101 protein-coding genes and 2 tRNA genes (1 of these 103 running past the window's edge) are annotated in these 115,343 nt (G+C 34.1%); 52 read left to right on the top strand and 51 right to left on the bottom strand.

The window, feature by feature from the left end; genetic code table 11:
- The 12 genes from ACEN2H_RS01835 to ACEN2H_RS01780 all read left to right on the top strand — a co-directional run.
- Positions 1 to 210: the 3' portion of a F0F1 ATP synthase subunit B gene (locus tag ACEN2H_RS01835; protein WP_441729833.1), read on the top strand. Its footprint begins 291 nt before the window's first position; the window shows 210 of its 501 coding nt (coding positions 292-501); its start codon lies beyond the left edge, outside the window; it ends in the stop codon at positions 208 to 210.
- Positions 211 to 214: 4 nt separating this feature from the next.
- Complete coding sequence (atpH, locus tag ACEN2H_RS01830; RefSeq protein WP_441729831.1) at positions 215 to 748, top strand: ATP synthase F1 subunit delta; 534 nt, start codon at positions 215 to 217, stop codon at positions 746 to 748.
- A gap of 38 nt (positions 749 to 786) precedes the next feature.
- Positions 787 to 2,364 carry a F0F1 ATP synthase subunit alpha gene (atpA, locus tag ACEN2H_RS01825; protein ID WP_441729829.1) on the top strand — a complete coding sequence of 526 codons (1,578 nt, stop codon included), beginning with the start codon at positions 787 to 789 and terminating at the stop codon, positions 2,362 to 2,364.
- A gap of 70 nt (positions 2,365 to 2,434) precedes the next feature.
- Complete coding sequence (gene atpG, locus ACEN2H_RS01820; RefSeq protein WP_441729827.1) at positions 2,435 to 3,295, top strand: ATP synthase F1 subunit gamma; 861 nt, start codon at positions 2,435 to 2,437, stop codon at positions 3,293 to 3,295.
- A 92-nt stretch (positions 3,296 to 3,387) separates the two neighbouring features.
- Positions 3,388 to 3,831 carry a GNAT family N-acetyltransferase gene (locus ACEN2H_RS01815; RefSeq protein ID WP_441729825.1) on the top strand — a complete coding sequence of 148 codons (444 nt, stop codon included), beginning with the start codon at positions 3,388 to 3,390 and terminating at the stop codon, positions 3,829 to 3,831.
- 11 nt (positions 3,832 to 3,842) lie between these two features.
- A complete protein-coding gene (locus ACEN2H_RS01810) occupies positions 3,843 to 4,301 on the top strand; it encodes a hypothetical protein (RefSeq protein WP_441729823.1) in 459 nt (152 codons plus the stop codon).
- Positions 4,302 to 4,378: 77 nt separating this feature from the next.
- Positions 4,379 to 5,845: a lipopolysaccharide biosynthesis protein gene (locus tag ACEN2H_RS01805; protein WP_441729821.1), complete on the top strand. Its 1,467-nt coding sequence runs from the start codon at positions 4,379 to 4,381 to the stop codon at positions 5,843 to 5,845.
- 177 nt (positions 5,846 to 6,022) lie between these two features.
- Positions 6,023 to 6,457, top strand: coding sequence for a dUTP diphosphatase (gene dut, locus ACEN2H_RS01800; protein ID WP_441729819.1), 435 nt, complete (start codon positions 6,023 to 6,025; stop codon positions 6,455 to 6,457).
- A 199-nt stretch (positions 6,458 to 6,656) separates the two neighbouring features.
- Positions 6,657 to 7,673, top strand: a complete 1,017-nt coding sequence (locus tag ACEN2H_RS01795; RefSeq protein WP_441729817.1) for a sugar phosphate nucleotidyltransferase — start codon at positions 6,657 to 6,659, stop codon at positions 7,671 to 7,673.
- Positions 7,674 to 7,752: 79 nt separating this feature from the next.
- Positions 7,753 to 9,096 (top strand): tetratricopeptide repeat protein, encoded by a 1,344-nt coding sequence (locus ACEN2H_RS01790; RefSeq protein ID WP_441729815.1) that lies wholly within the window; start codon positions 7,753 to 7,755, stop codon positions 9,094 to 9,096.
- Positions 9,097 to 9,103: 7 nt separating this feature from the next.
- Positions 9,104 to 9,874, top strand: a complete 771-nt coding sequence (locus ACEN2H_RS01785) for a DUF4292 domain-containing protein (RefSeq protein ID WP_441729813.1) — start codon at positions 9,104 to 9,106, stop codon at positions 9,872 to 9,874.
- A 23-nt stretch (positions 9,875 to 9,897) separates the two neighbouring features.
- On the top strand, positions 9,898 to 11,187 hold the full coding sequence (locus ACEN2H_RS01780) for a murein hydrolase activator EnvC family protein (RefSeq protein WP_441729811.1): 1,290 nt from the start codon (positions 9,898 to 9,900) through the stop codon (positions 11,185 to 11,187).
- A gap of 356 nt (positions 11,188 to 11,543) precedes the next feature.
- On the opposite strand, the gene ACEN2H_RS01775 is transcribed toward ACEN2H_RS01780, so the two are convergent.
- The 6 genes from ACEN2H_RS01775 to ACEN2H_RS01750 all read right to left on the bottom strand — a co-directional run bounded on the left by ACEN2H_RS01775 (position 11,544) and on the right by ACEN2H_RS01750 (position 20,438).
- On the bottom strand, positions 11,544 to 12,389 hold the full coding sequence (locus ACEN2H_RS01775; protein WP_441729808.1) for a polysaccharide deacetylase family protein: 846 nt from the start codon (positions 12,387 to 12,389) through the stop codon (positions 11,544 to 11,546).
- A gap of 24 nt (positions 12,390 to 12,413) precedes the next feature.
- Positions 12,414 to 13,442: a hypothetical protein gene (locus ACEN2H_RS01770; RefSeq protein ID WP_441729806.1), complete on the bottom strand. Its 1,029-nt coding sequence runs from the start codon at positions 13,440 to 13,442 to the stop codon at positions 12,414 to 12,416.
- A gap of 186 nt (positions 13,443 to 13,628) precedes the next feature.
- Positions 13,629 to 15,962, bottom strand: a complete 2,334-nt coding sequence (locus ACEN2H_RS01765; RefSeq protein ID WP_441729804.1) for a glycoside hydrolase family 3 N-terminal domain-containing protein — start codon at positions 15,960 to 15,962, stop codon at positions 13,629 to 13,631.
- 261 nt (positions 15,963 to 16,223) lie between these two features.
- Positions 16,224 to 17,324 carry an acyltransferase family protein gene (locus ACEN2H_RS01760; protein WP_441729801.1) on the bottom strand — a complete coding sequence of 367 codons (1,101 nt, stop codon included), beginning with the start codon at positions 17,322 to 17,324 and terminating at the stop codon, positions 16,224 to 16,226.
- 89 nt (positions 17,325 to 17,413) lie between these two features.
- Positions 17,414 to 18,784, bottom strand: a complete 1,371-nt coding sequence (locus tag ACEN2H_RS01755) for a Gfo/Idh/MocA family protein (RefSeq protein ID WP_441729799.1) — start codon at positions 18,782 to 18,784, stop codon at positions 17,414 to 17,416.
- Between the two features lie 499 nt (positions 18,785 to 19,283).
- The gene (locus ACEN2H_RS01750) at positions 19,284 to 20,438 is read right to left on the bottom strand and encodes a hypothetical protein (RefSeq protein ID WP_441729797.1); all 1,155 of its coding nucleotides are present in this window, start codon (positions 20,436 to 20,438) and stop codon (positions 19,284 to 19,286) included.
- 557 nt (positions 20,439 to 20,995) lie between these two features.
- Here ACEN2H_RS01750 and ACEN2H_RS01745 point away from each other — a divergent pair.
- A complete protein-coding gene (locus ACEN2H_RS01745) occupies positions 20,996 to 22,330 on the top strand; it encodes a GntP family permease (RefSeq protein WP_441729794.1) in 1,335 nt (444 codons plus the stop codon).
- Positions 22,331 to 22,333: 3 nt separating this feature from the next.
- On the opposite strand, the gene ACEN2H_RS01740 is transcribed toward ACEN2H_RS01745, so the two are convergent.
- On the bottom strand, positions 22,334 to 22,432 hold the full coding sequence (locus tag ACEN2H_RS01740) for a hypothetical protein (protein ID WP_441730111.1): 99 nt from the start codon (positions 22,430 to 22,432) through the stop codon (positions 22,334 to 22,336).
- A gap of 249 nt (positions 22,433 to 22,681) precedes the next feature.
- The gene (locus tag ACEN2H_RS01735; RefSeq protein WP_441729792.1) at positions 22,682 to 23,725 is read right to left on the bottom strand and encodes a gluconokinase, GntK/IdnK-type; all 1,044 of its coding nucleotides are present in this window, start codon (positions 23,723 to 23,725) and stop codon (positions 22,682 to 22,684) included.
- A gap of 299 nt (positions 23,726 to 24,024) precedes the next feature.
- Between ACEN2H_RS01735 and ACEN2H_RS01730 the strand changes: the two genes are divergently transcribed.
- Positions 24,025 to 25,473 (top strand): CotH kinase family protein, encoded by a 1,449-nt coding sequence (locus ACEN2H_RS01730; RefSeq protein WP_441729790.1) that lies wholly within the window; start codon positions 24,025 to 24,027, stop codon positions 25,471 to 25,473.
- Between the two features lie 7 nt (positions 25,474 to 25,480).
- On the opposite strand, the gene ACEN2H_RS01725 is transcribed toward ACEN2H_RS01730, so the two are convergent.
- From ACEN2H_RS01725 to ACEN2H_RS01710, 4 genes are all read right to left on the bottom strand, one after another.
- A complete protein-coding gene (locus tag ACEN2H_RS01725) occupies positions 25,481 to 26,200 on the bottom strand; it encodes a DUF2490 domain-containing protein (RefSeq protein WP_441729788.1) in 720 nt (239 codons plus the stop codon).
- On the bottom strand, positions 26,190 to 26,762 hold the full coding sequence (locus ACEN2H_RS01720; protein ID WP_441729785.1) for a DUF4956 domain-containing protein: 573 nt from the start codon (positions 26,760 to 26,762) through the stop codon (positions 26,190 to 26,192). Before ACEN2H_RS01720 ends, ACEN2H_RS01725 begins: the two co-directional genes overlap by 11 nt.
- Complete coding sequence (locus ACEN2H_RS01715) at positions 26,755 to 27,489, bottom strand: VTC domain-containing protein (protein ID WP_441729782.1); 735 nt, start codon at positions 27,487 to 27,489, stop codon at positions 26,755 to 26,757. Before ACEN2H_RS01715 ends, ACEN2H_RS01720 begins: the two co-directional genes overlap by 8 nt.
- 430 nt (positions 27,490 to 27,919) lie before the next feature.
- Positions 27,920 to 27,991: transfer RNA gene (locus ACEN2H_RS01710), tRNA-Arg, on the bottom strand.
- A gap of 264 nt (positions 27,992 to 28,255) precedes the next feature.
- Between ACEN2H_RS01710 and ACEN2H_RS01705 the strand changes: the two genes are divergently transcribed.
- Positions 28,256 to 30,346, top strand: a complete 2,091-nt coding sequence (locus ACEN2H_RS01705) for a TonB-dependent receptor family protein (RefSeq protein ID WP_441729780.1) — start codon at positions 28,256 to 28,258, stop codon at positions 30,344 to 30,346.
- A 24-nt stretch (positions 30,347 to 30,370) separates the two neighbouring features.
- On the opposite strand, the gene ACEN2H_RS01700 is transcribed toward ACEN2H_RS01705, so the two are convergent.
- Together ACEN2H_RS01700 and ACEN2H_RS01695 are read right to left on the bottom strand one after the other, a co-directional pair.
- Positions 30,371 to 30,841: a c-type cytochrome gene (locus ACEN2H_RS01700; protein ID WP_441729778.1), complete on the bottom strand. Its 471-nt coding sequence runs from the start codon at positions 30,839 to 30,841 to the stop codon at positions 30,371 to 30,373.
- Between the two features lies 1 nt (position 30,842).
- On the bottom strand, positions 30,843 to 31,958 hold the full coding sequence (locus ACEN2H_RS01695; RefSeq protein ID WP_441729776.1) for a PQQ-dependent sugar dehydrogenase: 1,116 nt from the start codon (positions 31,956 to 31,958) through the stop codon (positions 30,843 to 30,845).
- A 507-nt stretch (positions 31,959 to 32,465) separates the two neighbouring features.
- Here ACEN2H_RS01695 and ACEN2H_RS01690 point away from each other — a divergent pair.
- Positions 32,466 to 32,885, top strand: coding sequence for a DUF2452 domain-containing protein (locus ACEN2H_RS01690; RefSeq protein ID WP_441729774.1), 420 nt, complete (start codon positions 32,466 to 32,468; stop codon positions 32,883 to 32,885).
- Between the two features lie 623 nt (positions 32,886 to 33,508).
- On the opposite strand, the gene ACEN2H_RS01685 is transcribed toward ACEN2H_RS01690, so the two are convergent.
- From ACEN2H_RS01685 to ACEN2H_RS01640, 10 genes are all read right to left on the bottom strand, one after another.
- Entirely contained in the window at positions 33,509 to 33,898 is a 390-nt protein-coding gene (locus ACEN2H_RS01685) for a putative quinol monooxygenase (protein ID WP_441729771.1), read from the bottom strand.
- 618 nt (positions 33,899 to 34,516) lie between these two features.
- Complete coding sequence (locus ACEN2H_RS01680; protein ID WP_441729768.1) at positions 34,517 to 35,770, bottom strand: glycoside hydrolase family 71/99-like protein; 1,254 nt, start codon at positions 35,768 to 35,770, stop codon at positions 34,517 to 34,519.
- Between the two features lie 617 nt (positions 35,771 to 36,387).
- Complete coding sequence (locus ACEN2H_RS01675) at positions 36,388 to 37,353, bottom strand: NAD(P)-dependent alcohol dehydrogenase (RefSeq protein ID WP_441729765.1); 966 nt, start codon at positions 37,351 to 37,353, stop codon at positions 36,388 to 36,390.
- A 96-nt stretch (positions 37,354 to 37,449) separates the two neighbouring features.
- Complete coding sequence (locus ACEN2H_RS01670) at positions 37,450 to 37,812, bottom strand: cupin domain-containing protein (RefSeq protein ID WP_441729762.1); 363 nt, start codon at positions 37,810 to 37,812, stop codon at positions 37,450 to 37,452.
- 181 nt (positions 37,813 to 37,993) lie between these two features.
- Positions 37,994 to 38,446 carry a hypothetical protein gene (locus ACEN2H_RS01665; protein WP_441729760.1) on the bottom strand — a complete coding sequence of 151 codons (453 nt, stop codon included), beginning with the start codon at positions 38,444 to 38,446 and terminating at the stop codon, positions 37,994 to 37,996.
- 113 nt (positions 38,447 to 38,559) lie between these two features.
- Positions 38,560 to 39,216, bottom strand: coding sequence for a hypothetical protein (locus ACEN2H_RS01660; RefSeq protein ID WP_441729758.1), 657 nt, complete (start codon positions 39,214 to 39,216; stop codon positions 38,560 to 38,562).
- Positions 39,200 to 39,691: an RNA polymerase sigma factor gene (locus tag ACEN2H_RS01655; RefSeq protein ID WP_441729756.1), complete on the bottom strand. Its 492-nt coding sequence runs from the start codon at positions 39,689 to 39,691 to the stop codon at positions 39,200 to 39,202. The genes ACEN2H_RS01660 and ACEN2H_RS01655 overlap by 17 nt, the downstream gene beginning before the upstream one ends.
- A gap of 235 nt (positions 39,692 to 39,926) precedes the next feature.
- A complete protein-coding gene (locus ACEN2H_RS01650; protein ID WP_441729754.1) occupies positions 39,927 to 40,781 on the bottom strand; it encodes a CPBP family intramembrane glutamic endopeptidase in 855 nt (284 codons plus the stop codon).
- A gap of 175 nt (positions 40,782 to 40,956) precedes the next feature.
- Positions 40,957 to 41,637 (bottom strand): CPBP family intramembrane glutamic endopeptidase, encoded by a 681-nt coding sequence (locus ACEN2H_RS01645; RefSeq protein ID WP_441729752.1) that lies wholly within the window; start codon positions 41,635 to 41,637, stop codon positions 40,957 to 40,959.
- Between the two features lie 13 nt (positions 41,638 to 41,650).
- Positions 41,651 to 42,823 carry a metallophosphoesterase gene (locus ACEN2H_RS01640; RefSeq protein WP_441729750.1) on the bottom strand — a complete coding sequence of 391 codons (1,173 nt, stop codon included), beginning with the start codon at positions 42,821 to 42,823 and terminating at the stop codon, positions 41,651 to 41,653.
- Positions 42,824 to 43,046: 223 nt separating this feature from the next.
- On the opposite strand from ACEN2H_RS01640, the gene ACEN2H_RS01635 reads away from it, so the two are divergent.
- Together ACEN2H_RS01635 and ACEN2H_RS01630 are read left to right on the top strand one after the other, a co-directional pair.
- Positions 43,047 to 43,865 carry a sensor histidine kinase gene (locus tag ACEN2H_RS01635; RefSeq protein WP_441729748.1) on the top strand — a complete coding sequence of 273 codons (819 nt, stop codon included), beginning with the start codon at positions 43,047 to 43,049 and terminating at the stop codon, positions 43,863 to 43,865.
- A complete protein-coding gene (locus ACEN2H_RS01630; RefSeq protein WP_441729746.1) occupies positions 43,862 to 44,560 on the top strand; it encodes a LytR/AlgR family response regulator transcription factor in 699 nt (232 codons plus the stop codon). The genes ACEN2H_RS01635 and ACEN2H_RS01630 overlap by 4 nt, the downstream gene beginning before the upstream one ends.
- Before the next feature lie 157 nt (positions 44,561 to 44,717).
- Here ACEN2H_RS01630 and ACEN2H_RS01625 read toward each other — a convergent pair whose 3' ends face one another.
- The 4 genes from ACEN2H_RS01625 to ACEN2H_RS01610 all read right to left on the bottom strand — a co-directional run bounded on the left by ACEN2H_RS01625 (position 44,718) and on the right by ACEN2H_RS01610 (position 49,479).
- On the bottom strand, positions 44,718 to 45,410 hold the full coding sequence (locus ACEN2H_RS01625) for a DUF4386 domain-containing protein (RefSeq protein WP_441729745.1): 693 nt from the start codon (positions 45,408 to 45,410) through the stop codon (positions 44,718 to 44,720).
- A gap of 97 nt (positions 45,411 to 45,507) precedes the next feature.
- Positions 45,508 to 46,743: an alpha/beta hydrolase-fold protein gene (locus ACEN2H_RS01620; protein WP_441729744.1), complete on the bottom strand. Its 1,236-nt coding sequence runs from the start codon at positions 46,741 to 46,743 to the stop codon at positions 45,508 to 45,510.
- 191 nt (positions 46,744 to 46,934) lie between these two features.
- A complete protein-coding gene (locus ACEN2H_RS01615; RefSeq protein WP_441729743.1) occupies positions 46,935 to 47,651 on the bottom strand; it encodes a CPBP family intramembrane glutamic endopeptidase in 717 nt (238 codons plus the stop codon).
- A gap of 22 nt (positions 47,652 to 47,673) precedes the next feature.
- Positions 47,674 to 49,479 (bottom strand): serine hydrolase domain-containing protein, encoded by a 1,806-nt coding sequence (locus ACEN2H_RS01610; protein WP_441729742.1) that lies wholly within the window; start codon positions 49,477 to 49,479, stop codon positions 47,674 to 47,676.
- A gap of 223 nt (positions 49,480 to 49,702) precedes the next feature.
- Between ACEN2H_RS01610 and ACEN2H_RS01605 the strand changes: the two genes are divergently transcribed.
- Together ACEN2H_RS01605 and ACEN2H_RS01600 are read left to right on the top strand one after the other, a co-directional pair.
- Positions 49,703 to 50,734, top strand: coding sequence for a sensor histidine kinase (locus ACEN2H_RS01605; RefSeq protein WP_441729741.1), 1,032 nt, complete (start codon positions 49,703 to 49,705; stop codon positions 50,732 to 50,734).
- A gap of 8 nt (positions 50,735 to 50,742) precedes the next feature.
- The gene (locus tag ACEN2H_RS01600; protein WP_441729740.1) at positions 50,743 to 51,480 is read left to right on the top strand and encodes a LytR/AlgR family response regulator transcription factor; all 738 of its coding nucleotides are present in this window, start codon (positions 50,743 to 50,745) and stop codon (positions 51,478 to 51,480) included.
- Between the two features lie 248 nt (positions 51,481 to 51,728).
- Here ACEN2H_RS01600 and ACEN2H_RS01595 read toward each other — a convergent pair whose 3' ends face one another.
- The gene (locus ACEN2H_RS01595; protein ID WP_441729739.1) at positions 51,729 to 51,995 is read right to left on the bottom strand and encodes a hypothetical protein; all 267 of its coding nucleotides are present in this window, start codon (positions 51,993 to 51,995) and stop codon (positions 51,729 to 51,731) included.
- 155 nt (positions 51,996 to 52,150) lie between these two features.
- Entirely contained in the window at positions 52,151 to 53,467 is a 1,317-nt protein-coding gene (locus tag ACEN2H_RS01590; RefSeq protein ID WP_441729738.1) for a hypothetical protein, read from the bottom strand.
- 388 nt (positions 53,468 to 53,855) lie between these two features.
- Here ACEN2H_RS01590 and ACEN2H_RS01585 point away from each other — a divergent pair, with 388 nt between their 5' ends.
- The 13 genes from ACEN2H_RS01585 to ACEN2H_RS01525 all read left to right on the top strand — a co-directional run bounded on the left by ACEN2H_RS01585 (position 53,856) and on the right by ACEN2H_RS01525 (position 68,266).
- Entirely contained in the window at positions 53,856 to 54,257 is a 402-nt protein-coding gene (locus ACEN2H_RS01585; RefSeq protein ID WP_441729737.1) for a hypothetical protein, read from the top strand.
- 36 nt (positions 54,258 to 54,293) lie between these two features.
- Positions 54,294 to 56,282, top strand: a complete 1,989-nt coding sequence (locus tag ACEN2H_RS01580) for a WG repeat-containing protein (RefSeq protein WP_441729736.1) — start codon at positions 54,294 to 54,296, stop codon at positions 56,280 to 56,282.
- Positions 56,283 to 56,291: 9 nt separating this feature from the next.
- Positions 56,292 to 57,131, top strand: a complete 840-nt coding sequence (locus ACEN2H_RS01575; protein ID WP_441729735.1) for a hypothetical protein — start codon at positions 56,292 to 56,294, stop codon at positions 57,129 to 57,131.
- A 97-nt stretch (positions 57,132 to 57,228) separates the two neighbouring features.
- Complete coding sequence (locus ACEN2H_RS01570; protein WP_441729734.1) at positions 57,229 to 58,149, top strand: hypothetical protein; 921 nt, start codon at positions 57,229 to 57,231, stop codon at positions 58,147 to 58,149.
- A gap of 328 nt (positions 58,150 to 58,477) precedes the next feature.
- Positions 58,478 to 59,374, top strand: coding sequence for a hypothetical protein (locus ACEN2H_RS01565; protein ID WP_441729733.1), 897 nt, complete (start codon positions 58,478 to 58,480; stop codon positions 59,372 to 59,374).
- Positions 59,375 to 59,865: 491 nt separating this feature from the next.
- Positions 59,866 to 60,516 carry a recombinase family protein gene (locus ACEN2H_RS01560; RefSeq protein WP_441729732.1) on the top strand — a complete coding sequence of 217 codons (651 nt, stop codon included), beginning with the start codon at positions 59,866 to 59,868 and terminating at the stop codon, positions 60,514 to 60,516.
- A 1-nt stretch (position 60,517) separates the two neighbouring features.
- Positions 60,518 to 61,009, top strand: coding sequence for a hypothetical protein (locus tag ACEN2H_RS01555; protein WP_441729731.1), 492 nt, complete (start codon positions 60,518 to 60,520; stop codon positions 61,007 to 61,009).
- Positions 61,010 to 61,300: 291 nt separating this feature from the next.
- Entirely contained in the window at positions 61,301 to 62,632 is a 1,332-nt protein-coding gene (locus ACEN2H_RS01550) for an IS5 family transposase (protein WP_441729730.1), read from the top strand.
- A 90-nt stretch (positions 62,633 to 62,722) separates the two neighbouring features.
- Positions 62,723 to 64,237, top strand: a complete 1,515-nt coding sequence (locus ACEN2H_RS01545) for a hypothetical protein (protein WP_441729729.1) — start codon at positions 62,723 to 62,725, stop codon at positions 64,235 to 64,237.
- Between the two features lie 101 nt (positions 64,238 to 64,338).
- A complete protein-coding gene (locus ACEN2H_RS01540) occupies positions 64,339 to 64,896 on the top strand; it encodes a hypothetical protein (RefSeq protein ID WP_441729728.1) in 558 nt (185 codons plus the stop codon).
- A gap of 120 nt (positions 64,897 to 65,016) precedes the next feature.
- The gene (locus ACEN2H_RS01535) at positions 65,017 to 66,513 is read left to right on the top strand and encodes a DNA methyltransferase (RefSeq protein ID WP_441729727.1); all 1,497 of its coding nucleotides are present in this window, start codon (positions 65,017 to 65,019) and stop codon (positions 66,511 to 66,513) included.
- A 3-nt stretch (positions 66,514 to 66,516) separates the two neighbouring features.
- Positions 66,517 to 66,717: a hypothetical protein gene (locus tag ACEN2H_RS01530; RefSeq protein ID WP_441729726.1), complete on the top strand. Its 201-nt coding sequence runs from the start codon at positions 66,517 to 66,519 to the stop codon at positions 66,715 to 66,717.
- Position 66,718: 1 nt separating this feature from the next.
- On the top strand, positions 66,719 to 68,266 hold the full coding sequence (locus ACEN2H_RS01525) for a recombinase family protein (protein ID WP_441729725.1): 1,548 nt from the start codon (positions 66,719 to 66,721) through the stop codon (positions 68,264 to 68,266).
- On the opposite strand, the gene ACEN2H_RS01520 is transcribed toward ACEN2H_RS01525, so the two are convergent.
- Both ACEN2H_RS01520 and rseP read right to left on the bottom strand, forming a co-directional pair.
- A tRNA-Asn gene (locus ACEN2H_RS01520) sits at positions 68,232 to 68,305 on the bottom strand. The genes ACEN2H_RS01525 and ACEN2H_RS01520 overlap by 35 nt on opposite strands.
- A gap of 138 nt (positions 68,306 to 68,443) precedes the next feature.
- Positions 68,444 to 69,787, bottom strand: coding sequence for an RIP metalloprotease RseP (gene rseP / locus ACEN2H_RS01515; protein ID WP_441729724.1), 1,344 nt, complete (start codon positions 69,785 to 69,787; stop codon positions 68,444 to 68,446).
- 201 nt (positions 69,788 to 69,988) lie between these two features.
- On the opposite strand from rseP, the gene ACEN2H_RS01510 reads away from it, so the two are divergent.
- The 6 genes from ACEN2H_RS01510 (at position 69,989) to ACEN2H_RS01485 (ending at position 79,133) form a co-directional block, all read left to right on the top strand.
- Positions 69,989 to 71,056, top strand: a complete 1,068-nt coding sequence (locus ACEN2H_RS01510) for an NADH:flavin oxidoreductase/NADH oxidase (RefSeq protein WP_441729723.1) — start codon at positions 69,989 to 69,991, stop codon at positions 71,054 to 71,056.
- Positions 71,057 to 71,436: 380 nt separating this feature from the next.
- Positions 71,437 to 72,477 carry a Gfo/Idh/MocA family oxidoreductase gene (locus ACEN2H_RS01505; protein WP_441729721.1) on the top strand — a complete coding sequence of 347 codons (1,041 nt, stop codon included), beginning with the start codon at positions 71,437 to 71,439 and terminating at the stop codon, positions 72,475 to 72,477.
- A 213-nt stretch (positions 72,478 to 72,690) separates the two neighbouring features.
- A complete protein-coding gene (locus ACEN2H_RS01500; protein WP_441729720.1) occupies positions 72,691 to 73,902 on the top strand; it encodes an MFS transporter in 1,212 nt (403 codons plus the stop codon).
- A 515-nt stretch (positions 73,903 to 74,417) separates the two neighbouring features.
- The gene (locus tag ACEN2H_RS01495) at positions 74,418 to 77,255 is read left to right on the top strand and encodes a carboxypeptidase-like regulatory domain-containing protein (protein ID WP_441729719.1); all 2,838 of its coding nucleotides are present in this window, start codon (positions 74,418 to 74,420) and stop codon (positions 77,253 to 77,255) included.
- Positions 77,256 to 77,268: 13 nt separating this feature from the next.
- Positions 77,269 to 78,624: a DUF5689 domain-containing protein gene (locus tag ACEN2H_RS01490; RefSeq protein ID WP_441729718.1), complete on the top strand. Its 1,356-nt coding sequence runs from the start codon at positions 77,269 to 77,271 to the stop codon at positions 78,622 to 78,624.
- 59 nt (positions 78,625 to 78,683) lie between these two features.
- A complete protein-coding gene (locus ACEN2H_RS01485) occupies positions 78,684 to 79,133 on the top strand; it encodes an FKBP-type peptidyl-prolyl cis-trans isomerase (protein WP_441729717.1) in 450 nt (149 codons plus the stop codon).
- Between the two features lie 90 nt (positions 79,134 to 79,223).
- Here ACEN2H_RS01485 and ACEN2H_RS01480 read toward each other — a convergent pair whose 3' ends face one another.
- Both ACEN2H_RS01480 and ACEN2H_RS01475 read right to left on the bottom strand, forming a co-directional pair.
- A complete protein-coding gene (locus tag ACEN2H_RS01480) occupies positions 79,224 to 81,407 on the bottom strand; it encodes a glycoside hydrolase family 97 protein (RefSeq protein ID WP_441729716.1) in 2,184 nt (727 codons plus the stop codon).
- Positions 81,408 to 81,794: 387 nt separating this feature from the next.
- Positions 81,795 to 83,444, bottom strand: a complete 1,650-nt coding sequence (locus tag ACEN2H_RS01475) for a DUF6377 domain-containing protein (protein WP_441729715.1) — start codon at positions 83,442 to 83,444, stop codon at positions 81,795 to 81,797.
- A gap of 258 nt (positions 83,445 to 83,702) precedes the next feature.
- Here ACEN2H_RS01475 and hflX point away from each other — a divergent pair, with 258 nt between their 5' ends.
- From hflX to ACEN2H_RS01460, 3 genes are all read left to right on the top strand, one after another.
- Complete coding sequence (hflX, locus tag ACEN2H_RS01470; RefSeq protein WP_441729713.1) at positions 83,703 to 84,959, top strand: GTPase HflX; 1,257 nt, start codon at positions 83,703 to 83,705, stop codon at positions 84,957 to 84,959.
- 332 nt (positions 84,960 to 85,291) lie between these two features.
- The gene (locus ACEN2H_RS01465; protein WP_441729711.1) at positions 85,292 to 85,990 is read left to right on the top strand and encodes an aspartate/glutamate racemase family protein; all 699 of its coding nucleotides are present in this window, start codon (positions 85,292 to 85,294) and stop codon (positions 85,988 to 85,990) included.
- A 266-nt stretch (positions 85,991 to 86,256) separates the two neighbouring features.
- The gene (locus tag ACEN2H_RS01460; protein ID WP_441729710.1) at positions 86,257 to 87,207 is read left to right on the top strand and encodes an alpha/beta hydrolase; all 951 of its coding nucleotides are present in this window, start codon (positions 86,257 to 86,259) and stop codon (positions 87,205 to 87,207) included.
- Positions 87,208 to 87,460: 253 nt separating this feature from the next.
- On the opposite strand, the gene ACEN2H_RS01455 is transcribed toward ACEN2H_RS01460, so the two are convergent.
- The 7 genes from ACEN2H_RS01455 to ACEN2H_RS01425 form a co-directional block, all read right to left on the bottom strand.
- Positions 87,461 to 88,309, bottom strand: a complete 849-nt coding sequence (locus ACEN2H_RS01455) for a DUF3078 domain-containing protein (protein WP_441729709.1) — start codon at positions 88,307 to 88,309, stop codon at positions 87,461 to 87,463.
- A gap of 21 nt (positions 88,310 to 88,330) precedes the next feature.
- Positions 88,331 to 88,837, bottom strand: a complete 507-nt coding sequence (locus ACEN2H_RS01450; protein WP_441729708.1) for a DUF2480 family protein — start codon at positions 88,835 to 88,837, stop codon at positions 88,331 to 88,333.
- Positions 88,838 to 88,903: 66 nt separating this feature from the next.
- The gene (locus ACEN2H_RS01445) at positions 88,904 to 89,233 is read right to left on the bottom strand and encodes an SUF system Fe-S cluster assembly protein (protein WP_441729707.1); all 330 of its coding nucleotides are present in this window, start codon (positions 89,231 to 89,233) and stop codon (positions 88,904 to 88,906) included.
- Positions 89,234 to 89,379: 146 nt separating this feature from the next.
- The gene (locus ACEN2H_RS01440) at positions 89,380 to 89,793 is read right to left on the bottom strand and encodes a GxxExxY protein (RefSeq protein WP_441729706.1); all 414 of its coding nucleotides are present in this window, start codon (positions 89,791 to 89,793) and stop codon (positions 89,380 to 89,382) included.
- Between the two features lie 98 nt (positions 89,794 to 89,891).
- On the bottom strand, positions 89,892 to 90,311 hold the full coding sequence (locus tag ACEN2H_RS01435; protein ID WP_441729705.1) for a SufE family protein: 420 nt from the start codon (positions 90,309 to 90,311) through the stop codon (positions 89,892 to 89,894).
- Positions 90,301 to 90,744 carry a hypothetical protein gene (locus tag ACEN2H_RS01430; protein ID WP_441729704.1) on the bottom strand — a complete coding sequence of 148 codons (444 nt, stop codon included), beginning with the start codon at positions 90,742 to 90,744 and terminating at the stop codon, positions 90,301 to 90,303. The genes ACEN2H_RS01435 and ACEN2H_RS01430 overlap by 11 nt, the downstream gene beginning before the upstream one ends.
- Before the next feature lie 10 nt (positions 90,745 to 90,754).
- Positions 90,755 to 91,969 carry an aminotransferase class V-fold PLP-dependent enzyme gene (locus tag ACEN2H_RS01425; protein WP_441729703.1) on the bottom strand — a complete coding sequence of 405 codons (1,215 nt, stop codon included), beginning with the start codon at positions 91,967 to 91,969 and terminating at the stop codon, positions 90,755 to 90,757.
- Positions 91,970 to 92,133: 164 nt separating this feature from the next.
- On the opposite strand from ACEN2H_RS01425, the gene ACEN2H_RS01420 reads away from it, so the two are divergent.
- Positions 92,134 to 93,480, top strand: coding sequence for a serine hydrolase domain-containing protein (locus ACEN2H_RS01420; protein WP_441729702.1), 1,347 nt, complete (start codon positions 92,134 to 92,136; stop codon positions 93,478 to 93,480).
- Positions 93,481 to 93,595: 115 nt separating this feature from the next.
- Here the strand turns inward: ACEN2H_RS01420 and sufD are convergent, their stop codons facing one another.
- From sufD to ACEN2H_RS01400, 4 genes are all read right to left on the bottom strand, one after another.
- Positions 93,596 to 94,912: a Fe-S cluster assembly protein SufD gene (sufD, locus tag ACEN2H_RS01415; protein ID WP_441729701.1), complete on the bottom strand. Its 1,317-nt coding sequence runs from the start codon at positions 94,910 to 94,912 to the stop codon at positions 93,596 to 93,598.
- Between the two features lie 72 nt (positions 94,913 to 94,984).
- Positions 94,985 to 95,737 carry a Fe-S cluster assembly ATPase SufC gene (sufC, locus tag ACEN2H_RS01410; RefSeq protein ID WP_441729700.1) on the bottom strand — a complete coding sequence of 251 codons (753 nt, stop codon included), beginning with the start codon at positions 95,735 to 95,737 and terminating at the stop codon, positions 94,985 to 94,987.
- Between the two features lie 31 nt (positions 95,738 to 95,768).
- Positions 95,769 to 97,217: a Fe-S cluster assembly protein SufB gene (gene sufB, locus ACEN2H_RS01405; RefSeq protein ID WP_441729699.1), complete on the bottom strand. Its 1,449-nt coding sequence runs from the start codon at positions 97,215 to 97,217 to the stop codon at positions 95,769 to 95,771.
- Positions 97,218 to 97,236: 19 nt separating this feature from the next.
- Positions 97,237 to 97,566 carry a HesB/IscA family protein gene (locus tag ACEN2H_RS01400; RefSeq protein ID WP_441729698.1) on the bottom strand — a complete coding sequence of 110 codons (330 nt, stop codon included), beginning with the start codon at positions 97,564 to 97,566 and terminating at the stop codon, positions 97,237 to 97,239.
- Between the two features lie 239 nt (positions 97,567 to 97,805).
- Between ACEN2H_RS01400 and ACEN2H_RS01395 the strand changes: the two genes are divergently transcribed.
- The 4 genes from ACEN2H_RS01395 (at position 97,806) to ACEN2H_RS01380 (ending at position 102,728) form a co-directional block, all read left to right on the top strand.
- Positions 97,806 to 98,666 carry an MBL fold metallo-hydrolase gene (locus tag ACEN2H_RS01395; protein WP_441729697.1) on the top strand — a complete coding sequence of 287 codons (861 nt, stop codon included), beginning with the start codon at positions 97,806 to 97,808 and terminating at the stop codon, positions 98,664 to 98,666.
- Between the two features lie 73 nt (positions 98,667 to 98,739).
- Positions 98,740 to 100,365, top strand: coding sequence for a S8 family peptidase (locus ACEN2H_RS01390; protein WP_441729696.1), 1,626 nt, complete (start codon positions 98,740 to 98,742; stop codon positions 100,363 to 100,365).
- Between the two features lie 60 nt (positions 100,366 to 100,425).
- Positions 100,426 to 102,297 (top strand): M1 family metallopeptidase, encoded by a 1,872-nt coding sequence (locus ACEN2H_RS01385; protein ID WP_441729695.1) that lies wholly within the window; start codon positions 100,426 to 100,428, stop codon positions 102,295 to 102,297.
- A gap of 29 nt (positions 102,298 to 102,326) precedes the next feature.
- Positions 102,327 to 102,728, top strand: coding sequence for a hypothetical protein (locus tag ACEN2H_RS01380; protein WP_441729694.1), 402 nt, complete (start codon positions 102,327 to 102,329; stop codon positions 102,726 to 102,728).
- A 186-nt stretch (positions 102,729 to 102,914) separates the two neighbouring features.
- Here the strand turns inward: ACEN2H_RS01380 and ACEN2H_RS01375 are convergent, their stop codons facing one another.
- The gene (locus ACEN2H_RS01375) at positions 102,915 to 103,868 is read right to left on the bottom strand and encodes an L-threonine 3-dehydrogenase (protein ID WP_441729693.1); all 954 of its coding nucleotides are present in this window, start codon (positions 103,866 to 103,868) and stop codon (positions 102,915 to 102,917) included.
- Positions 103,869 to 104,093: 225 nt separating this feature from the next.
- Between ACEN2H_RS01375 and ACEN2H_RS01370 the strand changes: the two genes are divergently transcribed.
- The gene (locus ACEN2H_RS01370) at positions 104,094 to 104,711 is read left to right on the top strand and encodes a hypothetical protein (protein WP_441729692.1); all 618 of its coding nucleotides are present in this window, start codon (positions 104,094 to 104,096) and stop codon (positions 104,709 to 104,711) included.
- Positions 104,704 to 108,078, top strand: coding sequence for a transcription-repair coupling factor (gene mfd, locus ACEN2H_RS01365; RefSeq protein ID WP_441729691.1), 3,375 nt, complete (start codon positions 104,704 to 104,706; stop codon positions 108,076 to 108,078). The genes ACEN2H_RS01370 and mfd overlap by 8 nt, the downstream gene beginning before the upstream one ends.
- Before the next feature lie 169 nt (positions 108,079 to 108,247).
- Here mfd and ACEN2H_RS01360 read toward each other — a convergent pair whose 3' ends face one another.
- From ACEN2H_RS01360 to ACEN2H_RS01350, 3 genes are all read right to left on the bottom strand, one after another.
- Positions 108,248 to 108,904 (bottom strand): aspartate kinase, encoded by a 657-nt coding sequence (locus ACEN2H_RS01360; protein WP_441729690.1) that lies wholly within the window; start codon positions 108,902 to 108,904, stop codon positions 108,248 to 108,250.
- 117 nt (positions 108,905 to 109,021) lie between these two features.
- A complete protein-coding gene (locus ACEN2H_RS01355; RefSeq protein WP_441729689.1) occupies positions 109,022 to 109,381 on the bottom strand; it encodes a YraN family protein in 360 nt (119 codons plus the stop codon).
- A gap of 74 nt (positions 109,382 to 109,455) precedes the next feature.
- Positions 109,456 to 110,352, bottom strand: a complete 897-nt coding sequence (locus ACEN2H_RS01350; protein WP_441730109.1) for a S66 peptidase family protein — start codon at positions 110,350 to 110,352, stop codon at positions 109,456 to 109,458.
- Between the two features lie 278 nt (positions 110,353 to 110,630).
- Here ACEN2H_RS01350 and ACEN2H_RS01345 point away from each other — a divergent pair, with 278 nt between their 5' ends.
- The gene (locus ACEN2H_RS01345) at positions 110,631 to 111,737 is read left to right on the top strand and encodes an endonuclease/exonuclease/phosphatase family protein (RefSeq protein WP_441729688.1); all 1,107 of its coding nucleotides are present in this window, start codon (positions 110,631 to 110,633) and stop codon (positions 111,735 to 111,737) included.
- A gap of 106 nt (positions 111,738 to 111,843) precedes the next feature.
- Entirely contained in the window at positions 111,844 to 112,383 is a 540-nt protein-coding gene (locus ACEN2H_RS01340) for a 3-hydroxyanthranilate 3,4-dioxygenase (RefSeq protein WP_441729687.1), read from the top strand.
- Positions 112,384 to 112,511: 128 nt separating this feature from the next.
- On the opposite strand, the gene ACEN2H_RS01335 is transcribed toward ACEN2H_RS01340, so the two are convergent.
- Both ACEN2H_RS01335 and ACEN2H_RS01330 read right to left on the bottom strand, forming a co-directional pair.
- Complete coding sequence (locus ACEN2H_RS01335) at positions 112,512 to 113,243, bottom strand: MBL fold metallo-hydrolase (protein ID WP_441729686.1); 732 nt, start codon at positions 113,241 to 113,243, stop codon at positions 112,512 to 112,514.
- Positions 113,244 to 113,251: 8 nt separating this feature from the next.
- Positions 113,252 to 113,470, bottom strand: a complete 219-nt coding sequence (locus ACEN2H_RS01330) for a hypothetical protein (protein ID WP_441729685.1) — start codon at positions 113,468 to 113,470, stop codon at positions 113,252 to 113,254.
- Between the two features lie 198 nt (positions 113,471 to 113,668).
- Here ACEN2H_RS01330 and amaB point away from each other — a divergent pair, with 198 nt between their 5' ends.
- Positions 113,669 to 115,222, top strand: coding sequence for an L-piperidine-6-carboxylate dehydrogenase (gene amaB / locus ACEN2H_RS01325; RefSeq protein ID WP_441729684.1), 1,554 nt, complete (start codon positions 113,669 to 113,671; stop codon positions 115,220 to 115,222).
- Positions 115,223 to 115,343 lie beyond the last annotated feature (121 nt).

The following is a 115,343-nucleotide window of genomic DNA, read 5'->3' as shown; positions in this document are numbered from 1 at the left end:
ACTGAAGCGCAGGCACAAGGTCTTCAAATGATCGAGCAAGCAAAAGCAGCGATTGAAAGCGAAAAAAATGCAGCTATGGCCGAGTTGAAACTACAAGTTTCTACTTTGTCTTTAAGTATTGCAGAAAAATTATTGAAAGACGAATTATCTAATAAAGAAGCTCAGACTAAATTAGTTGAGAAAATGTTAGGTGACGTAAAGCTAAACTAATATTATGGCAGGTACAAGAGCAGCAATTCGTTATGCAAAAGCAATTCTAGAGATCGCAGAATCTAAAGGAGTAGCTGTAGCAGTTAGTGAGGACATGAATTCTATAGCTTCTACGATAAATGGAAATCTAGAATTAAGCACTTTTATTCAAAACCCAACATTAAAAGTTGAAGTTAAAGAAAAAGCCTTATTAGAAGTTTTTGCAAATACCAATAGTGTAACCAAAATGTTATTCCATTTGTTATTTGAAAACAAAAGGTTTGAAATTCTAGAAGCGATTGCATTAGAGTACAATAACTTATTTGATATTATGAATGGTGTTGAAGTAGCGAAAGTTACTACAGCTATTCCAATGGATGCGACATTAGAAGCTAAGGTTTTAGCTAAAATTGCAACATTATCAGATAAAAAAATCACAATAGAAAATAGTGTAGATGCTTCAATTATTGGAGGATTTATATTGAGAATAGGTGACAAGCAATACAATGCTTCAATTGCCAATAGATTACAAGTATTAAAAAGAGAATTAAGTAACTAGTTTTATTGCACATTTAAGTGTTTAAATTATAAATTAAGATGGCGGAAATCAAACCTGCTGAAATTTCAGCAATATTAAGAAAGCAAGTAGAAGGTTTTGAATCTGGCGCTACGCTAGAGGAAGTAGGAACCGTACTTCAAGTTGGAGATGGTATTGCTCGTGTTTACGGGCTTTCTAACGTTCAATATGGTGAGTTAGTAGAATTTGACAATGGGTTAGAAGCTATTGTTTTGAATCTTGAAGAAGACAATGTTGGTGTGGTACTTTTAGGACCATCAACAGGAATCAAAGAGGGATCTACTGCAAAAAGAACACAACGTATCGCTTCTCTTAAAGTTGGAGAACAAATGGTAGGACGTGTAGTTAACACACTTGGCTTTCCAATTGATGGAAAAGGACCAATTGGTGGGGAACTATATGAAATGCCTTTAGAAAGAAAAGCTCCTGGAGTTATCTTCCGTCAACCAGTTACTGAACCATTACAGACAGGAATAAAAGCAGTAGATGCTATGATTCCAGTTGGTCGTGGACAACGTGAGTTGGTTATTGGTGACCGTCAAACAGGTAAATCAACTGTTTGTATTGACACTATCTTAAATCAAAAAGAATTTTACGATGCAGGAAAACCTGTATTTTGTATATATGTTGCAATTGGACAAAAAGCGTCAACTGTAGCAGGAATCGCAAAAATGTTAGAAGAAAAAGGCGCAATGGCATATACCATTATCGTTGCAGCTAATGCTTCTGATCCAGCTCCGATGCAAGTGTATGCTCCTTTCGCAGGTGCTGCAATTGGGGAATATTTTAGAGATTCAGGTCGTCCAGCTTTAATTGTTTATGATGATTTATCTAAGCAAGCTGTTGCTTACCGTGAGGTTTCTCTTTTATTGAGAAGACCACCGGGACGTGAAGCATATCCTGGAGATGTATTTTACTTACACAGCCGTTTATTAGAGCGTGCTTGTAAAGTAATTGCTGATGATGGAATTGCTAAAAATATGAATGATTTACCAGACTCGTTGAAACCTATCGTTAAAGGTGGAGGTTCGTTAACCGCTTTACCTATTATCGAAACACAAGCGGGTGACGTTTCTGCATATATCCCAACAAATGTAATTTCGATTACAGATGGTCAAATTTTCCTTGATGGAGATTTGTTTAACTCAGGAGTTCGCCCGGCGATTAACGTAGGTATCTCGGTATCGCGTGTTGGAGGAAATGCACAAATTAAATCAATGAAAAAAGTAGCAGGTACTCTAAAACTAGATCAAGCACAATTCCGTGAATTGGAAGCGTTTGCTAAATTTGGTTCTGATTTAGATGCAGTTACTTTAAACGTAATTGAAAAAGGAAGAAGAAATGTTGAAATCTTGAAACAAGGTTTGAACGATCCTTTTACAGTTGAAGACCAAGTTGCAATTATCTATGCTGGTTCAAAAAATCTATTGAGAAATGTTCCTGTGAATAAAGTAAAAGAATTTGAGAAAGATTTCTTAGAATTCCTTAATAACAAACACAGAGCAACTTTAGATGCTTTGAAAGCAGGTAAGTTAACAGATGAAATTACTGATGTAATCCAAACTGTTGCAAAAGAAATTTCAGCAAAATATAACTAATATAGTGAATAGTGAAAAGTGAGTAGTTTGACTATTCACTTTTCATGAATCACTCTTTACTATAAATAAAATGGCAAATTTAAAGGAAATCCGTAATAGAATTACTTCCGTTTCATCTACGATGCAAATTACATCAGCGATGAAAATGGTTTCTGCAGCAAAGCTAAAGAAAGCACAAGATGCGATTACAGCAATGCGTCCTTATGCCGAAAAATTGACGGAATTACTACAAAATCTTTCTGCTACACTTGAAGGTGATGCAGGTGGTGAGTTTACAACACAGCGTGAAATAAAAAAAGTTTTAGTGGTTTCCATTACTTCTAATAGAGGTTTATGTGGTGCTTTTAATTCAAATGTAATAAAGGAGTCTAAAAAGCGTTCAGAATTTTACACTGGAGTACAAGTTGATATTTTTGCTATCGGTAAAAAAGGAAACGATGTATTGACAAAAACAAATTCAATCGTTGACAATCAAAGTGATGTTTATGATGATTTGACTTTTGACAATGTTGCTGTAATTGCAGAAACATTAACTCAAAAATTTATTACAGGAGAATACGATAAGATAGAGCTAATTTATAATCAGTTTAAGAATGCTGCGACTCAAATTGTTCAAGTAGAGCAGTTTTTGCCTTTAGCACCTATAAAATCTGATGTACCGGTTTCAACAGGTGATTATATCTTCGAACCTTCAAAAGAGGAAATTGTGTTGACTCTGATTCCAAAATCATTAAAAACACAACTTTACAAAGCGATTCGTGACTCATTTGCTTCTGAACATGGTGCGCGTATGACTGCCATGCACAAAGCGACAGATAATGCTACCGACTTGAGAAATCAATTGAAATTGACATACAATAAAGCACGTCAGGCATCTATTACTAATGAGATCCTTGAGATCGTAGGTGGAGCTGAGGCTTTAAATGGATAAATAAAATTTATTTAAGGAATATATTTAAGAGCCACGGTAGACGTGGCTCTTTTTTTGATTAATTTTGACTTTTAATTTAACTAGATACTGCAATGCAAGTGGATATTAAGGAACTGACTACGATAGAAGAAATGCTAGAGAATATTGAAGTAATGCGTTTTTCATATCCCACATTTACTGTCGAAAAATACGAAGGCTTCCTCAAAGAAATGGTGCCCCATAATTACAAACAGGTCGGGATTTTTGAAAATGGCGAATGCATTGCTGTAACCGGATTCTGGACGGGAGTTAAACTTTGGTGCGGAAAATATATAGAAATCGACAATTTTATTGTTCATCCAGATCATCGTTGTAAAGGATTGGGTAAGATGCTGACGGATTATGTTGATGTCAAAGCCAGAGAGGAAGGCTGCACCATGACAGTACTTGATGCTTATACAGGAAACTATACGGCACACCGTTTTTATTACAATCAAGGCTTTGTTCCTAAAGGCTTTCATTTTTTAAAAATATTGAACGAAGAGGGACTATCTTAAATCACTTTCAAATGAAGTTTTTCAAAAAAACAGTTTTAATAACGCTAAGTGTTTTATGTTTCCCTTTTTGTGGCTCTAATCATCAAAGGGAAATAGACTTTACACAAGAAATAGTGCAGGTTTATTATGATTTTGTGGCTGATGATAATCAGCCTGAAGTTATTAGGCTTAATCTTCACATGGAGTTTAAAGAGCCGCTTTCCGAAGAGCTGCGTTTACAAAAAGTATATTTCAGAAATCAAGAGGCTGTAATTCAAAAGGAATCCAACAAGAAATACGTTGCTCATTTTTCTCAGGCGAAAGTAATACAAGATTTAATTTTAGATAGTGATAGCAAAAATGAATATGGGAACAAAGCCCCGATAATTGTCAAACCAAAATTTAAATTAAAAAAAGACGAAGCCATATTGGAATACAAGAAAAACAACAAAACTATTTTTTTTAAGCTCACGGGGATTACTGAGAAGTAATGAATTGCTCTCCATAAAGGAATAAACCAAAGAATTAGTTATTTTTGATTTTTTAAACAGTAATTAGAGACAATATTTTGGGATTATATAAGAAGCTTTTTAAACAAACGGTCATTTACGGACTCGCCACGGTATTGCCGAGGATGTTCAGCTTTTTGCTAGTGCCGTTATATACTGATTTGCTACCCAAAGAAGAATACGGAAAGCTGTCAGTTATTTTTGCTTTTATGATATTCTTCAATGTTATTCTAGCGTATGGTATGGAAACGGCCTTTTTTAGGTTTTATAGCAAGGAATCTAATAAAGAGTCGGTGGTCGAAACTTCTATGGTTTCTATTTTTTGGACCACAATTTCATTTTTATTCATCGCTCTTTTATCCCGAAACTATTTATCGATGTGGTCAGGAGTAGATGCCCAATACATTGGTTATACGATTTGGATTCTAGCACTGGACGCCTTGGTAATTATCCCTTTTTCAAAATTAAGGGCCTACCAGAAACCCATGGTGTACGCGGTCATTAAAATTGGGAACGTACTTATTAATTTAATTCTTAGCGTTCTTTTTTTACTTTATTTCCCACAACTGATTGAAGCAAGTCCAAATGGTTTATTGAGCTCTCTGTATGTCGAAGATTTCCAAATCGGATATATATTCCTTGCCAATATCGTTGCCAGCTTGTTGACTTTTGTCGCATTATCGCCGGATTATGTGTACTTAAAATGGAAATTTGACTTTGATTTATGGAAACGAATGATGGGTTATGGATTGCCAATACTGGTAGCCGGAATTGCATTCGCTATTAACGAACAGTTTGATAAAATTCTGTTGGTTAAATTACTACCTGCAAGTATCGCCGAGTCTGAAGTGGGGGTTTATTCCGCCTGTTACAAACTAGGTTTGTTCATGGTTTTGTATAGAACCGCATATACCTTGGGGATTGAGCCGTTCTTTTTTAGCCATTCTACTGACAAAAATGCTCCGCAAACCTACGCAACGGTAACTAAGTATTTCGTGATTTTCGGATCTTTCATTTTATTGTCGGTGATTGTTTTTGCTGATTTGTTCAAACTCCTGATGATTCGCGATAGCTCCTACTGGGTAGCTATGAAAGTAGTGCCTCTGATCATTCTGGCCAACTTTTTCCTGGGGATTTACACAAATCTTTCGGTCTGGTATAAACTGATCGATAAAACATATTATGGAGCTTATATTTCTATTGTGGGAGCGATAATAACTTTGGCGCTTAATTTTTTACTGATTCCCACAATGAGTTATTATGGCTCGGCCATTGCGACTATTGCGGCTTACGGTAGCATGATGTTTATTTCGTATTATCTCGGCAATAAATACTACCCCATTCCTTATGACTTGAAGAAAATTGGAGGGTATCTCGCCTTGTCGATATTCTTCTCGGCCGTATCATTTTATGGGTTCAGGGAAAACTATTTTGTTGGAATTTCATTGCTTATAGCATTCCTGTATTTCATTTATTATCACGAAAAAGAAACATTAATAAAAATCATAAAAGGATCAAAAACCTAAAGATAATTAGTAGCCATTCGCGCTGTATGCTGCAAGCATTTTTATAAAATTGTTTTTTCCACGGCCACAAAGGAGCTCCTTTCGGTCGCTCTTTCTGGCCAGGAAAAAATTAATTTTATTTCAAATGGCTTTTCGCTCCCATCACGGCTAAAAAACTCAAAATTAAAATTTAAAAAAATGACAATAAACATCATCAATAAATCACAGCATGCCTTACCAAACTACGAAACAGTAGCTTCTGCAGGAATGGATTTGAGGGCTAATCTAATCGAACCAGTAACATTGGAACCTTTGGGAAGAACGGTCGTTAAAACAGGTCTTTTTATCGAATTGCCAATAGGCTATGAAGCACAGGTACGACCAAGAAGCGGACTGGCTTTCAAAAACGGGATTACCGTCTTGAACAGTCCCGGAACTGTCGATGCCGATTATCGAGGGGAAATTGGGGTAATTTTAGTAAATTTATCCGATAAAGCTTTCGTAATCCAAAACGGAGAACGCATCGCCCAACTCATTATCGCAAAACACGAGCGTGCAGATTGGATTGAAGTAAAAGAATTATCCGAAACTTCAAGAGGAGAAGGCGGGTTCGGAAGTACAGGAGTGAAGTAGTTCTCAGTGTTCAGTATTCAGTAAGCAGTGTTCAGTTTTCAGTCAGAGCGGAATCGAGTTACTATTTGAAATATAGAGAGCTTAGCGATCTTTGCGTAAAACCTTGCGATCTTTGTGGTTAAAAAAATAAAACAATAATAAACTCAGCGATATTTGCGAAAATTCTTTGTGAAGTTTGCGTTTAAATAAAAGACAAAAAATGAAAATTATAGTTCCAATGGCCGGTCGTGGTTCACGTCTTCGCCCACATTCGTTAACAGTTCCCAAGCCATTAATTCCTGTTGCGGGAAAACCTATAGTCCACCGATTAGTAGAAGATATTGCTAAAATATTAAAAGAACCTATCGAAGAGATCGCCTTTATTCTGGGTGACGAAGCTTTTTTTGGAGATGACGTGGTAAAAAGTTTAGAGGAACTAGCTGAAGGTTTAGGGGCAAAAGCTTCTATTTACCGTCAGGATTTACCTTTAGGAACTGGGCATGCAATTATGTGTGCCAAAGATTCTTTGTCGGGACCTGCAGTAATTGCTTATGCAGACACGCTTATCAGAGCTGATTTTGATTTAGATCCCGCTGCAGATGCTGTAATATGGGTAAAACAAGTGGAAAAGCCGGAAGCTTTTGGAGTGGTTAAGATGAATGAAAATAATGAAATTACAGAATTGGTAGAAAAACCGGCCGAATTTGTGAGTGATCTAGCTGTTATCGGGATATATTACTTCAAAGAAGTGGGCGATTTGAGAAAAGAATTGCAAACTGTTTTGGACAACAACATTCAAAACGGAGGCGAATACCAGATTAATGACGGAATCAAAGCGATGATGGCTAATGGTAAAGTTTTTAAAACAGGAAGTGTCGATGAATGGATGGATTGCGGAAACAAAAATGTAACTGTCGAGACGAACTCAAGGATGCTTGGGTTTCTTCACAAAGACGGTGTTGATTTAGTTCACAGAACTGTAAGATTAGAAAACTCAACGATTATTCCACCTTGCTTCATTGGAGAAGATGTTTCTTTGACAAACACAACTGTTGGGCCTAACGTGTCTCTGGGAAAAGGATGTCATGTATTAGGGGGTAGCATTAAAAACAGTTTGATTCAATCGCATGCACACATATCCAATGCTAATCTGGACAATGCGATGATAGGAAATCATGTTGTTTTTAAAGGTGACTTTACGAGTGTGAGCATAGGAGATTATTCAGTATTAGAGTAAGTTGGTCGACACAAAAAGTTAAAAATTTATTCAACTGTAACAAGTTTTAATTTGTTGCGTTTCTATGATAAAGGCCTCAATGAAAAAATCGAGTTTATTGATTCTATTTTTTGTTTTGCTAAGCAATTCAGCATTGCTATTGGCACAAACGGAACCGGAAGATATTAAGCTAGAGGTAAATAAATTTCAAGATTACTTTTTTGAGGCACTTAAGCAAAAAGGCATTGAGAACTACGACAAAGCGATTGTTTCCTTAGAACAATGTTTGAAAATTGAACCTGAAAATGGAACAATTCATTTCGAATTAGGGAAAAACTACCTGGCATTAAAAGACTATAAAAATGCCTACACCTCATTTGAACATGCAACACAGATTGATCCTACTAACAAATGGTTTTGGGTTGGTATGTATGATGTGAATTATGCAACTAAGGATTTCAATAATGCGATATATGTTATCAATAAATTAATAGGCTTTGATGCGAAATTTAAAGAAGACTTGACCTCTCTATACATGAGTACAAATCAATATGATAAAGCCTTGGTTGTAATCAATGAGCTGGACGAAACTTCTGGAAAATCCGACAGGAGGGAAGCCTATAAAGCGCAGATATTCTCTCAAGGAAAATACCAGAATGCAGAAATAGCAAATTTATTGGCACAAATTCAGGCTAAGCCTGGAGAGGAGTCCAACTATCTTTCGCTAATTTTTTTGTACTCTAAGAACAACGAAACAGACAAAGTGCTCGAAACAGCAAAGAAACTGGAATTAGCAATCCCGACGTCCGAATGGGCTCAGGTTAGTTTGTTTAAAACCCATTTGGATAACAATGACGGCGAAAAGGCCGTTAAAGCAATGAATATTGCTTTGGCCAGTGCCAAAATAGACTCCAAAATAAAGCACCGGATTCTGAATGAGTTTCTGATCTTTGTAAATACAAATCCACAGTTTGAGCCTGATTTGGAAAAAGCCATCGCTTATTTTGATAATGACCCAGATATAAATGTGGCAAAAGAAATAGGAAAGTTTTATCAGACCAAGAAACAATGGGTTTCAGCGGTAAGTTATTACGAGTTGGCAAATAAAAAAGGCTCAGAGGTAGATATCGAAACTAATTTACTTTTGCTTCAAGCATACACCGAAACCAAGCAGTTTGAAAAACTAACCAAAAACGCTGTAGAAATGATTGATATTTTCCCCGCACAACCTCAGTTTTACTATTATGCGGGCTTGGGGTGCAATCAATTGACACAATTTAAAAAAGCAAAAGATATATTGGAGACGGGATTGGATTATTTGGTAGACGACCCTACACTGGAAATTAATTTCAATATTCAATTGGGCGAAGCCTATAGCGGCTTGGGAGACTCGAAGAAAAAAGAATTCTATTTCTCAAAAGCCAATCAATTATTAAAAAAATAAAATTTAAATGAACAAATTTTTAGCAATATTAGTGGTAGTTTTTATGGTCTCTTGTAAGTCGAAAGCCGTCGTGGCTTCGGCGACAACACCAGTCATTTACATGAAAGCAAAAAACATAATAGCGAGCCATTACGACAATAAGAGTGATTTTTCTACATTATATATAAAGGCAGGCGTAAAATATTCTGATGAGAGACAATCTCAAAATGTAACTGCAGAAATAAGAATAAAGAAAGACGAGCAAATATTGGTGAGTATACGCTTTCTTGGAATTACAATGGCCAAAGCATCGATAACACCAACTTCGGTGAGCTACTATGAAAAAATCAAAGGAACCTACTTTGAAGGTGATTTTAGCGCATTGAGTCAGTGGCTGGGTACTGATTTGGATTTTTATAAAATCCAGAATATGCTTTTGGGTGAAGCTTTGGATGATTTGAAAAAAGGAAAATACACCGAGTCATTAGTGGATCAATTGTACCGTCTTGATGATAAGGAAAATGATAATACAAAAAAGACGTTTTATATAAATGCAAGTGACTTCAGCATCAATAGGCAAGAAATCACACAAACTGCAGAAGAAAGAATGATTCAGGTGGCCTATACGTATATTAAAGAATATAAAGAAGCTATTTTACCGGCAACTGTTGTTATTCATACATACCAAAAGAATGGGAAATCTGTAATTAATTTGGAATATGATACCATAACATTTAATGAAGAACTTTCTTTTCCATATAGTGTTCCAAATAGTTACAATAGGATTATAATTAAGTAAATTTGCACAAATATATTTTTAAGATGCCAAAATTTCTCGTAAGCTTACTATTCATATGCATGACTTCTGTTCTCTGGAGTCAGTCTTCTCAGCAAGAAAAATTAGAACAACGTAAAGCCGAAATCCAAAAGGAAATCAGGGATAACGAGAAGTTATTGCAGTCCGTTAAGTCTAAGGAAAAGTCGGCGATGAATGTATTTATGATTCAAAAGAACAAGATAAGGCTGAAGGAAGTCTTGATTAACACTACAGAAAAGCAAGCTAAATATTTAGCAAATGACATGTATATTAATCAGATGAAAATCAATAAGCTTAATAAAGAATTGTTAGTTCTTAAAGAAGATTATGCAAAGATGATTGTGAAATCTTACAAAAGCCGTTCAGAACAAAGCCGTGCGATGTTTATATTATCATCGGACAATTTTTTACAGGCCTATAAAAGAGCGCAATACTTAAAGCAATACACTAGTTTCAGAAAAAATCAGGGAGAGGAAATAAAATCAAAATCCGTTGAACTGGTTAATTACAACAACAAATTAAACGCCCAAAAAATTGCCAAACAAAAATTAATTGCCGAAAATGAAAAAGAAAAAGTTGGCTTGGTAAAAGAAAAGCAAGAACAGGAAAAGCTGGTAAATTCTATTAAAAAAGACAAAAACAGAATTGTATCTGATATCAGAAAAAAACAACGGGAGTCAAAAACAATTGACAAACAAATTGATCGCTTGATTCGTGAAGCCATTGCTGAAGCAAATAGAAAAGCGGCACTGGAGAAAGCCAAAGCTAGAGCCTTGGCAAAAAACGCTAATGCAAGCCCTAAGGAGGTTGCTGCTGCAGTTGCCAAAGAGCCTGTATCGTCATCAAGAATTGAACTTACTCCTGAGGCAAAATTAATAGCGGATAATTTCAGAGCCAACAGAGGTAGTTTACCGTGGCCCGTTGAAAAAGGATTTATTTCATTAGGATATGGAGATCAAGCGCACCCTATCTATAATACTTTGGTGATTCATAATAGTGGAGTAGAAATCACAACTAATGAAGGTGCTTCGGCAAGAGCGGTATTTGGAGGAGAAGTGGCTAGTGTTATGGTTTTATCCCCAGTTAATAAAGCGGTTATGATTCAGCATGGAGATTATTTTACAATTTATCAAAACTTAAGTTCTGTATCTGTCACTAAAGGAGATAAGATTAGCATAAAGCAAGTTTTGGGAAGGGTAAGAACCAACGGTGATACCGGTAAAACAGTAATCAAATTTTTACTGTTACAAAATACCACCTACACAAACCCGCAAGGTTGGCTTAGCAGTAAGTAAACGCTAAGCGTATCAAGAATAAAAAAGCAGCTGAGTTTCATAGAAACTGAGCTGCTTTTTTTCTGTAGCTACTTTCTGCAGGCTTTAAAAGTCTAACGCTATAACTTGCTTGTAATATGTGATTGATTAGTGGGAACGGAGTGGAAAAGCACATATGAAGTTCTATTGTAAGGCAGTTAGCCGTAATCATTTTTCTATAATAACTTTCGTCATTTCGAGCGTTTCAAAACTTTTCGTTTTGAAATGTTTCGAGAAGTCACTGCTCAAAAAAAAATTCAAAATCGAAGTTTTTATTAATTATAGCCTACGATTTTTTAAATAAGGAATAACTATCAAGTTCCTGAAATTCACATTCTCTATTTATCAAAAGACGATTCCATAGAACGAATCATTCCTTCGGTTGACCAAGTACCAGAGACTATTATTCGTCTAATCGTGTAAAGTGGGTCGATAGAATCTCGCTTGGTGGACAGAATAAATGCCATTTGGTAGCCGCTTTCTTTTACTTTAGGAATGGCTTCTTTATTCCATAAACCAAAAGGGTAGGCAAAGTAAGCTACTGGTTTTCCCGTAATGTCTTCTAATTTTTTCTTAGGTTTTATTAGCTGTGTATTCCAGTCATCCCCAGTATATTTCGTCACCATATGATGATCCCAAGTATGCGCTGCGATAACATGTCCAGAATCTGATAAGTTTTTAATCTGATCACTAGTCAAATAATTAGGTCTGTTGATCGAAACCGTCATTACAAAGAAAACTCCTTTGAAACCGTATTTATTCATTTCGGTAGCTCCAATGCTAAATTGTTCACCTCTGGTATCGTCAAAAGTAATCATGATCGGTTTTTCAGGTAGGGGGGCATCATGCACGAGATAATCGTACAGTTGATTTGGTAAAATACTATGATAACCGGCATCAGCCAAGGCTTTCATTTGTTCTGCAAAAGCAGCTGGTTTTACGGTATAGACTTTGGTCATTGGACCGGCATTGGCATCAAAATTCTTAATGTTATGATAGCATAAGATAGGCACCTCTTTTTTTGACAAAATAGCTTCTGTGCTATTGTCTTTTTTTACTGGTAGGCTGATAATAGGTTTTTCGACTACAGCTTGCACTTGCACTTTCGTTTCTGGTTCTTTGGTTTTAGAGTTACAGCCAACCATAAAAAGTCCAATATAAAATAAAAAGGATATGTTTTTCATAATATAAAAGCGTGTTATAGTGAATTATTGGTACTGAATATAAACTGGTTTTGGAGTGAATTTCAATAGCTCTGTTGGAGTGTAAATTTGCGAATTGTTCCAATTATCATTTTTGTAAAATAATTTAAATCCGGTAAATTGAACGGGTTCTCTGTAGATATACCTTAGGTAACTAGAGCGTTTAAGAACTCTGCTACCAAAACCGTCCATATCCATTACCACTTGCACTTCAGGAACTGTTTTTATTCTTTTATAGTCGGTTACCATTCCTTGGGTGAAACGGTGTACGACAAGGACTTTAGGCGTCAGTTTATTTTCACGAACAACCTTTGCTAGAATATCGATGGCGTCATTAATATCATCGGCAGTAAAAGACCCTATTTTTGTACCCGGTACCTCTCCGTTTTTTAAAGAAAATTCAGGGTCAATACCTAAATGAACATTGGGTAGTGCTAAATAGGACTCTAGCTCTGTAACTTCTGCTTTAATAGTACTGTGTCCAACTTGAATATCTAGAAACACCAATGCGTCTATAGGTTTTGCCCAACTTAAAATAGTGTCTATTTGTTTGAAAGGCATGCGCATACGATACATATTAGCTGATCCGGGCGATCCCTGAGCCGTAACGGCTATATAATGAAGTGCTGGAATTGCTTTTACCGTAGAATCGGCAGCATTCCATTTAGCCACTTCTCCTTGTAATTTTTCAATCATTTGATTTCTTGGAATTTCTCCAAGTATTCCCATTCTAGTGGAATATAGATTTCCGTAAAAAGCAATGATTCTGTTGTAAGGCAATATTGCTCCCGGCAAAGGATAGGGCGCTTTCACCGGCCACCTTCCAGTAGTGTCATTATTGCTAATAGCAATCATTCTTTTGTTATAGTCTACAGTATCTATTGTAGGGGCCATTTTTTTCTTTACAGAATCTATTTTTACTTCTACTTTTTTCTCGGTTACTTTTACTACGTCGGCAGTAGACTTACCTTGATTACAACTTGAAAAGACAATTAAAATAGATAGAGTAAGTAAGGTGATAACGGAGTTTTTCATAAAATGAATCTAAAGATAAAGATCAAAGGTAACTTTTTAATTAACGAAAATCCTAATAAAATAGTATCATGAGATGGTTATATATTTTCCATTTTATAAAAATTCATAACTATTTAAAAACCCTAATTTTATGTGTAAAAAAAGACCTTCTGGTGGAAGGTCTTTTCATATAAAACAGATATAGTTTTACTTTTTATTTATCTCATACTTTGAAGTTCTAGAATCTTTTATTTTACCATTCCAGTTTAATCCGAAACCAAAATCATAGCTATTCCCATTATTATCTTGATAAGGAATCATATCGTGAGGGACGTCTTCCATTTGTTTTTCAACAGTAGACATGTTTATGGGCATTTGCAAAGGCAACAAAGCGGACGGCTCAGTTTTTCCAGAAATGATATCCATTAAAGCTTCTACTTGCACTCCAAAATCACCTACTATCGCATCGATCTCTTTCTCGAATTCACCAAAAACCATTGGATTAGATATGGTTACAGATACGATTACTGGTTTTCCATTCATGGCTTTTTTAGTTTCAAGAATTGTATTTAAATCTGGATAAGAATTTGATTTAGAGGTTTTGTTTAAATAGGATCTATTTGTAATTGTGGAATCAATAACGGGATCTCCTGCTGCTATACTTTGTTTTCTAGCATCATGGGCAGTATAATCACTTAATTGCAAACTTTTAGGAACATAGCCGTTGCCACCCGCTTCTCTATCTGCTTTGCTATAACCGCCGCTTATTGGGCTTTTGATAAACACAATAGCAAAATCAGCATTTTTAGGATTGTCTGTTATTGTGTAATATTTTTTAATCAATTCTAAATTGACTGGATATTCAATTTTTTCAGGCACTGGCTGACCAAAGAAATTTATAGCTGCTGGAGTAATTCTTTTTGGGACATAGACGGTCTTTCCTTTTGCAATAGGCAACGTTTTATTTTGATTTTTGATAAGAACAATAGACTTTAATTGGGTGTCATACCCCGCTTTCATAAATTCAGGTTTGCCCACAATTGCCTTGGTTTCAATAGGGTCTAAATACGGGTTTTCAAATAATCCAACTCTAAAAATGTTCAGAAGTAAACGAACAGCCGATTGTTCAAAGTGATTTCTCATATACGAGGCTCCATGTTCTTTTATTCCCATTTGATAGGCTTCAAGAACTGGATTGATGTCATTATTACCGCCAAATTGATCTACACCAGCCATTAAAACTTTATAATGTCTTTCTGCAACACTCAGCTTTTCAACGCCCCATGATTTGCCAGCAAAAACATCTGGTGTAGGACCTTCATCGGCTGTTATTAACCAATCTGTGCATACAACTCCATCATACGCATATTTGTCTCGTAATAAATCAGTAATAATATATTTGCTAAAACCGTTTCCCACATTTTCTCCATATTTTTTATCCTGATCAAAAGATATGGTGTAATATGGCATAACTGCCGAAGCTTTTTTTGTTTCTCCGTTCAATTTGAAGGCGCCTTCTATAAAGGTTTTTAAATGCGTTTGAAAATTATTCCCTGGATAGACTGCAAATTTACCATATGCAAAATGAGCATCACGGCCTCCTTCTTCTGGACCTCCACTTGGCCAATGTTTCACCATCGCGTTTACACTTTGATTTCCCCATCCTTGATACGCTTTAAGTGATTTTGAAGACGTTTGAAACCCATCAACATAGGCTCTTGCCATATCAGTGGCTAATTTTGGGTCTTCGCCAAAAGTGCCTATAAAGCGATTCCATCTTGGTTCTGTTGCAAGATCTATTTGCGGCGATAGGGCGGTAGTAATTCCTAGAGCTCTGTATTCTTTAGCGGCAATGGATCCAAATAATTCTGTCAGCGAAGGATCAAAGGTTGCAGCAAGTCCTAACTCCTCAGGCCATTGGGAAATAGAACCACCTGAACCGGCATTGTATTCCGAGTCTTTATTAGCTCCATTTCTGGGGTCAGAACTATTATTTGACGGAATACCTACACCAATACCCTCCACCAATGCTTGAATATTATTGTTCCACTCTGCTGAGACTTCGGGACTTTGAATAGACGTTATTAATACATGACGCAAATTATCTTTAGTTAAAAAAGTAATTTGTTGATCTGACAAGTCGGACGGTTTTGCATTGCTTTTAGAAAAAGGATTGCCATTATAGCTGCCTGCAAACCTGCCTTCTTCTTGAGCAGGAACGGCTTGGTGTCTACTATATAACATCAGTCCGGCTATTTGCTCTGTAGTCATTTTTGAAGCAAGGTCTTTGGCTCGTTCCGCCACAGGTTTTCTCCAATCTTCATAAGTATCAAGGATTCCATTTTTATTCAAATCTTTAAATGCTAAACCATCTTCTTGAATTATTTTTACACCAGATTTGGGAGAATACCCTAGAGCTAGCCCTCCTTCATTTTGAACAATAGAATAAGAATTTTTAGGCGTTTCTGACCATTTTTTTTGCGCATAATTTTGAAGTCCAATGATGGAAATAATGGCAGTTAGTACTATACTTTTTTTCATAACTTGGTTTTTATTTTTGGTCAGTAATTTTATTTTGTATTTGAAAGATCTGTGGTTTTGCCTTCATCATTTTATTAAAAGCATTTCAAATATAAGAAATAGAGTGTGATCTTCATAAAATGGAATAAAACAGCTTTATTAGGAGAGATTAAAATGGTTTATAAAAGGCTCTCATGTTTGGAAATTTTTTTATTGAATCCCTAAATAAATAATCAGTTTGCGTTCATTTATTTAGTTTCTAAACCGGTTTTTGTAATCGGCCTATATTTTGATGTAAATTTTATTTTTATTTAAAAAATAGCCAACGATCCAACAAGATAGCATTATAGAAAGTGCAAATCCTAAAGAGCCTAAATAGCCTCCAAGATGAGATACGAATATGTTTTCAGCGATCCAATCGTAAGCAGAATCCCCTTTAATTTTAAATTGGTAAAGAGTAATTACGAGTAGTTCTGAAAGCAGATAAATAAACAACGGATTTTTGCCCAGTATTTCAAAAAAGTAAGTCCATTTAATTTTTTTCGCAATATCTAAAACATAAACTAGTACCGATAAAATTATAATGTCAAGACCAATGGTGAGTAATGCAAAAGAGCTTGTCCAAAGTTTTTTATTAAATGGAAAAATGGTATCCCAAGCTAATGCGGTCAGGATAAGTAGAGCTCCAAGAATTGTCATTCGGACAATGGTTTTATTATTTTGCCCGCTTTTTTGTAGAAATTTACCCGCTATATAACCCGCAATTATATTTACTATAGCTGGTAGTGTGCTCAATAAACCTTCAGGGTCAAAGGCGATGCCGTCCCCATGATACATATGGCTTTCGCCAATTAACCAAGTATCTAGTTTTAAGACTGCATTCCCCGCTAGGCTGAGGTCTCCAAAAGAATGAAGTAGTAATTGATAGGAAAGAAGCGCGATCGCACTAAAAATAAGAGCTCCTTTAGTTTTCCAAAATCGCAGAATAAGAGCAGCAAAGAAATAACACAAAGCAATTCTTTGTAGTACGCCAAAAATTCGTGTATCACTCAAGGGTTTGAGGCCTCCATTTTCAAAAAAGGGGAACCAATACATCAAGTAGCCTAAGAAAAATATGATTACAGTACGCTTTAATACTTTTTTAAAAAAAGTGTTATTGGACAAAGCTTCATACTTAGGCATGCTAAAACTCATCGAATTACCTACTATGAATAAGAATGTAGGAAAAACTAAGTCAGTTAATGTGAACCCATGCCATTTGGCGTGTAACAATGGAGCAAAAGTAGTGGCTTGTTTTCCGGGAGAATTAACAATTATCATTAGGGCTATATCTAATCCTCTAAAGACATCTAATGATAAATAGCGTTTTTTAAGTTGCTCCATAGTAGTGTTATTGATGAAAAGCGATGCAATGACTCCTTTTCAAGTATAGAAATTAATAAAATATTTTTATGGGGAGAGGTTTTGACTTCCTACAATACCACATTTTTAGTTTTTTCTTCTAAACGGCTTTTTTCAGCTGTAAATCCAATAATATGACTTTCAACAGATACGTCAATTGATGAAGAAAGCAAAGCAGAGTTTTGTTGAGATACTGCTTGGATCCAATCGGACACTAAATTCCAATCACCACCACCATGCGCATCACTAGTTAGCTCCCATTCTATCTTTTCTCCAGTTAGAAAATTAGTATAAGTAAATTGAGACATGTCTCCCACGATATCTCCTTGACTTCCCATGATACGGGTACGTCGCCCTTCATAGGAAGTAAAAGCTTCCATACTGAATGCCGCAGTAACACCATTAGAAAACTGAAGATTGGTAGTATAATGATCCGGTTGGTCATTATCCATTTGATAAACACAACGGCCGTAGTCAGTTGTTTTTAGACGATCTAGAATGGCATCACCTTGTTTTTCTACCTCATCTGGTAAATCAAATACATGAGTTCGTTGCCTGTCACGATAGTAAATTTTTAAAGCGCTGTAAGCACAATTTTTTTCAACGGCGCAGCCATCAATGCAGCGAGGAGTTGCCCCTGCAGGCATATTTTCTTTTTTAAACCATTTTAAATCACCAAAAGCAGATATTTTTTCACAAGATTCTCCAACCATCCAGCGCAAAATATCAAGGTCATGGCAGGATTTGGCAAGAATTATGGGGGTAGTTTCTTTGCTGTTATGCCAGTTTCCACGAACATAACTATGGGACATATGGATGTGCTGAATGGGTTCAAAATGTTGAATACTAATAAGTTCGCCTATAGTACCATTTTGGATGAGTTCTCGTAATTTTATAAAATAAGGAGAATACCTCAAGACATGACAAACAGCCACAACTCGCTTTGTTTTTTTTGCTAAAGCTAATATATCTCGGCATTCTTTTTCAGTGGGCGCGATTGGTTTTTCAAGCAAGATATCATATCCCATGGCGAGTGCTTTCATGCAAGGCCCATAATGTAAATTGTCTGGTGTAGAAATTATGATGGCATCAGCAAATTTGGGACGTTCAAAAACGTCTTCCCAAGTATGAAAACTATTTTCGGCAGTTATATTGTGTTTTTGGCAATAGCGCTCGTTTCTAATAGCAATAGGTTCAGCAACTCCTATAATGTTCAAATGATCAGGGTATTGAACAGCATAGCCGCCATAGACATTCCCGCGATTTCCAGCACCTAAAGTAATTGCTGTAACGGCCTTGTCTGGAGCTGGATATTTTATTGGATCTGGTATATACAAACGAATGTTCGGTGTTGTAAATCCATGTAAAGGTAAAGTCAATAATCCTCCAGTAACAAGCCCTAAGGTTCTAAGTAAATCTCTTCTCGAAAGTTCTTTTCCCATATTAAATAACTATTAGATTCAATTATTTTTAGTTTTATTCAATATTGAAAATACGCTTAAGTGTATCTTCAGTTTGCTTTTTTCTCATTTTGATCCTGACATTTTATTAGACCCTTTCTATTGGGTTATTATATCTAGGATGATTTATTTTTATTGGAAAAACAATAAAAGTATGATTTTAAAAATATCAATAATAGTAGTTTTTTATGACAGATATCTGTTAATTATAAAGTCAGTTTGCTAATTTAGTATCAAATTCGGCATTATTTAAAATCAAATATAACCATTTATGTCATTGGTAGGATGTTTTAAAAATTTCTGTACTTCCTTGCTCTTTTAATTACCATTATTCAAATCAATTTAGAGTTTTAGTTTTTAATACTGCATTGTTTCTCCGCTAGTAATCGAAATTAAAGATACCTCTTTACGCTTGCTTACTGTCTTAAAAAAACTGAAGTAATATCGCAAGAATTGAAAGCCAAACTCTATTAAAATTAAGCTAATTTACCGTAAATTTTCTGGCCCACATTTTATGTGATTCTTTTGCAATTCCCAACTTAGATTTTGAGTACAGAAGATAGCCTTCAGATTGGTCATTATTTGAATATATTAGAGTTGGATGCCACGTAAAACTTGAAGTTGTGTTAAATGCAATTGCAAAATCTGTAATTAGTTTTGTTGGAGCGGTATTCCAATTGATACCATCATTTGAAGTTCTGATATAGATACCAGATAGTTCTGGCTGCCCTGAAGTAAAGAAGTCTGTGTATGCATTTAAGGTATAAACCATAAAGTATTTTTTAGCTTTCTTATTATAAGTTACGTGAGGAAATATTGCATCAGAGCTACCCATAATGCCGGCAACAATTTGTTTGGGCCGAATAATACTAGTTGTGAAATTATTGGATTCATTTAAAAAGTAACAATGTTCAAAATCAGGGGTACCAGTACTTAGAACATTAAATTTGACCATACAAATATTAACTCCTTTTCCAGTTCTATTATGATCAACAAAGTAGGAATAAACGGCAGTTGAATCTGAATTAAAGGTCAAGGAAGGTTCGCCATACCCGCCATCTGCATATTCGTTATTATAATTTTTGTCGTATAGGTTTGGAATGACAGCCGTTGTACTTTTTGAAAAACTAGTTCCTCCATCGGTTGAAATACATAATCCTATTGACCCGTAAAACCCGGGTACGTTTCCGGGCAAAATGGAACCATCATGCCACTCACCATGGTATAGCCCATAAATTTTGTTGTCCTTCGCTTTTAATATTTGACCTAAGCCAATATAGTTGTAATCTATTGCATTTGTATCTGAATGGTTATCTACAACGGATGGCTTTAAAATAGAAGTAAACGAGGTTATGTTTTTTAAATCCGAGCCTTCTAAAATTACCGTTTCTGTATTTGCTGAAGTAATTAATTTTATGTTTGTAGCAGAATAATTAAGAACCCCAACTGTGATATCATTAAAATAGTTTAGCTCTAAATTTGCCCCAACTTGAAACTCGGGCTCTGTAGATAAAGTCAATTTATATGCAGTAGTTGTTATAATTGGCATTGGATCCTTTGGAGTACTTGTACTATCATCACTACAGCCCAGAAAGGATATACAAATAGATAATATTAGGTAAATTTCATTTTTCATTTTATTGTATATTGCTGTGTTTTACATGGAAATGCGTTTTTTATTCAATTTAAAACAGACGATTCCTTTTGAATTTTTAAAGGAGAATTAAATTTTCACTTTTTACAACTAAATAAAAAAATTAGTTAAAAAATCATTTAATAAATATTATAATGACAAATAGTATACTAATAATAACTCATTTTTCATAAGTATTGAATTAAAGTTTGTTTTAATTAAAGTCAAATATAAACATTTTTCACATTGGGCCATTTTTTTAAGTTTTGAGGCTTATTTGTTTTTATCGTTTCAAATTCTTTGTGAGGTTTTAAAAAGGGAGCTGTACCGCAGGTTTTCTATTAGCTTCTACTAGCAGGTGCTATATATAAAGGGTAATTATTTTTACGTAAAAAGCGTTCTGCTTTAAGTCGATAATAGACACTTTTACCCAAGACAGCCAATTATTTAATAATTATAATATCTTAGCAACACAAAATTCTTATTTTAAACTAAGGATGAATGAATTAGAAGGATGTACGAATCTAAATTTTAAATGAATGTTTTATTAAAATAGACCTATGGTATTGTTTTTAACTTTATTTTTAGTTGTTGTCGCATTGATATTGTTGATTACATTATTAAAAGTCAACCCTTTTATCTCTTTTTTAATCATTGCTATAATAGCGGGACTTGCGCTTGGTATTCCCTTTTCTAAAATTTCAGCAGCCATACAAAAAGGGATGGGAGATATGATGGCCTCCATTTTAATAGTTATCTGTTTGGGAGCCATGATTGGGAAGTTAGTTGCCGAAAGTGGTGCAGCAAAGACTATTTCGGATTGTATAATCCAGCTTTTTGGACGGAACTATGTCCAGTGGGGTATGGTGCTTACGGGCTTTATAATTGGGATTCCGCTGTTTTACAACATTGGTTTTGTGCTAGTGATTCCAATAATTTTTTCTTTGGTCTACCAATATAAAATTTCACCAATGTTAGTTGGACTTCCTATTTTAGCGTCCCTATCAGCGGCGCATGCTTTTTTGCCGCCACACCCGTCCCCCGTTGCATTAATTGCTGTTTTTGAGGCTAATATGGGCAGGACTTTATTCTTGGGAATTCTTTGTGCGATACCTTCCATCATTATTGCAGGGCCTTTGTTTTCGAAAACGATAAAAAATGTTGGAAATAACAACGACGAAACCTTTTATAAACAAGAAGTTATTTCCTCGCAATCTCCTTCGGTCATTATAAGTTTTGTAGCGGCCTTAATGCCAGTAGGAATTATTTCTGTTGCTAATATACTCCCATTTTTCTTTTCGAAAGAATCAGAGTTGGCCAATTTTTGTGCAGCAATTGGGGACCCAACAATTGTTATGATTTTGTCTTTAATTATAAGCAGCTATTTATTAGGTACCCGATTGGGAAAATCAATTCCCGAGTTGATGGGAATTTATGAAAAAGCGATTAAGGAAATAGTCATGATTTTATTAATCATAGGTAGTTCCGGGGCTTTAAAGGAGGTGTTAATACAGAGTGGAGCAGGGGATCAAATTGCTGTTTTCTTCGAACATCTCAACATTCATCCGCTTCTTTTGGCATGGATAATTGCAGCCACTATCCGGGTATGTTTGGGTTCTGCTACGGTTGCAGGATTGACTACTGCAGGAATTGTAGCTCCTATGATGCAACATATTCAGGTTGATCCTAGTTTAATGGTTTTGGCCATTGGCGCAGGAAGTATTATGTTTTCTCATGTGAATGATTCTGGTTTTTGGCTTTTTAAAGAATATTTCAGGCTTTCGATAAAAGATACTTTTCGAACCTGGACCTTGATGGAATCGCTATTATCGGTGGTTGGAATAATTTGTGTGATGACTTTAGATTACATTCTACCAAGCTATAGTTTACAATAAAAATCACAAATTAGCGTATCCATCGATGGTGAAAAATTGTCCTGATGAGGTATCAAAACGTTGAAAAGTATGTGCGCCAAAATAATCTCTTTGAGCTTGAATTAGATTTTCGACTGATTTCTAGGTGTTTAAGCCGTGAGTAAAATTGATAGATTCGCTCAAAAGAGTCATTGTGATACTTGCCTAAATAGCTATGGCTGCAATGGAAGTAAGATCGGGTTTCAATTTTATAATTTAGGGATAATACTTTTTAAGGCAAGAATGTTTTTCGCAACTTTCAAAATCGGAACTAAATCTTACATTGATTCGGATCATATAATACATCCGTTTATCCAGATTCGCCCCGCTTCCTTATTTCGCTGCATAAGTACAGCATGGATTTCCCTTGGTGTCTTGTGCTGCAATCGCACAAAGAACGGGGGCTACAACTTCATAGGCTCCTGCAGGGCCGTTTAGCATAAGTGAAGGCCCATTTAAAGCTCCTTCTTCATCGCCAGAAATCTCACAACCGATAAAATGAATTCCTTTTGCGGCCAAATCATGATTTCTAGTATTGGTATCTTGGTAAAACGAATTGCCGGCATGAATTATGATATCATTTGGAGCTAATAGATCTTTTAATTCTTCAATAATTTGCTCTGATGCCTCTCCTGCCGGAATTATCACAATTATTTTTTTGGGGGTTTGTAAAGAGGCTACAAATTCTTTTAGATCATCGAAAGGTTTTGTGTCTGCTAAGTCTTTGAATTCTGCCTTAAAACCAGCAGCTATATTTTCTTCTGTGCTTGTAATATGTTTATCAAACGTAGAAAGACTAAATCCTTTGGAAATAAAATTTCTAGAGATACTTTTCCCCATGACACCAAGTCCGATTAATCCGATCTCAGACTTATTAAAAATTTCATTTTGGATGTTGGTTAGCATTTTATCGGGATTTTGCATAATAGAAATAGAATAAGCGTTTTGTGGAATTTCTAGAGTTTCGAACTGAGATTTTAATAAGCTAGAAGGTATAAAATGATTTTTTCTAGATTCCATTCGAGATAGAATTTCGGAATAACTGCCTTGCAAAAAAACAAATTTTACGTTATTTGGAACATTGGCACTAAGAATATCTCGGTAGTTTTTTTTTAAACTAGAACAAGCAATAACACAACCTTTTGCGTTTACATTTTCCTGTATCAAATGATTTAATTGCAAAAGCCAATCCTTGCGATCCTCATCGTTTAGTGGTTTTCCACAAGCCATTTTTTCAATATTTTCTTTTGAATGAAAATCATCCCCATCAAAAAACGGTAACTGGTTTTTTTTAGCTAATAGTTTTCCAATGGTGGTTTTTCCAGATCCAGAAACCCCCATAATAATTATGGCCTTGTTTTTATTTATTGCATTCATTCTAGTTAGCGATTTTTTTGGTTTTCCCTTAACATAGTGGTTTTCTAGGCACATAGGTCGAAGTAAATGTATTGCAATTTTGTTGTTCTTCAAAGCAGTTGATAAAATGGGAGAACTGAACTATTTTGAAAAACTTCAAGTCATTAATTATTTGTAAAAATGTTTTGAATAAAAGAATTTTTCTTACGTTTATTTCTTAAAATCACCTAGTTTATTTCAAAAAAAGACTAAAAAACAGATTATTTGGTAATTTTTATTATTTTTATAAATCTAAATAGTATTATTTTATTACATTCAACATGATAAGAGCCAAACAAATTATTCCGTTTTTTATTCTTTTTTTAGTATTAGGTTGTTCGAAAGATGAATCTATTTCAAATGTTGATGAAGTTGCAAATTTTGCCGTGGAAATTGGTAATAGTGAGATCCCTTACATACAAATTACAAGTCCGAATCAAATTCTAAATGAGCCGAAGGTTGCAGCTGAGATGAAGATTTTTACGAATAAAAAATTAGTAATTAAAACTCCAATCGGCATAGAATATAGAGGTTCAACATCATATAGAATCTCAGATAAAAAATCATTTGGAGTTGAAACTCATGATGCTAGTGGCAAAGATATTGACTTAAGTATTCTTGGATTTCCAGCAGAGGAAGATTGGATTTTAATGGGAGACGTAATTAGTAATAACTTAATTTTTGATCCCACTTTGATGCATCATTATGTAGGATATGAATTATTCCGAAAAATGGGTAATTATTCCAGCCGTTCTAAATTTGTAGAACTTGAAATAAACGGCGTTTATTTAGGGATTTATGTATTAATGGAAAAATTAAAACATGGCCCAGACCGTATTAATGTAGAAACTCTTTTGGCATCAGATACAGATAACACAAGGATTACTGGTGGTTATATTTTGAAAATTGACAAAACTTCTGGAGGGGATGTTTTAGGAACACACCCTTTAGATTATTATTTAAACAATTGGGATGATGATGCCCGTTATACAGAGCTAAATAGTTTTAGATCTGATTTCGACATTAATAAAAACCTAATTTCTTGGCCCGCTTATGGACTTCCTTATCATTCTAATAAATATTTAGAAACGTATTTTGTCTATGATTATCCCAGTGCTGATAAAATTAATACGGCTCAAAAAAGTTATATTCAAAAATACATAAAAGAATTTGAAACAGCTTTGATCAATGACAATTTTGCGAACGATACCAGAACTTATACTAATTATATTGATCTAAGAAGTTTTGCGGATTTTTTTATAATTAATGAAGTTTGTGGCAATGTTGATGGGTATCGTTTGAGTACTTATATGTCAAAAGCGAGAGGGCAAAAATTAAAAATGGGTCCAATCTGGGATTTAAACATTGGCTATAATACTAACGTAGGAAATAGCGTTCCTTATGACGATTGGATTATGAACTATAATAATTATCATCCTGGAGATGCTTGGATGGTGCCTTTTTGGTGGAAACGATTGATGGAAGATCCAAAATTTAAAGCGGAATTAAAAAACCGTTGGATAGCATTAAGGGCAGATGTTTTGAGTACGCCTAATGTATTAAGCTTGACAAGTAATACTGCTTCATTTTTGAATGCTAATAACGCTATCGGCAGAAATTTTACTAAATGGAATGGAATTGATTTTGATTACAATAATGGTGTAAATGATATGAAAACATACCTTAGTAACCGATTGCAATGGATGGATTCTCAGATTTTAGCCTTTTAATGAACTTTTATTTTTTAATTAAATAATGGCCCTGTGATTTTTTTAGTTTGAGCTTATAATCTAGGTTAACGCCGACTACCTGATACAGTCGATTATAAGTTGCTTTTGCATAATCTGGGCGGTACATATAATAAAGATTTAATTTTGTACGATTGGCGATACTTAGTTTTAAGCCAAGTGTATTTCTCCAATTGTCAACAAAATGGACGCCATTAAATTTCATTACGGGTTCTGTTGCCCCATAAACACTTATAAAATCAGATATTTCATAGTCAATTTTGAGCCTAGTGCGCCAGAAGCCAATTCTTTGGTCTTCCTTAAGGACATCATTGAAATCTTGTAATTTATTTTGGATTAAAACACGTAAGCCAAAATCAAATTTAGAAATATTTTTGGTTGCTTCGGCACCAAAAGTAACTCTATGATAAACACCTTTTTGTTTAAAAGCAGCTCGATAATCTGTCAATAAATCTAAGTTTTTGGATATTTTTTTACTTCCACCTAAGCTTAAATACGATGCATTGTAGGTATTAATTCCATTAATAAATCGGGCCTGATAGTCTGTTTGTACTTCCCAACCATTTGGTAAATCCACTTTTAATGTAGACCCAAACCAGTCTTGAAAATCGTTTGGATGTGATTTGGATGTTTGTGAAAAAACATTAGAAGCAGTTAAAATTAATAGTAGAACTGAAGTAAACAATTGGATTTTGAACTTATTTTTCATAATAATATACTGTAATGCTACACGAATCTTTTAAAAAATCCACTGAATCAATTTTTAATCGATGAATGTTTAACCCCGTTCGTTGTTTTAATTCTGCAACAAAATCTTCTTTTTGTTCTGGCTTTATTAGGGCAATACTATCATAAAAAATAGTTTTTGAAGATTCTCTTGAAAATAGCCAACTACTTTCTAATAAAAACACAAGGGTAATAATGGTAAAACATAACAACTCTAATTCAATATAACTTTTGGACCCCACAGCTGTAAGTAATCCTATGGCAATACTTATAAAAAGGTAGGTCATATCTTTTGCACAAATACCTTCGGTTCGGTATCGCAAAATTGAAAATACAGCAAATAATCCAAAACCTGCCCCTGTACTAATCTCTACTGTATTAAGGAGATAAGAAACGAAAAAAATGATAGTGTTAAATCCGAAAAAGGTTAAAAATAATTCATTTTTCCCATAGTTTTTATAATATATAAACCGAAATAAAATGATTACCGTAACTAAATTAATCAGGTATTTATAGACCAAAGAGAAATCAATTAATTCACCCATTATTATTTATTTTTATTATTTTATTGTAGTTGTGTTTAAAATTATTATGTTTAATTCGACTATTTAAAGTAACCAAACCTAAGCAATATTTGCTTAGTGATCCTTGACGAATAGTATGTTTTTTCATAATACGACAAAATTCAATATCAGTAGTTTTTTCTGTTTTTACTTCTGCAATTACAATGTTTTTATATATAGCGGTTGCGTTATCGTTGGAAAATAGAAGATTATAATCTAGGGTTACTTTCTCTAGTTTTGTTTTATGAAGAAGGGTAATACGACCGTATTCTAAACTCAAGGTTTTCAACAAATCGGAAACAGATAGGCCGGAATTGTTCAAAACAAATTTTTCAGCTTCGAGAATCGAATTCGATTCTAATCGACATTTTATGGTCTTACCTTTATTGGTTTTATTTTTTATTTCTATAAATTTATGCCCGCTGTTGACATACAATCGTTCTCTAATTTTGTTTCGATTTCCTTTTCCGTTGTGGTGATTTTTATATAAATCCAAATATTTCGTGTCGTAGTAAGCTGTTTTATAATTAAAAAACAAATCGTTTTCTATTTTTAGAATTTGATAATGTAGTAAGCAATCCGCCAATATGTCGTTGATTCGTAAGGTTGTTATAACAAATTTTTTGTCCTCTCTTTCCATCAAAGGCGCTTTGATTTGCAAGTCCATCAAAGATATCGTGTCAAACTTATTTAATAAATCTAAATTCAAAGCTTAGGGTTTAAGTTGCTAAAAATATAAAATATATTATAATATTTGTTTCCTAAGTTTATGCAATATTGGAATTTTATGGAAAATGTAGCGTTGGATATGTGACGCTGTAGGGTTTTTACTAAAAACGAATAAAAAACATATTTTGAGCTTAAAAAAACAACAGTAAAAACATTGACATAACACATAAAATATTTTAAAATAAGCTGGGTAAAACAAGATTAGTTGTCACTCGAATCTTAAAAAAATTTGAAAATGAAGGACCAGTTCAGCTTTTGTAGAGGTGTAATCTCAGTGAAATAAAACTGCTTCTGTTTAAAATTTATCATCAAAATAAAAAGTAGCGAATAATGAGCTAGCAAGCCGGAGATTATCAGCTCACGAAAAAAAGACCTCAGATATGGTATTCTTTTTTGTGTTTTTAAAAAAGTAGCCCCGCCGGGGATCGAACCCGGATCAAAAGTTTAGGAAACTCCCATTCTATCCGTTGAACTACAGGGCTGGAAACTAAAAAAGAGTATTATTTTTTATAGCTGTACAAATAATCTCATCCAGATTAGAAAATGGGGTAACTAGCTGACATAAAATTGACCTCCTCCTAATCTTTCCTGTCTTTTTGAGATTGCGAAGATATCACATTTACTTTAATTTTAAGAATGAAGGCACAGCTAATTCCATCCGTTTTTAACAACACTTCGGTTTTGTGGCGGACAATTAAAAGGCTAATTTTATAAACAATTTTAGTTTCTCATTTAATTCTAAGTCCTTGAATACAAAAGTACAGTCTGTTTTTTTTATTTTTATAGTGCAATTTCACTTTTTTCCTGTTTTCGGACAAGTAAAAAAAGATACTACCTCGCTTTCTGAAATAGTTATAATGGCGTCCCCAATCCGGATATCACTTCAAAATTCAGCTTCTTCTGTGGCGGTAATTCAAAGAAAGGACATCGAAAAAAGTGATGGTGTAATCCTTACTTCGGTCTTAAATAAAATACCAGGAGTTAACATGCAACAAGGAAGTTTAAATACGAATCGAATTAGTATCCGCGGAATTGGTGCTCGGTCTCAATATGGAACTAGCCGGATTAAAGCTTACTTTGAAGATATTCCTTTAACTAGCGGCGAAGGAGATACGACCATTGAGGATATCGATTTAGAAACTATTGGCGGAATCGAAATTAGCAAAGGGCCCAACAATACTAGTTTTGGCTCGGGATTAGGCGGTGTGATTCATTTGTTCGCCCGTGACACTCCTAAAAAAGAAACTTTTGGAAAATCTGTGACTAATTACGGCAGTTACGGTTTGATCAAACAAAGCCTGGGAGCTGGTTTTAGTGATGCTAATTCGAATCTGTTTTCGAATTATACACATTTACAAATTGAGGGTTTTAGGGCCAATAGTTCTTATGATCGCAAGTCGGTTAATGTGCATGCGAAACAAAAAGTAGGGGAGAAAGGGAGTTTGACTTTTCTGGGAATCTTTACACGCCTGAAAGCATTTATTCCGAGTTCTATAAATGAGAACGATTATAGAAACCATCCCGAAAAGGCAGCTGCAAGTTGGGCCGCTGCGCAAGGATATGAGTCTTACGATAAATCGCTTTTAGGGATTGGGTATAAGCATTCTTTTTCAGAGAATTGGTCTTTTAAGACTAGTGTTTTTTCTAATTTTAAAAAAGCGTATGAACCAAGACCTTTTGATGTTTTGGACGAAAAAATAAATTCTATAGGTTTTCGTTCTACCCTAAATTATAAAACCAAATTATTTTCAATGCCCTTTGAGGCGAGTGTCGGAACCGAAATGTTAAGGGAGCGCTATACGTTTTCCCTTTTCGAAAACTTATATTTATCCCAGCCTGGTCAGGGAAGCCTTGCTGGACGCGAATTTAGTAAGATGAAACAAAATCGGAATTATAGTAATTATTTTTTAGAAGTGAATCTGGAGTTATTGAAAGACCTTCATTTAGAAAGCGGCTTGGCATTGAACACTACAAAATATACGCTGCGAGATGTTTTGCCCGAAAATGGGAATCAAGCAGAACAAGGCTATACCTTTGGAAAAATTTGGTCACCAAGACTTGGACTTTCCTATCAGCTAAGTCCAAGAAAAAATGTATTTTCTTCTATTAGTAAAGGATTTTCAACGCCTTTGGTAGCCGAAACGCTCACTCCCGAAGGACAAATCAATACTGATTTAAAACCAGAAGAGGGGTTTAATTATGAATTGGGTTTTAAAGGATATTGGTTAGATTCAAAACTATATAGTGAACTTGTGTTTTATAGCACACAGATCAGCAATTTATTAGTTGCGAGACGTACGGCCGAAGATCAGTTTGTAGGGATTAATGGGGGACGAAGTTCGCATCGGGGAATTGAATTCACCGTAAATTATGAAATTTTAAAAACTTCCCAATTTGAAATAGGTACTTATTTTGCGGGTTCCTTTAATGATTTTAGATTTAAAGATTTTGTTGATAATGGAATTGATTATTCCAATATCCGCCTTACAGGAGTTCCCAACAAACAATGGAATATTGGGATTGACCTGAAAACAGCTAACGGGTTTACTTTAAATACTAGTTTTATGAGTATGGGAAAAATCCCAATGAATGATTCAAATACAAAATTTAGCGAAAGCTATGCTCTTTTGGATTTCAAAGCAGCCTATAGTTTTACAATTCTGCAATTTTTAAAAGCAACAGTAAGCAGCGGAATCAATAATGTGTTAGATCGCAAATATGCGGCTAGTATTTTGCCTAATGCAGTCGGTTTTGGCACTGCAGCGCCACGGTATTATTATCCAGGAAATCCAATCCAATTTTATGGAGGGATTTCCGTTTCCTATGTTTTTGAATAAAAAATTAATTAAGAATTAGTCTTCTCATTGCTTTACGGCTTGAACTTGCTCCAGACTAATCATTTTAGAATTTTTGTTGCTCCAAGAGTTTCTAATATAATTCATTACATCTGCCACTTCCTGATTTGATAAACCCATTGGAGGCATTCTACCATTGAATTTTTTTCCGTTTACAATAATTGCGCCCGTTTGTCCAAATTTCACAGCATGAATGCTTTGGGTTTCTTTTTTGGTGAGCCAATCTGAGCCGTCAAGAGGAGGGAAGCTGTTAGAGTCACCTTTTCCGTTTACAAGGTGGCATTGCATGCAGAAATCAGCATAGATTTCCTTGCCTTCGGCAATGCTTTTTTCTAAGGGCGTCTTTTCTTGTGTGACTTTGGCAACCGCTAGATAATCACTTTCTTGATCTGAAGTAAAAGCCTGAGTCTGATTAGAAAAATAGAATCCACCCGAAAGTAAAATCGCTAGTCCTAAAGTTAGTTTGATTGTTATCATATTAATTCGGGATAATTTTAAGAATTCCTTTTCCTTCGACAGCTATGTAAATATAGCCATCTGGGCCTTGAGCTACGTTTCTTAAACGACCAATGTCAGTGGCAATTTTTTGTCTTCCGATGATTTCATTTCCTTTTAATTTTACTAATTCTAAGTACTGAAACTTCAAGGAACCTACAAGCAAATGCCCTTTCCAATCAGGGTAGCGATCGCTGGTTACAAAAGCCATTCCACTTGGTGCGATCGAGGGAAGCCAATAGTAAATAGGGTCTTCAATTCCTGGTTTTTCTTGTATTTTGCTTATGATGGTGTTGTCATAATCGATTCCGTAGGTTACAACTGGCCAACCGTAATTAGCGGCTTTTTTTATGATGTTGATTTCATCTCCACCCTTTGGCCCATGTTCGTGTTCCCAAATGTCTCCCGTAACAGGATGTAGAGCTAATCCCTGTGGATTTCTATTTCCATAGGTATATATAGCTTCTTTTGCATTTTCTTGGCCCACAAAAGGATTGTCTTTGGGAATACTTCCGTCGTCGTTCAAACGGTATATTTTTCCGTTATCACGAGTAATGTCTTGTGGGTTTACAAAATGGTTTCCTCTTTCTCCTGCTGAAAAATAAAGAAAGCCCGCTTTGTCAAAGACGATTCTGGAACCAAAATGTTGGCCTTTGGTAGTATTGGGCCCTGCTTTGTATAAGGATTCAATCTGTGTCAAAGCTCCGTCTAGCAGTTTCGCACGAATAAGTTTCGTATTGCCGCCTTCCCCTTCGCCCTCAGTAGAGGCGTAAGTAATATAAATCCAGCCATTTTTAGCATAGTCAGGGTGCAGGGCAATATCTAGTAAGCCTCCTTGACCCCTATTGTATACGGAGGGAACATTTTTTATTTCCGTTTTTGTTCCGTTTTTTATTTGATACAGGATCCCACTTTTTTCGGTAACTAACATGCTACCGTCAGGTAACCAAGTCATACCCCAAGGTCCTGGGATATCTGAAGCTACTGTTTCAAAAGTATAATTTTTCACTTCGTCTTGGATGGTAATATCGTTTGGTTTTTCTTGTGCTTTACAGCTAATAAAAATAAATAAAAGTAGTAATGGTGTAATTCTGCTCATGATTTTGCTATTTTTAATCGCGTTTAAATAAATCCTAGTTCTCGAAGATAGTGAAAGAAGACCAGCTAAACAAGGAGTTTTGGAAAGTCAAAGAGAATGGTTTGCTAAATCTAATTTCAATTTTCGCGTAAAAACAGAAAAGCGAACAGGTTTTTGAGGAGACATATCTGCGCTATCTTTCTAATAAAAGCTTTAAGCGCTAAAAAATAGTCGCCTTGTTATGAAACAACATGAAAATAGGTTCAAGTTTTAAAACAATTGGTTAAAACAAGAATTTTATAGTCCTATTCGTTTTAAATTGTGCCGGTGGTCTATGGTTTTTTTGTTTACCTTTGCGTGATTATTATTAAACAAAATGTTTTGTTATTTTAAAATATATTGGTTGAAGTCTAGGTGTAGACTTCTGATTAAAACAAAATATCGGTTGGCATTGAAATAAGCCGAACTAATTGTTGCTTACATATAGCTCGCAAACAATTTGAAATATTAAATTAAAAAAAAAGTTACATGAAAAGTAAAGTACCTGACAATGTCGTTTATTCAGTTGAAGAAGGATTTAATGCCAATATATTGCCCTACGCTACAAATGTAGGTGCTCCAGTAATTAGAGTGGATGATGTTGTTTCTTGGAAAAGTAGGGGCATTGATAATGTGAACAAAGAGCTTGGAAATAAATTTAACGAATTGAGAATTCAATATCAAAAGTTGATGGAAGAGTACGAATGGAATGAGGTAGTATATAGCGCTAAATTTTCATTTGAACCAGTTATTGGGGAAATCTACCATTTATATAGAGATGCTAATGGAGTAAATTTTCTTTCTTTGATAGGCCCACAAGAATGGAACAAGGAACATATTGGTACATTTAAACTCAATAGTGATAAAAAATGGATACTACTGACTGCAAAAAAATCTGAGATATACTAAATTGAAATTGCGGAGATATTACATTAATGAATTACAAGAAACGTATTCTGATGTATTTTCTACGATTGTATCTTAGGTCAAAATACAAACCATAAACAGTCAATGAATTACACATATATACAAATTTATTCCACATAATAATGTTTTAACCTAAAGGTAAGTAATTTTAGAAGAAGTAAAAGGACTTAGGCCGTTAAAGTTAGGTTAAGCTAAATGGGATAAGTCCTTGATGTGAAAAAGAGAAGCACATAATTGCATCAAGAATCGATCCTCAATTAATATTTTTTTAACCTTTATGTAAGCTGTTTTAAAATCCCTGTGTAAGCTTTTCGCTCCAAATAGTCGGTTCATTATCATAAATAGCGATATATGAAATTTCATTTGCTGCTGTTGAGCTATGCCAATGTTCAGTGTCCTTAAAACATTTAATTACATCGCCTTTTTTAATAAAACAGCATGAAGTACTGATTTCACTATGGCTTAAAAACAAAAAAGACCTTACATTGCTGTAAAGTCTTTTTAAAAAGCTCCCTTGTTGAAAGAAGTTGCAGCTACAGTGTGATTATTGCGTGTGTAACTATCAGTAAATCAAACAAGTGATTTGTTGCGAGTAGTCAATTAAATTAATAATCATCTTTTTGTACCCTTGCTAGTAATTCAGTATCAATTAACTCTAAAGACAATACCATATCTTTTACTGTTTCTTTATATTTCTTAAAGTGGGGCGTTTCAACATGCGATTGATAGGCTTTGAGATTTGCGTATACTTCAAATATAGTGATGGAGTTCGCGTCTTTTTTATCCACTAGCACAGTATAAGATAATACCTCTGGCTCCAGTTTTATTGCGGCATTCATCTGCTCTTTTAAAGCAATTTGGTAGTGCTCTAATTGATTCGTATCGACTTTTATTTTTGCAATTCGGTACATCCTAGTGTTGACTTGTGCAGTAGCAGTTAAACAAATACAATTGAATATACTCAAAAACACGGTAGTTAGTAAGATTGGTTTCATCTTAAAAAAGGTTAGACTACAAAAGTAATATCTTTTTTCATTAGAAATCTTCTTGTTTTTCTATTCTTTCCTGCAATAAATAGAATTTTGAAATTGTCTGTTGTCATAACTTTTTGTTTTAGTCAGACATGTAATTGGTTACGTATAAAAAAAGTGATGCCTTTTAGAAAAAGAGATGATGCCTAATATGTTGCCTTTTTATCTAAAATAAGTTGTCAAAGTTGTCAAATTACAAATCTTCCCTTTTTTAATAAAACAGAATGAAGTACTGATTTCATTACAGCTTAAAAACAAAAAAGACCTTAAATTTCTGTAAAGTCTTTTTAAAAAGCTCCCCTTTCTTGAGAGAAGCTGTATATAGTACTGTTTTTGAATGTCTAATTATAAAAAAATTACCGCTTTAACTATTTGGTTGTTTTAAAATAAATATTTTTGAAACTTTTGAATATTTTATCATAATTTACACACCCTTTCAATGGAAAAGTAAGATTTAAATTAAAGGCTGACAGCTATAATAATAAAAAACATTTGGATGAAAAAGCAGTAGATAACGAAGTTAAATTGCTAATTAAATTAAGGGTATCATAAAACTTGTGCTGTATATCCTGCAACAAATTTCTAATTATAGTATTTGTTAATCAATGCTTCAGCCTCATTAACTTTAAGAGTAATTAAATAATTAAATATTTCTTTTGTTTGGGAATCTGAAACGGTTGATTTAAATTTAGTTTTTAGTAAATAGTATTTATAAATTAATTCAAGTTCTTTAATTGAGTATTGTACGCCAGTAAATTTTTGAAGTTCATTCAAAAAAGAGAATCCAAATTCAACGGTGGGCTCCATCATCGTACCTTCCCCAAAATCATTGAATGTTTGAACCTGAACTACATTAGTATTTAATTTCTTCGTTAAATCAAGGCGGTTTCTTAATGTTGAAACACTTAAATCAATCTCCCAGTTTAGATGGTTATTAGTCCAGCCGCCTTCAATATAATAATCTTTAAACCCAGGATAAGCACCACTAATTTTACTTCCAGTATAATTTATATCCCAATTAGATTGTCCAAAAGAATCACTTGAGTTTACCCAAAAATATTCACCAGGAGACGGTTTAATGTCTAACAAAGTATCACTATTAGTTAAGTATTGTAAAAAATACATTTTAGGAGAAATAGCAGATGAGCTAAATATCGAATTCCATTCATTACCGGTAAAATTATTTCCGAAGGCTAAAAAAACAGTTTGGTTATTAATCTTTAGATAATTTGTCTCGTTGAAATAATTATTTTTTAAAAATTTCAAATCATCAATAGCAGCTAAAGTTTTTTTTTGACCTGTAACATTTTCTACATTCGAAGTAATATACGGTTCATAAACAATTCCGAAATCAATCCCTACTTCCTTGGTTCTTTTTATTAATTGGTCACTATTGTCAAAATTTATTTTATAGTCATATATATTGTGAGTGCCATACCAATCAATTACAACAGCATCAACTCCAGAATATTTCATTAATAATAAATGGTATTCAATAACAGCAGAATCTCCAGAATGGTACGGACCTATTATAGGGTAATAAAAAGAAGCTATTTGTCTTTTTCCCGTTGTACTGTTAATTAAATTAGGATCAGCTTTAGCCATTGTCCAATGTAATCCCCATTCTCCATTATTACTGTCATTTGTTTCAAACCAAGGCATATAATGCATCAAGACTTTTGTTGGATTATTTTTTATCACATTCAAAGCAGTCGGGCTCGGCGCAGGAATATTTGGTGCATTTAAGTTATTATTTCCTTGATTTTCAACTAAATTATTTTCACTTGAACAGGATATTATACAAATTATAAAGCTAAGTAGTGCAATTTTTCTCATTGTTTTATTTAATAAAATGATTTATAAATATAAGTAAAAAATTGAATCTATAAATTACCAATATTTAGTGATATTACAATTTATTTATTTCTTCCCTTTCAACTGCATTTTTCGATATTTATAAATTTGGAAAGATTCATTTAGTTTTGGTTTAAATTAGTATGTAATTTATACTCAAATTTGAACTCATAAACGATTAGTTCCAAATCACTGCTAAAAAATTATTTGAAATTATTATATTTTTAAAATTACTTAAAAACAAAAAAGACCTTACATTGCTGTAAAGTCTTTTTAAAAAGCTCCCCTTCTTGACAGAAGCTGCAGCTGGAATTCAATAATTCAATACACAATTATAAGAAAAATAAGGAGTTAACTTTTTTTAGTTTCTTGAAATTCATACTTTTCAATTTCTTTTAATGTTCATTCTCCTAATTTGTTTTTACTTTTCGTAAAACTACTAGAAGATAGATGAAACGATTGAATATGTTTAAATTTAAATAATTTAAAGAAATCCTATTAGCATTCTTAAAAACTACTATAAGAAATTATTAATTTCAGTCCACTTTTTGCTGAAGATTTACAGCAATGGAAAAATTAATTTGTAGCTAGTATTCTTATCATTCTGCTATTTTTAAAACTACATTACCTGTTTTTTGTCCAGATTCAACGTATTTGTAGGCCTCCACTGTTTGTTCAAATTTATAGTATCTGTCAATTACAGGTTTATACATACCTTTTTCGACTAATTCTTTTAAGAATGAGATATCCTCTTTATTAATTGATGGGATTGGAAATAAAACCCTTTTTCCTCCAAAAATTGGAGTTGTAAGTGCAAAAAACAGATTCTCTGCATTTTTGCCTAATTCTGTGGAGATATAAATTCCTTTTTCAGTCAGCAATGGCTTACACTGCCCAAATGAACTTTTACCTACGGCATCAAATATAAAATCAAATTTTGTTGCTGTTTTTGTAAAATCTTGTGTTTGATAATCAATTACAACAGCTGCGCCAAGTGATTTGATAAGGTCTATATTTTTAGTATTGCAAACAGCAGTAACAGTTGCTCCAAAATATTTTAAAAGTTGAACAGCCGCCGAACCAATTGCTCCGGTAGCCCCATAAACCAATACATTTTGGCCACTTTCTATTTTAGCAGCTCTAATATTATTTAAGGCATAATGCGCTCCTTCCGTAATTGGTGCCGCTTCATAGAAATTTACGTTTTCGGGCAAAATTTCGACAGCTTCATTTTCAGCAATGGTTAAATACTCTGCGTGACCTCCAAAGGTTTTGTCATTATAACCAAAAACTTTATCACCTTTCTTGAATGTTGTGACATTTTTCCCAACTTCTTCAATAATACCTGAGAATTCACAGCCTAAAATAGTATATTTTGGCCGTAAAAGCCCACTCCAGAATCGTGATATAAAATATTCAGCACTGCGAAAACCAGCATCTGTCCGGTTTACTGTAGATGCATAAACTTTCACCAATACCTCTTTGTCTTTTGGTATGGGTTTGGGAACTTCCATTAATTTGACAACTTCTGGTGGACCGTATTTTGTGTGTACTATTGCTTTCATATTTTAATTAAAAATGGCATTTAAAAGGTGTCGGTAATATTTAATCCACCTTATTTAATTGCTGCCAATCGTTTTATTTTCCCTAATTTACCATTGTTAAATGTGCTTTTGATCAGCAATACTTTTAGTTATTTCAGATTTAACATCACCCGTGTGCGCGGTAGTTTTATTTTCTATTAACATAACTTTGCACTCTTCATCAGATGAAACCCGGTGATTGATACCCTTTTTTACAATAAAAATATCGCCTTTGTTCATGATAAAGCTATCTTTTCCTTCAATTTCAAAAAGAAGTTTTCCTTCAATAACATAAAAAAATTCGTCCTCATTTTTGTGATTGTGCCAAGGTATCTTTTCTCCTTTTATTTTTACAAGTTTGATAAAGACATCATTTATTTCCCCAATTATTCTTGGTGAAAAATAGTCCTTGATTTCTATAAACTTTTCTATTATATTCATTTGCGGGTATAATGAGTTTTTATAAGATTTGTACAATTTAAAAATCGATTTTTTAAGTTGTACAAATCGTTTGTTGAATGTTTATTGGTTTGTTATTTAGTTTAAATGTAAGCATAAATTTATGAGGTGTTATACTTAGTACTTTTAGTTTATTTTTTAAGAATTACATTCGTTTTTATAATTATAACACTCTACTTTCACTTTTAGCTTGAGAATCCATGGTACGACCAATGATTAACCCAATTAACATTCCAATACTTAAACCCAAAGCTATGCCCAAAGACCGCTCAAGGCTTGATAAAAACACAATTCCAAAAAGAATTCCGAAAGAAGATCCTAAACCTGTACCAAGATTGGTGTAATAGCCTACAGGCGTTAAAGACAACGCATCCTTTAAATATTTTTCAAATTTACTTAGTGCTTTCTTAACGTATTTTTTTCTGTTTTCAGGATTTGAGTTTAAATTTAAACGATCAAGTTCCATTTCTAAGGAATGTATTTCATCTTTTGTAAACTCTCTAGTCTTCAATTCGGATAGTATATGAAGAAATTTTTCATAAACCCTGATTTCAGATTTATTAGTCGTTTCGGTTTTTAAACTTTCGAAAAAGTTACAGGCTTCTTGTAATGTCATAATTTTTAATGTTTTCTTGGTTAGTGGCTTAAGCCAATAAATATTACATGCTGAAACTTATTTTTTTAAAAAATAACAAAAAGTCATTTAAATAAGGACTTGCAAGTGGTATTTTAACTCCTTAAACTTTCTATATCAGCCATCAATTCTTCCAATTTTTTGAAAACGCTACCGTAAACAAGGTTCAAATCCCATTGATAAATCCTACCGCCAAAAAATGCCAGTAAACCTAAAATTAAAGCTACAATTACAATTCCTATTAGCGGAATTCCAACTATTAGATATGTGTCAGGGAAATTTATGAGTATTTTATGTACCAGTCTTTCTCCTAAAAAGAGACCCTTTGCATCTTTAAACCAAAAACCTAAAATCATTGACATAAATATAATTGGGTACAAAAATGTAGCTATTCTCCTATTGACAGCTACCTGCTTTTTTATCCATTGGTTAAATGCCTTGAGATATTCATAACTACTGCTCCCCTTATCTATGCTTTCTAAACCATTCAATAATCGTTTATTAATAAGAACAAGTACAGTAAGGGTTATGAAAAAAACAATGCCCGTTATAGGTATTCCTATAAAAAAAGTCACAATTAAAAAAATAAACGAAAAAGCAACTATTGCAATCAAATTTATTTTAAACATTCTTTTAAACTTATCTATGATATGAATTGATTTTTGAGTGTAAAGGTTGTTAATTTTTGGCGCTATTAAAGCATCACTTTTTAGAAAACCCTCTTTCCATATATTTTCAATTGATTTTTCCATCTAATAATTTTTTTAATCTAATTTTAATTCTTTTAACACGTACGCCAATATTATTGGGATTTGTTCCTATAATATCAGCGATTTCCTGATATGATTTTTCTTCTAAATACAGCATAATAATGGCTCGGTCAATTTCTGACAGTTTTCTGATGGCATCATATAATAGATTTAGTGATTCGTCTGAAAACGCATCATGATCTTCAGTTTCTTCAGCTGGCAAAGAGTCAGACACAAAATGCTGGCCATTATTTTTCTTTTTCTTAAGTAAGGTCAAACAAACATTTAATGAAATACGATAAACCCAGGTACTCCATTGCGATTCCTCACGAAAGTTTTCTTTACTCCTCCAGATCTGTAAACACACTTCCTGATAATAATCTTCAAAATCCTCCTGTGAATTGGTATATGCCCTGCACAACTTGATAATTATTCCGGCATATGGCAGTATATTTATGTTATAAAAGTCGCTACTCAAGATTGTTTTTATTTTAGTTAGTGGTGTAAATTAGAAATTATTACACACAAATGAAATATTTATAAAAAAATATGCTGTGGATGATATGTATTAAACACTATGAGTTTCTTAAAAAAATTTACGACTTAAAAATTGGAGGTTTTTGCATCGAAATAATATTAAAATTGAATATTCGTCAGTTCGTTAATTTAAATGTAAAAAATAATTTTATGAGGTTTTGTAGGCAGTTTTTATTTTATAAACGTTCTTTTTCAGCTTTTCTCCAAAAGTAAATGGCAAAAATAGTCGTTATAATCGGAATCATAAATCCATATTCATCAATCCAAAATGTAGTTTTATCATTAGAAATTGTTAAAGGCGTACATATTTTTTGAATGTAAATATTGTGAACAGAATGATATAAAACTGCTGGCCATAAACTGTTCGATTTAAAAGTGTAATACGCCAGGATTACAGAAATTCCAATGATCATAATTGTAAAAGCGCCCATATGTAACAAAAGGTATTCACTGCTTCCATATATTAAATTAATTAAAGGAAAATGCCAAATGGCCCAAATAATACCACTTACAATTGCAAGTGCTTTAAAAGACATTACTTTTCTCAATTCAAAGATTAAAAAGCCACGCCATCCAATTTCTTCTCCCAAAGTAGCACCTAAATTTTTTATTACCCCAACTGTCAATAATAGAAAAATCATTACAACTATAACAAGTGTTTGATTCGTGCTTTCAATACCCAATTCATCACTCCATTGTACTATTTTTTCAGTATTTATGAGATTTCCAAAACCAAATAACCAAATTAAGACATAAGCAATTGAAACATACACTATGGGTGTGATGTATGAGCGTCTTAAGTATTTCAATTCTGTTAAACGCCATGGTAAACTTGAAATAGGTCTCATTCTAATTTTCAATGTAATTAAAGATGCTAAAGCTGGCGATAACATTAAAGCACCTACGTAAATACTCGTTGGGTTTAATTTTAAAATCGCATAATATGCTATGGAACTTAAAGCTGTAAGAAGCATTAAAAATAGCATTATTGTTTTCCAAGTTTCTTTCCGTTTCAATATTTCTTTAGTCATGCTAAGGTTTGCTATTTAGATTTTTTTAGTTGTATGTTTATGAAAAGACGAAGATAATATCTTTTTGTTACTTGGTGCGTATCTTATTTTTCTTAAGAAATCTGCAAGAATTTTCGTAATTAGGCTAAAACTAGCAATAAATTATATACGGCTTAAGTTTGTATTTCATACATTATTAAAATAATTGCTGGATCCATTCAGATATAAGAGAATCTTTATTTAAATATAATAGTGTTAAACCTATGGTATCGCTAAAGCCATGAATTAATACCAGTAATAGTAGATTATTCCTATTCTTATTGAATATCAATGAAATTATTAAAGACCATAAAAATACCGATATCATTCCAACAGTACCTTGATACGCATGAGATATACCAAAATAAATCGAAGTAATAATTGCAGATAGAAACCAAGATTTATTAGAGTTCCCAAATAATTCTGCTAAAGCCCTCATATAATAACCTCTAAAAAGAAATTCTTCTCCAAAGGCAGCAAAGATCCACATGACAATCATTATTACTATGTAACCCACTAAATTCCCTTTAATATCCTCTAAAGAGGATAAGTCAAAATCGCCAAAGTAGTGCTGAAGTATTGGGTCAATAATAATGTTAAATCCAATAAAAAAGGCTAGGGTTATGATTAAACTCTTTACAACAGTTTTTTTGGTAATTTTTTTTCCTATTCCAAACTTTGACCATTCAAAATTGCTTCCCCATAAAATTAAAAAGGCAACTCCAAGTCCGAAAAAAAAGACAAAGTTTCGATCTATAAAGCCAAATATTGGCGCAATGAGCATAGTTAAAACAACTATGTATGGTTTTGTTAGATAATTATAAATTTTAGTTTTCATTTTTTTTGTTTTATTATAATTGTTTTTTATCTCCATTTGCTAATACCTGGAAGTAATTTCCTTCTGTTATCAGCAGGCCTTCAGATTTTTTAAAAGGCCAATGTTTACTATAATCTTTTGGGTGCTTAACATCGATGGCAAATACTTTTCCATTGTATAATTTGTTTACATTCCATTGAAGTGTATGGCCAACAATAATTGCTTTAGCATTAAACTTGTCAATTCCTTTTTCAACATCTTCTTGAGATAAATCATCGTTAAAATAACCTCGATACCAACAGATACCATTCTTGCTTGAAAGAATTAATTGCTCAACCGATTCTTGTGGTTTTGGAAAATATGCTTGACGGTAATTATTTCTATTTATTTGATTAACCTCATCAATTGTGACGTCATAATTTGCAAAATCAGGATGTATTCCTCCATGTGCAAAAAGATGACCATTAATTAGCTCTAAAGTATTTTTAGACGTCATCCACTTTCCAATAAATGAGTTTTCATCGTATAGATTATGATGTTGCTTTCCTAGAATTGATGCTACTCCATTATATTTGTAGGAGGCAGATTCGAATTTTCCTTGAAAATTGTACAATTCATGATTTCCTATAATAAAATGCACATATCCACCCTGTTTTTTAGCTTCCTGTTCTATTTTATAAATAAACCAAAGAACTTGTGTTGTAGAAAAGCCTCTGTCAACAAAGTCACCAACCAGTACAAGGTGTCCTTTACCAAATGTCCAATTTAGATTCTTATCAATTACTTTACTGTTAATAAGAAAATCACGAAAGGATTTATAACCACTCTCAATATCTGATATGGCTAGGATAGGTTCATTGTCATAATAAGTAGAAATAGGAATTTCAAAATTAGAATTTAGTGTAAAATTAAAGGTTGAGTTGTCTAAAGGAAAATAGCAACTGGTGGGGATGTCTTCATTTATCACATATTCCTTTTGGTCAAGATAGAATCCATCTGTTTTATTTCCTTTAATGTAATTGACATTTAAAGTACTATCGGTTTCATAAAAAACATATGGGCCTTCTTTCTCTAAATTTAGTTTCAAAGGATTATCACCGAAATCAAAAGTGCCATTTAATGAGACTAAAGTGATAATCCCAACTATTAATAGAACACTTATAGTGCCGAAAACATGTTTTAAATACCGTAAAATTCTTTTTTTCATTATAATAGATTTAATAAATTTATATTTGCTTTTGATGACAGCAAAAATATTTTTAAGAAGTTGAGTAGATAAATAAATGTGATGAAAACACTGCATTGAAGCATAGAATGATTATTGGTGTATGTGAAGAAAACTCATCACACTTAAGAATATGTATAAACCTTAATAATGATCGTTTATCACATAATCCTGTTTATTAACTTGATTATTTTAATTTTGCAGTATGATATCAATCTTAAAAAAAAATAACTGGCTCATCGCTAAAACAATCGTTTTAATAACAATCATAATTCCTATTGGAATTACTGCGTATGAATTTTTTGTAAAAGGAAAGAATTCTGTAGTTTTTTTGGCTGATTATCCAACTGCTGTTGGCATTACAGTGGCTATCTATTATGCCTTACTCCTAGTTGCTGGAATTATCTGGGTTATTTTTCAGTTAAAGTTTTTTATGACATTAAAAAATGAAAAGACGAAAAACGAGTTGTTGCATTTACAGAGTCAGGTGAATCCACATTTCTTTTTTAATATGCTCAACAACTTATACGGGATGATTGATAAAGACACTGAAAAATCAAAAGCTCTTATTTTAAAATTATCTGATTTAATGCGTTATAGTATTTATGAAGGAGAAAAAAGTGTGGTGACACTTGAAGAAGAAATAGCCTATTTGAAAAATTATATCGAAATACATCAAATGCGCTATCATAAAAAGATAGACATTCAATTCAATACCAATGTTGAAGATAGCAACATTAAAGTAATGCCGCTATTATTCATTATTTTATTGGAAAATGCCTTTAAACATGGTGTTGAGAATTTAAGAGACAACGCATTCATTCACATAGACATAACTTCAAAAAACAAAGAGGTTTTATTTCAAATTGAAAACAATTTTGATGAAAATACGTTACCAGAAAAATCAGGAATTGGAATTAAAAATTTAAAACGAAGATTGGCCTTAGCCTATCCTAAAAATCATAATCTTATATTTACAAATGTTGATTCAGTTTATAACGTTCAATTGCAATTAAAACAATGATTAGATATCTTATCATAGATGACGAACATATAGCTCATGATATTATTAAAGGCTATTGTGACATGTTACCTAACATGCAATTGATGGAACATTGCTATGATGCTCTGGAGGCTCTAGATTATTTAAATTCTAATTCTGTTGATTTGATTTTTTTAGATATAAACATGCCTAAACTCAAAGGTTTTGACTTTCTAAAAACGCTATCAAGTAAACCAAAAGTTATTGTTACAACTGCTTATAAAGAACATGCATTAGAAGGATATGAATTAGATATTACTGATTACCTTTTAAAGCCCTTTAGTTTTGAACGTTTTTTAAAAGCGGTCAACAAAGCTGTTCAAGCAAAAGAAAGTATTCCTAAAAAAAAGCGACCTATAGAGAAAACCAAAACAGGACATATATTTCTTTATAGTGATAAGAAATATATTCAAGTAAAGGTAGCTGATATTCTATATATAGAAGCAGCAGGTAATTATACTAAAGTCGTTTTAAAAGATAACAGTATCTTGGTTAGAGAGAAAATTTCAGATATGTTAGGTAAATTATCTTCAGAGCTGTTTCTTCAAGTTCATAAGTCGTTTGTTGTTGCTAAAGCGCAAATTTACAGTGTAGACGGAAACAGAATATTAATTGCTGATAAAATTATTCCTATAGGAAAGTTTTACAAGGCTAATATTTTTGAATTGTTAAAATGATAGTTTATCTGTTTTAATTGTTGCCAACGAGTTTTTATAATATTTCTGCAACTTCAAAATCAAAAAATTTTCGGCTGCAGCAAATCGTTTTTTGAATTCTTGTCGGGTCGTTAGCTTAAATGTAAACATAAATTATATACGGCTTGCAGCACGTTTATTAACCTATTTGTATTTCTTTTGTCCTTGAACCTTTAATGAGAAGCCAAAGCATAAATACCAATTCGCCCAATGCGGTAAACATAGTAAAGCTTGTATTGAGATCGGGATACAAAAACACTTTTAAATGGCCGACAACATAACCTATACCAGCGATGATTAATAACCAACCCATTATTTTGGGTATATATCCTGCTTTTAATACCAAAAAGCCAAGAAGAATAAGATATAAACCAAATAACACTAGGCCGAAAAACCATTCGTATTTGTAGGATTTAATATAAAAAAGCATAAATTCTGAAATTTGCTCCTGAGAATTCAAATGAAAGTAGGAAGACCCTTTTGTAAGGGTAAACACCTTTATCAAATTCGTTACGGCCACAAGATAAACTCCAGTGTATAGTAACCGAAACCAAGCCGTGAGTAATGATAGACTTTTATTTACAGGCTTTAAAAATATATAAAGTGCCCAGGCTACAACAATATCTGATACTATTGTGATAAAGATCAGAAATATGGCAACATTAAATAAGAGTGAATTATTTGTGATATTAGATGCAGTTTCTAATGCATTATTTGGATTCACTAAATCTGGGATTATTTTAAATTCAGCAAACGGAACCGTTAAAGTCATAATTAACAGTCCAATTCCAGCTATTATAGCTGCTTTTGAAAGTGAGATGTCTTTATTCATTTTGTAATTTAAATTAGTCATTTGTCTTAATAATTTCCTTAAATATTATACCTGTAAGATAAATTAATTCGTACTTGTATTTTTTTGTTTGGATCTGCTATTTTTTCTTTAGTGCTTCAATCCTATCTTTATAGGAATCATCACCACTTATTTCATAAGCTTTAGCCACAAATTTTAAAGCATTTTCATTATCTCCATTTCTTTCATAATAATCTGCCATAGAATCGTAGCTATTGGGACTATTTGGGTAATACTCAATGGTAAGTTCAAAGTACATCTTAGCTCTTTCCATTTGGCCCATATCCATACTCATGTAACCCTGCATATTTATTAAGAATTCGGGCAAAGGAGGTACAGCGTAGCCGAAATGTGTTTCAAGTTTATGTTGTCGATACCTAACAATCTTATTAATTTCATCTGCAGTGGTAGTTGGCATATTATATTTGTCAACATTTTCCATCTGGTACCATTCAAAAACAGAAATTAAACCATCCATAATGGAAGGAAAGGTAATAGTACCATGTAAATCTCTTTGATAAAACTTCCATCCAAAAGCTAATTGATTTTGCTTGTTTTGATTCAATATTTCAGAAAAAGCAATATTAGATCGTGAAAATATGGTAAAGCCTGTTGTGTCTTTTTTTATTTCATTTAAGGTCATCCCTGAACCTCCCAGCGACATAAATAATGACTTCCCTTTGTAATCAGCACTTGAAACTTTATCTTTTGCTTCCTTAATTAATTGTTGATTATCCCAATCCAAACTAGGATCAATCGCCAAATAATTGGAAAATAATTGTGGGTGATGAATTAGGGTGTAAATAGTAAATAAGCCTCCATAAGAATGACCAATTAACGTTCTAAAATTAGTAACAGGATATTTATTTTCTACAAATGGAATTAGTTCAGTCTCTATAAACTTACTAAAATTAGCAGCTTCTCCGTTTTCTTGTTTAAAAGGACTTCCATACATCTCAGTTACTTTTGAAGTTGTTAAGTCACGCATTCTGTTTTTATCGTTTGAAATGCCAACAATAACCATTTCGGGTGTAAAGCCACCACTATAATAGTTTTGTACATCATTCACTGTTGGGAGAAATACTTCACCATCTAAAACAAAAACTACTGGGTATTTTATGTTTTCATCGGGTTTGAAATCAGCAGGGAGTTGCACATAAATAGTTCTATATTCTTCTAAAGTTTTAGAGTAAAGACTATCAATAGCGCCTACTTTTTGTAAAAACTGATTGTTTTGATTTGTTTGGGAGTGTGCAAATTGTTGTAAGAAGACAGCAAGTCCCGTAATTAATACTATTTTAATTCTATTCATCATTTGTTTGTGTTTAATTGTTAGTAATTGGTTTTATATGATTTGTGCGACTTTAAAATCGCTTGTTGACTATTTATCAGTTCATTATTTAGTGGCGTAAATTAAAAATTATTACATTGTTAGGCAATTTTGTTTTTTCTTGTAAAATAAATAAGTGTTAATAGTAACCTCACCATTAATTTTTGATTATTTGATTACATTATTACGCCATCATTTAGATATAATGCTATCAGGCTTATAGAATTAATAATTGCATGTGCAATTATTAGAGGGAAAAGTTTTCGTTTTATCAGAAAATATATTGAACCAAATATTAGCGCAATAAAACCAGTTGCAATAACACCTGCCAACCCTTGATAAATATGAAGCATCCCAAATATTGTTGCGTGTATAATTAATGCCAAAACAATACCTGATTTATTATTTCCAGTGCAATCTACCAATCTGTTTAGTAAATATCCCCGAAATAATATTTCTTCACCCAGTGCTGCACCAAACCAAACTACAACAATTAGATAAGGTACAAACACAAATGGTTTTCCCATAAAAAAGGCAAATCTATCTGCTACATCTGTTGGATTAGTCAAACCGAAATTTTCTAATAATGGCTTTACAATTAGCCCCATAATTGAAAAAACCAGCATTACTGTCCCAATTGCTAACAATATATTAATCAGCCAATTTTGTAAACCTTTTGGAAGTTCAAATCCTAATTCTTTCCATTTTAACTTTTTTTGTTTCATGAAAATTGTACTGACTATAATTCCACACCAAATTGCTATCGAACCAGAACCGATGATGTTAAAATAATCTCCAATATGTTTTATGCTTACTATTGTAATAAACACAATTGCAATTTCTATGACTATTTTTATATTAAATGATTTATTATAATGTTTTTTATTATTCATCAAGTTTGTGTTTTTTTCTTGTTCAAAAAGAAGAGAGCGTTGCTGCTTCAAAATTTATGGAACCATCTTTTAAGATTAATCCCGTATTAGATACTGTTATTTTTAAATCTTGCATCCCACCATTTTGATGCCCATTGATAAAAAATTCATTTTTACTTATGGGAATTAAATATACCTTGTCAATATGATTTGTTTTAACGGAATCATCCATAAACATTCCTTGTATTTTATGGTCGGCATTAATACTTAACACGATTCCGATGTCAACTGTTTCAAAATGAAATCTGATATGAACATTTTTAACTTCATCTCCATCAATTTTATAAATATTGTAGGACCTGAATTTACCGGCGTGTTGTAAAAAATTCGACCACATACCTTTTAATTGTCCTAAACCTTCTTCTGTACCTAAAAACCCTTTCATTTGATCATTCGCATAATTAATAAGTCCTTCAAAATTTTGAGTACTCATTGCATTTGCAAAAAATAAAGCAGTTTCACTGGGGGCATCTTGTTCATTTGCATTTCTTGAAAAAGCGTACGTAAAAACCGACCAAGGTGCTGCACCTGCTGTTTCTAATAAGTAAATGTTTCCTTTATTTTTTAGGAGAAGTGAGTGTTCATTATCCAATTGATAGGTGTTCGTTTCATCAACAATACTATTGTCTATAGTAGTTTTTGGCGTTGGTAAATTTTCTATGCTTTTACCTTGTAACAGGGCAATAATTTTATCTGTAATTTCAGGGACAAAAGTAACCTCACCTTGAAACTCATCTGCTACCGGATTTACAGAAGTAGCGTTGGAAAGGATGATTATTTTACTGTTTTTTTCTGGCAATGAACCCATCACTGACGCATAACCAGGAAGTAAGCCATTGTTGTATATCCATTTTTCATCTCCTTTATGGTCAATAACCCAGCCCAAGCCAGATAACATTTCATTAACACCCATTGCTTGTGTAGCGGTATATATTTTATTCACGGATGCTGGTTTTAATAATATCCCGTTATCTAAGGCTTGCATAAATTTGAATAAATCATTGGTTGTTGAATTCATATCAGCAGCGCCCATAAGCCAGGAAGGATGGAAAGGTGAATTGAATTTTATAAATTCAGTCATCCCTAAACCTAAATACCGTTGTGCTTTTTGATTTATAGATTTAAATGATGCAATGGTTGTATTTTTCATTCCTGCAGGTTTAAAAACTGCTTGTTCCATAAAGTCAGCATAAGACTGTCCGCTTACTTTTTCAATGATATTAGCTAACAGCAAGTACCCAAAATTATTATAGTCATACCCTTTTCCCGGCTCAAACTTTAATTTGGAATCTTTAAATTTTTCTAAAACTTCATCAAAAGTTATGGCAGTTTCCTCTGGCATCAATCCATTTCCGTTATCGTCTGTTCTGCCAATATTGGCTTCCATACCAGAACTGTTATTTAGCAAATGTTGAATTGTTATGTCTTTTGAATAGTCAGGCATAAAATTTGGGAAATAGGTTGAAACAGGTGTTTCTAATGTTAATTTTCCATCTTCAACTAATTTCATAATTCCAACTGCTGTCAATGATTTTGAAAGAGAGGCAATGCTAAATATCGATTTTTCAGTATTTTTTTTATGTCCCTTTCTATCAGCATAACCAAAACTTTTTTGATAAATGATGTGGTTGTCTTTGCTAATTAAAACACTTCCAACAAACCGATTATAAAACGAATAACTTTCAAATAAGTCATCAATATTTTTTTCTAATTCTTTGTTGAAGGTTGATTGTCCAAAGGAATTAATTCCTAAGATTAATGTGATGAATAGTACAACTGCTTTCTTCATTTTTATCATTTAATAATTAATTTGAAGCAATATTAGAATGTATAAATGACACCCTAAAATGAAAGTGATTGTTACCTGCTTTGCTGTGACAGAAACCCATAATTGTGTGAAAAAAGGTGAACTTCACAGTACTATAGGATTTGGCCACAATAATGACATCTTTTGTCCCATTTAAAATTTTAAACTATTATAAACCCTATTTTTGACAAAGAAACGATTGAATATGAAAAAATATATAGAACCAATAATTCATATTTTAGTATGGGGAATAGGTTATTTTCTAATTTTAAACTATACATCTACCATAGGTGATTTCAGGAAAGACAGAGGCCCTTATTGGGTTGCCCTCCTTTTTGGGATGCTTATGAACCAAGTCGTTTTTTATACAACCGCATTTTTTTTGGTTCCAAAATTTTTGCGGCTAAAAAAAATTAAGGCCTTAATATTTTCGTTATTGGGTGGTTTTATATTTATTAATTTATTTGAAAGTATTGTAGATTATAGCTATCTGACAAATTTTTTCTCCTCTGCGAGTGAATCTTTTGTGGTGTATTTACTTTATAATTCAGTGATTGGTTTTTTTACTTTATTGGTTGCATTGTCTTATTCGCTTATTAAATATTGGATACAAAATGAAAAACTTAAAAGGGTTTTGCTTGAAGAAAAACTTTCCACAGAAATGGCATTTTTAAAATCTAAAATCAACCCTCATTTTTTGTTTAATGTTTTAAATAGTTTTTATGCCAAATCCTTAAAGCATAACGTACCGGAATTGGCTGATGGCATTGCGAAACTAGCAGAGTTGATGCGTTATATGGTTTATGAAACAAATGAGGATAAGGTAGCGCTTGAAAAAGAGATTCATCACCTTAAAAATTTTATTCAGGTTTATCAGTTACGAATTGCTGAAGACGACAAAGTATTCATAAATTTTAATATTGAAGGAGACATAAAATCAGTAAAAATAAGTCCGATGTTGCTTATTCCTTTTGTTGAAAATGCGATTAAACATGGTATTGACCCTAAAACAAAATCAATAATCGATATTTCCTTAAAAGCGGAGGCAAAAAATTTATATTTTAAAGTAACCAATACCATACATCAAGGTGCTTATGGTTTAACTGATGAGCCCTCTGGTTTCGGACTTGACAATTTAAAAAAGAGACTCTCCATTTTATATCCAAATAGGTATACTTTGGAAACTAAAGAGGAAAAGGGATATTTTATATCTTTACTTATTCTGAAACTTGAATAACCATTCGTATGAACTGTGTAATAATTGATGATGAACCCGCTGCTATTGATGTACTTAAATATCATTTAAGCAACATACCATTTGTGACCTTAAAGAAATCTTTTAGAGATCCATTGGATGCGCTTGAATATCTTCAACAACATCCAATAGATCTTATTTTCTTAGATATAAATATGCCTAAATTATCAGGGATTGGCTTTCCTAAGTTTTTGCAAAATCCACCACTTATTATATTTACCACAGCGTATTCAGAATATGCTTTGGAAAGTTATGAGCTTAAAGCAGTTGACTATCTGTTAAAACCCATTGAATTTAACAGGCTGCTTCAGGCAGTTATGAAAGCAAAACAGCATTTAGAAAAAAATAATAAGATAACAGCTTCAAGCTCTGAAATTTCTCCTGATATCTCTGAACAAACAATTTTTATTAAAAGTGGATCAGATTTTCATCAATTGTTTATTCAAAATATAAAATACATAGAAAGCGACGGTAATTATGTGACTTTTTATACCGATAAACGACCTGTTTTGGCTCGCTATAAACTATCTGAAGTGTTAGAATTACTTCCAAAAGAATTTTTCGCAAGAATACATCGATCCTATATTGTAGCATTAAAACATATAGAAACGGTCAAAAAACATTGTGTAGTAATTGACGATAAAGAGATTCCTATAAGCAGCAATTATAGGGAAGATTTTTTTGCTTTGATAGATGACATAGGTAAGAAAAGGGATCATAGAATCTAAAAAAAAAAGGAATTTCAATCAAAACCTTGCTCAAATCTTGCGCATAAAAAAAGGTTATAAAACTAAATGCATTGAACCCTTTACAATATCCTAAAAAACAAAAAAGCCTTAACAAATTAATGTTAAGACCTGTTTTGCTCCCCTTAAAGACGAAAGATGCAGCACAAACTCAATCTATATTTACATAACAATATGGAAATTAAATAGTTAACTTATTGCAAAAATTACACTAAGTTAATTTTATTAAACTAAATTAGTGTAAACTCTCCATTCAAACCTTTGTATTTTTCGTAATCCTGAACCAATCTTCCAACAACTTTGGTTAAAGTTAAAACATTCCCAATAAGTCCTATTGAGTTAGGTTTGGTGTTGTACTCGATACATAGTTTATAAAAAAAGTGATTTACATATTGTTTAACATCTTCATTTATTTCCATTATGTTCTCTCCAATCTCAGGCACAAAATGAAATACTAAGTCATCGTTCAATAGTTCTAATGAATTAGACTCTTTCATTATTCTTGAACAGGTTTAATTAGATTAGTTATTAATTTTTTAATCTGATTTTCGGTGAGGATGATTTTCGTTTTTGATTTTGGTAATTTTTGGTCTGTTTTCATATTATTCTTTAACAATAAATATCAAGACAATTTAGAAATTAAAAAAATCTTTTATTGAATCCTAATTTCCTTGATCCTTAAATCTTCTTTGTTTTTGCGCTCAACAAAAACTTTGCTTTTGGTCTTCAAAACTCCCATAATTTTATCTTCAATTTGATACAACGATGAACGCAGTTTTTTCTTTCTACTCTCGTAACTTAAATGGAATTCAAAAACATCCATCAGTTCGGGAAATTGAATAAAATCAGGATATTTATCAAAAATTAAATTAAATATTTGTTTTTCCTCTGCGTTTAAAATTAGATCAATCTCTTTTCTTTTTAAACTAATTTTTTGGAAATTGGTTTTCTTATTTATTATGAAGAAAACTATAATTACAAGAATTAATCCTCCCAACAAATAATAACCTATGAGGCTGTCGTCTTCAGAATATAGGCTTTCGGTTCTTGTTGGTTTTCCTAGAAAATCATCTGTGCTAACAAACAAAAGTTTATTTCCAAGGTTGGGTTTGTCAAGAATCAAATAAAACCCATCCTTAGATTTGTTGTAAGTAATGTAGTTGCGAAAAAAATCTTTTTTTAGTGATTTTATCATATCAATATTTACATTTTCGTAAAACTCAACTTCATTTTCTTTTATGTTAATTGCATAAACTCTATCGCTAGTTAACAACAAGTTTTTTCCATTGAAATCATAAATTATAGTGTAATTTTCGTCATCTGTAAATGATTTTCTATTACCCAATAAATCCCATTCTTTAAACTTTAGATTGAACTTCCAATAGTCGTCTAAAATGATTCCCTTTTTAGTTCCATTTTCTTTATCGTTATTATATCCAAAACCAGAGCCTATAAACAAATCATCTCCAATTACTTGCCCAAACATTTTCTTTCTGCCAAATGGAGATTTTGAAATTGTAGTAGTAGTAGTAATTAGTTCTGTTTCTTTTTTTGATTCATTAAAGTAAGTAAGGATATTTTTAAAAGTAAATAATCCATATCCACCAAAGTTGTAGATAGATCCGTTGTATAAAAAAGGGAAACTCTGATATTGGGTATTGAATTCAAAGGATTCATCAATTCTCTTAAAATTCAAACCGTCAAATTGATAAATAATCCCTCCCGAATTGTGCATTAAATACCCTTTGTTTCCATTAGATATAAACGCAAAATCGTTAATTATAAGATTGTGTTTTTTGGCGACCCATTTTGTTTTATTTGGGTTGCTATAAATAGAATCTCCTGAAATAAGGTAAGATTTGTCTTTGAAAGTAAATAAAAATGATCCGTTATTAATAGGAGCTTTAAATTCTTGGGAATAAGAATTTAAACTCATCATTGTCAATACTATATAAATAAAGTGTTTCATAATTGCGACAAAATTAATGAATACAAAAATAGGGGAAATATCAGGGATTACTATAAATTTTAAAAGAAATATCCTTTCAAATTTTAATTTTGATAATTAATGTTCGTAAACCATTAAATTATTATTTTGATTAATGGATAATATAATATAAAATCTATGGGAAGTATATTGTTTATTGCTTTTGCGATAGGGTTTTTTATGTCTGATAAAAAAGAAAAATCCCAATTCTTTAAAGAGTCAATAGTTAATATAGGCGGAACATTAATATTGGCTGCTATCATTGTTTTTTTTCTAGACAAACTTGATATACTCCCATACACAAGCACAATTTATTTCTTGAAAAGAATTCTTTTTGGAAATCCCTTTCAAATTATTTAATAAATTTTTTATGAAAAAACTTAAATATTTCCTAATTACAAGTCAATTGTTTTTTGTTTTTGGATGCGATACAGTATGTCTAAATGAAAATGAAAAATTATCGCTTGCAACTGAATTAGTATCAGGAAAAATGTATGAGGTAGTAGATCAAAAATATGATGGTGGCAATAACCTTCAATACCAAATACAACAAGTAGATTACGATTGTTTGAAAACAGAAATAAATGTCAAAACTAGGCTCACTTTTGATGGTCAATTTTCGGGTATTCAATATTGGTCAGTTGGAATTTTTTCAATGGATATTGCCAAAAGAACTTGGGTTTTCAAAGAAATTAGTACCGACCCATTATTAAAGACCGCTCTTAATTTAAGTGAACAAACCAAAAGAGAAATACTTAAAAATTTTGAGTAAATCTTATTTAAGTATCATAAAGACTAAACTAATTATATGTCATACTGTATAAATTGCGGAACACAACAAGGAGAGACAGCAAAATTTTGTCATAGTTGTGGAAAAAACCAAGAAGAAATTAAAATTAGTAATCTTGTTGCAATTACTTTAGATAAGTCTTCACCTAATTTATTACTAACTGCAAGTGTTAAGACAGAAGAAGGTGATTTAAGATATGGTAAAATCAATATAAAGGGTGATTGGGTCATTCAGCCTATTTTTGATTTTCTAGATGACGAAGTTGATTTTGAAGAAGGAGATTTGATTAGAGTAGAATTAAATCAAAAATGGGGTTTAATAGACCAAATGGGGCATTGGGTAATTCAACCAAATTACAACCAAATTAATGAATATTTTGATCTAAATAGCTATTTTAAAGCTCAATCTCTTAATTATGGTTATGGATTCTTAAATAAACGAGGCGAATGGGCGGTGCAACCGGTTTTTGATTTGATAGGTGTTTTTGATTATGATTTAAAAGTTTACCCTGCTTGTGTAAACAATAAATGGGGTACTATTGATTTAGATGGTAATTGGGTAATTCAACCTGTTTTTGATTTTAATTTTTTTTATTTTAATGCTGACGGAATTTCAACGGCAGCCATTAAGAATAAAATGGGGTATATTAATAAATTAGGAAATTGGATAATAGATCCGATTTATGATTCTACTGAGAATTTTGATGAACAAGGTTTTGGGCTCGTAGGGCTAAAAGATAAAATGGGATTCATCAATTCAAAAGCAGAATGGATAATACCACCAATTTTTGATGAACTTGGATCGTTTGATAATCAGGATTACTCAAGGGCAAAAACAGATGGGAATTTTGGATTCATCGATAGAAATGGAAATTGGATAATTCAACCAAATTTTATTGATGTTGATTTATTTGATAATCAAGGTTACTGCAGGGTAGAAATAAATACCAAGGTGGGTCTTATCGATAGAAATGGTAATTTTTTAATACAGCCAATGTTTGATTCTCTGGCAAGTAACGATGATCAAGAAATGTACAGGGCAGTATTAAATGAAAGAGCGGGATTCATAAATTGTAATGGTGAATGGCTTATTTCTCCTATTTATAAAGATGAGTTTTACGGCGATTTATTATATAATTTTGATAAAAATAATTTAGCCAAAGTCAGAATTAATGGAAAATTTGGTTTAATTAACACAAAAGGCGAATTAGTATTTAAGATTGAACACCATCTTTTGGAGGTTGTCAAAGAAGGATTATACAAAATCTCAACAAACAATAAGTATGGCTACGCTGATGAAAATTGTAATTGGATAATTGCTCCTCAATTTGATTATTTTAAAGAAAGCCCTTTAAATTATGAAGATATGATTTGGAATGATGAAATTAAGGATTGGGAAGAAGAAAATGATGAAGAAGATGAAGACGAAGATTATCCAAAATATGACTTTGAATCGTATTTCTCTAATGTCATAGGCAAAGAAAAAATCTACCTAGAAGATAATATTCCTGAGAAAAAAATTAAAGCGTTTTTAAAAAATTACAACTCGGATTTTGTAGACAACTCGGAGATATGTGTATACTATGATGATACTCTATGGGGAAAAGGTGATGATGGTTTTGCTATTCTTCAGAACAATGATGGCTTACTTTATTTGTTTATCAATGAATATGGAAGAACGGCCGTTCATTATTGCCTAGGTAATGACGAAGTAAATTTAGCTATAAATAAGATTGAATATTCAGATAAAAAGGGGCTAACAATCCATTCAATTAATCCAAAAACTCTAGAAAAATATGATCATAATATTTCGTCTTTCACAAAGAAAGATGTTACAGAGGCATTGTATAATTTTTTAATTGAAAATACTGTGTTGTTTGATGAAGATGACGAAGATGATGAAGATAACGAAGATTATGAAGACGCAATTGAAGATGACGATCCTTTAGGAATTAGAGTTAATACAACATCAACGGATCAAAATGACCCATTGGGATTAAGAAATTAAAAATCTAATATGAAAAAATATTCAGTATCAGAATTTGCACAATACATCAGAGATAAAAACTCTGGTGCATACAAAGATTTGTCAGATGCTAAATTAGTGGATCTATGGTTGAAAAAATTTCCTGAAGATAAAAATAAAATAACTAACCATTCTAAGTTAAAAAAGTATAAATATTTAATTTTTTTCGCCTCTATATTTTTATTAACAATAGGATATTTAACTTACCCAAACAATAAATATCCCGAAAATGAATCAGAGTTAAAAAGTCTTCTTTGTGATAAATATTGGAAAATTACTGGCGCCAAGGTTAATGAGATTTATATTGACAACGAGTTATTACTACCTCCTTCTTCAGATACATCAACACGCGACAGTGTAAATTTGTTGTATAATGATTTCGAAAAACAATTGCTAGAAGACAAAAAAGGGGATTGCTACATATATTTTAATAAATGGGGTTATTGCGACAATAATCTAGTTTCGGATAATTCAATGTATACTAAAGGATACCTTGTAGGAACTAAAGATATTGTTTATTCGTTAGACTGTATGGGTATCAGTAATGCTGATGGGTATTATTATATGAAAGGTGAGAAAAATAATCATATAATAAGCTCTTATGATTCTAACAATGAATATGCTAATAATCACATTATAGATGAACACACAATTAAGGTTGATTACATTGATTCAAACAAATTGATATTAATTCAAGACAAAACTTATTTAAGTAATAGCGGTCAAATAAATATTAAGTACAAAACAGAATATAAAATTTATTCTCCACTTCAGCCAGTCAAAGATTTTTTGTACGATAATAGGCGTGCTCCATCATTGGATGATCTCTAATGGATATGGAAAATGTAAAGTTATAAATAAGTAAAATTTATTTAATATTGATAATGAAAAAAATTATAAAGTCAAGAATTTAATCAATTATTTAAGTATGAAATATTCTATTGAAGAATTTGCTCAAATTATAAGGAATAAATATCCCAAAAAGTATAATGACCTAACCGATCCCAAATTAGTTGAATTGTGGTTGAACAAAAATCCTCAAGATTCAGCGCTTATAAAAAAAGAGACTTGGGGGTGTGGATGGTATTTGTTTTTGTTGTTTTTTTTATGGTTTGGGCTTACTGTATACAATGTCAAATTTGATAAGATCAATTTTATTAATAATATCAATAAATCTGTTTTTGGCAATAATCCAAAGTTTATTAATAATCCAATAAATGAAAATGATGACTCAAATTCAGATGTAATTATTAATGAACTTGGATCAAGCGATAACGAAGAAACTTATTATGACTTTGAAATAACGCAGGATTCTAGAGATTTTTTAAACAATAGTCCAATTATTAAAGTATTAAAATTAGATGAAAATACAACTAACACATTACTTGCAATTTTAAGCGATCCAAATCCTGACCCAGATAATAGAAAAGGAGATTTTTGTGATAATACATCAACAAGATGTTTGTATTGTAATGAGAGAGTTCCCGGGGAGATATATACTAATAAAAATTATTTTAGTAACGAATTAGACTGTGATGGGGTATTTTCAGTATATAATTTTAGATGCTATACCGCAAGATTACTAATGAATAATCATTCCACTAAAAATGATAATGAAGAGATAGATCATTCGGGTAGTATTGAGGAACAATTCAATTCAATTGATTGGAGAGGAGTTATGAATGATGCATTATATGAATCAATATTGAAATTTAAACCTGTAATTGAAAATGCTTGTGAGAATTTCAAATACGGGGTAAAATATATTTGTGTTGAAAACCCAGTAAAAGAAGGGAGCTTAAATTTTTGTTCAGAAAAATGCAAAACAGAATATAATTATAGCCATTAATAGTTTAAAATAAATGAAAAAATTATCAATTGTCGGGATCATAGTAAGTTTTCTTGGATTATTTCTTACTTTTTTTATTAATTCTAAAATTTCAGAATTTATTGATAAAATGTTAGATTATTCTTTTGTTTTAACAAATGATAAAAAGCATCTTGATATTTTTGATATACTCGTTGATCACTTTGACTATATTCAGCCAAATTCTTATTTTTTGTTATATGGGTTCTTTTTATATTTCCTAGTATTTTCTGTGGTAGTTTATCGAAAATCCTGACTGTATTCTTAAAATAGAAATTATATTTCATACACAAAACCAATATCTATACTTATGATTAGAAAACCACTTTTTTATTCTGTATTATTCTTTCTTCTACTAAATTTAAATTCCTATGCCGATAGCCCTTTAACTTCAATTGATTTTTGGACTATTCATACTGAAGATTTTACTGTTCGGAACGCATTTAGAAATCAAAAAATGGATAAATCAACCATTGATTTTATATTAGATGAAAATAATTCCCTAGAAATTAGATTGTCTGTTATAAATGCGATTGGATGGAAGTTTAATTCAGATAATAAAAAATCAACTGCATTACTTAAATCAATTTTTAAAAAATATAAAGTACGTTCTATTGATAATTTGTTTGATGTTAATCACATTAATATTTTAACGTGTTATACTTATTCTCTGGCTTTGGACAACTATAAAAATGTAGATAACATCATTCAACTATCGAATAAAGTATCAAATCTAGATCCAAATAATTTTTATTCGAAATACATATCTGTGCTAATAGAATCACAAAAATATAGTCTTTCTTTTCAATGGTGTAATGTAGATTTAGTTTATAGGAAACTTCGAGAGGATGAGTATTTTAAAAGTGATTTTGGTAAAAAATTATATGATATTACTTTTGATTATATTGATGCATATGATAATGATTGTCCAGCAGGAGTATTTGATTATTATATCGACCTGAGTAATGATATAAAATTTTACGAACTTAAAAAAAGCTATAATATAATCAATATTCAGATTCATCCTGTATTATACAGAGATGGCAAAATTGAAATTTTTTCAGATATTGGAGATTTAATAGATAGTATTCCATTTGTATCTGCTGATTACGCTATTTTAGACATAGCCAAATATAATTATAATCAAATCAATATTAAGTTTACTGATATTGATAACCAGTCAATTTCAATAACTCTTAAAAAATAGTTTGCAAATTTTTGTTTCTGAATCAAGGATAAATTCTATGTTCTGAGATTTTTTTCCAAAAATATTTTTATCGTGAAACCGTCCCCCTCCTAAAGATGACCAAAAACACCCTTATACAAAGGGGGATGTGAGGGAGGGAGGGGGGTACCCGTACCCCCGGTGAAGAAATCTGGCACTTTCTCGGGAAATTATGTTTGGCTTGTCGAAAGTTAAATTTACTACGGTGACTGGGAGATACGGTGAAATTGTTTGACCCAAATTGTAAATCCGAAACACCCGGAGTACTGGCGCAGATCTTTATTATGTTTGGCTTTTTGATGAAGGTGAAGATCTCCCGGGGAGATTAAATTGTGTTTGGCTCATCATCTAATTATCAACTATCGTGTCAATTTAATTAATGTATCAAAAAAATACCAAAAAAAGGCGCCGACTTATTGGTTTTCCGCTGTATGTTAGCCTCAACGAAATCCAAAGGATTTAATTGATACACTATGACACGAGCAGTAATCTTTTCGAGAGTGTCGTCTGAAGGGAATAGACAGGACAACGAAAGACAGACAACAGAACTTATTGAGTACGCAAATAAAATGGGATATGAACTTGTTGGGGTTTATGAGGAAAAAGTAAGTGGATTCAAGAATAATAATCAGAGACCAATTTTTTCTAAAATGTTGGACGAACTTGATAGTCAAAAAATTGACAAAGTGTTGGTTTGGGAGTTGAGTCGTATCGGGCGAAGTGTAATCCAATCTTTGCAAAACATACAATTACTGACTGACAAGAAAGTGTCTATCTATATTAAGAATTTCAACTTAGAGACATTGAATGAGGATAAAACTCCCAATGGTTTATCATTGTTTATGGTTCAGATCCTATTTTCAGTTGCAAGTATGGAGAGTCAATTAACTCTCAGCCGTTTGCAATCCGGTTACCGCTCTTTGTTAGCCTCAAAAGGATCAAAAGCTGTCGGCCGTAAAATTGGATCAATTGAAACTGAAGAAGAAACAATTCAAAAACATTCAGATGTAATTAAGTTATTAAAGAGAAAATTATCAATAAGGCAAATATCGGGTTTGACAAAAAAATCCACTAATACTGTGATGAAAGTAAAAACCACCGCATTAAAAATGGGATTAATCTAATATGGTTGAAATCGGATTCATATTATATTTTTCGACTTTGTTTGTGATTTATGTGGTGATGACAATTAGAGATTCATTAATAAAAAAGAATAAGTCTGCTAAAATCAGAGACCTGAAGATATCAAAGAAAAAAATGGTGGAAAATGTATTACACTGGTGTGAGTTAAATCATTCTATTCCTAAGTTTAGAGGAAAACTGTCATACAAAATCAATTATTACAATCACTCCAAAGTTGAAGGTTGTTACTGCAGTTATAATAAATGTATCATTATTTATTTAACCCCGGAAAAATCGATTGGGGAGGTTGTGGATACTTTATTGCACGAATACAAGCATCATATAGATATGCGGACACAGAAAGAAGTTAGACTATATTCGAAACAACTGAATGAATTTGGATATGACAGTCATCCGATGGAGGTAGTCGCTCGTCAATTTGCCCAAAAGTATCGAGATACCTGTTTTAAAACTTTTAAAAATAATTGGCTTTGATTGACGAAAGGGTCAATTTCCCACTACATATTTTTTAACTAGAACAACTACTATCTTTTTCTAATTTATTCAGATTTTAATACCTCTTATGGGAAATCAGATTAATAAAAATCTTTAAACTAGGTAAAATTACCACTCAGATTTTTACGACAAAAAAAACATCAAAAACCTACCTAGTCGACCCTTAAAAACGAGTTAATAAATTGATTTATAATAAATTAGCATAATATTTTCTTGTTTAAATCTACAAGATTTCGTATATTTATATCGTAAACCTTGCAATTTAAATTTATGTTAGCCAAGCCAAAAATTGAAAATCAATCCAGTTTTTTCTTCACTTTAGAAGATACTTTAAACCAAAAACATCCTCTTTACATTTTGTCTAATAGGATGGATTGGAAACTTTTTGATAAGGAGTTTAGCCCTCTTTATTGTCAGGATAATGGTCGCCCTGCAAAGCCAATTCGATTAATGGTTGGCCTGTTGATTTTAAAGCATCTTCGAAATATTTCAGATGAGAGTGTAGTAGAGCAATGGGCTGAAAATCTTTACTATCAATATTTTTGTGGACAGCAAGACTTTAGCTCTTTTGAGCCTTGTGAGGCTTCTGAGCTTGTTCATTTTCGTAAACGCATAGGCGAATGGGGAATAGAATTGATTTTAAAAGAGAGTATCCGTATCAATGGAGATGACAGTAATGATGACCAGATTAGTATTGACACCACTGTTCAGGAAAAAAACATCACTTTTCCCACAGATGCGAAGTTGCATAAAAAGATCATCAAAAAGTGCCTTGCAATTGCTAAAAAAGAAGAACTTTCGGTTCGCCAGAGCTACACCCGAACATTGAAAAAATTAGGCGTCGACCAACGCTTCAGAAATCACCCAAAAAATAAATCAAAAGCAAAAAAAGCAGACAAAAAAGTTAAAACCATTGCAGGAAGATTGGTTCGTGAATTAGAGAGAAATCTAAATCCTGATTCCATTTATCTTACAGATATTGAATTATTTAAACGAGTACTTGCTCAAAAACGAACGAGTAAAAACAAAATTTATTCTCTGCACGAACCGGAAACATTGTGCATTTCTAAAGGAAAAGAACACAAAAAATTTGAATTTGGCAATAAAGCATCTTTTGCTTACACCCAAAATACAGGTGTGATTGTTGGGGCAATGGGTTTTAGAAATGAGTTTGATGGCCATACGTTGGAACCCGTTCTGGAACAAACAGCAAGGCTTGTTGGAAAAGTTCCAAAAAAAGCTGCGGTTGACCGAGGTTATCGCGGCAGAAAACAAATTGGAGAAACCCAGATTCAGTTGCCAAAACCCTTCAACAACAAGACTCAAACAAAATATCAGCAGAAAATATTAAAACAAGCGCATAGAAAAAGAGCCGCAATAGAACCAGTAATAGGGCATCTTAAGACAGATTTTCGATTGGGAAGAAACTTCTATAAGGGAATCGTGGGTGATAACATCAATATTATGCTTGCCGCAGCAGCTTATAACTTCAAAAGGATGATGAACAAATGGAAATTATCTTGTTGCCAATTTTTTCAACAACTATATTACTCATTCGAATTTATCATTTATAAAATATTTTGGTTAAAAAAAGCTTTTTAAGGCTTGACTACCTAATAATCACGACAAAAAAATTTATTGGGCAGATTTCGTTTTGTCAATTTTAAAGTATATATTTTAAAAAAACAAAATATGAAACAAAATTCGAAACAAATTAGAATCCCGTTAAACATTGATTATGAAAAATTATTTTCTCCAATCGAGGGTAAAGACAGTTACAGAAATGAACTAATTGACGCCACTTATGTGGTTCTCTCTTTTCTTTTCCCATCTAAAGATTACATTAAGGCAACAAGTGGTTTTGAAGGGTTTAAATCCATTAATAATGTAGAGATTAACAAAATCATAAGAAACAGATTTGGAAAGGTTAAAAGTCTTCTTATGGATGTAAATTCTCATTCTTCAGGTGCCATTCTAATTGAAAAACCAAGTTATCAACCGGGTATAAAATCTAAGTCATACAGGTTGAATGAGGAACTGTTTTTAAACCCAGGAGAGAGATCGGTTGTTTTAGGGTCTAATGCTGAGAAAAGACTACTAAAATTCGAACAGGAGGGAATAATAAAATATGAGAACTTCAAATCAACGTACCAATTTCTCCTCGATAAATACGAATCTGATATTACAATTGATGACTGTGCATTAGATTATGTAATTAAACTTAATTCATCACTACTTGAAAGGGTGGATAAATATGATGGAGATAAGGAGGAAATGACGAATAGAATTAATGATGTTATTAAAGATATAAAATCTAAAATCCGAGCTATTCAAAAGAAGAAATACAGACCTTTAGTATCAAATAGTAATCATAGATTAAATTCAGTGATAACTAATCTTAATAAGGAACTCAGATACTATCTTAAAATTAATGGAAATAGATTAGTGGAAGTTGATATGAAGAGTTCACAACCTTATGTACTGGGTTCTATTCTAACTGATAGATTCTTTAGTGGTGATTCTAGTACTGAATATAGTTTAAATAGAATATACCCTCAGTTATATAATCAACTAAATTATATTATTTCTAAGTCAACTACTGACATTATTTCTCTTATTGGAAATTCTATATATAATAATAAAGAAGGTTTCCCCAAGTACTTTATGTCCGGCGACTTAGATAATTGTCAGGAAATCCAATCGTATCGTAATTTACCATTTAAAGAAGGGTTCTATTCACATCTTAATATGACTTTTTTTAATCGGGATTTTGGGACACAAAAAGTAAAAGATGATATTATGTTGGTTATGAATTTGAAAGAACTTGAAAAAAGAAAACATATAGAACTAATTCAACAGTTCAAAATTCACTTTCCAAATATTAATTCATTTCTTGAGAGTGTCAATAGTTTAAATGTTTTTAAATCTGCTGTTGCAATATTATTACAGAGATCGGAATCCTATCTGTTTTTACTTGTTGGTTGCAAAGCGGTTAATGAACAATTAATTGATGTCCCTTTTCTTACCATTCACGACTCTATATTGATTGATGAACGATATTCGGAGATTACAAAACAAATTTTAGAACACAGATTACACTCTTTCACCGGGATTGAACCAGGTGTTAGTATTAAAGTAATTGAAGATCCAATGACTACATTAGAGTTAGATCTTGAAGAAATTTGGAGTGAATTACTTTCTTCATAAATAATTTACTTCTTGCCGAAATTGCAAAAAGTTGTAAAAATATTTTGTGGATTAAAATATTGTACTTAATTTTGCGGTACAATTTAGAAACCACCTCAATTATGAAAATAGAATTTAACCTAAAACAGAGCACTCCTAAATTTAACCTTGACATTTGGTTAAGTGACAAAGAACCTGTAATGAATAAATTTCAACTTAAAAAAGTTGAGAAAATATATCAACATTATCTTGAACTTAAAGATGACTTCAGAGAATTCTTAAATTCAACAGATAATATCGTTGATTCTGAAGGAACAACTTTATCAGCAATTGACATTTATAATGCGATAGAATATTATAAGATAAGAATTGAAAAGTTGTGGTTAATTTTTAATTTGAAACTATACAAGACATACAATGTTAACAAGGATACACAAATACGTTATATTGTAATGCGTGCGTTTTGGATTGATGATAAGGGTAAGCCATTTAGAAAGTTCTCTAAAAATCTTGGTGCAGAGAATAAAGTATTGGTAAGAGGAAAAATACCAACAGGTGATCTTGATGCGGTTGAAGATTATATTCTAACTTTAATGTGGGATTTATACTATTTTGAATACATAAGTGATGATGAAGTTGGTTATGATGAAGAGGGTAATATTGTTATTCTCACAGATTAACCAATAAACTTAGTAACAACGAAAAGGCCGGATTGGTCTTTTTTTTAACAAAAATTATTGGATAAAATATTATTATCCAATGTAAAAAGACATAAATTTTTAACTTTAAATAATTAACAAATGGAAACAACTAAAGTAAAATTAAGTGAATTACGAATTCACCCGTTGGTATTGAAAATCAAAAAATACCAACCCAACCCATTCATTACATTTTCAATGAAACACTTTCCTAAAAAGACAGCGGTGATTGTTGTATTGAGGGATGGTATCTATTACATTATTGACGGAGGTCATCGCTATTATTCCGCTATTGAAGCTGGAAATTTTGAATCTCTCGATTGTATTGTACTTGACATTACTGATTCAGAAATATTAGATACTCGTATTACTTATAATTTAAAGACTAAGGTACATATGTCTGAAAAATGTTTCAACATTGAACATATCTTGGGACTAATAGGGACTAACCAAGGTAAAAGAAATGACTTACTGGGTATGGACAAATTAAACGATGAAAACGAATTTGGTACCGCAGGTAAAAACAGATTTGAAATTGCTTGTATGCAATCAGGACTTAATTTTTCAAGTAGAACATTAAGAAAGTTGATGGGAGTTTATGATTATGAGAAAACCGATAATAGTCTTGGTTTAATTGAAGGTATTGATGATGGTACCTACAAAATTGATACGGCATATAAGTTAATGTTAAGTAGTATAGAAAAGGACGATAAGAAGGCGGTTAAACAGAAAATTAAAATCGAAGCGTTAAATAAAGATGTTTGGTTTAAGGTATTTGAACAAAGTAGTGTAGACTTATCCAACTTAAAGAAATATCGCCCTCAATTTGGAATGTTATCACCAACGTACTGGACAATGAAAGAATATCGAAATCAGGGAGAAATGAAATACGGACAAGAAGATACGCTCAAAGAATATCTTGATAACAGCAGAAAATTCATCGAAGCACTAATAGATATTATGGATGAAAATGGGGTCTTCGTGATTGTAATTGGGGAGTCTTATGCTGGAGGATACAAAAGTATTATAACTCAATACGAAATGATGATACTTGAAACAGGAGTTGAAATAATTGGGAAATGTCCTTGGATTAAAAGTAATTCTACACCTGTAATGGTTAAAGACTTTTTCAGAACAGTGGATGAGACAATATTTGTATGTAAAATGAAAGGAGCGAAAGTGAATTTCAACCCTTTAATGAAAACAACTAAAGAGGGTAAAAAAATGGTAAAGAAAAGTCATAAAGCCAAAGATGGAACAAATAGATTTTTTATTCAATCAGACGAAACAATTGTCTCAAATGTAATTGTTACACCGGTAGTTAACGATTCCGAATACAAAAAATACGACCCTGATTTTACCCACGATGCACCAGCACCTATGGCTGTGTATCAACAATTTGTTGAGTCTTACACATTGCCGGGAATGACTTGTATTGATATACATTGTGGAACCGGTCAAGGTCTTGAAGTTTTTGCCCGTAACGGATGTAACGCAATTGGTGTTGACATAGACCCTGTATCAGTTGAATTCTGTAATAAAAGAATGAATATGGTATTAGGAGAAAGAACTGAATCTGAACTACAACAAGCTGCATAAATTATGAATCCATCCCAATTAAAGGCCCAGATAAGTTTAGACGGGTGTAGTTTGACAGACCAACAGAACCTTGAAATATGGGCTCTGTTAGACAAAATAGCACGAATTGAATTTGACCTTTATTTGGAGGAGAAAAAGTCCTCGTGCGAAGGCAATTCAAAATCAATTATCGACATTAGCCATTCATATAAAGAAGTAGCGTAAAATGAAGAACGTATTAAGTTACAGCCGGATCTCAAGTGATGATCAGTCACAACATTCAATAGCTTTTCAAGAAGAAACCATTCAACGTTATTGTGAACGTAAAGGATATAATATAATTGCAACTTACAAAGAAGATTGTTCCGCAAAAGATTTTGACCGTCCTGAATGGAAGAGAATTTTATCTTTTATTAAATCAAGTCAAAAGACTTCAATAGCAGTAGATGCCATCGTAATACTAAGACCTGACCGCTATTCAAGAAATCTGATTTTGTCATTCACCGAAATAGCAAAACTATTAGGATTCGGTTGTGAGGTTGAGTTTGTTGAGGGACAAGTGGATAATTCAAGTCCTGATGCACTTTTACTTCAAGCAATTGGATACGCTCTCCCACAAATCGAGAATGCTAAAATCTCTCGCCGTTCCTGTGAAGGTTCTCATAAGGCAAGAACACTAGGGTGTTTTACAGGGATTGCTCCTAAGGGTTATAAAAATTTTAGACTTGACACAAAATCTACTCTTGAATTTAATTCTGATGCACCACTAATAAAAGAGGCGTTTGAAAAAATGGCAAGTGGAATTTATAGTGCAGATGAAATTAGACGATGGTTAAACTCAAAAGGTATGTCTATTTCAAAAAATACATTTCTTGGTATTATACGTAACGTCACTTACACAGGCAAAATCAGGGTTAAAGAATTCAGAGGAGAACCTGAACAAATTGTCCAAGGTTTACATCCCGCTTTGGTTACTGATGAATTGTTTACGGCAGCCATCGATGTCTTGAACGGTAGAAAACGTAAAATGAAATTCAAAGACGATAAGGCTGACTTGTACCCATTGAAAGGTCATTTGGTTTGTCCAATTCACGGAAGGTCACTTTCTGCCTATGGTTCGAGAAGTCGCAATGGTCAAATTTACCATTATTACGTTTGTACAAAAAACTTATGTCCACGTTATCCAATTGACCACGCACATAGTGAGATTGAACGATTACTTGGAGTGGTTCAATTCTCGGCAAGAGTTATTAAATCGTATCGTTCAATTTTAGAACGAATTTTCCAATCAGAGGACTCAAACAGAAGTCAATTAATACAAAATACTAAAGACGAAATTCAACGTCTTAAACAAAGAAAAACTCATATCCAAGACGAATATATGGATGGTAAAATTTCATCGCTTGATTATAATGAATTGAAGATGGGTCTTGATACAAAAGTGTTTGAAAAAGAACGTACCCTTAAAGATTTGAATGAGGAATACTCACCATACAAAGAGTACTTGAATAGACACGTTCCTGCCTTAGAAGATTTAACATCATTATATAATAAAGTAGATGGTAGAACGAAGAAACAGATATTGAGCTGCATCTTTTCAGAAAAAGTCCATTTTGAGAATGGAAAAGCTGCAACACCGAAGTTTACAACACCAATTGAGATTTTAATCAATGCCAGCAAGGTTTTGGAAAAAAATAAAAAAGGAAAGGAGGTCATTTCTGACCTCCTGTTCACTCTTGCTCCCTCTCTTGGGCTCGAACCAAGGACCCTCTGATTAACAGTCAGATGCTCTAACCAACTGAGCTAAGAAGGAAACTGTATATTTTTATTCTTGTAATGAATGAACATTTTTTTGTGTTTGTAACTGATGTTTATGTCAGTCGTAAAGCGGTGCAAAGATAGGGGTAAATTTGTTTTGTGCAAGCAAAAATTAATATTTTTTCACTTTTTTTTACTTCCCGATAATTGCCTTGTAAATGTCATTTCCATTGGCAAATAACAATAGTGTTATAAGTAATACGAAACCAACCATTTGTGCATTCTCCAGGAATTTGTCACTTGGTTTTTTACCACTGATTATTTCGTATAATAAGAACATTACATGACCACCATCAAGTGCTGGGATAGGCAATAAATTCATTACACCAAGCATTATCGATAACAAAGCTGTGATTTTCCAGAAAACTTCCCAACTCCATGTATTTGGGAAAATGTCAAATATGGCTTTAAAACCACCCACTTGTTTGTAGGCACCAGTGCTTGGACTGAAAATCATTTTCAGTTGTTTGCCGTAGCCTACTACTTGGTCTTTTCCTTTTAAGATTCCAACAGGAATAGACTCCATGAAACTAAATTCCTGTTTGCTTATTTTGTAGTATCCTAGTTTTTCTAGGTTGTCGATACTTAAACGTCCTGTATTCACGCCTAATATTCCGTCTTTGTCAATAGAAACATTTATTACAGTTTCTTTTTGATCCCTTAGAACAACTGCTGAAATCGTTTTTCCTTTATTATTTTCTAAAATTGCTTGTACCTCATCATAGTATTTTGTTTTTTGGCCATTAAGGCTAAGAACCAAGTCTTTCGGTTCTAAAGCAGTATTCACAGACTCTTCTGAAACGGCCGCAATTACAAATGGGGTTCTGATTCCTACCAGTGTGTTTTTTTCAAACTTAGACAACTGATCGATAAAATCAATAGGCATTTTTATTTCTTGTTGGTTTCCGTTTCTTTCGATTAGAACATTTTTTGCCATGATGATTTTCATGTTAGTGTCATCATCAACTTTGGCAATTTGTTGGCCATCTACAGCAATGATTTTGTCTCCAGTTTTAAAACCTATGTTGAGCATGGCTTGATTTTCGATCAGTACACCGTCTTGTAAATCGGAGTTGGCAATATAGGTGTCACCGTAGGCAAATGCCATCCCGATGTAAATAATGAATGCCAAAATGAAATTCACCGTAACACCACCAAGCATAATTATCAATCGTTGATAGGCCGGTTTAGATCTGAATTCCCAAGGTTCAGGGGGCAAAGCCATTTGCTCCTTGTCCATACTCTCGTCAATCATTCCAGAAATTTTCACATAACCTCCCAAAGGCAACCAACCGATACCGTATTCCGTTTCGCCGATTTTCTTTTTTATTAAGGAATATTTGACATCAAAAAACAAATAGAATTTTTCGACCCTGGTTTTAAATAATTTAGCAGGAATAAAATGCCCTAATTCGTGAAGAATTATAAGTAATGATAAACTCAATAAAAATTGAGAAAGCTTGATGAATATATCCATTTTTTAATTTTGATTCTTTAAATGATGTGCAAAAGTAAGGTTTTCTAAGTTATCTTGAAAGGTTTAGAATGTGCCAATATAATAAATGCTTGGTCAACAATTGTGCCATTAGATTTTTTACTTAGACGCAGGTCATGTAACTTTACATGTTAATGGTAAATCTCATTTTTTGTTTACCAGAAACATTTTAAAATCAAATTTATGTCTTCAATACTATACAGCCCACTCCAGATAAAAAGCATTACACTAAAAAATAGAATCGCCATTTCGCCGATGTGTCAATATTCAGCAAAAGATGGCTTTGCCAATGATTGGCATCTCGTACATCTGGGCAGCCGTGCTAGCGGTGGGGCTGGACTAATCATTCAGGAAGCGACTTCGGTTTCTCCGGAAGGCCGAATTTCTCCAGGAGATTTAGGGCTTTGGAAAGACGAACAAATTGAAAAGATGCAACAAATAAACCGTTTCATCATCGGGCAAAACTCGGTTCCCGGTATTCAATTGGCACATGCTGGCAGAAAGGCCAGTGCGGCCACACCATGGGAAGGCGGCAAGAAACTTGATCCTGCTCATGGGGGATGGGAAACTGTGGCGCCAAGCAAAATTGGATTTCATGATGATGAAACGACGATAGCCCTAGACAAACAAGGAATCCAAAAAGTTATTTCTGATTTTAAATTGGCCACAAAAAGAGCGGTACAATCAGGTTTTAAAGTAATGGAAATTCATGCAGCCCACGGATATTTGTTACATCAATTTCTTTCGCCATTGTCAAATTTAAGAAGAGATGAATATGGAGGGAGTTTTGAAAACCGAATCCGTTTTACACTCGAAGTTTTGGCAGCGGTACAATCAGAATGGCCGGAGGACTTGCCCTTGTTTGTTCGTATCTCTGCAACAGATTGGGCGGAAGGCGGATGGAACATCGAGGAATCAGTGCAACTTTCGAAAATTCTAAAAGAAAAAGAAGTCGATTTAATCGATGTCTCTTCTGGCGGATTAGTTTTGCACCAACAAATTCCACTAGGACCTAATTATCAAGTGGCTTTTGCAGAAAGAATCAAAAAAGAAACTGGGGTTTTAACCGGAGCAGTTGGATTAATAACCGAAGCAGTCCAAGCCGAAGAAATTGTTGCTTCTGGAAAAGCGGATTTGATATTGTTTGCCAGAGAGTCGTTGAGGAACCCAAATCTGGGTTTGACATTTGCAAAAGCATTGAATACGGATGTGCAATGGCCAAAACAATATGACAGAGCCAAAGTGAGATAAATGTTTGAAACATATAAGTCAAATAAGTTGGAGTGTTTAATTTGCGAATGCAATTTTTCAAACATATAAGTCATATAAGTTTTTCTCTATGCAGGTAAAATATAGAAAGCTATGCTTATAAGGTGAAGTAAGTTGGAGTGTTGAGTTTGCGAATGCAATTTTTGAAACAGATAAGTCATATAAGTTTTTTTCTATGCTGATAAAATATAGAAAGCTAAGTCTATAAGGTGATTTAAGTTTTAGATAGCGTAGAATAGTAATAAACTGCTTTTTCCATTTCTTATATGACTTATATGTTTAAATTTAAAAACTAAGAATTAAATAAACCGCGATAATCCGTAAAATCCGACTCATTCGCGTTCCATAAAAAATAGCAACCTATGCACAAAATAAAAACCGCTTTGCTTTCCTACGGAATGTCCGGGAAAGTTTTTCACGCTCCATTTTTGGAAATTCACCCTGGATTTGAACTGCTTGGATCTTGGGAAAGAAGCAAGAAATTGATACAGCAGGATTATCCAGAGGTAAAAAGTTATGCCACATTGGAAGCTCTTCTAGCAGAAGATGTTGATTTAGTTGTTGTCAACACACCAGTAGGAACGCATTTTGAATATGCTAAGAAAGTACTGTTGGCAGGAAAACATGCTATAGTCGAAAAAGCATTTACTACTACCGTCGCTGAAGCGCAAGAATTAGCAGCTATAGCCGAAGAAAAAGGATTGAAGTTGTCCGTTTTTCAAAACAGAAGGTGGGATAGTGACCTCAAAACAGTACAACAAGTCATTTCGGATGCCGTTTTGGGAGAAATTGTGGAAGCCGAGTTTCATTTTGACAGATACAATCCTAATTTGAGTCCGAAGCAACATAAGGAAACCGCCAATGCGGGAGCTGGTATTCTCAAGGATTTGGGTCCACATTTGATAGATCAGGCGGTCTATTTATTTGGTTTTCCCAATGCTGTCTTTGCTGATGTGCGAACCACTCGCGAACATTCTTTAGTTGATGATTGGATTGATATCGTTTTGTATTATGATACTTTTAGAGTGCGATTGAAAGCCAGTTTCTTTGTCAGAGAAGCCATCGCGGCCTATCAAATCCATGGCAAAAAAGGATCTTTCCTTAAACCGCGCGGAGATGTGCAAGAAGACGATTTGAAATTAGGTAAAAAACCCAACTTAGAGTCATGGGGAAAAGAGGCCATAGAAAAAGAAGGAATACTGCACACTGACATAGACGGAGTACTCATGAACGGAAAAATTCCCACTTTACAAGGAAACTATTATGCTTTTTTTGATGGGGTTTATAATTCAATTACAAATAATACTGTTGAACCTGTAACGGCAGAAGATGGCGTAAGAGTAATGCAGATTATTGAGGCTGCAATTCAAAGCAGCGCTCAAAATAAAGTAATCGATTTATAGCATTCATTGGGTAAATATAGAAATTTGACCGCAGATTCACTGATTTGATAAATTATAAAATCAGTGAATCTGCGGCCTTTTTAGTTATAACTTTATTACGAGAGATTCTATTTACAAACAATAACGTTATAATTCCTGAGCCGAAACGGATTTAATTACGCTGCGCGATTGCTTTTTGTATTTTTGCACTTCAAATTAATAAAGACCGTTATTTTGTTAGATTTAAGATTTATTGCACAATTTAAAGCCAAGGGAAAATACAAGAAAACCTATGAAAATGTCAAGGCTTCCTATCTCAACAGAACCCGTTGGGCGGTTTCGGCATATTATTTTGGTATGGGATTGTGTTTTGCGACCTGGGCAAGCCGAATTCCAGATATTAAAACAGCTTTAGATTTAGGGTCGGCAGAATTAGGAAGCATTTTGTTTGCAGTTCCTGCAGGCCAATTAGTCATGATGATTTTCTCGGGTAAACTGGTCACTCGTTTTGGGAGCCATCGCATTCTGCTTTTTTCTATTTTAATGTATGCCTTTAGTTTAACGAATTTGGGATTAGCTCAAAATTCTTGGCAATTGGCTCTTGGATTATTTGTTTTTGGACTCTTTGGAAATTTATCAAATATATCTGTAAACACTCAAGGCGTTTATGCCGAAGGACTCTTTAAAAGAACAATCATGTCCTCTTTTCATGGCATGTGGAGCTTAGCAGGATTTACAGGAGCCTTAGTGGGTTTTGGAATGTTGAGCTTGAAAATGTCTACTTATGTGCATTTTTTAATCGTCGCGGCCGTCGTGCTGATACTCGTGAGTTTTAATTTTAAATTCTTAATTAAAGCCAAAGAGACGATAGTAGCCCAAAAGAAAAAGGGGTTTCAAAAACCGGATCGTTCTTTAATTTTGCTCGGAATCATTGGGTTTTGTAGCATGGCCAGCGAAGGGGTTATGTTCGACTGGAGTGGTGTTTATTTTAAAGACGTCATTAAAGCGCCCGGTGCATTAGTTATTTTGGGCTATACTTCTTTTATGATTATGATGGCTAGTGGTCGCTTTTTTGGCGACGGATTGATTCAGAAATTTGGTCGGAAGAAAGTCATGCAAATCAGCGGAGTTACCATTTCTTTGGGCTTGTTTACCGCAGTACTTTTTCCTTTTATAATTCCAGCAACGATCGCTTTTATGTTTGTAGGACTAGGCGTTTCTACCATTATTCCAACTCTGTACAGCCTTGCGGGTAAACATCCTACAATCCCAACAGGAGAAGCGCTAACGGCAGTTTCAAGTGTGAGTTTTCTTGGTTTTTTGATGGGGCCGCCCGTAATCGGATACATAGCTGAATTATCAAGTTTGCGATTCTCCTTCGCTTTTATCGGTATTTTCGGAGTTTTGATTGCCTTAATGGTTTCTAGAATCAAAGCGATTCAGTAGTTGTTGTTTTAGGAGCACAGGATTTCGTTTTCATAACAAAACCAGACCCGCTGTACGCAGTATCTTTACTGCCGAAACCCAGCAATAAAGGATACTTGCTACCATCGCGACTATCTACAACTTTTTGTTGGTTTAAGTTCGTACAGATCATAAATGTATTTTATTCGACACAAGTCTTATTTACTACGAACTATGCTTTGCTTCTCATTGCAAAGCAAATTGTCCAATAATAAAACTAAAAAAAAATATTTTCATTGGAAACCAACAACTTAACCCTATTTTAATTACATTTAATTTTTATTTTCAGATAATAAAAACGATTAGCTTTCTAAATACCACTGTTTTATAGCTTTTTTTAAATTTTCCAAAAACATTTTTTCGGTTGTCGTCCATTATTTCCTCTTTTGGGGATGGTTTTATATGGTCTAAAATTAAAAATGAATCGAATTTATTTAAATAAAAAATTCCCAAGTCTCAAAGGGATTTAGTTAGCCTATAAAAACACAAATACACCTATGAAAAACGTTTTCCTGACTATTTTTCTATTATTCCAGCTGGGGTTGACTTTTGCACAAAATGAAACGGGGATTAAGGGAACAGTTCTCGATTCTAAAAGCCAGAAACCGCTAGCAACTGTTGTTGTTTCGATTCAGAATACCACTTTAATGCAACTAACGTCAACCGATGGTAAATTTACTTTTGAAAACGTAGTCGAAGGGGAGTATTTGATTCTGTTCCACAGTCAGGGTTTCAAGGATGCCTTGATTCCAGTGACAATAATTTCAAGTCAACTTCTTGATTTGGGAACTATTATTATGGAAGAGGACCAAATCGCCGAAGTGCAAACGAGCATGATCCGGCTTTTCGACACCGACCTTGGCGATGACAATAGCGGATCTGAAACTACTTCGGGGCTTTTGCAATCCTCCAAAGATGCTTTTCAACAAGCTGCCGCTTTCAATTGGGGTCAGGCACGATTTAGGATTCGGGGGTTAGATAGCGAAAACGCGACCACAATGATTAATGGTGTTGCCATGAATAAGTTGTATGATGGCAGACCGCAGTGGGGAAACTGGGGCGGACTTAATGACGCCACCCGCAATCAGGAATTTTCAATAGGAACAGCCCCTTCCGATTATACTTTCGGGGGAATTCTTGGAACCCAAGAAATCAATACTCGCGCTTCAATTTACAGAACAGGCACCCGAATCACGGTTTCGGGTACTAATACCAATTATAGTTGGCGAACCATGGGAACTTACGCTTCTGGAATGGGCAGCAGCGGTTGGGCTTTTGTCGTTTCGGCAGGAAAACGATTGGCACAAGAAGGCTATTTTGAGGGCACAACTTATGACGGAAATTCTCTTTTTATGAGCGTCGAAAAAAAGTTAAACGAAAATCATTCCCTCAATTTTACGGGCTTTTACACACCCAATACGCGAGGAAAAAATTCCCCAAATACAGCCGAGGTTACCCAATTAACTTCTGAAAAGTATAATTCCTATTGGGGTTTTCAAGAGGGAAAGCAGAGAAATGCAAGGACCAAAACCATCGAAGAACCCATTTTGATGCTAAATCATTTTTTCAAAATAAATGACCATACGAATTGGAATACGAGTGTAATGTATCAATTTGGAAAAATAGGGAATAGTAACATCGATTATCAAAGCGTGAATAGCCCTGACCCAGCCTATTTTAGAAAATTGCCTTCTTATTATACGTCGCTTTATGCACAAGATCAAGGAGAGTTTTCAGGTGCTTTTACCCCCGATTTTGAAAATGCGGAGAAAAGTAGGATTCAATTTCTAGCCAATCCACAAGTCGATTGGAACGCGATGTACAGAGCCAACCAAAACCCTGTTTTAGATGCAAATGGAAATATTTCGGGCTATGAAGCCGCACAAAGCCATTATGTTTTATATGAAGACCGTACCGATGACAAAACTTGGACTATTTATTCAACATTCAACACACAATTAAATGAAAACCTTATTATGAATGCTGGTGGTTCATTCAGTAATTTAAAATCCCATAATTATCAAAAGCTTTTGGATCTGTTAGGCGGAACTTATTTTGAAGATATTGATGGGTTTTATAATGGAAATCAAGCACAATCTGATTTGAATAACCCGGACAGACAAGTGCTTGTGGGCGATGCTTACGGATACAATTATAATTATGCTGCCAACAAATTAGATGCTTTTAGCCAGTTCAAATTCTCCTATGATAAAGTTGATTTCTATTTGGCACAATCCTTCTCCAGTAGCATTTATCAAAGGGAAGGTTTGTACAAAAATGGGATTTATGAGACGCTATCTTTTGGTAAAAGTGAGAAAGTGCAATTTGAAAACTTCGGGTTCAAAGGAGGATTCGTCTCTAAATTATCAGGTAAACAATCACTGACTTTTAACGCAGCTCACTTGACTAAAGCGCCAACTATTAGGAACAGCTTTCCTAATTCCCGACTGAATAATTCCATTGTAGACGGTTTGCAAAGTGAAAATATAAACAGTTTGGATGCTAGTTACTTATTCCGTTCTCCCAAACTTAAAACAAGAATTACAGCCTATTATACCACTATAAAAGACGCAACAAAGACTTCGTTTTTTTATGCGGAAGGAATTTTTGATAATGGCGCAGGCTACACTAATACGAACGCCTTTGTGAGTCAGACATTAACACATTTGGATAAAAAAAACATTGGTGCCGAGTTTAGTTTAGAATACCAATGGAGTGCCACAATAAAAACGAGTTTATCAGCGGCCTATGGTAAATACACCTATGATTGCAATCCTAATTTAAGTGTTAATAATGACGCCGTTGCCACCATTGAAAACACTAACCCGTCATTTGATTTTGGAAAGGCGTTACTGAAAAACTACAAACAAGCCGGAATGCCGCAGCAGGCTTATGCATTAGGAATAGAGTATCGGGATCCTAAATACTGGTGGATTGGCACTAATATTAATTATCTAGCAGAAACCTACATTGATGTATCTCCCATTTCCAGAACGAATAGTTTTTATACGAATCCCGCAAGTGGATTTACTTTTCCCGAAGCAACGGAACAAAGAGCAGCAGAATTACTACAACAAGAAAAATTTGACCCAGTGATGTTACTCAATTGTACGGGAGGGAAATCCTGGCGGATTAGAGGAAAATATTTAGGGCTTTTTGTGAGTGTCAATAATGTATTAGACACTAAATATAAAACAGGAGGATATGAACAAGCACGAAATGCTAATTTCAGACAACTCGATCAAGATGTTTCCAGCGGAACTCCCTCGTTTGGCAATAAATATTTTTATGGGTACGGGAGAACCTATTTTGTAAACCTTAGTTTCAATTTATAAATAATTATCTATTATGAAAGCTACTTCCTTTACCCTTATTTCTTTGCTGCTTTGGGCATTGTTCTTTTCATCTTGTGTCAATGATGAGGTTGCTGTTCCACAACTTACCTGCAATCAACCTGATTTAGTAGTAAATAAAACAGTTGCTGAAGTTCACGGCACTGCTGGAGCTATTGTTTCACAATATCTATATGATGATGTAATTGAAGCCTATGTTATCTCTACAGAAGAAAACGGTAATTTTTTCAAGAGCATTTCCTTTCAAACTTTGGCTACAGCTACAACGCCAGCTATCGGATTTAGCGTTCCCGTGGATGCAACTAATACCTATGTTGATTTTAGATTGGGAAATAAAGTATATATAAAATTAAAAAACCAATATACGGATATCAATTATGGCAGTTTGCGAATAGGAGGGATTTATGTCAATACGTATAACGAAGGAGCTGTGGGCCGACTATCTCAAAATGACTATAAAAATGTTTTGCATGCTTCCTGCACCACTTTAACAGAAGAGCAATTGGTTAGGCCTATTTCTATCTCAGATTTGCTTCAGGATTCTAACTTGAATACGCTTGTGGAGTTGTCTGATGTGCAGTTTGCAGAAGCAGCAATAGGACGTCATTACTTTGAAGAAACAAATAACATTGGCGGAGCGACGAATTGGAGTTTGTTAGACAAACAAGGAAATCAAGTTATTTTTAGAACGAGTAGCTACGCTAATTTCGCCAGTAAACTAGTGCCCGAAGGAAGCGGAAAAGTGAGAGGGGTGTTAACCAAGTTTGGGACCGATTATCAATTGGTGGCTCGCTCTGAAAATGATGTTACGATTTCAGGTGTACGAGGGATTCCGTTCTTTTCTGAAGATTTTAAAAATGTTGTTGACAAATCGAACTTGAGCCTTCCAGGTTGGGCAAACATCGTTCAGAGCGGCACGCTTTTTTGGAAAGGGACGGTGTATTCTGGAAATGGTTATGCCGAATTTAATATAAGCGGGACAAAGGTAGTTTCTAATATCGCATGGTTAATTTCGCCAAAAATTGACATGGATAGTCATACTAATGAAATATTAACTTTTAGAACCGCACAGCATCATCTCGATGTCGATTCACCTTTGAATACTTTAGAAGTCTATGTTTCTACTAATTTTGACGGACTGAATGTAAAAACAGCAACTTGGGTTCCAGTCTCAGTTATATTGCCAAAACAAGCCACGCCTTGGTATCAGTTTGTAGGAAGTGGCGGAGTGGATTTATCCTCGTATACTGGGAAAATCAATATTGCATTTAAGTACATTGGATCCGGAAAAAATCTAGCGTTGGATGGGGCTTTTCAAGTAGATGATGTTCAGATTTATGGAGATAAATAATTTTTATAAAAGGCAATTGCTGAATTGACTATATTTGCCATTCTAAAAATAATTTTACTATGAAATACACTTTAATTGCACTAGTTTTTACTCTTTTTATGTCTTGTTCGAAAGACAAAGAAGTCGATTATACTGCCCAAAATGAGGAAGAAATCAGTGCTTACATAACAAAAAATAATTTAACTGCCCAGAAAAGCGATTCAGGCCTGTATTATATCATTAATAATACTGGAACTGGGGTTAGACCTACTGCGAACTCTACTGTAAAAGTTGCATATAAAGGCTATTTTACTGATGGATCTGTGTTTGACGAGAGTGCAGCCGAAGGTATTTCATTTGGTTTACAACAAGTAATAAAAGGCTGGACAGAGGGTATTCCTTATTTTAAAGAGGGGGGAAATGGGATTCTTTTAATTCCTTCTAACCTAGGTTATGGAAGTAATGGTCAAGGCTCTATTCCTGGTGGCGCTGTACTTATTTTTGAAGTAAAACTGATAAAAGTTTATTAGTTTAAATTCCTATAAACAACAAAAAGGCTGTCCATTCGGACAGCCTTTTTGTTGTTTCTTAAATCTGTATTATTTTTTCAGGACAAGAAATTATTTTTTGATTTCGATCAAGCTAATGGCGTAACCTCCACCTTGAGCAGATAACTGCGCTAATTTTGATTTGCTTGTTACCGTCATTTTGCGAATGGTATATGCTTGAGGATTTGTTTTGTAATGGGCATCCTTTGCATCAGCATAAATAGTAGCTTCATATTTCTTACCCTTTTCTAAGAAATCAAACTTAATGTTTGAAGTACGTGGCGTTTCCCCATTTACATTCCCCACAAACCAGTTGTTAGTTCCTTTTGCTTTTCTTGCTACGGTGATATATTGCCCTGGCTCTGCCTCTAGGTAGTTGCTCACTGTCCAATCGATAGCCACATCTTTTATAAACTGAAATGCATCTAAAAAGCGGTTGTAGTTTTCAGGTAGATCGGCTGCCATTTGCAACGGACTATACATGGTTACATACAAGGCCAATTGATTTGCAAGAGTACTGTTTACATGAGAATGATTATCAGGATTCAATTTTGATAAATCCATTTCAAAAATCCCAGGAGTATAATCCATTGGTCCACCAATCAAGCGAGTAAACGGCAAAACGGTTACGTGATTTGGTTTTGATCCTCCAAAAGATTGGTATTCGGTTCCTCTAGCCGCTTCATTACCAATTAAGTTTGGATATGTTCTAGAAATTCCTGTAGGGCGAACGGCCTCATGTGCATTGATCATGATTTTATATTCGGCTGCTTTTTCAAGTGCATATTGATAATGGTTTACAGACCATTGGTCATAATGGTTTTCCCCTTTAGGTAAAATATCACCTACATAACCACTTTTTACTGCATCATAACCGTTGTCTTTCATAAACTGATACGCTTCGTCCATATGACGTTCATAGTTACGAATGGATCCAGAAGTTTCATGATGCATGATCATTTTTACCCCTTTTGCTTTTGCGTAAGCGTGAATTCCTTTCACATCAAAATCTGGATAAGGAGTTACAAAGTCGAATACATAATCTTTTGCATGTCCAAACCAATCTTCCCAACCTTCATTCCAACCTTCAACCAGAACTCCACCAAAACCATTCGCAGCAGCGAAATCAATGTATTTTTTTACATTAGTTGTGGTTGCGCCATGAGTCCCATTTGGTTTTGCTTTTGAGTAATCTGTAATCCCTAATTGTACTGATGGGAATTCATTTGTAAACGACCAAGAACTTTTTCCTGTAATCATTTCCCACCAAACACCAACATACTTAACTGGTTTGATCCATGAAGTATCTTCAATTTTGCAAGGGTCATTTAAATTTAAAGTCATTTTTGAAGCTAGAATATCACGAGCATCGTCACTAACAATAATGGTACGCCATGGAGAATGGTGAGGCGCTTGCATATTTCCTTTGTCTCCATTTGCACTTGGTGTCAACCAAGATTCAAATACCATATTCTTGTCATCTAGGTTCAAATGCATGCAAGAATAATCGATTAATGCCGCTTCGTGTAAGTTGATGTAGATCCCGTCAGAAGTTTTCATCATCAACGAAGTTTGCACTCCTGTTGGTGAAAAAGTAGTCTGGGAAACATTGTCTGTTTTAGCTTTTTCTGTTAACCCTCTAATTTCTGATAATTTTGAGGTCGTATAGTCATATTCTTGAGTATCATAATCTCCCGGAATCCAAAAAGCAGTATGATCGCCTGTCATGGCAAACTGGGTTCTTTCTTCTTTGATTATAAAATAAGTCAGGTTTTTTTGAGTAGGGAATTCGTAACGAAAACCAAGACCATCGTCAAACAAACGGAAACGAATAACGATCTGTCTGTTTGTTTCGCTTTGGTTCAGAGTAATAGCCAATTCGTTATAATGATTGCGAATTTGATCTTCTTCGCCCCAAACAGGTTTCCAAGTTTCATCAAAAGTACTTGTTTGGCTGTCTTTTATCGTAAAATTATTTAACAATGAATTTTTGTCAAACAGCAAGTCTTTTTCAGATGCATTTGTACTAAAAGTCAAATCATACAACATTGTTTTTTTGTCGCTTTTTAGTTCAAGACCCAGTTTGCTGGGTTTTATAACTACTCTCCCTTTGTAACTCAAAGTGTAGCTTGGAGTACCATCAGCTAACAATGAAAACTCCATTTGAAATTTTTGATTGGGCGATTTTAATTCTTGTGCAGAAACGTTACTTAAAAACGTTAAACTGAAGAGTAGTGAGAAAAGATACTGTTTCATTTTATTTAATATAAATTACTAGTTAATTTTTGGTTCTATAATAGTTCAAAATTAAACACTTTATTTTATGGTTGTTCTTTTAATCTTTGTCTAAAGTGAAAATGTCAATTCTCATTCTGTAAAAACGGAGTTGGCGCACAATCGATTTAATTAAAGAGCAATGAAAATTTTTAGCGTTTGAAATTTCTGGAAAGTAAAAGTAGGCTCTTTACAGCTGTACTTTATTGTCCGTTTTAAAAAAGTAGATTGAAAGTGATTGATTTTAAATTAACTCGTTTAAAATCAATATTTTAAATATAATTAGGTTTTAAAAAAAGTGGTTGTTTTAGAATCTGAAATAGCTGGTTAAGCTAGTTTTATTCTAAAAAACTACTTTAGAAAGGAATTTTATAATTTTTTATTAGTTCCTATTTGCATCACTTTGGCTTCAAATTCCTCGCGAGGACCTACTGCTTTATTTTTTAGTTGGGAACGATAATTATAAATGGTCGACACAGAATAACGTAGAAAAACAGCAATTTTGGCACTGTCTTTTATTCCCAAACGGATCAATGCAAAAATTCGTAATTCGGTATTTAGCAATTCGCCTTCTTTCAATTGCGTTATTTCATTATCTATAAGCAAAGCCGAAAATTCTTTTATAAAATGTGGGAATAGCTGTAAAAAGGTTTGGTCAAAATTGGTGTAAAACGTTGCTAGTTCATTTTCAATAAACGCTTTCGACTTCACGGCGCTTACCAAATCGTTCATTTTCCCCGTAGTTGCCATTAGGTTTAGTTTGCGGCGGTATCCTTCTAGCTTTCCTATATAATCAGAACATTGATCCATATAACGGCCAATGTAAATTTCTTTTAATAAATTAGTTTCAGAAAGCGTATTGTTGGTTTCATTTAGTTTTTGGTTAAAGACAGACAATTCGCTATTTAATTTCGAAAGTTGACTATTAGCGATGCTGATTTCCTGTTTTGCAGTAGATAATTTTTTCATTTGCTTGAAAAGCATAAATAAGGCGGCCATCAAAAACAGAGATAAGACGCTTGCGCTGAGTAGAAACAAGATTAATTGAGATCGATTAGTTTCATTTTGTTTTTGATAGGCTTCATTGATGATGGGCATCATTTTTGAAATTTCGTAGGTTCTCAAACGTGCATTGCAAAAAAGCGCATCTTCAAGAGCCCGTTTCATATACTTGTAGGATCGGTCGATGTCGCCGTCTTGATATAATATATAGGCTAATGAACGTAGCGAAATGTATTCTTTCTTTGCCAGCTGCAGGTCGGATATCGCAGAAATAGCCAACCATTTTTTTTCTTGTTCAACTTCCTTTTTTCCATGATAGGATTGCGAAATTAAGTAAGCTACAATTGCCTGATCTGGATTGTTTTCTGGTATAGTTGGGAAATAATCAAGTAATAAACGAAGCGTTTCATCATATTTTTGGTTGCCAATTAGTTTACTCGCTTGGTCAATAAGTCTTAATTTTGAACTGGATGGATAGGACTGTATTGTAGAATCCCGATACTGCTGCGTCAATAGCTCATATTTCTTTTTTTCTTGAGGTGATGCTGCATAATCAGACATCGAACCGTAAATAGTAGTATTGACATGGTAAAAAACACCTTTAAGATCAGCTGAAAGTTGCATGTTCATTTTATAAAGAACATCGGTGGCTTCTTTATACATTCCTAATGTTCCCATTATGGAAGCCAAATTTAATTTGGCCGAATCAATTTTTGAGAGATCTTTTAGCGTACTGGCTAGTTGTACATTCTTTCTGGCGTAAACTAAGGCTGAATCCGATTGATACAGTTTGTATTCATCAAATAATTTTTGGCCGATTTCATATTGTTGAAGATTGTTGGTAGTCAGTTTCAGCAGTTCTTTCAGCTTGTTTATTTTATCCTCTTTTTTTGTGGAATACAGTTGATGATTGTCTACTGTTTTGTCTAACTCATCTAATAAAGAGTTGAAATTATTTTGCCCAATAAGAAGAACGGGAAATAGCGCTACAATAAGTAAGGTCAATAATCGATTCATCAAAGGAGTATTAATTCGTGTAAAAATAATTAAAATAACCCATTGGCTGTAATTCCATTTGTATTGTTTTATCAAGCTCTTTGCAATGAAAAAAGAATCAGCGGAAATCAATGTAATTCGCGGCTAAATAAAACGTCGCAAACATATTGCGATTGATCAGCTCTAAAAAATATCATTTTGTAGAGCTATCGTTTTTTATGAACGCATAAATTCTATAAGTCCCTAACAAATGATTAAATTTGTAACTTATTCAAAGTTATGTTAGAAAAAGAAACAATAAATTTCGAAAAAACGGCCATTGTCGGTATAGTAACTCAAAACCAAAGCGAAGAGAAATTAAAAGAATATCTCGACGAATTGGAGTTTTTGACCTATACAGCTGGCGGAGAAGTGGTGAAACGTTTTTCACAAAAAATGGAACGTCCCAATCCTAAAACATTTGTAGGAACTGGAAAAATTGAAGAGATTCATCAATTTGTAAAAGAAAATGATATTTCTACCTTGGTTTTTGATGATGAGTTATCTCCTTCCCAACAAAAAAATATTTCAAAAATAATTATCGAATGTAAAATCCTTGATAGAACGCACCTTATCCTTGATATTTTTGCGCAACGTGCCGAAACTTCTTATGCGAGAACACAGGTAGAACTGGCCCAGTGCCAATATTTATTACCTCGACTTTCTGGAATGTGGACACACCTCGAGCGTCAAAAAGGAGGAATTGGAATGCGCGGTCCCGGGGAAACAGAGATCGAAACTGACAGACGTATAGTTCGCGATAGAATAGCTTTATTGAAAGATAAAATTAAAGCAATCGACAAGCAAATGGGAACGCAACGTGGGAATCGTGGCGCCATGGTTCGTGTTGCTTTGGTTGGTTATACTAATGTGGGAAAATCAACATTGATGAATGCCATTGGTAAAAGTGACGTTTTTGTAGAGAACAAGCTTTTCGCAACTTTGGATACCACAGTTCGAAAAGTAGTCATCAAAAACTTACCTTTCTTACTGTCTGACACCGTAGGTTTCATCAGAAAACTGCCAACACAACTGGTCGATTCTTTCAAAAGCACCTTGGATGAGGTTCGTGAAGCTGATCTGCTACTGCATGTCGTGGATATTTCACATCCTGAATTTGAGGATCACATTGCATCAGTAAACCAAACTTTATTGGACATCAAAGCTAATGACAAGCCAGTAATTATGGTTTTTAATAAAATTGATGCTTACAAACATTTGACCATCGATGAGGATGATTTGATGACCGAAAAAACACCAAGACATTACACGCTTCAGGAGTGGAAATCCACATGGATGGGTCGCGTAGGAGAGGAGAATGCCTTGTTTATATCAGCAACTAACAAAGAGAATTTCGAAGAGTTCAGAGAGCGAGTATACGAAGCGGTAAGGCACATTCATATTACGCGTTTCCCTTACAACAAGTTTTTATATCCAGATTATAAAGACGCTGTCGAGAAAGAAGACAAAGAAGACAAAGAAGAAGTAATAGAGTAATCTTTGCTATTCTTTACAAAATAGTAAATCCCTTTTGATCATTTTCAGAAGGGATTTTTTTTGGGCATGCCCCAGCTTTCACTCCGTTACAGCAGCGTCAGGCTGTACGCTACAATCTTTTATTGCGCTATCGCTCCATAAAAGGATTTTCACTGCCATCCTTCATGCGAGACTTCGGAATTAATTGCTATCGTAGTTTTTCAGTCGATGTATAAGGAAAAAGCGATATATTTGAAATACTACTAATAAGCTGGCCGAATTGAAGCATTTAGGCTGATTGTAATATTCACATAAATAAGTTATGACCCAATCATAAATAAACCTACATGGAAATGAAAAAAATTGGATTAATTGGAGGAATAGGACCTGAATCATCAATTGAGTATTACCGTTTGATAATAAAAGGGTTTCAAGAAAAGCGAAACACAAAGGATTATCCTGAACTAATTATCAATAGTATCAACATGACTCAAATGCTTGATTATGTTTTTAATAACCAACTCGATAAATTGGTTGATTTTCTTATGGAGAGAATTAATGATTTAGAAAAAACCGGGGTTGATTATATTGCAATTGCATCAAATACGCCGCACATTGTTTTTGATAGATTAGCTAAAAAGTCAAATACTCCATTGATCAGTATTGTTGAGGCCACTTGTAAGGAAATTAAAGATAATAAGATAAATCGAGTTGGGTTATTGGGTACTAAATCGACTATGACTAATGGTTTTTATAATAATGTAGCTGAGAAATATGGAATTGATGTAATTATACCGGATAACGATAAACAGGATTACATTCATAATAAATATATGACAGAGTTGGTTTTTAATAAGATAGTACCTGAAACCAAACTGCGATTAATTCAGATTATAAAAGAATTAAAAGAAAAAGAATCTATAGAAGGTTTGATTTTAGGAGGTACAGAACTGCCTTTGATTTTAAAACAGTCTGATTTTGTAGATATTAAAATATTTAACACTACCGAGATACATGTTGAGAGTATTGTAGCAAAAATACTTGAAAATTAGAGCAAAAAAACTTTTGGCTTTTGTATGAAAATGAGGTGGTTAGGAATCACTTTCTTTTTCTCCCGCTGTTTGCTAATGTTGTAGAGTTGTTGTATTTTAGTTCAGGGGTAAATAAGCGTTATGACTCTAAATAACTAGCGGCTTTGTACGATTAGAATTAGTTAAAACAAATTTCAGCTCCACACATGATAAGCATACGATACGTTTACAAAATAAATTAAACGGTCGTAAACTTACTATAATTTCGAACTTGTAATAATTCAGATATGGATATCGTTAAAGACTACACGAGTGAAACAATTAAGCTAACGCCAGATTACGGAGGGGAAGTTACAGCAACTCTCGTTAGTTCAAAATTTAACCTCGGGAATAGAAAGAGTGTGTTATACCTGCATGGTTATGTTGACTATTTTTTTCAGGCACATCTGGGGGAGAAATTCAATGCAAATCATTTTGATTTTTATGCACTTGACCTCAGGAAATATGGACGGTCATTGTTAGTCCGTCAACATCCTAATTACTGCAAGGACATCAGTGAATATTATGAAGAAATCACAATAGCAATCCGTCAGATTCATGAATGTGGTAATGGAGATATTTTTCTATTAGGTCATTCAACGGGAGGATTGATCGCAAGTAATTATATGAATGATGGTCAGGAAAAAGATTTAATAAAAGGGCTTATTTTAAATTCCCCTTTTTTAGACTTCAACCAGAACAGTTTTCAGATTGCTATTGTCTGCCTAGCCGCGAAACTAATTACGAGTATATTACCATATGCAAAAGTGCATGGAGCTTTATCTCCCGCTTACGCACAAAGCATTCATAAAGATTTTTATGGTTTATGGGATTATAACTTAGAATGGAAACCCATAACATTGCCTACCTATTTTGCTTGGCTTTTAGCTGTACAAAAAGGACATAAAAGACTGGCAAATTCAAATATAGAGGTTCCTGTTTTAGTTATGCATTCAGACTCTTCTAGTGAAATTTCAACATTTTCAGAGGAGGCCATGTCTAAAGATATTGTATTAGACATTAATAAGATGAAAAGAGTAGCTGCAAAACTGGCAAAGCAAGTTACTTTACTAGAGATTGAAAATGCGCAACATGATCTGTTCTTATCACGTAGAAGTGTGCGGGAAAAAGCCTTTAGTGAAATGTTCAATTGGTTAGATAAAATAGAGTCTAAAAGAATAAAGATGGTGATCATCTAGATATGAGAGAATAGATTTGGAGGTGAAATACTGCTCGATAGCCTAAAGCAAAAGCTGTATAACTTCATTTTTAAAACAAAATTAAGCATTTGTAGCACAGCTCTTTAAAAAAGAGCATATTGATGGAATTACTTTGCCAATTCGACAAGAAAAAATAGTATTTCCTTTGGCCACAATCACGTGATTAACCAAAATTAAAAAGCCCTTTTGAAACTTTTCAAAAGAGCTTTTTGTATGCTTATTTTGTTGGCTCCTAGAAACCATAATTAACTCCAATTCCAAAAACTTCACTTACCTGAACGGCTTGTATGGAGTTGTCATCGTATATTGTTTGCAAAACGACGTTGGCAGACAGGTATTTGTTAATTTTCATAACCAAATGCATTTGGTAATCGATGTCTACATTTTGTGGATTGTCCAAATAGTTAGAATATAAATTCAAACGATTCTCAATAGATACGTTCGTCATCACGTTAAACTTATAATTAACAGAAACACTGGCTCCAAATTCAAAACGGGAACTGTCACCCTGTAGTACACCAAACGAAGGTCCGAATTCAGTAAAATGCTCGTGAACAAGAATCAGTTTAGCGGTAGAGGGGGAAAAGTTGACACTTAAGTTATTGCTTTTCTTCCATAACATTCCGGGTCCAAATTGAAAATAAGCCGGTGAAAATAAATGCGAAATCTTAAGATTATCCTTGTCCGAACCCGCATCCATTTGGGTTTTAAAATTAAAGAACAACGAGTAGTACCAGTCGCCTTTGGCTTTTTTACCCCAAAGTGAGTTTAACTCCAATCGATCGTCAGTTTTGGCTATTTGGTTATCCCCTTTTATTTTGGTCAATCCATAAGCTGCGATAAATTTATTTTCCCAAACGACATCTCCTTTTTTATAATTGAAGTCATAATTTAAGCTAAAATTCCCTGCAATGTTCGATGTTCCACCACCAAGCCATTGTTTGTTGTACGCAGATTGGTTGAAAAGTAAGGATATATTTCCTTTTTTGGTCCAAAGCTTTACGGTGTCTTTTGCAAACTCCTGAGCATTTACGGCAACCACGGCCAAAAGCAATACAAAAGATAGCAGTGTTTTTTTCATGTCTTTGTATTTGTAAGCAATCTATTTTTTTGCCTTGTACAGGGGAACTGCGGAGCAAGCTTCGCCATACATTATGCTTCTAGCTAAACCTTGTAGATTATGTGCTACTATAAGATAAGCCCTCATGGGTACTGGTTTTTTAGAACAGCCTTTGATGATAACAGCTTTATTTGCGTAGACAGAATAATCAACTTTGGCTAGTAATTCTTCATAAAGAGAAGCATCTAAATCTTCTATAGTGCCATCGACAATTTTCTTAGCATACGGCGCCACTTGAATAGTTACCAATATAGAAGCCCAGGCTGGAACTATAGCATCTGTACTGCAATTGATGGCTACAAACTGATCTTGATATTGCGCCCAATCATGATTTCTGAGCTGCTCTCTAAAGTCTTTTTCTTTTAGTAAAAAACCTTCCAACAGCCATTGTGAAATATCTATTTGAGCACGAACACCCTTTGGATAATGATCTTCAAGATCGAATACTTCCAGAGCGCTAGTGGCCACTTTGTTTATAATTTCTTCCATATTTGTAGTAATTATTTGTGATCAGTGATCAGTTCTGGACTGAATACTGAACACTGAACACTTTTTTTAAAGCATTCCTAATTCTAATTTCGCTTCCTCGCTCATTAAGTCTTTGCTCCATGGTGGATCAAAAGTAATTTCTACTTCAGCATCCTTTACGTGTTCGATTGACTTTATTTTTTCTTCGACTTCTCTAGGTAAACTTTCCGCTACTGGACAGTTAGGAGAGGTTAAAGTCATCAAGATTTTTACTTCATAGTCTGTGTTGACCATTACGTCGTAGATCAATCCTAATTCGTAAATATCGACCGGTATTTCAGGGTCGTAAATTGTTTTTAACTTTTTTACGATTGCTTCTCCTAAATCATTGGTATCTATACTTGCTTCTTCCATCATTTTTAGTTTAGTTTATTTTTATTCTGTTTTAATGCTTAACGTCTTTTTAAACATATAAGTCATGTAAGTTTTTATTCTGTTTTAGTGCTTAATGTATTCTTAACCCTCTAAGTCATTTGCTGAGATGAGTTATATGTTGATTTTTTTTATTCCTCAAGCCTGCTATAAAATTCATTTACCATTGTTTTTTGACCTTCGTAGAAAATGTTTTTCACATTAAAGTTAATCAACAAACCGATTGGTGCATTTAATAAATTCATATAAGTGAGCAATTGTGCCTCAAAAATTGGATGTATATCATTTACCGCTTTTAATTCAACGACAAGAGTGTTTTCTACAAATAAATCACATCTTAGTTTGGACTCCAGTTCGTGTCCCTTATATCTTAAAGGCAGCAATAATTCAGAAGAATAATTTATTTTTCGTAATTCCAGTTCTTTTTTAAGGCATTGATGATAAATGCTTTCTAAAAGTCCCGGACCTATACTTTTATGAACTTCAATTGCCGCTCCATTAACCTGATAAACTAAGTCTTTTAGATAACTCCTTGTTATTTTCATAGTCCTCTTCAGATGTTGATTATGATAAAGTTAGTGTATATTTGAATTAAAGAAACTTATGTGACTTATATGTTTTAAAAAATGGTTGGTCTTGATAATTAATTCTTCGAGTTGAATGCCAAAGCGTACATTTTAATGTTTTTAATCATCGAAACCAAACCGTTTGCACGTGTTGGTGACAAATGTTCTTTCAAACCTATTTCGTCAATGAAGTCCATGTTAGCGTCGAGAATATCCGCAGGGCTTTGATTGGAAAAAGTCCGAATTAAAATAGCAATAATCCCTTTTGTTAGGATCGCATCACTATCCGCGGTGAAGGCTACTTTGTCTTCATCTTGTTCGCCTTGCAGCCATACTTTTGACTGACAGCCTTTGATAAGGTTGTTTTCTGTTTTGAATTCTTCTTTTATTAAAGGAAGGTTCTTTCCTAATTCGATGATGTATTCGTAACGTTCCATCCAGTCGTCAAACATGGAGAATTCGGCTACGATTTCTTCTTGTATATCTTTAATTTTCATTGTCTTGTTTTGCAAATGAGGTTATTTTGTTTACCAATTTTTCAATTTCTTTTGGCGGAAAACCGTGATCAAAAGCAATGGTTTCGTAAACTTTATCTTTATATATGATTTTTAAATTAGCAATTGCCGCACCGTCATAAAAACGTTTTTCTGTGGGGGCTTTTAATTTTATTAAACTATCCAATTCTATCATTTTGAAAGATTTTACCATCTCTTCCCAATCCGCATCTGAAATTTTTGTCGCAACAGTTTTCTCTTTGCCGGTGCGGTCTTTAGAGATCCTCACCGTTTGTCCTTGCACAGTGATTTTTTGATAAAACCCCCTTGTGTTTGCCACGTACTCAATAACAGCGGCTTCGATGTCCTGTTTTTTGTGATCTGAACAAGCTTTCCCCAGAAAAAGGGTCAGGAACAATAAGGATAGTAGTTTCATGCTGTAGGTATTAGGATAACATTGCTGTTGCTCTCTTAATGGCTTCCACCATAATATCAATTTCCTCTTTTGTATTATAGAAGGAGAACGAGGCTCTTATGGTTCCCGGAATCTTGAAATAACTCATGATCGGTTGTGCACAATGGTGCCCAGTTCGTACAGCTATTCCCAGTTTGTCAATAATGGTGCCAATATCGTAAGGATGAATCCCTTCAATATTAAACGAAATTACAGAAGTTTTTATTGCTGCTGTACCATAGATTTTCAAACCTTCAATTTCTAGCAATCGTCGCGTTCCATACTCTAATAATTCTAACTCTTGTTGTTGAATGTTGTCAAAACCAACAGAATTCATATAGTCAACAGCTGTTCCAAGAACGATTCCTCCTGCCACATTGGGTGTTCCCGCTTCAAATTTATGGGGTAATTCAGCGTAAGTGGTTTTCTCAAAAGAAACATCTTTGATCATTTCGCCTCCACCTTGATAAGGGGGTAGCTTATTCAGCCAACTTTCTTTGCCGTATAAAACCCCAATCCCTGTTGGACCACAGATTTTGTGTCCTGAAAAAACGTAAAAATCGCAATCCAAAGCTTGAACATCCGGTTTGACGTGCGGAACGGCTTGCGCCCCATCTATTAAAACAGCTGCTCCAAAGGCATGGGCTTTGTCAATGATATATTTAATTGGATTGACTGTTCCAAGTGCGTTCGAAATATGGTTGACTGTTACGATTTTTGTCTTATCGGAAAGCAATGTATCGTATTCGGCCATAATTAATTCGCCATTGTCATTCATGGGAATTACTTTTAGCGTCGCGCCCGTTCTCTCGCACAACATTTGCCAAGGCACAATATTACTATGGTGCTCCATTGCTGAAACTAAAACTTCATCACCTGGTTTCAAAATCGAAGCAAATCCGTTGGCTACCAAATTAATTCCAAAAGTCGTTCCTGAAGTAAATAATACTTCATGGGCAAACTTCGCGTTAATGTGATTTTGAATTTTCCCACGGGAAGCTTCGTAGGCATCGGTGGCCAGCTGGCTCAAGGTATGTACGCCACGATGAATGTTTGCATTGATTTCTTCGTAATATTTAGAAATCGCGTCAATCACTACTTGTGGCTTCTGAGAAGTGGCTCCGTTATCGAAATAAACTAATGGTTTCCCGTTTACTTTTCTTGAAAGAATAGGGAAATCAGCTCTAATTTTATGTATATCTAACATCTTTTTATTGAGAATTTTTGTCCTTACAAAAGTAAGAAAAACTAAATTGTTATAGCCATAAACTTATCAATTTACGGGTGTTAATTTTAGATTTTTTATCAAATAAAATTAGTAGATTCGTAAGTAAAAAATAATTATATAGCATTGTTGCACAATTAACTACTATGAAAAAATTCTTGAAAGTTCTGGGATTAACTGGATTTATCTTAATCTCCTATTTAGGGTTTACTAATTACCCAAAACTTGATTTGATTTCCGGATTTTCTGCCAAAAGTGTGGCTTCGGGTCATTTTATAGATAACCGTCCGCAAAAATTGATAGAGAACGGGGACAACGATATCGACATGATTGATTTGGCCACAAATACCATTGTCGAAAACGGGAAGTTCGCTACTGCTTCGGTATATGGATTTAAGGAGCGTAAAGCGATTTATCGAAAGGGCTTGGGAGTTACCCTGATTGACAGCGATTTTGACGAAACAAAACCATATGAAGTTCCGAAAAGGACTGCAGTGAGCAACAACCTTGCTTTCCCCTACGGCAATAAGGAACCAAAAGATACGGTATTCAGTAACGTTGATTATGCCAAATTAAATTCGGTGGTTGCCAATGCTTTTGATGTCGAGGGTAAAAAGGACAAAAGAACACGGTCCTTGTTAGTGATTTACAAAGACAAGATTATAGCCGAAAAATATGATAGGGATTTCAATAAAGACAGTAAAATTCTAGGCTGGTCGATGACCAAAAGCATAACCAGCGCCATGTTTGGTGTTTTGCAAAAACAAGGCAAATACGATATTTACAAACCCGCTCCCGTAGCGGAATGGAAGAATGATAGCCGAAAGAGTATCACGACCAACGATTTGCTTCATATGAACTCCGGTCTGGAATGGGAAGAGAATTACAGCACGATTTGCGACGCGACCAAAATGCTTTTTATGTCTGAAGACATGTCTAGAGCGCAATTGGAAAAACCGGCGGCATTCAAACCCGATACGCATTGGAATTATTCGTCAGGAACTACTAATTTGCTTTCCGGGATTTTACGCCAACAATTCAAAACGCATCAAGAATATTTAGATTTTTGGTATTCAGCCTTGATTGACAAGATTGGAATGAATTCCATGGTTATAGAAACGGATATGGCAGGGAATTATGTGGGCTCTTCCTATGGGTGGGCAACTACTAGAGACTGGTCAAAATTTGGGTTGTTGTATTTACACAAAGGTAACTGGAATGGAGAGCAAATTCTTGAAGAAAGTTGGGTGAAATACTCGGCAAAGCCAACCAATACATCTAAGGGAGAATATGGAGCACAGTTTTGGCTGAATGCTGGAGGAAGGTTTCCTGACGTTCCCAGAGAGATGTATTTTTGCAGTGGTTTTCAGGGGCAGATGGTAGCCATTATTCAGTCCAATGATTTAGTAATTGTTCGAATGGGTCTCAAAGAAGACCCTGAATTTGACTTTAACGGAATGTTAAGTGGAATAATCGCAACAATAAAAAAATAAATTTAACCATAGAACCTAAAGTAAAATTGCAAAGGGCGCAAAGTTTAATATTTAAACTCTGCGCCCTTTGCGTATTACTTCTCATCCCGATAGTTATCGGGGTTGCAGTTGAAAACTACAAATCAAAACCCATTTTCACGCCCAATTTAGTAGCAATGATTTTGGTGATTCGTTGTTTCAACTCGGGTATTTTGATGTTGTCGATAACCACGTTCGAGAACGCGTACATCAATAAAGCTTTAGCTTCTTTTTTAGGAATTCCCCGTGCTTGCATATAGAAAAGAGCAGTTTCGTCTAATTGCCCTACAGTACAACCGTGTGAACATTTTACGTCATCAGCAAAAATTTCCAATTGCGGTTTAGCGTTTATGGTAGATTTGTCACCCAATAAAATGTTGTTGCTTTTTTGAAAAGCATTCGTTTTTTGAGCCTCTTTCTCTACGTATATTTTTCCGTTGAAAACACCTGTTGAGCGGTCGGAATATATTCCTTTATAATCTTGGAAACTTTCGCAATTAGGAGTAGAATGCTGCACTAGGGTGAAGTGATCTACGTGTTGTTTCTCGCCAATAATGGTTATTCCGTTCAAGGTGCTTGTCAATCTTTCGCCAAAATGGTAAAAGTTCAAGTTGTTTCTAGTTATGTTTCCTCCAAAAGAGAAAGTGTGAACCGAAATATGGCTTTCTTGTTTCTGAGAAACATAAGTGTTGTCTATAAGGTTGGCCTCAAGAGTATCGTTTTGTATTTTATAATAATCAACAATTGCACGTTTTTGAGCGAAAATCTCGGTAACGGAATTCGTTAGGACTGGATTTTCGGTCAAGCTTTGGTGACGTTCTATAATTTGGACATGAGAGTTTTCACCAACAACTACCAAGTTACGAGGCTGTACCATAAGTGCCGATTCGTTTCCTGTAGAGAAATACATGATTTCAATAGGTTTGTCCGCCACTTTACTTTTTGGGATATTAATATAAGCACCTTCAATAGCAAAAGCCGTATTAAGCGAAGTCAAACTGTCGTCTTTATTGGCAATTTTGTTAAAGTAGGTATCAATAACCATTTTGTATTTTGGTTTTGTCAATGCCGATGACATTAAACAAACATCGATTCCTTCGTGAGTTGTCGATGACAAGTAGGAACTAAATACGCCGTCTACAAATACTAATTTATAAGTGTCGACCTCGTGTAGAAAGTATTTTTTTACTTGGTTAAATTCAATTTCAGTGTCCTTTTTAGGAAAAACGGTATAGTCATTTTTTAAGATGGCGTTTAGCGAGGTGTATTTCCATGCTTCATCTTTTTTGGTTGGGAAACCTTTATCTTCAAAGTTTTTTATAGCCGAAGTTCTCACGTCATGAAGTTCAGAGTGAACATCGACGCGCTCTTCAAAAGCCATAAAAGACGATAGTAATTTTTCTTTTAAATCCATTTTATTTAGTTATGAGTTGTGAGTTATGAGTTATAAGTTCTGAAAACTGCTAACTAAAAACTGTTAACTAATTTAAGCTTCTTGTTCTTGTTTGATCCAGTCGTATCCTTTTTCTTCTAGCTCTAAAGCCAAAGAAGCGTCTCCAGATTTCACAATTTTTCCATTGAGAAGAACGTGTACAAAATCTGGAACGATATAATCCAATAAACGTTGGTAGTGAGTAATTACTACAATAGCGTTTTTGTCGCTTTTTAATTTGTTAACTCCGTTAGCCACGATACGTAATGCATCGATATCAAGTCCAGAGTCGGTTTCATCAAGAATAGCCAATTTTGGTTCCAACATCGCCATTTGGAATATTTCATTACGTTTTTTCTCTCCACCAGAAAAACCTTCGTTTAGGGAACGAGAAAGAAACTTTCTGTCAATTTCCAGTAATTCTGATTTCTCACGAAGCACTTTTAGCATTTCGTTAGCGGGCATATCCTCTAGCCCTTGTGCTTTACGAGTTTCGTTGATGGCGGTTTTTACGAAATTAGTCACCGAAACTCCTGGTATCTCCACCGGATATTGAAACGACAAGAAAACACCTTTATGTGCTCTTTCTTCTGGCGCTAGCTCACGTAAATCTTCGCCTTCTAAAGAGATTTCTCCTTCAGTCACTTCATAGTTTTCGTTTCCTGCAATGATTGAAGCAAGTGTGCTTTTTCCGGCACCATTGGGTCCCATTATTGCGTGAATTTCTCCTGCTTTTACTTCAAGATTGATTCCTTTTAATATTTCTTTGCCATCGATTGAGGCGTGTAAATTTTTTATTGATAACATAAATGTATTTTTTTATAATGTCTTAATAAGCTTATCCTACCGAACCTTCTAAGGAAATTTCTAATAATTTTTGTGCTTCTACAGCGAATTCCATTGGCAACTTGTTCAGAACTTCTTTGCTGAAACCATTAACAATTAAAGCAATCGCTTTTTCAGTTGGAATACCACGTTGGTTGCAATAAAAAACTTGGTCTTCTCCAATTTTGCTAGTTGTAGCTTCGTGTTCAATTTTGGCTGTTGGATTTTTGCTTTCGATGTATGGAAAGGTATTAGCACTACAATTATTCCCCATTAAGAGAGAATCGCATTGTGAAAAGTTCCTTGCATTTTCAGCATTAGCGCCAACTCTTACTAAACCTCTATAACTATTATGTGATTTTCCTGCAGAAACACCTTTAGAAATAATAGTTGATTTAGTGTTTTTACCAAGGTGGATCATTTTTGTTCCCGTATCAGCTTGTTGGAAATTTGTTGTTACAGCTATAGAGTAAAATTCTCCAACTGAGTTATCCCCTTTTAGAATAACAGATGGATATTTCCAGGTTACAGCAGAACCAGTTTCAACTTGTGTCCAAGAGATTTTTGCATTTTTCTCGCAAATTCCTCTTTTGGTCACAAAATTAAAAACTCCGCCTTTACCTTCTTTGTTTCCGGGATACCAGTTTTGTACCGTTGAATACTTGATTTCGGCATCGTCCAATGCGATTAGTTCAACTACAGCTGCGTGCAATTGGTTTTCGTCACGACTTGGCGCTGTACAGCCTTCTAGGTATGATACGTAACTGCCTTCGTCTGCGATTAATAATGTTCTTTCAAATTGTCCTGTTCCTGCTTGATTTATTCTAAAGTAAGTCGAAAGTTCCATTGGGCAACGAACTCCTTTTGGAATATAGCAGAAAGAACCATCAGAGAATACAGCCGAGTTCAGAGCAGCATAGAAATTATCTTTTTGTGGAATTACTGTGCCTAAATATTTACGAACTAATTCTGGATGCTCTTTGATGGCATCAGAAATACTCATAAAGATGATTCCTTTTTCACCTAGTGATTTCTTGAATGTTGTCGCTACTGAGACGGAGTCAACGACAATGTCCATAGCTACATTATTCATCATCTTTTGCTCATCAACAGAGATTCCTAACTTTTTATACATTTCTAAAAGTTCTGGATCTACATCGTCTAATGTTTTATTAGGATCTACCGCTTTTGGAGCTGAATAATAGGAAATAGCTTGAAAATCAGGTTTTGCATAATGCACATTTGCCCATTCTGGTTCTGTCATTTGTTCCCATGCACGAAAAGACTCAATACGCCAATCGGTCATCCATTGAGGTTCTCCTTTTCTATTGGAAATAGCACGAACAATATCCTCGTTTAAACCAATTGGAAAAGTATCTGATTCTAGTTGGGTGTAAAACCCGTACTCGTATTCTTTAGTTTCGAGTTCGAGTTTTAAGTCGTCTTCGGTATATTTTGACATATTTTTTTATTTAGTTATTTTACAAAGAGAAACTCTCGCCGCAGCCGCAGGTTCTACTTGCATTTGGATTATTGAAAACAAATCCTTTTCCGTTTATTCCGCCAGAAAATTCTAGTATGGTTCCAGCTAAATAAAGGAAAGATTTTTTTTCTACTGCAATTGTTATATCGTTGTCTATGAATATTTTATCGTCCTCTCCTTTGGTTTTATCGAACTTTAAGTCATAAGACAAACCTGAGCATCCACCGCTTTTTACACCAACCCTAACGTAGTCGACCGCAGCATCAAAGCCATCTTCTTTCATCAAATCGATGATTTTCTTTTTGGCAGTTTCTGAAACTTGTATCATTGTTATTTTGATTTTGTCTAAATTAACGACAAAGATAGTATATATAAATGTTTTAGCATAGCAGATAACCTTTTTATAACAAATGATAAAATAGAAAAAGTCTATATGATTCCTTTTAAAGCAGATCAATTTTCATAAATTGCGGTTTATTATAAAGAAATTAAAAGATTCCGTCTAGGTTTTTTATAGAAAACCCAATCCTTCAACTCTCTAATTTTTTAATCTTTCAATTCAAAAAAATGAAACTATATCCTATTGAAACCGGCAATTTTAAACTTGATGGTGGCGCAATGTTTGGTGTCGTGCCCAAAACAATCTGGAGCAGAACTAATCCAGCAGACGAAAATAACTTAATCGATATTGCTGCAAGATGCTTGCTCATAGAAGATGGCAATCGATTAACTTTGATAGACACCGGGATGGGCAACAAGCAATCTGAAAAGTTTTTTGGCTATTATTCACTTTGGGGATCCCACTCCATGGATAAGTCCTTAGCTAAATACGGTTTTCATCGTGACGATGTTACCGATGTTTTTATGACGCATTTGCATTTTGACCATTGCGGAGGAAGTGTGCAATGGAACAACGACAAAACGGGATATGAACCCGCTTTTAAAAACGCTAAATTCTGGAGCAATGAAAGCCATTGGGAATGGGCGACAAAACCTAATCCTAGAGAGAAAGCCTCTTTCCTTTCCGAAAACATTCTACCAATGCAGGAAAGCGGACAGCTGAACTTCATAAACAGACCTGAAGAGGATTTCTTAGAAAAATCAGAGTTGGGTTTTGATATTTTCTTTGCAGACGGTCATACTGATAAACAGATGATTCCACACATTCAATATAAAGATAAAACTATCGTTTTTTGTGCTGATTTATTGGCTACAGCCGGCCATATTCCTGTGCCATACGTTATGGGTTATGATACGAGACCCTTATTGACGATGCCAGAAAAAACTAAATTTTTGAAAGCCGCTGCAGACAATAATTACTATTTGTTTTTGGAGCATGATGCGCACAATGAAATTGTAACGGTGCAACACACGGAGAAAGGCGTTCGATTAAAAGAAGTTTTTACAGCCGAACAAATATTAACTTAGTGTTAATCCTATTCTTACTTTAACAAAATAAGTTACTTTAGACAAATATTTAAAAACATAAATTAAACATCAAATGAATAGCATCAAACCCATTTGCTTTTCTGCTTTTGCCATTTTGGTTTTAGCAGGATGTGGAGCTCAAAAACAAGTTTCAAGTTTTAGTTCTTTAACCGCAATTTCCGCGCCTTTAAACGTTAAGAAAACGGCGCCATTGGAAGAAAATGAATTAAAACGTTGGAGTCATTTAGATATCGTAAAAGACACAATTCCGGGAATGAGCGTTGACAAGGCTTATACTGAATTGTTGAAGGGGAGACAAGGAGTAAAGGTAATCGTAGGTATAGTTGACTCTGGCGTTGATATTGAGCACGAAGACCTGAAGTCAGTTGTGTGGACGAATGCTAAGGAGATTCCTGGAAACGGAATAGATGACGATAACAACGGTTACATTGATGATATTCACGGCTGGAATTTTCTTGGAGATATTACCAAGGAGAATTTGGAGTACGAAAGAATCATCAAAAATAAAGATCTAGTAGATGAAGTTACTTATTTAGAAGCTAAAAAGACAAATGACGACAAAATAGCTGAAGCTAATCAGGGAAAAGTTAGATTGGAGCAAATGATTATAGCAACAACTACTGCGGATGAACAAATAGCTAAAGAATTAGGTAAAGCAATTTATACTATCGAAGAGTTGAACGCAGTTGAATCGAAAGACGCGCCTGTAATGGAAAGTAAAGTAGTCATGCAAAGAATGCTCTCTTACGGGATGAGTGTTGTAGAGTTAGAAGATGCAATTCAAGGCGATATTGACGGTATGATCTCTGTTCTTAATGGTGATAATCTTAAACAGAATTACAGAGAAGTAGTTGGCGATAACCCGAACGATATTAACGACACAAAATACGGGAACAACAACGTAATGGGACCAGACAAGGAAAAAATTCTTCACGGAACTCACGTTGCAGGAATCGTCGCTCAAGTTAGAAACAACAATATTGGAGGCGACGGAATTGCCAACAATGTCGAAATCTTAACTGTTCGTGCTGTTCCAGACGGTGATGAGTATGATAAGGACATCGCACTTGGAATTCGTTATGCAGTTGATAATGGGGCGAAAGTGATTAATGGAAGTTTCGGAAAAAGCTTTTCACCACATAAACAATGGGTTTACGATGCTATTAAATATGCCGAAAAGAAAGACGTATTAATTGTTCATGCAGCGGGAAATGATGCTAAAGACATCGATAGTTTCAATAATTACCCGAATGATTCTGATGACAAAATAACAGAATTCGCTGATAATATGATTACTATTGGAGCTTTAAATTTTGAATATGGGGATAAAGTGGTTGCTCGTTTCTCAAATATTGGAAAAGTCAATGTAGATGTTTTTGCACCAGGGGTGAAAATCTATGCAACGACTCCAGAGAATACTTATAAGTATTTACAAGGGACTTCAATGGCATCGCCAAATGTAGCCGGTGTCGCTGCTATCATACGTTCTTATTATCCAAAATTATCGGCATCTCAAGTGAAACACATCTTGATGGATTCAGGAGTATTAATTTCTACCGATGTTATTGTAGGAGGTAATCCAAAAGACAGTCGTTCTTTTACTAACTTGTCCAAATCAGGAAAAATAGTGAATGCGTATAACGCTTTGCTTATGGCAGATAAAATGTCAAAAAAATAAATAGAATGCATACTAACCTAATGGAGGGACGCTAGTCCTTCCATTTTTTATTTAAATACTATGAGAAAACTTCTTTTACTTTCAATTATCACGCTCAGTTTTGGGTCAGTTTATGCACAAAGTAACAGCTATTGGCAACAACGCGTTGATTACAAAATGGACGTTACTATGGATGTGAATAACTATCAATACAAGGGAACACAGGAATTGGTTTACACCAATAATTCTGCTGACACCTTGAAAAAAGTATATTATCATCTGTTTAATAATGCTTTCCAGCCGGGGAGCGAGATGGACGCAAGATTGCATAGTATCAAAGACCCTGATGGAAGGATGGTGAATAAAGTAGTTGTAGATGGTAAAGAGGTTAAAGTAAGCCGAATTGAAAGTTTAAAACCCAATGAGATTGGCTACTTAAAGATTAGTAATTTCAAACAAGATGGTGTTGACGCTGCTGCAAAAACGGTAGGGACAATTCTTATCGTTGATTTAGTAAATCCAATTTTACCTCACACCAAAACAACATTTACTCTCGATTTTGAAGGACAAGTTCCGTTACAAATTCGCCGTTCGGGTAGAAATAATTCTGAAGGAGTTGAGTTGTCTATGACGCAATGGTATCCAAAGATGGCCGAATTTGATTTTGAAGGTTGGCATGCCGATCCCTATATCGCTAGAGAGTTTCACGGTGTTTGGGGAGATTTTGACGTAAATATTACCATCGATAAAGAGTACACTTTAGGAGGTTCAGGATATCTGCAAAACCCTAACGAAATAGGACACGGATACGAAGACGCCGGTGTTAACGTAAACTATCCTAAGAAAATGAAAATGTTGACCTGGCATTTTGTAGCGCCAGTGGTTCATGATTTTGCTTGGGCTGCCGATAAAAATTACATGCACGATATCGTAAAAGGACCAAACGATGTTGACTTACACTTCCTCTATAAAAACTATCCGAAAACTATTGAAAATTGGAAGAAATTGGAGCCTATGATGGTCAATGTAATGGATTTTTTCAATAAAAATATTGGGAACTACCCGTACAAGCAATATTCATTTATCCAAGGTGGAGATGGCGGAATGGAATATGCCATGAGTACATTGATGCTAGGAAACGGAAGTCTTGAAGGGATTTTTGGAACGGCTACGCATGAATTGGGACATTCTTGGTTCCAACATGTGTTGGCATCAAATGAGTCTAAACATCCATGGATGGATGAGGGTTTTACTAGCTATATTTCTGATTTAGCAGAAAATGAATTTTCTGGCAAAAAAGTCACTAATCCTTTCGAAGGAAATTACAAAGCATACTACAATTTAGTAAATTCTGGAAAAGAGCAACCGCAAACTACACATGGTGATCGTTATGAGGAAAACAGGCCCTATAGTATTTCTTCTTATGTTAAGGGAAGTATTTTCTTGTCTCAATTGCGATACGTTATTGGTGAGGAGAAGCTTGCAGAAACAATTAAAAGATATTACAACGATTTCAAATTTAAACACCCTGCGCCTAATGACATTAAACGAAGCGCAGAACGTGTTTCTGGGGCTAATTTGGATTGGTATTTGGTAGATTGGACGCAGACTTTGAACACAATTGATTATGGTATCAAAGCGGTAACTGAGAACGGAGATCAAACTACAGTAAGTTTGGAAAGAATAGGTAGAATGCCAATGCCAATTGATTTGTTAGTAGAATATACCGATGGAACAATGGAAAGTTTTTACCTGCCTTTACGAATGATGAGCTACGAGAAAGAAAATCCTTATCCAGCGATAAAAAGAACTGTTTTAAGTGATTGGGCTTGGGCAGCATCTAATTATGATTTTACTATCGCTAAAGCAAAAAGTAGCATAAAAAAAATAACCATTGACCCGAGTGGATTAATGGCTGATGTCAACCAAGCGAATAATGTTTATAGAAACTAAAGATTTATTAAACTACTTAGTTCGGATGTATGAATATTAATTATAACGAAGTCGATAAAACTATTGAGATTAAAGATGGATTGAAAAGCCACTTTTTTCTAATGAAATTCTTCATGATTCTAACGTTAACGAATTCCATTTTAAATCTATATGATATAAGTGCTTCGAATTTTGGCTTTGTTACTGTAATATGGTTGGTACTAGGAATCGTCTCTCTTGTGTTTCTATATCATTTTATATTCAACAGATCAGTTTCAGAAAAAATACCGGTTAATCAAATCAAAGGACTGAGTGAACGGGTTTTTTCAGGCAGGAAAAAGTATTTTTTAGTATTAGAAAGCGGAAAAAGTCGAGATTTATTAGATGTTAAATCAGAGGGTGACAGGAAACAGTTAAACGAAATGTTGAAAAAAAACGGAATTATAGATTAAAAATAATTCGGCAGCATCCGACTATGATTTTACCATCCTTAAGGCAGAAGTACGATCAAGAAAACCACCATCGCCCCAAGTGTATTAATGGCTGATATGAAACAGGCTAATAATGTTTACGAGGTTAAGTAACATCTTATTGAGGATAAAAAAAGTCTGGCTTCAAAGCCAGACTTTTTTTGTTTTTTATATTTCTTCTAATTTACTTAAATTCTCTAACATATCTTTGGTCATGCTCTCTAAATCAAATTTATGATTCCATCCCCAATCTTCCCTAGCTTGATGGTCATCGATACTAGCAGGCCAGCTATTAGCAATTTTTTGACGAAAGTCAGGTACGTAAGTAATGGTAAATTCTGGAATGTGTTTCTTGACTTCTGCGGCAATTTCTGTAGGTGTAAAACTCATTGCAGCCAGATTGTATGAAGAGTGAATTTTGATTTCTTCTTCTGGTGCTTGCATGATTTGAATCGTTGCAGCAATCGCATCGTCCATATACATCATGGGCATTTTAGTTTCGGAGGAGATGAAGCATTCGTATTTTTTGTCAGAAAGTGCTTTGTAAAAAATATCAACGGCATAATCTGTCGTTCCGCCACCAGGAGGTGAAGAATAGCTGATTAAACCAGGATAACGAATACTTCGCACATCCACGCCAAAAATATTATGGTAGTATTCGCACCATCTTTCGCCAGACTGTTTACTTATTCCGTATACGGTTGACGGTTCCATAATTGTGTATTGTGGTGTGTTTTCTTTAGGAGTTGTAGGTCCGAACACTGCAATACTAGAAGGCCAAAATATTTTTTTTATTTTTTTGGCTTTAGCCAAATTTAAAACGTGAAAAAGAGAATTCATATTTAAATCCCAGGCGAAAGCAGGGTTTTTTTCAGCTGTAGCTGATAGTAATGCCGCCATCAAATAGATTTCGTCAATATTATGCACTTCTACAAGATGTTCGATCTGATTGAAATCTAAGGCATTTATTACCTCAAAAGGTCCTGAGTTGACAACGCTATTGTTCAGTTTACGGATGTCGGAAGCGATAACATTTTCGGTTCCGTATATTTTTCTCAATGAATGGGTTAACTCGGTTCCAATTTGACCACAAGCGCCAATAATCAATATTTTTGTCCTCATTTTCAATAGTTTTAGAAATGCTAAGGTAACGTTTTCGTAAACATTCTAGAGCTGCAGGAGAAAGATTGTAAATACGATACAGAAACGTCTAAAATCATAACTTTACTCCTGTTTTTTAGCATATTTGATGCTGAAAAAGTAGTGTTTAGCGTTCAATTGTAATTTGTCTTTTCCAATCTGTAATTATAAATTTACTTTGTAACTTTGCGCTTCAATGCAAGTACAATGAAATACAAATTATCCTGTTCTATTTTTCTGATTATTTTGCTTTCGTCATGTAAAAATAATGATCAAAAACGCTTAGTCGAAAATGAAAAAGATGCCCAAAAAAAGGAAGTCATTTTTTCAAATATAAGCAAAGGATGGGTGTTTTATGACACCCCTATTAACACCACTTCAGAGGCAAGTATGGCTACTTGGAATGAGTTGCGCTTATTTTTGGCTGAACTGGCCATCAAGCCTAAAAAAACTATTGGAGCTTTTCAACAAAAATCTACAGCCATTTCCAAAAAAGCAATGGCATTGAATGATAATACACCTTTTCAGTACAACAAACCTCAGATTAAAAGTAGGATTTCGACCTTGATTACAAAAGTGCGCTTGCTGGATTTATATATTCATCTGGACAATATTCCAGATAAAAAAGTAGTCCATATGATTGCAGAAATCAATAATGAATTGTCATCCTTACAAAGGCAAATGGATAAAATTACTGAAAAAAGTAAAATACCTATTGAAGAGGGAGAGTCTGAACTAATGAAGATGATGGATGCTTCAAGAGCAATTCCAAATACGCCAAATCAGAATATACTTACCGACCCAAATACGCCTCGCATTGAGTAAAACAGCCTTATATAATACATACGATAATTCTCCTAAAGTTCAGCAAATCGTGGAGCGCTTGGCGGAATCAAATCCATTAAAAATACATCTCGACGGTTTGTTGGGGTCTGCAGTATCATTTATTATTCGAGCTTTATTTAAAAAAGGGGAACGTCCTTTTTTAATTATTTTAAACGATAAGGAGGAGGCAGCTTATTATTTGAACGATTTAGAACAGATGATCGGAGAACAAGATGTGCTGTTTTATCCGGGCTCCTATCGCCGTCCATACCAAATAGAGGATACGGATAATGCCAATGTATTGCTACGAGCCGAAGTGCTCAACAGAATAAATTCTCGCAAAAAACCGGCGGTTATTGTTAGCTATCCGGAAGCGCTATTTGAAAAAGTAGTTACGCGCAAGGACTTGGATAAAAACACTTTAAAAGTTTCTGTTGGAGATAAAATTTCTATTGATTTCATCAATGAGGTTTTATTTGAATATGAATTCAAAAGAGTTGATTTTATTACTGAACCAGGTGAGTTTTCGGTTCGAGGAGGTATAGTTGATGTTTTTTCATTTTCAAATGAGAACCCATACCGCATAGAGTTTTTTGGTAACGAGGTGGATAGTATTCGAAGTTTTGACGTAGGGACGCAATTGTCCATAGAAATCAAGAAAAAAATCACGATAATTCCCAACGTGGAAAACAAGATTTTTCAGGAGAACAGGGAAAGTTTCCTAGATTACATCTCAGAGAAAACTGTGATTTTCATCCAGAACACGGAAGGTTTTTTATCGCAATTAGACAAGCAGTTTGCAAGAGCAGAAGAAGCTTTTGAAAAACTGTCCAAAGATATAAAACACGCGACTCCAGATCAGTTGTTTCTAAATCAACGCACTTTCATTAAAAGAGCATTAGACTTTTCGATTGTGGAGCTGAGTTCTAAACCTATATTTAAAATAGTTAAAAAATTCGAATTCTACATTCAGCCGCAACCGTCATTTAACAAACAATTTGACCTGTTGTTGAATAACCTGAATGAGAATCATTTTAACGGATATAAAAACTATTTATTTTGCTCAAATGAAAATCAGGCAAAACGTTTTCATGATATTTTTCAAACCCTAGACGAAGCAAATTCGGAGAATATTCGAAAACAATACAACACCGTTGTTTTGCCTTTATACCAAGGTTTTATTGATGAGGAAAATCAAATTACTTGTTACACAGATCACCAGATTTTTGAGCGCTATCATAAATTTAGCATCAAGAATAGCTATTCGAAAAAGCAAAACATCACTCTAAAAGAACTCACGACACTGTCGGTTGGTGATTATGTCACCCATATAGACCATGGAATAGGTCGCTTTGGAGGACTTCAGAAAATACAGGTAGAGAATAGAACACAAGAAGCCATAAAGCTTGTATATGCAGATAATGACATTGTTTATGTCAGTATTCATTCGCTGCATAAGATTTCGAAATACGCCGGCAAAGACGGAGCGGCTCCCAAGATTTATAAATTGGGTTCGAATGCCTGGAAAGTTTTAAAACAAAAGACCAAAGCAAGAGTTAAGCATGTTGCATTCAATTTGATACAGCTGTACGCCAAAAGAAGATTAGACAAAGGATTCCGCTTCGCACCAGACAGTTACCTGCAAAACGAATTGGAAAGCTCATTTATATATGAAGATACGCCAGACCAAACCAAATCAACTCAGGAGGTGAAGGCCGATATGGAAAGCGACCGACCAATGGATCGCTTGGTGTGCGGTGATGTTGGCTTTGGTAAAACCGAGGTGGCAATTCGAGCGGCCTTTAAAGCCGTTGACAATAGCAAACAAGTTGCCATTCTGGTGCCAACCACTATATTAGCGTACCAACATTACCGAACTTTCACGGAGCGATTGAAAGACATGCCCGTTTCTATTGGCTATTTAAACCGATTTAGAACGGCTAAGCAAAAGGCGGAAACTCTGAAGTTATTAGCCGAGGGAAAACTCGATATTGTGATCGGAACGCACCAGTTAGTAAATAAAAATGTAGTCTTCAAAGATCTGGGATTGTTGATCGTGGACGAAGAGCAGAAGTTTGGGGTTAATGTAAAAGACAAATTAAAAACAATAGCAGCCAATGTTGACACCTTGACTTTGACTGCAACGCCAATTCCAAGAACATTGCAATTCTCCTTAATGGCAGCAAGAGATTTATCTGTAATTACTACGGCGCCGCCTAATCGATATCCTATAGATACAAATGTGGTTGGTTTTAGTGAAGAGTTGATCCGAGATGCGATTTCTTATGAAATTCAGCGAAACGGACAGGTTTTCTTTATTAACAACCGCATTGAGAATATTAAGGAAGTGGCTGGAATGATTCAGAGATTGGTACCCAATGCAAGAGTGGGAATCGGCCACGGACAGATGGAAGGCAAAAAGCTCGAAGAGTTAATGCTGGCCTTTATGAACGGAGAGTTTGATGTTTTGGTGGCAACTACCATTATCGAAAGCGGATTAGATGTTCCTAATGCCAACACGATTTTCATTAATAATGCCAATAATTTCGGTTTGTCTGATTTGCATCAAATGCGAGGCAGGGTGGGGCGAAGCAATAAAAAAGCCTTTTGTTATTTTATCTGTCCACCATATTCGGCCATGACTGATGATGCACGAAAACGAATCCAGGCGTTGGAGCAATTTAGCGAACTGGGTAGCGGATTCAATATAGCAATGAAAGACCTTGAGATTCGTGGTGCCGGAGATTTACTGGGAGGGGAACAAAGTGGATTTATCAATGAAATAGGTTTTGATACCTACCAAAAGATATTGAACGAAGCTATTGAGGAATTGAAAGAAACCGAATTCAAAGATTTGTATCCGGCTGAGAATGATATAGAAACCAAAGAATACGTGAAAGACCTTCAGATCGACACTGATTTTGAGTTGTTGTTTTCTGATGAATACATCAATAATGTTACGGAGCGATTGAGTTTGTACAATGAACTGGCCAGTGTGAAAAATGAACAAGAATTACAGCTTTTCCAGAAAAAATTGATAGATAGATTTGGTCCTATGCCACCTAGAGCTATCGCCCTAATGAATAGCATTCGTATCAAATGGATTGCCAGTCGTTTGGGAATCGAGAGACTAGTGATGAAACAGGGCAAGATGATAGGTTATTTTGTGTCCAATCAGCAATCCGACTACTACAAGTCGAATCGGTTTATGGCTGTCATGCATTTTGTTCAAAAACACAGTTCGATTTGTAAAATAAAGGAAAAAGAAACCAAGAATGGCTTGCGTTTATTGTTGACTTTTGATAATGTAAAATCCACCAGAAAGGCGTTGGAAATGATGGAATTGCTTGGTGGAGTAGAAAAATAATCATCTATTTGGTTTTTCGAGATGAATCTTAGCTCATAAATGGTTTAAGCTATAAATACTAATGTCCATTTTAAGACAAATAAAAAAGCTTCCAATCTCAGTAAGATTGGAAGCTTTTTTTGAATTTATTATCTCAAGAACAGACTTTTTAAGTCGTTATCGATTATTATTACATCTTTAAATCCTTAATTACTTTGAAAGCAACATCTACCTGATCTTCGCTCACTAATATGGTAAATTCATTGGAAGTTGAAATCACTTCATTAATGATAATTCCTTCCCAAGCTAAACGTTGAAAAATGAAATAATAGATTCCAGGTACGACAATATTTTCTTTTGGTAATTTAACAGTAATTGAGGCTAAATCATCTAGTTTTTGAATTAGTTTTTCATTAACAAAATGCTTGTCAACTAAGTCGTTTACGCTTTTGCTTACCACAATGTTGATTTCATTTACCCCTCTGGATGATGTATAAAAAACATCTGGAAAGGCATTGATGTCTGATATTAATTCAGCTTGCTTGTTTAAGACAGTGTCTGAAACTGCAAAAGTATAATCAGTCAGAGAAGAGCGAACGGTAATTTCGCCAATGTTTTTTATTACTTTATTGATTTTGTGGTTTAGTCTAAAATCAAGTTCTTCCGTTAGTCTCTTTAAAGCCATTACAACAGCACCTTGTTTGACTTCTTTCCCAAATTCACTTTCCAATTCGGTCATGATATTTCTAGATAATGAAGTCAGATTGATAATACCAAGTGACAATGCATTTAATAAAAAGGGCTTTGTTTTGATGTAATTTTCTACTATTGAAGAGACCGTTTTCATAATTTTAAGATATTTGTGTTTGGTAAGAACAACAAGCTTGTTTAGTTTGTGTGTTAAAAATCACTGCAAATATAAATAAAAAACAATTTGTTACAAATACAACATCTAAAAAAATACTTAAAAATGATAAAAGGCATCGATAAGGTGTTCAATTGCAAACGATTTACTTTCTTTATGGATTGCGATGATATCAAAACGGACATCAATGTCTAAATTTCTCTCGTTTACATAAGCATCTACCGCTTTTACAAGTAGTTGTATTTTTTTGGTTTTAACAAAATCCTGAGGTAGACCAAAATCTAAAGAAGATCGAGTTTTGACTTCAACAACGGCAAGAATGTTTTCTTTTTTAGCAATAATATCTATTTCGGCCTTTTGGAAAGTCCAGTTGGTTTCTAAAATAGCATAGCCGTTCTTCTGCAGGTACTCTACAGCTAATTCTTCCCCCAGTTTTCCTAATTCGTTGTGTTCAGCCATGAAGATAGTGTTGAGTTTTCAATTGCAGTATGCGTCTTTATAAATGGGCAATCTTAAAGTGATTATCCTCTGTATTATTCAAAAATAACGCTTGAACTATATTTACCCACATTCATGGATACTTTACTGCCCAGAATCAGGGCTCTATTATCATGAATATGTCCCGCCGGAAAACTATATAAGATTGGAATGTTATATGCTTTTGTGACATCTTCTATTATTTGAACGGCATTTTTCCCCCAGGGAATATCATTGTCCTTCATTTTTGACATCGACCCCACGATTATTCCTTTTATGCTTTCTAAGCAACCGTTGCGTTTTAAATTCATCATCATGCGGTCAATATGATAAAGATATTCATCAAGATCCTCTATAAACAAGATTTTATCATTGCAATCGATAGCCGATGGCGATCCCAATAAGCTGTAAAGAATAGATAAGTTTCCGCCTACTAATTCCCCCGTTGCAGTGCCCACTCGATTCATCTCGTCCGGAGCGATTTGATAAGTCAATTGGCCTCCAAATAACGCAAGTTTCAAGCTTTCAATTGCTTCCGTAGATGCCCTTGTGATACTTATAGGCATGATTCCGTGTATGGATTTGAATCCCATGGTATTCAAATGATTGTGCAATACGGTAATGTCACTAAATCCGATAATCCATTTTGGATTTTGTTTAAATTGGGTAAAATCTAATAAATCGATAATTCTGACCGTACCATATCCCCCTTTTACGCACCAAATTCCTTTGATATTTGGGTTGTCTAGTTGTTGCTGAAAATCAGCGGCTCTTTGCTCATCAGTTCCGGCCAATTGGTTGTCATCTAATCCGATCGTATTACCAATGATAACTTCAAGACCCCAACTGTGCAATAAATCAATTGCTGGTTTAAGATTGTCGTCAACGTTTTTTCTGGCTGTAGCCAAAATGGCAATGGTATCTCCTTTTTGTAAAATAGCTGGTGTAGTCATTGGTGTATTAGCTTGGCTGTTATATGATTGCAAAATAAAAAGGATAAACAAGAATTTAGATAATTGAAACCTACTTTTTATAAACGAAAATCGATTAATATACATGTTTTTCTTTTCCTTATTTAATGATATGATTGCGGTCTATTTAATAGACGAAAACAAAGATAAGCAAATTGAAAATAAATTGGAGTTTGTTAATCAAATGAAGTATTTTTACTAGGAATTAGCATAAGTTTTGAAGTATTTCCTATTGAGAGTCTATTTTTAATATGCCAGATATGAGAATTTTACGATTGTTTCCTTTGTTTATTTTGTTCTTGCCATTAACAAAGACTTTTGCTCAGCAAAAAAATTATGCTATCCATACAATAGCATTCTATAATTTCGAAAATCTTTTTGACACCATCAATGATCCTAATACTAATGATGATGAATGGACACCAAAAGGGGCGCAGCATTGGACTTCTAAAAAGTACCATCAAAAATTACAAAACTTGTCCAGAGTTTTGCTCGAAATTGGTTCTTCTGAAAACAGCAATTCTCCCACTTTTATAGGTTGTTCCGAAATTGAAAACAGGGGCGTATTGGAGGACTTGATTAAAGAGCCTAAACTCATTAACAAAGAATATGGAATTATCCATTTTGATTCCCCTGATAAACGAGGTATTGATGTGGCCTTATTGTATCAGAAGAAATATTTCCGGCCCACTACGTACAGTAATATTCCTTTGATAGTATATCGAAAGGAAGTGCCAACAAAAGCGCTCACAAAAGTGGAGTCCAGCGATAGAACAGATGATAATTTGGAAGTGAGTGACCAGAATAATCGCGTATTTACCAGGGACCAACTTCTTGTCACTGGTTTTCTGGATGGGGAGGAAATTAATATCATTGTCAACCACTGGCCTTCCCGTTCCGGTGGTGAAAAAAAGTCCAGTCCATTTAGAGAAGCGGCGGGGACATTGAACCGAAAAATAATCGATTCCTTACAACGGATCAATCCAGAAGCGAAAGTGATTACGCTGGGAGATTTAAATGACGGCCCTTTTAATAAAAGCATAAAACTGGCGCTGGGTGCCAAAGCCATTAAGGCGGATGTGTTTCAGTTAGGCGTTTACAATCCATTCGAGGAAATGGCCAAAAAAGGTTTGGGAACCATTGCCTACCGCGATTCATGGGATATTTTTGACCAAATTATGGTGTCGCAATCGCTAATTCAAAATAACTTCAATTCTTTTCGCTATTGGAAAGCCGGTATTTACAACAAGTCTTTTTTAATACAGACATCCGGCCAATATAAAGGCTATCCAAAGCGGCATTCTGCAACGGAAGTTGGTTTTAGTGACCATTTCCCAGTTTATATCTATCTAATCAAGGAAATGTAGTAGAGTTTACCTCAAAAATCTGGACTATACTTTATTGATTTATAAACTCAAGGACTAGTGCCTTTTTAGTAACTTAGCAATTCATAAACTAATTAACTTGACAAAGATGGCCATAATAGCACCTTTTAACCTGAATAAATGGATTGATGAAAACCGTCACTTATTGAAGCCACCCGTGGGTAACAAAAATTTGTATATCGATTCTGGGGATTATATTGTTATGATTGTTGCGGGTCCTAATGCGCGAAAAGATTATCACTACAATGAAACCGAAGAATTATTTTATCAGCTAGAGGGTTCCATCAAAGTGATTGTACAGGATGAGGGAGAACGAAAAGAACTCGAACTCCATCCGGGTGATATGTACCTCCATCAAGCAAAAATGCCGCATTCCCCAGTTCGTTCCGAAGGCTCGATTGGTTTGGTGATTGAACGTAAAAGGGCAGGAAAGGGATTTACGGACGGCTTGCTTTGGTATTGCGATAATTGCAACCATAAATTGCACGAGGTATATTTTGAGCTACATAATATCGAAAAAGATTTCTTACCTCATTTTGAATATTTCTATGCTTCCGAAGAATTAAGAACCTGTGATAAATGCGGTACAGTTATGGAAGTTGACACACGATTTGTTGCTAAGAAATAGTTTTTAGGAGCTATTTCCCGTCATTCGCTGTATTCCTGATTTAGAAAAATAAGGCTTAAAAAAAGCCTTGTTTTTCTAAATCAGGAGATGCCGCTTCCACCGGGGCTAGGGATTAGTAGTATTATCAATTACAGTTCAAATCGCTTGCCTTGTTCGGGAAAAATGAATTCCAGACCCAAATCATTTTGTCTTTTTAACTGCGCTTTAATTTTTAGAAAATTTTCAGCTGGGGGTTTCATATGAGTGATGATGATCTTAAAACCTTTTAAAGCATTTTTCCCTGTAAGTTCACTTAAGGAATGGAGTTCTTTTAGCAAATAATTGGGCGTCAAATGTCCATATAATTGTGCGTCCTCTTGCTCGTTTGGAAAGGAAACCTCGATGAAGATTCCCTTTAATTGCTTGTTTTTGATTAGTGGTGCAATGGCAGTCCATAGCAAATGCAGTTTATCGCTTTTTTCAGTAGTATCGGATCCGGTATCTCCCAGATACAAAGCATAAGCATCTGTGTTTTTTATCAAAAAAGCGGTACTTTCAAAAGGGTTGACATGACTTAGCGGAAATGCTTTTACGGTCATCGTTGTATTTGTGATTGGAGTTTCTTCTTCAGGATTCAATATTTGATAGTGATATTTTTTTATCAGATAACCATTTCCCTTATCTCCAAAATTCGCCCAAGTTTCCCCATTAAAATAATGTTTTTGCATCATTTCCATACAACTAGTAATTGCGTAAATAGTTTTTGAAGAATCAGCAGGCGAATTTATAATCAAACCTGCAACATGATCTAAGTGCGCATGGGATATTAAATAGCCTTTAATGTATTTTTTTAAAACAGCTTCAGATGAAATTTTGAACACATTGTTTTCTATCGCTCTATCAATTTCAGCATGTATCGTTCCTGCATCAAGACAAATAAAATCGGTTGTGTTTGAAGGGGCAGCAAATATGCAGAAAGATTTTTTTCATCAATACCGCCTTTTACACCCAAAGGCACAATTTGGAAAGCCGATTTTTGTATCTTTTGGGAAAATAGGGGCAGGGATAGTAAAAGGAGGCAAATACAGAGTTTTTTATAAATGGTCATGCTTTCGAATTTGGAATTGTTCTTTAGTCTATAAAATTAGTTTCTTCTTTTGAAATAGAGGCTTTTATTTGCTAAATCAATTGTAAATCATCAAATTGCCCTAATTTCTATTAGACTTTAACAATTTAATTGAATTGAAATTCAACTCGAAATAATATCTTTACAAAAAATATAACAATTTTAACTAAAAAAGTTACAATGACGACAATAGCAAATCAATTCGGAATGAAAGAGGCTTTGGCTCAGTTGGGCATAAAAGACATAAATGAAGGTACATCAACAGGTTTAAATCATTTTTCAAATGGAGAAATCTTAGAAAGTTATTCTCCTGTCGATGGACAATTGATAGCTAAAGTGAGAACTTCAACGGCTGCTGATTACGAAAAGGTAATGCAAACGGCGACAGAAGCTTTCAAAACATTCAAAACGATGCCAGCGCCACAACGTGGTGAAATTGTGCGTCAGTTTGGAGAGAAATTACGTAAAAACAAGGAGGCTCTTGGGAAATTGGTTTCTTATGAAATGGGGAAATCATTACAAGAAGGATATGGCGAAGTTCAGGAAATGATCGACATCTGTGATTTTGCAGTGGGACTTTCTCGCCAATTGCACGGATTAACGATGCATTCTGAACGTCCAGGACATAGAATGTACGAGCAATACCACCCAATGGGAACTGTTGGAATCATTTCTGCGTTCAATTTTCCAGTTGCGGTTTGGGCTTGGAATACAGCTTTAGCGTGGATTTGTGGCGATGTTTGCGTTTGGAAACCATCTGAAAAAACACCTTTATGTGGAATTGCCTGTCAGAATATAATTGCTGAAGTAATTAAAGAAAATAACCTTCCAGAAGGAATTTCTTGTTTGATAAACGGAGATTATAAAGTGGGAGAAATGATGACTAGCGATAAACGAGTTCCTTTAATTTCTGCAACAGGTTCTACTCGTATGGGGAAAATTGTAGCACAAACCGTTGCTAGCCGTTTGGGTAAATCATTATTAGAATTAGGTGGAAACAATGCAATCATTGTAACTCCAGATGCTGATATAAAAATGACGGTTATTGGTTCTGTTTTTGGAGCGGTAGGAACAGCGGGACAACGTTGTACTTCAACTCGTCGTTTGATTATTCACGAAAGTATTTACGATAAAGTAAAAGAGGCGATTGTTTCAGCCTACAAACAATTACGAATAGGAAACCCATTGGACGAAAATAACCATGTTGGTCCGCTAATCGACAAGCACGCAGTGGAAATGTACAACAAGGCTTTAGAAAAAGTAGTTGCCGAAGGAGGAAAAATCCTTGTTGAAGGTGGCGTTCTATCCGGTGAAGGTTATGAAAGTGGTTGTTACGTGAAACCGGCAATTGCTGAGGCAGACAACACATTCGAAATCGTACAACACGAGACTTTTGCTCCAGTATTGTATTTGTTGAAATATTCAGGAACGGTAGAAGATGCTATTGCAATTCAAAACGGTGTGGCACAAGGATTGTCTTCTGCGATCATGACGAATAACTTGCGTGAAGCAGAATTATTCTTATCTGTTACAGGTTCAGATTGTGGGATTGCCAATGTAAACATCGGAACTTCGGGTGCTGAAATTGGTGGTGCTTTTGGAGGAGAAAAAGAAACGGGTGGTGGACGTGAGTCTGGTTCTGATGCATGGAAAGTGTATATGAGAAGACAAACCAATACCATTAACTATACTACAAGTTTACCTTTATCACAAGGAATAAAGTTTGATTTGTAATAAATAGAATTAAAACAGTAAAAGACCGCTTCAGTAAAAATGAGGGCACTGAAAAAGTCTTTTTAGGAATTAATTGTTAATAAAAAGGAGTAGAAAACTATAGTTTTTTGCTCCTTTTTTC

This window comes from Flavobacterium sp. W22_SRS_FP1 (assembly GCF_052113685.1).
Classification (GTDB): domain Bacteria; phylum Bacteroidota; class Bacteroidia; order Flavobacteriales; family Flavobacteriaceae; genus Flavobacterium.
Note: the sequence above shows the minus strand (reverse complement) of the source record. Positions and strands in the feature narration are given on the sequence as shown.

Excerpts from the sequence above, each read along its gene's own strand:
- atpH (WP_441729831.1), top strand. The coding sequence starts at position 215 with ATGGCAGGTACAAGAGCAGCAATTCGTTATGCAAAAGCAATTCTAGAG.
- atpA (WP_441729829.1), top strand. The coding sequence starts at position 787 with ATGGCGGAAATCAAACCTGCTGAAATTTCAGCAATATTAAGAAAGCAA.
- atpG (WP_441729827.1), top strand. The coding sequence starts at position 2,435 with ATGGCAAATTTAAAGGAAATCCGTAATAGAATTACTTCCGTTTCATCT.
- ACEN2H_RS01815 (WP_441729825.1), top strand. The coding sequence starts at position 3,388 with ATGCAAGTGGATATTAAGGAACTGACTACGATAGAAGAAATGCTAGAG.
- ACEN2H_RS01810 (WP_441729823.1), top strand. The coding sequence starts at position 3,843 with ATGAAGTTTTTCAAAAAAACAGTTTTAATAACGCTAAGTGTTTTATGT.
- dut (WP_441729819.1), top strand. The coding sequence starts at position 6,023 with ATGACAATAAACATCATCAATAAATCACAGCATGCCTTACCAAACTAC.
- ACEN2H_RS01795 (WP_441729817.1), top strand. The coding sequence starts at position 6,657 with ATGAAAATTATAGTTCCAATGGCCGGTCGTGGTTCACGTCTTCGCCCA.
- ACEN2H_RS01790 (WP_441729815.1), top strand. The coding sequence starts at position 7,753 with ATGAAAAAATCGAGTTTATTGATTCTATTTTTTGTTTTGCTAAGCAAT.
- ACEN2H_RS01785 (WP_441729813.1), top strand. The coding sequence starts at position 9,104 with ATGAACAAATTTTTAGCAATATTAGTGGTAGTTTTTATGGTCTCTTGT.
- ACEN2H_RS01780 (WP_441729811.1), top strand. The coding sequence starts at position 9,898 with ATGCCAAAATTTCTCGTAAGCTTACTATTCATATGCATGACTTCTGTT.
- ACEN2H_RS01775 (WP_441729808.1), bottom strand. The coding sequence starts at position 12,389 with ATGAAAAACATATCCTTTTTATTTTATATTGGACTTTTTATGGTTGGC.
- ACEN2H_RS01770 (WP_441729806.1), bottom strand. The coding sequence starts at position 13,442 with ATGAAAAACTCCGTTATCACCTTACTTACTCTATCTATTTTAATTGTC.
- ACEN2H_RS01765 (WP_441729804.1), bottom strand. The coding sequence starts at position 15,962 with ATGAAAAAAAGTATAGTACTAACTGCCATTATTTCCATCATTGGACTT.
- ACEN2H_RS01760 (WP_441729801.1), bottom strand. The coding sequence starts at position 17,324 with ATGGAGCAACTTAAAAAACGCTATTTATCATTAGATGTCTTTAGAGGA.
- ACEN2H_RS01755 (WP_441729799.1), bottom strand. The coding sequence starts at position 18,784 with ATGGGAAAAGAACTTTCGAGAAGAGATTTACTTAGAACCTTAGGGCTT.
- ACEN2H_RS01750 (WP_441729797.1), bottom strand. The coding sequence starts at position 20,438 with ATGAAAAATGAAATTTACCTAATATTATCTATTTGTATATCCTTTCTG.
- ACEN2H_RS01745 (WP_441729794.1), top strand. The coding sequence starts at position 20,996 with ATGGTATTGTTTTTAACTTTATTTTTAGTTGTTGTCGCATTGATATTG.
- ACEN2H_RS01735 (WP_441729792.1), bottom strand. The coding sequence starts at position 23,725 with ATGAATGCAATAAATAAAAACAAGGCCATAATTATTATGGGGGTTTCT.
- ACEN2H_RS01730 (WP_441729790.1), top strand. The coding sequence starts at position 24,025 with ATGATAAGAGCCAAACAAATTATTCCGTTTTTTATTCTTTTTTTAGTA.
- ACEN2H_RS01725 (WP_441729788.1), bottom strand. The coding sequence starts at position 26,200 with ATGAAAAATAAGTTCAAAATCCAATTGTTTACTTCAGTTCTACTATTA.
- ACEN2H_RS01720 (WP_441729785.1), bottom strand. The coding sequence starts at position 26,762 with ATGGGTGAATTAATTGATTTCTCTTTGGTCTATAAATACCTGATTAAT.
- ACEN2H_RS01700 (WP_441729778.1), bottom strand. The coding sequence starts at position 30,841 with ATGATAACAATCAAACTAACTTTAGGACTAGCGATTTTACTTTCGGGT.
- ACEN2H_RS01695 (WP_441729776.1), bottom strand. The coding sequence starts at position 31,958 with ATGAGCAGAATTACACCATTACTACTTTTATTTATTTTTATTAGCTGT.
- ACEN2H_RS01690 (WP_441729774.1), top strand. The coding sequence starts at position 32,466 with ATGAAAAGTAAAGTACCTGACAATGTCGTTTATTCAGTTGAAGAAGGA.
- ACEN2H_RS01685 (WP_441729771.1), bottom strand. The coding sequence starts at position 33,898 with ATGAAACCAATCTTACTAACTACCGTGTTTTTGAGTATATTCAATTGT.
- ACEN2H_RS01680 (WP_441729768.1), bottom strand. The coding sequence starts at position 35,770 with ATGAGAAAAATTGCACTACTTAGCTTTATAATTTGTATAATATCCTGT.
- ACEN2H_RS01675 (WP_441729765.1), bottom strand. The coding sequence starts at position 37,353 with ATGAAAGCAATAGTACACACAAAATACGGTCCACCAGAAGTTGTCAAA.
- ACEN2H_RS01670 (WP_441729762.1), bottom strand. The coding sequence starts at position 37,812 with ATGAATATAATAGAAAAGTTTATAGAAATCAAGGACTATTTTTCACCA.
- ACEN2H_RS01665 (WP_441729760.1), bottom strand. The coding sequence starts at position 38,446 with ATGACATTACAAGAAGCCTGTAACTTTTTCGAAAGTTTAAAAACCGAA.
- ACEN2H_RS01660 (WP_441729758.1), bottom strand. The coding sequence starts at position 39,216 with ATGGAAAAATCAATTGAAAATATATGGAAAGAGGGTTTTCTAAAAAGT.
- ACEN2H_RS01650 (WP_441729754.1), bottom strand. The coding sequence starts at position 40,781 with ATGACTAAAGAAATATTGAAACGGAAAGAAACTTGGAAAACAATAATG.
- ACEN2H_RS01645 (WP_441729752.1), bottom strand. The coding sequence starts at position 41,637 with ATGAAAACTAAAATTTATAATTATCTAACAAAACCATACATAGTTGTT.
- ACEN2H_RS01640 (WP_441729750.1), bottom strand. The coding sequence starts at position 42,823 with ATGAAAAAAAGAATTTTACGGTATTTAAAACATGTTTTCGGCACTATA.
- ACEN2H_RS01635 (WP_441729748.1), top strand. The coding sequence starts at position 43,047 with ATGATATCAATCTTAAAAAAAAATAACTGGCTCATCGCTAAAACAATC.
- ACEN2H_RS01630 (WP_441729746.1), top strand. The coding sequence starts at position 43,862 with ATGATTAGATATCTTATCATAGATGACGAACATATAGCTCATGATATT.
- ACEN2H_RS01625 (WP_441729745.1), bottom strand. The coding sequence starts at position 45,410 with ATGAATAAAGACATCTCACTTTCAAAAGCAGCTATAATAGCTGGAATT.
- ACEN2H_RS01620 (WP_441729744.1), bottom strand. The coding sequence starts at position 46,743 with ATGATGAATAGAATTAAAATAGTATTAATTACGGGACTTGCTGTCTTC.
- ACEN2H_RS01615 (WP_441729743.1), bottom strand. The coding sequence starts at position 47,651 with ATGAATAATAAAAAACATTATAATAAATCATTTAATATAAAAATAGTC.
- ACEN2H_RS01610 (WP_441729742.1), bottom strand. The coding sequence starts at position 49,479 with ATGAAGAAAGCAGTTGTACTATTCATCACATTAATCTTAGGAATTAAT.
- ACEN2H_RS01605 (WP_441729741.1), top strand. The coding sequence starts at position 49,703 with ATGAAAAAATATATAGAACCAATAATTCATATTTTAGTATGGGGAATA.
- ACEN2H_RS01600 (WP_441729740.1), top strand. The coding sequence starts at position 50,743 with ATGAACTGTGTAATAATTGATGATGAACCCGCTGCTATTGATGTACTT.
- ACEN2H_RS01595 (WP_441729739.1), bottom strand. The coding sequence starts at position 51,995 with ATGAAAGAGTCTAATTCATTAGAACTATTGAACGATGACTTAGTATTT.
- ACEN2H_RS01590 (WP_441729738.1), bottom strand. The coding sequence starts at position 53,467 with ATGAAACACTTTATTTATATAGTATTGACAATGATGAGTTTAAATTCT.
- ACEN2H_RS01585 (WP_441729737.1), top strand. The coding sequence starts at position 53,856 with ATGAAAAAACTTAAATATTTCCTAATTACAAGTCAATTGTTTTTTGTT.
- ACEN2H_RS01580 (WP_441729736.1), top strand. The coding sequence starts at position 54,294 with ATGTCATACTGTATAAATTGCGGAACACAACAAGGAGAGACAGCAAAA.
- ACEN2H_RS01575 (WP_441729735.1), top strand. The coding sequence starts at position 56,292 with ATGAAAAAATATTCAGTATCAGAATTTGCACAATACATCAGAGATAAA.
- ACEN2H_RS01570 (WP_441729734.1), top strand. The coding sequence starts at position 57,229 with ATGAAATATTCTATTGAAGAATTTGCTCAAATTATAAGGAATAAATAT.
- ACEN2H_RS01565 (WP_441729733.1), top strand. The coding sequence starts at position 58,478 with ATGATTAGAAAACCACTTTTTTATTCTGTATTATTCTTTCTTCTACTA.
- ACEN2H_RS01560 (WP_441729732.1), top strand. The coding sequence starts at position 59,866 with ATGACACGAGCAGTAATCTTTTCGAGAGTGTCGTCTGAAGGGAATAGA.
- ACEN2H_RS01555 (WP_441729731.1), top strand. The coding sequence starts at position 60,518 with ATGGTTGAAATCGGATTCATATTATATTTTTCGACTTTGTTTGTGATT.
- ACEN2H_RS01550 (WP_441729730.1), top strand. The coding sequence starts at position 61,301 with ATGTTAGCCAAGCCAAAAATTGAAAATCAATCCAGTTTTTTCTTCACT.
- ACEN2H_RS01545 (WP_441729729.1), top strand. The coding sequence starts at position 62,723 with ATGAAACAAAATTCGAAACAAATTAGAATCCCGTTAAACATTGATTAT.
- ACEN2H_RS01540 (WP_441729728.1), top strand. The coding sequence starts at position 64,339 with ATGAAAATAGAATTTAACCTAAAACAGAGCACTCCTAAATTTAACCTT.
- ACEN2H_RS01535 (WP_441729727.1), top strand. The coding sequence starts at position 65,017 with ATGGAAACAACTAAAGTAAAATTAAGTGAATTACGAATTCACCCGTTG.
- ACEN2H_RS01530 (WP_441729726.1), top strand. The coding sequence starts at position 66,517 with ATGAATCCATCCCAATTAAAGGCCCAGATAAGTTTAGACGGGTGTAGT.
- ACEN2H_RS01525 (WP_441729725.1), top strand. The coding sequence starts at position 66,719 with ATGAAGAACGTATTAAGTTACAGCCGGATCTCAAGTGATGATCAGTCA.
- rseP (WP_441729724.1), bottom strand. The coding sequence starts at position 69,787 with ATGGATATATTCATCAAGCTTTCTCAATTTTTATTGAGTTTATCATTA.
- ACEN2H_RS01510 (WP_441729723.1), top strand. The coding sequence starts at position 69,989 with ATGTCTTCAATACTATACAGCCCACTCCAGATAAAAAGCATTACACTA.
- ACEN2H_RS01505 (WP_441729721.1), top strand. The coding sequence starts at position 71,437 with ATGCACAAAATAAAAACCGCTTTGCTTTCCTACGGAATGTCCGGGAAA.
- ACEN2H_RS01495 (WP_441729719.1), top strand. The coding sequence starts at position 74,418 with ATGAAAAACGTTTTCCTGACTATTTTTCTATTATTCCAGCTGGGGTTG.
- ACEN2H_RS01490 (WP_441729718.1), top strand. The coding sequence starts at position 77,269 with ATGAAAGCTACTTCCTTTACCCTTATTTCTTTGCTGCTTTGGGCATTG.
- ACEN2H_RS01485 (WP_441729717.1), top strand. The coding sequence starts at position 78,684 with ATGAAATACACTTTAATTGCACTAGTTTTTACTCTTTTTATGTCTTGT.
- ACEN2H_RS01480 (WP_441729716.1), bottom strand. The coding sequence starts at position 81,407 with ATGAAACAGTATCTTTTCTCACTACTCTTCAGTTTAACGTTTTTAAGT.
- ACEN2H_RS01475 (WP_441729715.1), bottom strand. The coding sequence starts at position 83,444 with ATGAATCGATTATTGACCTTACTTATTGTAGCGCTATTTCCCGTTCTT.
- hflX (WP_441729713.1), top strand. The coding sequence starts at position 83,703 with ATGTTAGAAAAAGAAACAATAAATTTCGAAAAAACGGCCATTGTCGGT.
- ACEN2H_RS01465 (WP_441729711.1), top strand. The coding sequence starts at position 85,292 with ATGAAAAAAATTGGATTAATTGGAGGAATAGGACCTGAATCATCAATT.
- ACEN2H_RS01460 (WP_441729710.1), top strand. The coding sequence starts at position 86,257 with ATGGATATCGTTAAAGACTACACGAGTGAAACAATTAAGCTAACGCCA.
- ACEN2H_RS01455 (WP_441729709.1), bottom strand. The coding sequence starts at position 88,309 with ATGAAAAAAACACTGCTATCTTTTGTATTGCTTTTGGCCGTGGTTGCC.
- ACEN2H_RS01450 (WP_441729708.1), bottom strand. The coding sequence starts at position 88,837 with ATGGAAGAAATTATAAACAAAGTGGCCACTAGCGCTCTGGAAGTATTC.
- ACEN2H_RS01445 (WP_441729707.1), bottom strand. The coding sequence starts at position 89,233 with ATGATGGAAGAAGCAAGTATAGATACCAATGATTTAGGAGAAGCAATC.
- ACEN2H_RS01440 (WP_441729706.1), bottom strand. The coding sequence starts at position 89,793 with ATGAAAATAACAAGGAGTTATCTAAAAGACTTAGTTTATCAGGTTAAT.
- ACEN2H_RS01435 (WP_441729705.1), bottom strand. The coding sequence starts at position 90,311 with ATGAAAATTAAAGATATACAAGAAGAAATCGTAGCCGAATTCTCCATG.
- ACEN2H_RS01430 (WP_441729704.1), bottom strand. The coding sequence starts at position 90,744 with ATGAAACTACTATCCTTATTGTTCCTGACCCTTTTTCTGGGGAAAGCT.
- ACEN2H_RS01425 (WP_441729703.1), bottom strand. The coding sequence starts at position 91,969 with ATGTTAGATATACATAAAATTAGAGCTGATTTCCCTATTCTTTCAAGA.
- ACEN2H_RS01420 (WP_441729702.1), top strand. The coding sequence starts at position 92,134 with ATGAAAAAATTCTTGAAAGTTCTGGGATTAACTGGATTTATCTTAATC.
- sufD (WP_441729701.1), bottom strand. The coding sequence starts at position 94,912 with ATGGATTTAAAAGAAAAATTACTATCGTCTTTTATGGCTTTTGAAGAG.
- sufC (WP_441729700.1), bottom strand. The coding sequence starts at position 95,737 with ATGTTATCAATAAAAAATTTACACGCCTCAATCGATGGCAAAGAAATA.
- sufB (WP_441729699.1), bottom strand. The coding sequence starts at position 97,217 with ATGTCAAAATATACCGAAGACGACTTAAAACTCGAACTCGAAACTAAA.
- ACEN2H_RS01400 (WP_441729698.1), bottom strand. The coding sequence starts at position 97,566 with ATGATACAAGTTTCAGAAACTGCCAAAAAGAAAATCATCGATTTGATG.
- ACEN2H_RS01395 (WP_441729697.1), top strand. The coding sequence starts at position 97,806 with ATGAAACTATATCCTATTGAAACCGGCAATTTTAAACTTGATGGTGGC.
- ACEN2H_RS01390 (WP_441729696.1), top strand. The coding sequence starts at position 98,740 with ATGAATAGCATCAAACCCATTTGCTTTTCTGCTTTTGCCATTTTGGTT.
- ACEN2H_RS01385 (WP_441729695.1), top strand. The coding sequence starts at position 100,426 with ATGAGAAAACTTCTTTTACTTTCAATTATCACGCTCAGTTTTGGGTCA.
- ACEN2H_RS01380 (WP_441729694.1), top strand. The coding sequence starts at position 102,327 with ATGAATATTAATTATAACGAAGTCGATAAAACTATTGAGATTAAAGAT.
- ACEN2H_RS01375 (WP_441729693.1), bottom strand. The coding sequence starts at position 103,868 with ATGAGGACAAAAATATTGATTATTGGCGCTTGTGGTCAAATTGGAACC.
- ACEN2H_RS01370 (WP_441729692.1), top strand. The coding sequence starts at position 104,094 with ATGAAATACAAATTATCCTGTTCTATTTTTCTGATTATTTTGCTTTCG.
- ACEN2H_RS01360 (WP_441729690.1), bottom strand. The coding sequence starts at position 108,904 with ATGAAAACGGTCTCTTCAATAGTAGAAAATTACATCAAAACAAAGCCC.
- ACEN2H_RS01355 (WP_441729689.1), bottom strand. The coding sequence starts at position 109,381 with ATGGCTGAACACAACGAATTAGGAAAACTGGGGGAAGAATTAGCTGTA.
- ACEN2H_RS01350 (WP_441730109.1), bottom strand. The coding sequence starts at position 110,352 with ATGACTACACCAGCTATTTTACAAAAAGGAGATACCATTGCCATTTTG.
- ACEN2H_RS01345 (WP_441729688.1), top strand. The coding sequence starts at position 110,631 with ATGAGAATTTTACGATTGTTTCCTTTGTTTATTTTGTTCTTGCCATTA.
- ACEN2H_RS01340 (WP_441729687.1), top strand. The coding sequence starts at position 111,844 with ATGGCCATAATAGCACCTTTTAACCTGAATAAATGGATTGATGAAAAC.
- ACEN2H_RS01330 (WP_441729685.1), bottom strand. The coding sequence starts at position 113,470 with ATGACCATTTATAAAAAACTCTGTATTTGCCTCCTTTTACTATCCCTG.
- amaB (WP_441729684.1), top strand. The coding sequence starts at position 113,669 with ATGACGACAATAGCAAATCAATTCGGAATGAAAGAGGCTTTGGCTCAG.